Origin of the sequence: Flintibacter porci, assembly GCF_041925195.1 — a bacterium.
GTDB classification, from domain to species: Bacteria; Bacillota; Clostridia; order Oscillospirales; family Oscillospiraceae; genus Lawsonibacter; species Lawsonibacter porci.
Genome location: NZ_JBHEVB010000001.1, coordinates 284,899 through 373,091, shown reverse-complemented (window position 1 = coordinate 373,091; position 88,193 = coordinate 284,899). Strand labels below are relative to the sequence as shown.

Sequence of the window (88,193 nt, the reverse complement as noted above, 5' to 3'; positions counted from 1 at the left end):
TATGTCGTTGATAGGTCGGAGGTGGAAGTGCTGCGAGGCATGTAGCTGACCGATACTAATAAGCCGAGGGCTTGACCTAAAAGGTCAAAGAAGGATGCAGGCGCTTGTAAGCGATGGAAGGTTGTTTCACTGTTCGGTTTTCAGGGTACAGAAAAAAGCGCACCCGAAACTCAAATCAAAGCCCAGCGAAGCGGGTTTGATTTGAAGAGGAGACACAGCGAAATGAGCGAGCTTTCGGCGTAAGACGGAAGCGAGTGATATGGAGCTTGTGTCGACGACATGCGCCTTTAGCTCAGTTGGTAGAGCAACTGACTCTTAATCAGTGGGTCCCCGGTTCGAATCCGTGAAGGCGCACCATCTGGCCCGTTGGTCAAGCGGTTAAGACGGCGGCCTCTCACGCCGCAAACATGGGTTCGATTCCCGTACGGGTCACCACTTACTTTTAAGAGTAAGAAAAAAGGAACTTTGATAAAAAGTTCTTGACAAAGTGAGAAAATCGGATATAATACTTATCGTTGAAAAAGACGGTAAGGAGAGAAAAGCTCTTCGGAAGTTTTCTTTGCTTACTTTCTTTTTCGAAGGAAAGTAGTTGGTGTTGATTAGGGCGAGGGTCCACCCGTTCCCATTCCGAACACGGAAGTTAAGCTCGCTTCTGCCGAAAATACTTGTCTGGAGACGGACCGGGAAGATAGGTAACGCCAACATAAAGGGTCCGGTCCAACCGGACCGGACCCTTATTTGCCTCCTTAGCTCAGTCGGTAGAGCATGCGGCTGTTAACCGCAGGGTCGTTGGTTCGAGTCCAACAGGTGGCGCCAAGTTGCGGCTTGCCGCCAGCCATGACGGCAAGCCGCTCTTTCCGAATATCGTGCGGACGGTCACGGGCCTTTAGCTCAGTTGGTTAGAGCAGCCGGCTCATAACCGGCCGGTCCACGGTTCGAGCCCGTGAAGGCCCACCATATAGGGGTATAGCTCAGCAGGTAGAGCAGCGGTCTCCAAAACCGCGTGCCGAGGGTTCGATTCCTTCTGCCCCTGCCACTGCATAGTACAGAGTAATCTGTTTATGATATTCACTAACAAAAATGGCGCGGTAGTTCAGTTGGTTAGAACGCCGGCCTGTCACGCCGGAGGTCGAGGGTTCAAGTCCCTTCCGCGTCGCCATTTTTAAAGTTCCAGCCAGAGAGCTGTTTGAATAGCCCCCGGAAATATCCGGGACGCCTTGGAAATCCCAGGTTTGGCCTGTTCAAAATAGTTCCCATTTGGGAACAGCCATGCTGCTATAGCTCAGTCGGTAGAGCGCATCCTTGGTAAGGATGAGGTCGGCAGTTCGAATCTGCCTAGCAGCTCCAAGTGAAACCCTAGAGCCACAACGGTTCTAGGGTTTTTCTTTTTGACCTGGTGCTTTACCTGGGCCGTAAAAACCGACACAAAAACCGACACGAGGAAGAAAACTGGCCAGGATTATTAATCCTGGCCGGTTTTTTTCTTAGTAGAAGCAAGCGCCTTTTTTTGTTGTTCACGTTCAATTTGCTTGATGCTCTTTTGAGGAGTTGGGAGATCCTCTGGCATGGTTCCTCCGAGTTCCTTGATCGTCTGCCGAACTTTGCGTCCTACTTCATAGTGGGTTTGGTAGGCTGCGACTTTTCCTTTTATGTTGTCGCGGCGAAGTTTTTCATCTGTCTGCGTTGCGCGGAATAGATTAGCTGCTAATTCTGTGCTTCCCATGTGGTCAAGAATTTTTTGACTTTTCTTGAGGCCTTTGCGTGCATGAATATCTTTCATTCCAAGGCCACCATACAGGCCTTGATAGCCCTTGTTCTGAAAAATTGCGTAGTCTCTAGGATCTGAAATTCCAGCAAGTTGGGCGGCTTCCGCTAATGATTTATTGTGAGCAATCATTTCATTGCGGATAGCGAGACGCTTTTGATCTTCAGAAAGCTCCTCATAATCTTCAATAAGTTCTTGCTGTCTGGTTTTGACTGCAAAATAGGTTTGCCCAAGAGCAACAATTTCTTTATTGGGATCTGCATTTTGAACGATTAAATAGCAGGCATACCGAGATAGCATTATATCGCCAATATCTTTATGTGTTGCGCCGGCCTCCACGATTTTGTTGACGTCAACAAAATCGTCATCTGGAGTTAATCCACTATTTAAGGCAGCAGTTTTTGCTTTATTGACTACGTTAAGAAAATTTCTCCATTCTGCATACTCTAATACATGTTGTAAATCACGAGCATACCAAAATTCTTGCCCATCCTCTGTATATTGTTTGATATTTTCAAAGGTCTGTTCACTATACGCAGCCATTTTCGTGTTTTTAGAATCATCATCAAAGAAAAAGAACATAAGGCACCTCACTTATGAATTGTTTGTTTTATTGCCTCCCGGAATATCTGGGCGGCCCGCTTGCGGCTTTCGGCGTCGGCGTGGGTGTACATTCTCAGTGTGACCGCCTTGTCACTGTGCCCCAGGGCCTCAGACACAGAGGCCACGTCGGCCCCGGCGGTAATTGCCACGCTGGCAAAGGTGTGCCGTAGCTTGTGGGGGTGAAGATCAGGGACACCGCATTTTGCTGACAGCTTTTTGAGGTAGCGGGTGGGACTCTGGGGGTGCATGGGCTCCGCGCTGTTCTCCTGGGTGAAAACATATTCCCCCAGGCTTTGGGCCCTCAGAGCCTCCAGGAGCGCCGCCGTTTCCGGCCCTATGTCTACCTCCCGAGTCCGTCCGTTCTTTGGCGTGTCAGTGTACACGCCCCGGGCTGGGGTGTAGCAGAGATTCCGCCGGATCGTCACCACCTGGGACTCCAGGTCTATATCTTCCCATTTCATGCCGCAGCACTCCCCCCGGCGTACCCCGGTATCAATCAGTAGATGGACCAGGGCCCGCCATTTTAGCGGCTCCGCCTCCAGAGCTGCCAGGACGGCCTGTAATTCCTCCACAGTGAGGGCCTGGGCCCCCGTCTCTCTGATTTCATCTTTGCGGGGGACTGGCCGGGCCACCTTGTCCATGGGATTGCGGGGGATCGTATCGGCCAGATATGCCATTTTGAACATGGTATGCAGGACCGTGTATACCTTCACCGCCGTGGAGTGAGCGCGGCCCTGGGCCTGGATGTCCAGCAGCAGGGCGGACAGATCAGCCGGGGACACGTCCGGCAGCTTCTTGTCTCCGATTGCTGGATAGACCCAAGTATTCAAGGCGCTTTGGAAGCTGGCCCTGGAGTTCTCCGACATGGTGACCGTCTTTGCAGGCATAAAAACCCGCTCCGCGTATTGCTTCACGGTCTGGATCAGCGCGGCGGCGGCTGCCTCTTGGGCGTCCCGCTCCTGGCGTTCCTTGCGGGAGATCACCTCCCCGGCCTTGCACTGGCGCTCAAATTCTGCGGCTACTTTGGTCAACTCCCGGTCTATGGCCCTTTGGCTCCAGCCGTCCGGGGGATACCACCGGGAATATAGGCGCGGCTGAGACCGGCCCCGGCGCACGGTGATTTCATAGTAGTCCCGCCCGGCCTTATTCGTTTTCTTTCGGATCGACGGCACCGGGATCACCTTCTTCCGGCTTGCGCTGGTATTTTGGATTAGCAGCCAATTTATAAAGCAATTTCACGGCCTCTGTTTTTCCGGCGTCATTTAATTCCCCAAACGCGTCCAAAAGAAGGTGGCTAGCTAAACCATCGAAAAGTTCGGCGCGATTATCACTTTTCATTAAAGCTGTTTGCACAGAATTTACCACATCTGTAAAAGTATTTGCATCTTCCTTGCTTTGGAAACCCATGTGCTCCTGAACATCCACAAGATCATCCAGCGAACACCGAAAAATGGTAGCCATCTGCCCAAGGACACGCATAGGCGGGTCGATGTCGCCAAGCTCATACTTTGCCACAGTGGATCGGCTTATTCCAAGCATTTTTGCAAGCTGCTCCTGTGATAAACCGTGTGATTTTCGCATGGCCTTTATTGGTGACTTCCTATCCATTTTTGTTCCTCCTTTGAACACTATTTTATAAAGTTTTCCTCTACGTGTCAATAAGGGAAGCGGAATAACAAAAAAATTAAAAAATGTTATGGACAGGAACAAGACTTTGTGATACACTGTGATTATAAAGAACGATACGGAGGTGGAAGCATGAACATAAGCGCAGACAAAATTGAAATGCTGCTTGCCGAAAACGGGTGGACAAGAAAGGAACTGGCTGAAAAAAGCGGAATTTGCCGCCAAAATATCAGTATTATTGTTCGCCGTGGTACTTGCGCCCCCAAAACGGCGGGCAAGCTGGCGGCAGGCCTTGGCGTTCCCATTGCGGACATTTTGCCGGGGGTGAGCGCATGAAAGAGATCAACCCGCCTTTCCAGAAGATTCCAGAGGCCTGCAAAACCACCGGCCTGAGCCAGTATTTCTTGCGGAATGGTTGCCGGGACGGCTCTGTGCCGCACGTCAAAAGCGGCACCACGTACATGATCAATGTGCCCGCATTGCTGCGGAAACTGGGCGCAGAGTGAGAGGGGGTGAGTGGTTGACAAAGGAAAAGCACCCCAGCTGGTTTAAATTGAAGATCGAGCGCCGCGAATTGATACGGCAGCTTTCGCCAGAAACCGCTGTAAATGTCCTGCTGGCATGTTGGGACTATCTGGAGACGGGAGAGAAGCCGCAAGGCCTTTCACCTATTGAATCGGTGGCGTTTGCCTCATTTATGCCAGATATGGAGGAGGCGTGGCGTTCATACTTGCAGCGCATAACAGCCCGGAAACACGACGTATAATCGAGCGATATCGACCGATATCGAACGATACAGAAGAAGTAGAAGTAGAAGAAGAAGTAGAAGAAGAAAAAGAAAAAGATCCAGAATCTATAAAAGGGCGGCGGGCGCGCGGCCCCGCCGCGCCATTATAATGGACGCTGGGGCGTCGTCGTCGCCGTTTTTTCAGAAAGAAGTGGTTTTTTGTTTGACTTTAGGACCTTTGAAAGGCTGGTTGCTCAGTGTTATGAGCCAGGCCCGTACACGCTGGAAGAGGTGCTTTCTGTATTCAAGTGCTATTTCTCCCTCTATGAGCAAAAGACAGGGCACCCGCACCCCAACATAAAGATGGACCAGATACGGCGGATCATTCAGAAGATGCCGTATCTTACCCAGAAAGAGGAGCGGGAACTAAGAGGCACCGGCTTTTCCGGTGTCTTTCCCGTACAGTACAAGTACATTATCGCCCAGCATTTCCAGACGCCATACCCGGCTTGTGATTTCAACATAAACCACTTTTTTGCTGGGAGGATCAGAGAATTGAGGTATCGAGAGACCGTAAGACCGAACCCGGCTTTGTATGCCGTAACCCAGCCGCAACCCGCTCCCCCAGATTGGAGGTGATACCATCGGAAAATCATCACAGAGCAAAGGCCGGGCCGGTGAGATCGAGCTGGCCCACATCCTCCAGGCCCACGGATACCGTGTGGAGCCTGGACGCTCCCAAAGCTACGGGACAGAGCCGGACCTGTCCGGCCTCCCCGGCGTCCATGTCGAGTGCAAGCGGGTGGAGCGGCTGAACATATCCAAGGCAATGGCCCAGGCCGTCCGGGACGCTGAACGCTTCAAGGACGGAAGCCCGGCGGTGTTTCACCGGCGGAACCGGGAGGGGTGGCTGGTGACCATGCAGCTTTCGGACTGGCTGGAAATATTCAAAAATCAAGGAGTGAAAAAACAGAATGCTTGACCAAACCAAAATGAACAAGTTCAAGGAGTGCGGCGGAGCCGCCGCGCTGGAGCTGCGGGGGGAAATGGTCTCCGCGCTGAAAGACCGGATCAACGAGACGATGAAGGTCGTCAATAGCTACTTTTCCAACAAACAGGAGAAAGCGGCGGCGATTACTAACAGGATCGAGGAATTGAAGGATCAGCAGGAGGACCTGGAGGCAAAGGTGGCAGAATACGGCCCCCGGCTGGCAGAGGCCACGATTTCCGGCAACTCCGCCGCCCTGGGAGTTATCCAGACAGAACTTGCAAACCTGGAGGCGCAAAAGGCAGCAGTTGGAGCCCAGATCGGCCTCCTGTCCGGTGTCACCGTGTCTGGAGATAAAGAGCGGTTCACCGTAGCCGACGAAAAGGCCCGGGCCCTGGATCGGTTCTGGACGGAGACCCAGGCCGACCTCTCCGCCCTTTCTGCCTTTGCCAACAGCCAGATAACACTCTGGTCTCAGGTGGCGAACCTCTCAACACTTGGCGGCGACATCATGCCCAGGCGTAGTGTTTTTAGAGAGGTGGAGGAAATGCGGCGAGATTTCCGGGAGGTGGAATGATGGGCGTTTACGACTTTTCCCGTTTTCAAATCACGGATCATTTGAAAACGCTCAAAACCGCCGGGGGCACCGTTGACGAAATGGCATGGGCCGGGCAGCTCCACGACATTGTGGAGAAAAACCCCGGGGTACACCTTCCCGATGCAGAGGCCCAGGCGTGGGAAAATGTGATTCTGAACAACATGAACGGAGGCAAAATCAATGAGTAAAAGAGTCTGTTTATATGGCGAGTGTATGCCCATTCACCGCGTGGTTGTCCGGGACGAGATTACCAAAGAACCGAAGGAGCGGGACCCCGATGTGGAGAAGAAGCTGGCCCGTGTCATTGCTTTGCTGGAGGAATTGGCAAAGGAAAAGCGCCCGGCGGCTGCGGATGTCATGGCCGCGAAAAAGGCCCAGCGGCGGGAAAACGCCCGACGGCTGCGGGAGCGGGATGCCAAAGCAAAAAAATATGAAACCCCTGAGGATCGGGTGACCGTTCCGGCGAAGTTTTTAGAGGATGCTATCCGGCGGGCCTACCATGAAGCAGCTTGCGAAAATAGCCAGGCGGCCTATGCAGCCCGCAACCCCCACAAGGACCAGCAGGACGCCCCCCAGGACACCAGGGTGCAGTACCCCCACAAGCCCCGGCAGCGGGCCCCCTGGGAGGATCGGCTGGCTACCACGGACAGCGCAAGCCGCTTCCTGATTATCTGCGAACAGTCCCAGGCGGCCTATGCGGCCAGGAACCCGCACAAGAAATAAAAAGACAGCCCCGGGATTGTAACATGTGTTACAGTCTCGGGGCACGCCTGCCGTGGGCACTATCATTTGCATTTTACCACGGAAAGGGGCAGCTTACAATGAACAATGAAGAACTTGCAATGGCAATCAAAACCGGGGAGCGGGATAAGCTGCTTCCCCTCTGGGATCAAGTGCGGCGCTTTGCCTATCAGCAGGCCCGCCGGTGGGCGGCAGCAGGGCGCGGAGGTATCACCGTCGAGGACCTGGAGCAAGAGGCGTTCCTGGCCCTCCTGGATGCCCTGGAGCGCTGGAGGCCGGACGCTGGGCCGTTTCTGCCCATGTACGCCTTGCGGCTCAAGGCGGCGTTTACATTGGCCACCGGGCAGCGAACACAGCGGGACCGCCTGGACCCGCTCCAGGGTTGCATATCTCTTGACGCTCCATTGACGGACGGCGAGGGAGACCTGCTTTACCTGGCCGACGTTCTACCAGATCAGCGGGCAGAGGAAGAACTGGAGAGCGTAGGGGAGCGGGACGCGGCAGCCCTGCGGAATGAGGCGATACGGCAAGCGCTGGAAGCCCTCCCAGCGGACCAGCGCCGGGTGATAGTCCTGAAATACTGGCACTGTCAGCAAGTGGAGAACAAGACCCACCAGGCGGCCCTGCGGGCTCTCAGACGGCCCGCCGTGTCCCGGGGGTTGCGGCAGTACATGACCCCCGTGTAAACCAGCGGAAAACGATAGAAACCACCAGCGGAGGTGATAAAAACGACACCACGAAAAGAACGAGCTTTGCAGGCGCTCCTGGTAAACCGCACCCAGGCAGAGGCAGCAAAGGCCGCCGGGATCAGTGAAACCAGCCTGCGGGAGTACATGAAAGACCCGGAGTTTGTCGAGCGATACCGGCAAGCCTGCGGTGATATGCTGCGGGATGCAGCCCAGCAGGCCCGGCAAGGCATTGCACCGGCCCTGGATGCCCTGCGGGAGATTACAGAGACACCAAAGAACCCACAAGCCCGGATTCTGGCCGCCCGGTCTATTCTGGAATATGCCCTTAAGCTGACGGAGCGGGTGGACATCCTGGAGCGGGTGGAAGCCCTGGAAAAATCGATTAAGGAGGCCGTACAGTGAACCTATTGAAACGACTTTGCCACCTGGAGGCGTTGACAGCACAGGCTCAGGCAGGAAAGACAGTTTTCATCCTGGAGGACGGCTCCCGCTTTCTCACTGATGCCGATCCCCTCACCTACCTGCTCCAGCATGGCCCCCAGAGCCCCCGGGGCCGGATCGTCGGATATGAGCACACGGAGGGGCGGGAGGTGGACCCCATTTCCCGCTCCGTGGGTGAGTGTATCAATGAGCTGTTTTCCTAAACAAAAAACCCCTCACTCTTGCGAGTGAGGGGTTTTTCTGTGCGCCAGAAAGGCAGGACGGGCGCATGAAGAAAGAAACTATCTTATTATACCATACACCAAGATAGAACACAAGTTCGGCGCTGCGGGGAGAACAAAGGCGGAACATTTATGGAACACAAACCGGCGAATTATTCCCCGGCCTTTTTCCCGGTGGCCGGGTTGATGCCCATACGCCAAGACCGTTTGTCCCGCTCCGCTTGATCGACCACCGCCCGCTCCACGAACTTGGAAACGGCCTCCCCGGTGGCCTCTGCGGCCTCCTGGGCAGTTTTCAGCGCTTCCGCGGGTAACTGGAGCCCCCCGGCCTGGGGACGCTCCTGGGCTCTGTCAGGGGCGACACGCCCCATTGCTTCATCTATGGCCCGGTTGATAAAGCCGTTGACGCTTTCGCCCTGGGCTTCTGCATGGGCTTTGATGACTTCCTTTTGACCTTTGGGGACAGTCAAGTTAATGCGGTCGTAGGCTTTCGCCATATACCTATTGATGCTTTCTGGGCTGTTCTTTCCTCCCACGGTATCACCTCCTTTTGGTTCATTATACCATAATATCATATATGCGTATATATGCTAAATTACCAAAAGCATATATACGCATTTGTGCATCATGCCATCTTGCATATATGCGTATATATGCTATAATAAGACCATGCAAGGGGGCAACACCCCGGGCCCGGTCAAGGCTGGAGAACAAATAGGGAGCGCAAGACAAGAGCCGGACAGGATACAAGGGACACAGAGAGGCAAGGAACCCTTAAGAGCCACCGGCCACCGGCCCACCATAAAGGAGGAAAAGAGTATGAGCACCAATGAACTGAACGCCACCGCGAAGGAGCTTCTTTCCGTCCGATCCATGATTGCGGAGCTGGAGGCAGAGGCCGAGGCCCTGACCGACCGCCTCAAGGCGGCGATGGTGGAGCGGGGAGAGGAAACCCTCCAGGGCGACGGCTGGAAAGCCACCTGGAAGAACGTGACCAGCAGCCGGTTCGACTCCAAGAAGTTCAAGGCCGACCATTCCGACCTGTACGCCCAGTACAGCAAAAAGACCACCACCACCCGCTTTTGCGTGGGAGCATGAGAAAAGCCCCTTGTATCAGCACCGACCAAAGCGAGATACAAGAGGCAGCCAATGACCACGGGGGCCTGGTGCATCCAGTGTACCACGGCCCCCTCCAAAAGACAAGGAGGAATTTTCAATGAATAAGACCATCACCATTTCCGCCGACCTGCTGGAGCGGGTCAAGACCATCCCCGGGGCCGCCGGGATGACGGATAGCCAGCTTGTTTCCACCTGCCTGGAGGCCGGGCTGGCCACCGCAGAGAAGGAGGAAACCACCGCCGCCCGCTCCACCCTGGTGAAGATCCTTTCGGCGCTGTCCGATGAAGCACTGGCCTATGTGTGGCGGCCTATCATGTACGCCTACCTCTGGACGGACTGCCACGGCCACGACAAGCTCACAGATGATGATATGCGCCGTATTCACCTTTTTGGGATGCTTGCCAACGGCTCCCCGGTGGCGGTGGAGCGCCTGGACAAGTGGCGTCGTGCCGTGGAGCAGAACATGGGGAAGGAGGCGCTGGCATGACTCTGGAAGAGATCACGGCGGAGATTAACCGCTTGATGGAGCGGCTCAACTACCGGCAGTTAGAACTTGTTCTTGATATAGTAAGACTGATTTTGAAGTGAGGGGGTGATAGCATGACAGAAGCCGATAAAATGCGCCGGTACATCGAGCGCACCGGGGAGAAGTTCCCAAGCGCCTACCACCTGAGCATGGGAGAGCTGGAGGCCCTAAAGGGAATGGGCAGGCTGGAGGCCCTGGCCCTTGCCTTTGAGTATGGCCGGGCAAAGGGTTTTCGGTATTCCAAAAAGGTGGAGGAAGCATAACACGCAAGACCAGAGCGGGGGACCGTAACAGGCCCCCGCTTTTCTTGCCCTCAGAAAAACCGACACCAAAACCGACACCACCACCAAAAAACCGACACCGCAACCATACGACAACACACAACAAGCTACGATAAGCAAAACGGGGAAAACCGTTGCGGCGCAAGAATTTCCAAAGGGTGAATTTGGGCGAATTTGGTATAGTTTGAAAGCGCGTCAATATTTGGTAAGGATGAGGTCGGCAGTTCGAATCTGCCTAGCAGCTCCAAAAATCCTCGAGAACTTTGGTTTTCGAGGATTTTTTGTTTTTAAACCCTGTGGATTATTTTAACTGTTTTAACTGAGAGAAAAAAGCAAAAAGAATGCAAACGTACCAGATAGAAAGCGATTTCTGTCCGGTACGTTTTTTCTTTCTGTCATATTACCAACCACATAAACCTTGTACAATCCTCATTGTTTTGCTATGACGCGTGTACAGGGAGGGATTTTATCAAAATACGAATATTCCAGACAAAGGCGGCGTCTTAATGCCGTCTTAATATATGCCTTCATACGTTAATACCTCCTTTAGACGATGTGTAGATAATAAGAGTATAAAGATGAGATAAAGGTGTATTAAGAGGTGGAGGCTTATGTGGCGGCTTTTACATAAAAACAATAAGTCCCCGTTCCGGATTATTATATTTGGGTTTCTGCTGGTTATTTTCATGGGAAGTTTTCTTCTCATGCTGCCTGTATCAACAAAAACGGGGGAGTGTACCCCCTTTTTGGATGCGCTGTTCACTTCCACGTCTGCTGTTTGTGTTACAGGCTTGGTGATCCATGATACCGCCACCTATTGGTCCAACTTCGGGCAGTCCGTCATTATTCTGCTGATCCAGATTGGCGGCCTGGGCGTGATTACGGTGGCGGGTGCGTTCGCGATTCTCTCGGGCAGAAAGATCGGACTGATGCAGCGCAGCACCATGCAGGAAGCGATTGCGGCGCCAAACGTGGGGGGAATCGTACGGCGGACCGGGTTTATTCTAAAAACGGCCCTGGCGGTGGAGCTGTTCGGCGCGGTGCTGCTCTTTCCGGTGTTTTTTCGTGAGTTTGGACTTTTAAAGGGCGCGTGGTATTCGCTCTTTCATTCCATTTCCGCCTTTTGCAATGCAGGCTTTGATTTAATGGGGGTAAAAGCCCCCTTTTCTTCCCTGACGGATTATGCAGGCAATCCTGTCATCCCCATTGTGATCGCACTGCTCATCGCCATTGGCGGCATTGGCTTTTTGACCTGGGAAGATATCCGGACAAACGGCCTGCATTTTCAAAAGTATCGCATGCAGAGCAAAGTTATTCTTACGGTGACAGGCGCTTTGATTCTGATTCCCACCATCTATTTTTTCCTGTTTGAATTTACTCAGGCGCCAATGGGAGAGCGGGTCCTGTTATCCTTCTTTCAGGCGGTTACACCAAGGACCGCTGGGTTTAATACCGCAGATTTAACAGCCCTGAGCGAGACCGGACAGTTTGTGATCATCATTCTCATGCTGATTGGCGGCTCTCCCGGTTCCACCGCAGGCGGTATGAAAACCACCACCTTCGCGGTCCTGTTGGCCAACACCCTGGCGGTGTTCCGGCGCAGGGAGCATCCAAGCTTTTTTGACCGTCGGTTATCAAACGAAGTGGTATCCCAGGCATCGACCATTTTGATCATGTACTTAGTGCTGTTTTTAACGGCCGGACTGGTCATCAGCCGAGTGGAAAACCTGCCTGTTCTCACCTGTTTGTTTGAGACGGCATCGGCTATTGGCACCGTGGGACTTTCCTTGGGCATCACCCCACAGCTCAGCAGCATTTCCCATTTGCTTTTGATCGCACTCATGTTTTTTGGACGCGTGGGAGGTCTGACCTTGATTTTTGCAGCCCTGTCTCATGTACAAGGCAACAGCGCCAGACTTCCCCAGGAACGAATTACCGTAGGATAACGGTGTAACGGAGGAGTTATGAAAACAATTTTATTGATTGGTTTAGGCCGCTTTGGACGCCATATTGCGATGAAACTGAACGAATTAAATCACCAGGTCATGGTGGTAGATAAGGATGAAGCCAGAGTCGATGCGGTCCTTCCTTTCGTCACCAATGCCCAGATTGGAGACAGCACCAGTGAGGAGTTTCTTACTGCCATAGGCGTCAGAAATTTTGATCTGTGTATTGTGGCGATTGGAGATAACTTTCAAAGTTCCCTGGAAACAGCCTGCCTCTTAAAGGAGTTAGGCGCCAAAAAAGTGATTGCACGGGCAGAGCGGGATGTGCAGGCAAAATTTCTGCTGCGCAATGGTGCCGATGAAGTGGTCTATCCGGAAAAGCAGATGGCCATTTGGACCGCGATTCGTTATAGCTCTGATCATATTTACGATTATATTGCGCTGGGAGATGACCACGCTATCTTTGAAATCGAAGTTCCAAGCAGCTGGGTAGGGAAGACCATTGGACAGCTGGATGTAAGAAGACGATACAATGTGAACATTATGGCGGTAAAGCAGAACGGAAAGTTTGCCATGACGGTGATCAAACCCGATACCTTCTTGCCCGAGCACAGTACCGTTCTGGTTTTGGGAACACAGCGCGATATTCAAAAATGTTTTCACATATAACAGCTGCCCGTATTGGGAGAGGAAGTGGCATCCATGAAAGCATTTGTGGAAGGACTCGTTTTGCTTGGAGGATTTTTGGCAGTTGCGGCATTTTGCTACTACGCGGTTTCCAAGCTGGGAGACTTTCTGGATCAGAACCAGGCAGACGGAGATGCAGCATATGACCAGTGGGAGGAGCAAGGGGACCTGAACATTGCGGCGGCAAACCCCTGGGCGATGCAGGCGGGGTCTCAGGTGCTGAAGGACATGAAGCGGGAACACCCCAATTTGCATTGTACCCTTTCCATGGGGGAGGAGCCGGAACTGCTGCATGCTCTGGGCGCAGGGGATGTAGATATTGTCATCCTGTATTCCAAAGCAGAGCGGAACAAAGCGGTGCGGCAAAGGGAGGTCATGCTTCCGGCTCAGCCGTTTATCAATGAGGACGGCGTGAAAATCACGCCCATTCATCCGGCCATGCAAAGCCAATTTGTTGCCTGGAACAATCAGGACCGCCGGCCCTTTATTCTGGAATTCGTGCAGAAGCTTTGCGGACAGGGAGCGTAGCAGTATGCTATAATAATTCCGCTGGAAGGGGGGACTGCAATGGCTGCCGAGAAGCACATGGGAGATCAGGCAAAAAAACAAGGAAAGCTGACGATTTTTGCAAGCTATTTTTCCGGCGCCGGAAAAAGCTGCGCGATGCTGAAGGCGGCGCAGGAGGCCAAGGCGGCCGGGGTAGATGTGGTGATTGGCCTGAGTCCCTCGGAGCAGTGGCCTGACACCGAAGCATTGGCGGCGCGCTTTGAGCACGTGCCCTGCAGCACGACGCAGCCAAACGGGCAGTCGGACGATGACATGAGCCTGGACGCCTGTCTGGAACGACGGCCGCAGCTCATTTTAATTGATGAGCTCTCCCACAGAAATGCGGACAATTCCCGCCACAGGAAACGCTATCAGGACATCGAGGAGCTGCTGAAAGCGGGCGTAGACGTTTATACCACGCTGGATATTCAGCATATCGAAAGCATTCAGGATTCTGTGTTTTCCATTTTGAAAACCCCCATTTTGGAGCGTATTCCGGATCATGTATTTGACCGGGCGGCCCAGGTAGAGTTTATTGATGTTGAGCCGGAACGGCTGCAGCAGCGGCTGCTGCAGCAAAAGAAGGGAGCATTGCTTTCTAGCTGCTCGTTATCCCAATTAAGCGCCCTTCGGGAAGTGGGGCTGCGCCGCTGCGCGGATCGGGCGGCGTTATACACCCGGGTCAATCACAGCCAAACAGGATACCGCACCCATGAGCATATTCTGGTGTGCCTGTCCTCCGCTCCGTCCAATGAGAAAATTATCCGTACAGCAGCCCGAATGGCGGGAGCTTTTCGATGCGGCTTTACGGCGTTGTTTGTGGAGACAAAAGAGTTTCAGTGGATCACGCAGGCTGATAAAGAGCGGCTCCAGGCCAATATTCATCTGGCCCAGCAGTTGGGAGCATCGGTTGAGACGGTTTATGGAGACGATGTGGCATATCAGATTTCGGAATTTTCCCGTTTGTCCGGAGTCACCAAAATCGTACTGGGCCGCAGCGGAATGCCCCGCCCATGGCTTAGAAAGGCATCCTTAACCGAACGCTTGATTGAGCTTACCCCTGAATTGGATATCCACATCATTCCGGACAACGGATTAAACAAGCATTTTTCGGCCAAGCATTGGGAAATCATGCATATGCCGGCTATATCTATCCTGGATTTGCTGAAAAGTGCTTTGATTCTTGTTTTAGCGACTGTCATAGGATTCCTGTTTTACCATTGGGGCTTGACGGAGGCCAATATCATTACCCTTTATATTTTGGGGGTCATGCTGGTTTCCGTGTCCACCAAAAGTTCGATCTGCAGCTTTATTGCCTCCATCGTCAGTGTGCTGACATTCAATTTCTTTTTCACGGAACCCAGGTTTTCTCTGCATGCCTATGACAGCGGATACCCGGTTACCTTTCTGGTCATGTTCCTTGCCTCGCTGATTACCGGTTCGTTGGCCTCGAAACTGAAGTCCCATGCCAAGCGCTCCGCGCAGGTGGCGTGGCGGACAAAGCTTCTGTTTGAAACCGACCAGAACCTTCAAAAGGCAGGCAATCAGGAGGAAATTATTTCTGTTACGGCAAGGCAGCTGCTGAAAATCTTTCAACGGGACATCGTTGCATACCGCGTCCAGCAAGAAGAACTGATGGGACCGGAAGTCTTCCTGTTGGATCAGACCACGCCTACGGACAGCTACACCACGCAAAAGGAGCAGGAAGTGGCACGGTGGGTCCTTACCAATAACAAACGGGCGGGAGCGGGAACGGAGACCCTTTCCGACGCCTGCTGCACCTATCTGTCGGTCCGCACAGGCAAACAGGTATATGGAGTGGTAGGTATCGCCGCATCGGATAAGCCGCTGGATTCCTTTGAAACCAGTATTCTTTTTTCTGTTTTGGGAGAATGTGCGCTTGCCCTTGAAAATCAGAAAAACCTGGAGGAAAAGGAAGCAGCCGCTGTATTGGCAAAAAATGAACAGCTCCGTGCCAATCTACTGCGTTCCATTTCCCACGATCTGCGTACACCGCTGACTTCCATTTCGGGAAATGCCAACAATCTGCTTTCTAACGGGAACTTGTTTGATACAAAGACCAAGGAACAGATGTATACCGATATTTATGATGATGCCATGTGGCTCATCAACCTGGTGGAGAATCTGTTGTCCGTCAGCCGTTTGGAAGAGGGGCGGATGAACCTGCATGTATCCACAGAGCTGATGGATGAGATCGTTGCGGAAGCCCTTCGGCACATTAACCGCAAGAGCGTAGAATACCACCTGAATGTGCAAAGCAGCGAAGAATATCTCCTGGTGCAGGTGGATGCCAAGCTGATCATTCAGGTGATCATCAATATTGTGGATAATGCCATCAAGTATACGCCGCCAGGGTCTGAAATCGATATTGGGTGGCGGAAACAAGGAAACTTTGTCTATGTTTCCGTGTCCGACAACGGCCCGGGGATTCCGGACCAGGCCAAGCCCCATATTTTTGATATGTTTTACAGTGTGTCCAATCAGATTGCCGACAGCCGCCGCAGTATGGGGCTGGGCTTGGCGCTGTGTAAATCGATTATCAACGCACATGGAGGAGAAATTACCGTCACGGATCAATTGCCCCATGGTTCCATCTTTACATTTTCTGTCCCAGCCGGGGAGGTAGAGCTGCATGAATAAACCCTTGATTTTAGTGGTTGAGGACGATACACCGGTCCGAAACTTAATTACCACCACATTAAAAGCCCATGATTACCGGTTTTTGACCGCGGCAAACGGAGAATCTGCTGTTTTGGAGGCGTCCTCTCATAATCCGGATATTATTTTGCTGGACCTGGGGCTGCCGGATATAGACGGGGTGGAGGTCATCCACAGAGTCCGCTCCTGGTCCAATTTGCCCATCATCGTCATCAGTGCCCGGAGCGAAGACACCGATAAGATCGACGCGTTGGATGCCGGTGCCGATGATTACTTGACAAAGCCCTTTTCTGTGGAAGAATTGCTGGCTCGGCTGCGAGTGACACAGAGACGATTGGCAGCGCTTCAGGTTGGTGCAGCAAATACAGAAGCGGTATTTACAAACGGGAAGCTGAAGGTGGACTATGCAGCTGGATGTGCATTTTTGGATGGGCAGGAGCTCCACTTGACCCCCAGCGAGTATAAGCTGCTGTGCTTGCTGTGCAAAAATGTGGGGAGGGTACTGACCCACACATTCATCACACAACAGATTTGGGGCCGGAGCTGGGAAAATGACGTTGCCTCTCTTCGCGTGTTTATGGCAACGCTGCGTAAGAAGCTGGAAAAAGAACCTGGCTCACCCCAGTATATTCAGACGCACATTGGCGTTGGGTATCGTATGATGAAAGTGGAATAGCCGAATGGCGGCAAAAATGGACTTCGGTTCAAGCGCACCGGATAGGAAGAGGTTCCTGTCCGGTGCGCTTTTTGTTTTCTATTTTCTTTTTTTGAAACGATGGTACACTGAACTACGAATATAAGGATAGATAAAGGGCGGTGAGACAGTGGGAGAGGAACAAAAGTGGATTCGGGACATTCAGCGCCGAGGGTCCCGGCAGGCGGCGGACAAGTTGGTTCGGGCCTACTATGACGAGATATATCGCTTTGCACACCGTCAGCTGGGCCACAAGGAGGATGCCTTGGATTTGACGCAGAACGTTTTTCTGGCGGTTCTCCGGGCACTTCCCACCTTTGACGGCCGGAAAGCGTCCTTTCGTACCTGGCTGTACCGCATCGCCGCCCATAAGGCCATCGACTGCCGCCGGAAGGTCCGTGGTAATGTCATGCCGCTGGAGGAGACAGAGGCGCCCGACCAGACCGACTTTGCAGCCCAGGTCCAGGACCGGGACCTGTTGGACCGCCTGGAAGCCTACGTGGCCCAGCTGGAGCCGGACACCCAGGTGGTGTACCGCCTGCGGATTTACGGAGAGCGCACCTTTCCTGAGATCGCCGCCATTCTGGGCCAGCCGGAGGCGGCGGTAAAAACCCGATACTACCGGCTGATGACCCGGCTGAGAAAGGAGTTTGGATGATATGGAGCGTTGGAATGAACCGATGCTGGAACCGTGGGAGCGGGAGGCCGCCATCTCGGCCATTCTGGACCGTGGATTGGTCCCGAAACCGGGGATTGGACTGCTTCTCCGTACTGCCCTGAATGCCCAGGTGCTCTTTTTTGGAGTAGTAGACTGCATCTTTTTGAGCATCCTGGCGGCAGTGGTGCTGATGATCCCCCTTCTGGCTGCCGTACTCCAACAGGCCTCCCCGGCTCCCATGCTCTTTTTGGCCTCTCCGGCGCTGTATGCCCTGCTGCTGGGGCTGACGGCCTGGAAAGAATCCCAGTCTGGCCTGCTGGAGTGGAAGCAGACCTGCCGCTTGTCCCTCCAGACCGTATCCGCCCTGCGGATGATCGTGTTCGGCGGCGGCTCCGTTCTGGTGTGGGTGCCGGTCAACCTGTGGCTGTGGAGCGCCCTGGGGAGAGCGCTGCCCCTGAGCTGGATGCTGGGGGTGTCCCTGTCCAGTCTGTTTCTCTATGGTCTGCTGTCCCTGGTGTGCCTGGAGAGAATGGGACGGGGGCGTCTGGCAGCTCCTGCTGTTATCTGGGCGGCGCTGGGGGGACTTCTGTTGGCCTGGGACGGGGCGTCGGCCTGGCTGGCCGCCCTGCCTGGAGCAGTATTCCTGGTGCTGGCCGGGGCGGCGCTGGCCCTGTATCTGCTGGAATTAAAACGGTTCTGCCTGGGGCAGAGGAGAGGAGAAGCCTATGCTGTCAGTTGAGCATGTGACCAAGCGTTACGGGAAATTTACCGCTCTGGAGGACGTGAATCTGGCCTTCCAGCCGGGGGTGTATGGGCTGCTGGCGCCCAACGGAGCGGGCAAGACCACCCTTATCAAGCTGCTGGCCACCCTGCTGTTTCCCACGGAGGGGAAGATTTTGTGGGATGGGGAGGACATCCACGCCCTGGGAGCGGAATACCGGGGGCTGCTGGGCTATCTGCCTCAGGACTTTGGATTTTATCCATCCTACACCGCCCGGCAGTTCCTCCGCTACGCCGCTGCCCTCCAGTGCCTGCCCAAACGGGAGGCAGAACAGCGCATCTCAGAGCTGCTGGACCTGGTGGGCCTGGCCGACGCGGCGGACAAGAAGCTGAAAACCTTCTCCGGCGGCATGCGCCAGCGGGTGGGCATTGCCGTTGCCATGCTCACCGACCCCAAGCTGCTGCTGTTGGACGAGCCCACCGCCGGACTGGACCCCCGGGAGCGGGTGCGGTTTCGAAACCTGATCCACGCTCTGGCCGCTGACCGCATCGTGATCTTGTCCACCCACATTGTCTCCGATATTGAGACCATTGCCGGGCAGATCGTCATGTTTAAGGACCATAAGCTCTACTGCTGTGACAGTCCCGCCAAGATCTGTGCCCAGTGGAAGGGAAAGGTGTGGCAGGTGCCGGCGGAGTACCAGCTATCTCCGGAACAGCTTCTTCTCAGTGAGGGGCAGAGTGAGAGCGGTCCGGTGCTGCGGATTCTGTCCGACGCACCTCCGGCAGGGGCCGTCTCCGTGACCCCCAGCCTGGAGGACGCCTTCCTGGCCATCTACCGGGAGGAGGGGCGGGTATGAGGCTGGCGGTGTGGGAGTGGCGGAAGCTGTTCAGCCTGCCCGCCCTGTGGGTGTTTGTGGGGCTGTGCCTGGCGCTCAACGGACTGCTGCTGTCCTCTCCCTCTGCCATGGACCGGGCCTTTTTTAACGATACCTCGGCGGATGCCGCCCGGCTGGGCCAAAGGGTGGACGACGAGTTTCAGACGGGGCTGGCTGCCCTGCCGGACACGGAGAACCGGGAGCTTTTGCGCCAGTCGGTGGTGGGGCTGGAGAACACCTTGGAGGACTACGATACCGGAGAACTGACGAACTTTTACCAGAGCCTGATGGAGGGGGACCGCCTGGCCCAGAGCTGGATGGCCTGGAAGTATGAGCTGCTCCAGGAGCGGGTGGATCACCTGGCCCAGACCGGCGCTGCCCTGGACCTGTATGCGGGTCCTATCACCCATGACAGCCATCAGTACTTCTATAACACCCTGTTTCGGGTGCTGCTTACCGAGAGTGTCCTGTTGGGCCTGCTGTGCGCCCTGTATCTGGTGGGGTATGAGGGTCTGAGCGGCACCCAATCCCTGGCCTGTGTCAGCCGGACCGGGCGGAGGCTGTGGAAACATAAGACACTGGCCGCTTTGGCGGCCGCCCTGGGGCTGTATGCCCTGCTGGCTCTATTTACCCTGGGACCCTACCTGCTGTTGTGGGACTACCGCGGCATCTGGGACAGCAGCGTATCCAGCCAGTTCAACTATTTTGTGGATATGCTCTACTCCCGCCCCTTCCTCACCTGGGCGGACTTCACGGTGGGGAGCTATTTTGCCGCCATGATCGCGGCTGGTGGAGGGCTGGTGGCGGTCTTTACTCTGATCGGGGCTGTGGCGGGCCTGCTCATCCGGCACACCTACGGGGCCGCCATCGCCGCGGCGGCCTTCTGCGCCCTGCTGCTGGGCCTGTCCTCCACACTGGCCAGTCTGGGGCTGTGGAGCGCTTATCTGCTCACAACCTTTTCTCCGGTGTGCCTGTGGCTTGCCATCAACGGCTGGTTTACCGAATTGGGGCAGATGGGGCTGGTTCCCTGGCAGGAGACGGTGGGTCTGGCTCTGAATCTGCTGGTGTGGAGCGGGATTGCTCTGCTGGCGCTGAGACGGTTTGGACGAAAGGATGTGGCGTGAATGGCCCTGCTGAGATGGGAACTGAAAAAGATCTGGCGGCCCGGCCTGCTGCTGGCCATTGCCCTCGTTGGGGCAATATTTTATCAGGTCCGGACCGGCTTTTACCTGGAGTATTTCAATAGCGGCAGCAGCTGGGGAGCGGCACAGGTCCAGTTGGCCTACGGCTGGTTGGAGATCTATGGGAATACCATAGAGCCGGAGGAGCGGCCCGGGCTGGACGAACAGCTGGCGGAGCTGAAGGCGGAGTTTGCTGGGCAGGTGGCACAGATCCCAGGGGCGGCAGAGGCGGGAATTACCGATTATGCGAGCTACGCGGCCTGGGCGGAGACATATAATGCCAGTACTTGGTCTGACGAGGCAAATGCGTTGGACTGGGAGATCTATGAAAACACCAATCGGGTCATGCTGGGCTCGCTGGTGGAGTTCATGGAGGGGTATGACTTTCTAAGCGGCGGGGGGTCTATTCTGGATTGGGGCGGAGATATCAGCGAGGATTCCCCGGCCCATCAGGCCAGTGTGCAGAGAATTGAGCAGGCCGAGGCGCAGGGCGTCTACGGTTTTTGCCCAGCACCGTGGTGGAAAACACGGATGAATTCTTCCACTATTTTGCCATCTGGTGCGCCTTCAGCGGAGTGCTGCTGATTTCGCCCACCTTGGTGCGGGACGGGCTCCACCGTACCCGGGCCATGCAGTGGACTTCACGCCGGGGGCGGCGGGTGCTGAACGTCCAGATGGGAGCGGCCCTGCTGTCCGGGCTGCTGCTTACGCTGCTCAACTGCGCCGTCTACCTGGGGCCATTTCTATCCACCGGAGCGATGAAGTTTTGGAATTGTCCCATGGTCAGCGTGTGGAGGGAGAGCTACCCCTGGTTCGACTGGACCTATGGCCAGTATCTGCTGGCCCTGTTGGGGCTGACGGTTGTGCTCAGTTTGGCGGCCTGTGGGTTTACCGTGGTTCTCTCCCAGTTCAGCGGCAGCTATGTGGCCATGCTTCTCAAGGCGATTCCCCTGATCGTGGTACTATGCTGGGGACTGGTGCCCTGGGTGATGATGGGAGCGGGGCGTTTTTCCAACGATCCGGTCCGGCTTGCCGGCCTACCGGGAGCGGAGTTTGTCTGCGGCGTTCTGGCCGCTTTGGCGGCGCTGGGGCTGTGCGGCTGGACCTGCCTGCGGCAGCGGCGGCAGGAGTTGATGGGGTAAGAGTGCCCCTGTTTTATATTAAAAAAAGACGGATAGCAGCAAAAAGATCAAAGCGGGACAGAAAAATCACACGTTCTGTCGGCTTTGCTCTTTTGTTGATTTAAGTCATGGCTGTTCAGGGCAAACGCTGCATTTCTCTGGCCTGTTTTCGGTTCAGGCAGATATAAAATCCCACATTTAAGAGAATACCCACCGCTGTGGAGGCCGGCGCGGCAAGGCCGATGTTTGTCAAACTGGCGTTGGGCTGAATGCTCATCACGTACGCCAGAGGAAGGCGGACGAGCAGGGTTTGTACCAAACCCTGGACCATGACCCAGACAGTCTTTTGATTGCCGTTAAAATAGCCCACCATGCTGAATAAAACGGCTGTCACAATGGTTTCCGGGGCAAAGCCCTTCAGGTAGTCAAATCCGCATTGAATGACAGCGGCGTCAGTGGAGAAAAAGCCGGCAAGGACATCGCCCTTGAGCATGACCAGGGCAAAGACCACGCAGCCAAATCCAAGCCCTACGCCGATCCCGGTAAACATAGACTGCTTGGCTCGCTTGGGATTGCCCGCCCCAATATTCTGAGAGACAAAGGAGGCCATGGACTGCATCAAGGCACTGGGCACCAGCATGGCAAAGTTGACGATCTTGCTGGCCACACCGTACCCGGAGGAAGCCTCCAGCCCCAGGCGGTTGACAAAGGCGCACAGAGCCAGGAAGGAGAGCTGGGTCAAAAATTCCTGGAGAGCCAGGGGCAGGCCGATGGCAAGAAATTTGCGGCACTGTGGGTTAAAGCGGAAGTCGGAGCGTTTTAGGGAGAAGGGGAGGCCTTTTTTCAGCAGAATTACCACCGCGCATATCACGCTGATGGTCTGGGCAAAAACGGTAGAAAGGGCGGCGCCTGCCGCATCCATATGAAGCCCCGCCACCAGGAAAAGATCGCCGAAGATGTTGACCACACAGGCCACCAAAACGAACAGAAGAGGAGATTTGCTGTCGCCCAGGCCTCGAAAGATAGCGGAGAGGAGGTTATAGGCCACAATAAAGAAAATGCCGCTTCCGCAGATACGAATATAGCTCACGGTGAGATCCAGAGATTCTTTGGGAGCCTGCATCAGGATGGAAATGGGCCGGGCAAAACACACCAGAAGAATGCACAACCCCACAGAGATCAGCGCAAACACCAAGGCGCCGCCCCCCAGAAGAGGAGCGATCTGTTCCGGCCGCTTTTCGCCCAGATACCGTGCGATCAGAACGGTAATGCCCATGGCAAGCTGTGTTACCACAAAAGTGACTAAATTCAGCACCTGGCTTCCGGTAGAGACAGCCGAAAGGCCGGATGTGGAACCAAACCGGCCCACAACCAACAGGTCGACAGCTCCGTAAGCAGCCTGCAAAATGAGTGCGCAAGGATGGGCACCATAAACCAAAACAGCTTTTTTAAAATGCTGCCCTGAGTAAAATCAGCGTTCTGATGATTCAACGGTGATCCCTCCCTTGGACATGACTTCATAAAAGCGCTCAATGGTTTGAATGGTGCAGGCGGCATCCTCCTGGGAAATATCGCTGAGGAGCGGGGCAAGACGGCTAAAATATTGCTCGTTGTACCGTTTGGACAGCTGTTTTCCTGCCTGGGTGACGGAAATGTATGTGATGCGCCCGTCCTCAGGAGAGGTTTGCTTGCAGAGATAGCCCTTGGCCTGCATTTCCTTCACGGTTCGGGTCACGCCCGGGCGGGGCAGATTCAACGCATCGCTGATATCGGACACTTTCACCCGAGTTCCCTGTTGTTCCAGTGATTCAATGGTATCCAGATAGTGAATATAGGACGGAGTGACGCCTTGCGGCAGCGCCGGAAGCAGGTCCCGGATCCGCTTGGCCTGATAGCACGCATCAAGCAGTGCCTTGATTGTCTTGATTTCCATTTATATGCCCTCCATATAGTTACCATTGGTAATTATATGGAGGGCGATTTTGTTTGTCAAGGGTTTAGTTTCGAAGAGAATGGTCCCTGTATTGGAAAAAAGAAGAGGATGCCGTAAGAGCCACAGGCAGAGCAGGCCGCTTTCCCGTTGACAAAACGAGGAAAGATGTGCCTTGAAAATATGAACAGGCCATAGTATAATAGCCGCTGGCGAAAAGCCAAAAAATGCGCTGCATCCTCCGTGGAGAGGAGCGGCAGCAGGAGGAATTGAATATGGGTAAGACAAAGACGAAGCTCACGTATCTCATTGAACTGGCGCTGCTGGTGGGCATCCTGCTGATGATGAACATCACAGGTCTGGCCATGATCCCGCTGCCCGGACAGTATGCGTCCATTATGACGGTGCCGGTGGCCGTGGGAGCCATGATGCTGGGGCCTCTGGCCGGCGGTGTTCTGGGCGGTGTGATGGGCTGTATCAGCTTTTACACGGCCATCAAGACCGGGTTCAGCACCCTGTTTCTGGCGGGCTACACCGGCGGCACGGTGGTACTGCTGAGCTTTGTAAATACGATCATTCCCCGCATCCTGATGGGCATCTGTGTGGGCTGGATTTTCCGGGCCGTGCACAAGATCGACCGGAGCAAGACCATCTCCTACTACATCGGAGGACTGGCTGCGCCGGTGCTGAACACCCTGTTCTACATGACGGTGCTGGTGATTATCTTCCTGAACGCCCCCACGCTCCAGGCCCTCTTGGGGGAGGAGCTGATGGCCAAGTTCCAGGACAACATCCTGTTGTTTGTGGCCGCCTATGTGGGCATCCAGGCCGTGATCGAGGCGGTGCTGGGCTGCGTGATCAGCGGCTCGGTGTGTAAGGCGCTGCGGGTCGTAATGAAGCAATAAGAGACGGAGGAGACCGGCCGGACGGCAGGTCTCCTCCGATTTTTTACAGGGCTTCCTGAAAACAGAAATTTTGTGCAGCGCACAAAGGAGCATTGACAGCGGTCTGTTTTCATGGTATAAAGAAAATAATTTGACTGGAGTTTATCTGGCCAAGCATACTGGGACCACTCCTGCGGGAGTTAAGGCCATACGGACAGCCGGGTCCACTGCCGATTGGCGGGTATACCGCCTTATTGATTGAGTTAAAAGCTCAAATTTTATAAGTTGGTTACTTTATAACCGAAATGCGTATTTGCGCAGACTTGTGAAACGGTCAATAAGAGTAGTAAAAGTATCTTGTTGCTATATAGACTCTCAGTACCAGAATCATATTCCCCAAACCCTTCCGCACCCGAAGTCCCCGTTCCGGCGGGAAAATTGTAAAATCCTGGAGAGGGCAGGGCGGGCATATCTGCTGATTCAAACACAAGCTGTACAAATACAGCTTGTGTTTTTTTGTTTTGGTGAGGTGTTGGCCAATGGAAAAGGAACGTATTCTGGATCAAAACCGGGCCCCCATCTATGAGGCCCTGCAGACTTTTCGGCAGATGCGGGTGGTGCCCTTCGACGTGCCCGGCCACAAGCGGGGCCGGGGCAACCCGGAGCTGACGGAGTTTTTGGGGGAGCAGTGCGTCAGCATTGACGTAAACAGCATGAAGCCCCTGGACAACCTGTGTCACCCCATCTCCGTCATCCGACAGGCGGAGGAGCTGGCCGCCGACGCCTTCGGGGCTGCCCACGCCTTTTTGATGGTGGGCGGCACCACCAGCTCGGTACAGACCATGGTGCTGTCGGTATGCAAGCGGGGGGACAAGATCATCATGCCCCGCAACGTCCACCGCAGCGTTATCAATGCCCTGGTGCTGTGCGGCGCCATTCCCGTGTATGTAAACCCGGAGGTGGACCACCGCCTGGGCATCTCCCTGGGTATGAAGCGGGAGCAGGTGGCCAAGGCCATCCGGGAGAACCCGGACGCAGTGGCGGTGCTGGTGAACAACCCCACCTACTACGGCATCTGTTCCGACCTGCGCTCCATTGTGAAGATGGCCCACGAGGCGGGGATGTACTGCCTGGCCGACGAGGCCCACGGCACCCACTTCTACTTCGGCGAAAATATGCCGGTCTCCGCCATGGATGCCGGAGCTGATATGGCGGCGGTGTCCATGCACAAAAGCGGCGGTAGCCTCACCCAGTCCAGCCTGCTGCTCACCGGTCCGTCCATCCAGGAGGGCCACGTGCGCAAGATCATCAACCTGACCCAGACCACCTCCGGCAGCTATCTGCTCATGTCCAGTCTGGACATCAGCCGCCGGAACCTGGCCCTGCGGGGCAAGCAGGTGTTCCGCCAGGTGGTGGCCATGGCGGAGTATGCCCGGGAGGAAATCAACGCCGTGGGCGGCTACTACGCCTTCGGCCGGGAGCTGGTGAACGGGGACTCCATCTTCGACTTTGACCCCACCAAACTCTCCGTCCACACCCGGGACATCGGCCTGGCGGGCATCGAGGTCTATGACCTCCTGCGGGACGAGTATGACATCCAAATTGAGTTTGGCGACATCGGCAACATCCTGGCCTACCTGTCCATCGGCGACCGGTACCAGGAGCTGGAGCGGCTGGTGAGCGCCCTGGCGGAGATCCGCCGCCGCTACCAGACCGACAGCAGCGGCCTGATGAATCAGGAGTACATCGACCCCGAGGTGGTCACCAGCCCCCAGGAGGCCTTCTACGCCGACAAGGAGAGCGTCCCCCTGGAGGACAGCGTAGGCAAGGTGTGCAGCGAGTTTGTCATGTGCTATCCCCCGGGCATCCCCATCCTGGCTCCCGGCGAGCGTATTACCAAGGAAATTCTGGAGTACATCCAGTACGCCAAGGCCAAGGGCTGTTCCATGACCGGCCCCGAGGACCCGGACATTGAGCACATCAACATTCTGACCCAGGAGGTGGGCTGATGGAACTGTGGTTTAGTGAATTTCATACCCCTGACGTCAAGCACAGCCTGCGGGTCAACCGGCACCTCTACTCCAAGAAGAGCGACTACCAGCAGATCGACATCTACGACACCCCGGAGTTCGGCAAGGTGCTGACCCTGGACGGCAACGTGATGCTTACCGAGCGGGACGAGTTCATCTACGACGAGATGATCACCCACGTGCCCATGGCCGTCCACCCCAATGTCCAGGACGTGCTGGTCATCGGCGCGGGAGACGGCGGCGTGGTGAAGGAGCTGGCCCGGTACGAGTGCATCCAGTCCATCGACCTGGTGGAGATGGACGAGCAGGTGGTCAATGCCTGCCGCCAGTACCTGCCGGAAAACGCCTGCCGTCTGGACGACAAGCGGGTGCACATCTACTTTGACAACGCCCTGCGTTTCATCCGCCGCCGCAAGGCCCAGTACGACCTCATCATCGTGGACTCCACCGACCCCTTCGGCCCGTCCGAGGGCTACTTCACCCGGGAGTTTTACGGCATCTGCTACAACGCCCTGAAGGACGATGGAATTATGGTCAACCAGCAGGGCAGCCCCTTCTACCGCCACGACGCCCAGGCCATGCAGCGCAGCCACAAGCGCATCGTCAACACGTTCCCCATCAGCCGGGTCTACCAGGCCCACATCCCCACCTATGCCGCCGGCTACTGGCTGTTTGGCTTTGCCAGCAAGAAGTACCACCCCATCGATGACTTCGACCGGGAGAAGTGGCTCAAGCTGCATTTGAAAACCAAGTATTATACCGTCCGCCTCCACGCGGGAGCCTTCTTCCTGCCCGCGTTTCTGGAGGAGATGTTGGAGGAAGTAGAGTAATGAACCCGAATATTGAGACCTTTATCGGCTGCGATAGCAGCTTTGAAGAGGCGAACATTGTCCTCTTCGGCGCCCCCTTTGACTCCACCACCAGCTTCCGGCCCGGCGCCCGTTTCGGCTCTTCCGCCATGCGCCACGAGAGCTTCGGCCTGGAGACCTACAGCCCCTACCAGGACAAGGACCTCACCGACTGCCGTATCTTCGACAGCGGCGACCTGGAGCTGTGCTTTGGCAGCGCGGAGCTGGCCCTTCTGGACATTGAGACCCGGGCGGAGGATATCCTGGCCGCGGGCAAGCTGCCCCTGCTGCTGGGCGGCGAGCACCTGGTGACTCTGGGCAGCTTCCGGGCGGTCCAGCGGCGCTACCCCGATGTCCACGTCATCCACTTTGACGCCCACGCCGACCTGCGGGACGACTACCTGGGCGCCAAGCTCAGCCACGCCTGCGTCATCCGCCGCTGCCACGAGCTGGTGGGGGATGAGCGCATCCACCAGTTCTGCATCCGCAGCGGCGACCGGGAGGAGTTCCGCTTTGCCAAGGTCCACACCGACCTGCACCCCTTCGATTTCCAGGGCCTGGAGGAGCTGACCCGGTGGCTGGCTCTCAGCGGCACGCCGGTGTACTTCACCATCGATTTGGACTGCCTGGACCCCTCTGTCTTCCCCGGCACCGGTACCCCCGAGGCGGGGGGCGTCACCTTCCCCCAGCTGCTGGAGGCCATCCAGCTGGTGGCTAAGACCAACGTGGTGGGAGCGGATGTGAACGAACTGGCCCCCATGCTGGACCAGAGCGGCGTGTCCACCGCCACCGCCTGCAAGGTGCTGCGGGAGCTGCTGCTGGCCCTGTCCAAATAACGAAAAGCAAAAGGGGAAAAACCAATTTTTACGATAAAGGAGAATAAACTATGAGCAGAGTATTAGTCATCGGCTGCGGCGGCGTGGCCAACGTAGCCATCCGCAAGTGCTGCCAGGTCAGCGAGGTCTTTACCGAGCTGTGCATCGCCAGCCGCACCAAGTCCAAGTGTGACGCCCTGGCCGCCGAGCTGGCCGGCAAGACCGCCACCAAGATCACCACCGCCCAGGTGGACGCCGACAAGGTGGAGGAAGTGGTTGCCCTCATCAAGAGCTACCAGCCCGACCTGGTGATGAACATCGCCCTGCCCTACCAGGACCTGACCATCATGGACGCCTGCCTGGAGTGCGGCGTCAACTACATGGACACCGCCAACTACGAGCCCGAGGACATTGAGGAGCCCGAGTGGAAGGCAGCCTATGAGAAGCGCTGCAAGGAGAAGGGATTCTCTGCCTACTTCGACTACACCTGGCAGTGGGCCTACCGGGAGAAGTTTGAGAAGGCCGGCCTCACCGCCCTGCTGGGCTGCGGCTTTGACCCGGGCGTGACCCAGGCCTACTGCGCCTACGCCAAGAAGCACGAGTTTGATACCATCGACACCATTGACATTCTGGACTGCAACGGCGGCGACCACGGCTACCCCTTCGCCACCAACTTCAACCCCGAGGTGAACCTGCGGGAGGTGTCTGCCCCCGGTTCCTACTGGGAGGACGGCCACTGGGTGGAGATCCCCCCCATGAGCATCAAGCGGGAGTATGATTTTGACCAGGTGGGCATGAAGGACATGTACCTGCTCCATCACGAGGAGATCGAGTCCCTGGCCGAGAACATCCCCGAAGTGAAGCGCATCCGCTTCTTCATGACCTTCGGCCAGAGCTACCTCACCCACATGAAGTGTCTGGAGAACGTGGGTATGCTGTCCACCACCCCCATCGAGTTTGAGGGCCGGCAGATCGTGCCCATCAAGTTCCTCAAGGCCCTGCTGCCCGACCCCGCCAGCCTGGGTCCCCGCACCCACGGCAAGACCAACATCGGCTGCATTTTCACCGGTAAGAAGGACGGCAAGGACAAGACCTACTACATCTACAACGTGTGCGACCACCAGGAGTGCTACAAGGAGGTGGCCAGCCAGGCCATCAGCTACACCACCGGCGTGCCCGCTATGTGCGGCGCTCTCATGCTGCTCACCGGCAAGTGGACCGAGAAGGGCGTACACACCGTGGAGGAGTTTGATCCCGATCCCTTCCTGGACGCCCTGGACAAGTACGGCCTGCCCCGCAGCGAGAACCACAACCCCGTGCTGGTAGACTGATGGGATATAAGACCTTACAAGATCCCCAGTTTGCGGGCCTTGGAAACTACGCCCCCCAAGCCCTGTTTGCTTCTCTTCCCACCCCTGCCTATGTGATCGACCAGGAGCGGCTGCGGGAAAACGGCCAGGTGCTCGCCGCCCTGGCAGAGCGTACCGGGTGCAAAGTGCTGCTGGCCCAGAAGGCTTTTTCCAACTACGACTTTTATCCCCTCCTGGCCCCCTATCTGGCGGGCACCGAGGCCAGCGGCCTCTATGAGGCCCGGCTGGGCAAGGAGGAGATGCCCCAGGGTGAGGTTCATGTCTTCTGCGGGGCCTACCGCTCCGACGAGTTTGAGGAGCTCTTGCAATACGCAGACCACATTGTCTTCAACTCCATCCATCAGCTGAAAGCCTTCGGCCTCAAGGGAAAGAAGGCGGGCAAGAGCCTGGGGTTGCGCATCAACCCCCAGTGCTCCACCCAGGAGGGCCACGCCATCTATGACCCCTGCGCCCCCGGCAGCCGCATGGGAGTGACCCGGGACGTGTGGGACAAGGAGATGGACGAGGCCACCCTGGAGCTGCTGGACGGCCTTCACTTCCACACCCTGTGCGAGCAGAACTCCGACGATCTGAAAACTACCCTTCATGCAGTCGAGGAGAAGTTTGGGGACATTCTGCCCCAAATGAAATGGCTCAACATGGGGGGCGGGCACCACATCACCCGCCCCGACTATGACCTTGCCACCCTGGAGGATTGCATCCGTCACGCCCAGCAGTCCTGGGGTGTCACCGTCTATTTGGAGCCGGGAGAGGCGGTGGCCCTGAACGCGGGCTATTTTGTCAGCCGGGTGCTGGACATTGTGGAAAACAGCGGCACCCAAATCGCCATTCTGGACGCCAGTGCCGCCTGCCACATGCCCGATGTGCTGGAGATGCCCTACCAGCCTCCCATTCTGGGGGCCGACACCCAGCCGGGGGAGGGGCATCCCTTCCGTCTGGCCGGTCCCACCTGCCTGGCGGGCGACGTGGTGGGGGACTACACCTTTGCGGAAGAACTCAAGGTGGGCGACCTGGTCCTCTTTGGGGACATGGCTATCTACACCACCTGCAAAAACAACACCTTCAACGGCATGCCGCTGCCCGATCTCTGGCGGCTGGACCGGGCGGGAAATCTCACCAGGCTGACCCAATTTGGTTATCAGGACTTTAAAATGCGCCTGGGACGCCCCTGAGCGGCCTGGGAACCCAATCCAAGAAACCGGCGCGCCGGACAGAGAAACATCCTGTCCGGCGCGCCGTCTGCGTATGGGGAGGAGGAACTTCCACTTGACTTCCTTGTAAAAAAGGACACAATTGGAATTAAAATGATTCTAATTAAGGGAACGATACCATGACAAAATACGCAAAAACCATGCTGGAACTGATCGAGACCTCCCGCAGCCACATGACGGCGGAGCAGGTCTTTCACGCCCTGCGGCAGGTCTATCCCAAGGTGGCCCTGGCCACGGTGTACAATAACCTCAACCGCCTGTGGGAGGAGGGACGCATCCGCAAGGTGTCCATCGAGGGGATGCCCGACCGGTATGACCGCATCCAGCGGCATGACCACCTGGTGTGCCAGGGCTGCGGCAAGCTGGTGGATATCGATCTGGGGGATTTGACCCAGCGGTTACAGACCCAGGTGGATGTGCCCATTCTGGCCTACGACCTGAAGCTGATGTATCTGTGCCCCGAGTGCCGCAGCCGCCAGGAGAACGCAACGTAAAAACCGGCATGGGACGGAAAGAATTACTTTCCGTCCCATGCCGGTTTCTTTAAGGTCAGAAAAACGCAGCGCGGCTTTGTGCCTTATCCGGCGGCCAATGTAACCTGTATACTCAGCTGTGTTCCGTCGTGGCTCTCGGCCCGAATTTTGCCCTTGTGGGCCGAGACGATACTCTTTGCAATGGACAGCCCCAGACCGTAGCCGCCGCTTTGACTGTTGCGGGACTGGTCGGTGCGGTAGAAGCGGTCAAACAGATGGGGGAGCTTGTCCTGCTCCATGGGCTGAGCACAGGTGTTGGATACGGTAAGCAGCAGATTGCGCCCCTGCTTTTCCAGGCGCAGCGCCAGCTGTCCGCCGGAAGGAGAATATTTTAGGGCGTTATCCAGCAGAATGGAGACCAGCTGGCGGATTCCCTTTTCATCCCCCTTAAAGGAGAGCATGGGCTGCACCTGTACCTGAAAGTCCTTGTCCTGGCTGCGGGCGGGAGCGGCAAAGGACTGGGCCATCTCCTCCACCACGTCGGAGATGGGAAAGTCGATATACTGCAGTTTGGGCTGCTCCTCCTCCATGCGGGAGAGGTAGATGAGGTCGTTGGTCAAGGCGGTCAGACGCTGGGCCTGGCGGCGGATATCGGTAAGCCACTGGTTTTCTCCGCACTCCATCTCGGCCAGATCGGCGTCTGCGCTGATGATGGTCATGGGAGTTTTCAGCTCGTGGCCTGCGTCGGTAATGAACTGGCGCTGCTTCTCATAGCTCTCTGCCATGGGGCGCACAATACGCCGGGACAGAATCAGCAGCAAGAACAGCACCGCTGCCAGCCCCAGCACAGCCAGAGATACGCTGGCCAGCAGGGTGGTGCGGAAGGAGGAGAGACTGCGGCCGCAGTCCAGAAAAATGACCCGTATGCCTCCGGACTCATTCTGGACCAGAAAGCGGTAGTCATCCAAAAATCCGGAGGTCTTTCCGGACGCGGCTGCTTTTTGGGCGTAGTCGGTGGCTTGCTCTGCGTCCACGGCGGCGATCTGTCCTGTATCCGTCTCTACCGCCTGACCGTCCTCCCCCAGCAAAACGGAGAAGAAACGGGACTCGTAGGGGGTTTCGGGAGACATGATCCGCTGGTTGAACAGATCCCGTTTGTCTCCCGGTGTGCCAAAGGGGGCAAAGTAGCCCTCGTCCTTTTCCTCCTGGGGAGCGCGAAGCTTGGGAAATGCGCCGTCATTGGCCGCCAGCAGAGACAGCACGGTGTCGGCATCGGAGACCACTTTCTGATAGCTCATCAGATTGACGCCGCCCAGAATGACCAGCAGCACCACAGCCAGAGAGAACATACAGGCCAGAATGAGCTTGGCCCGCAGCTTTTTGATCATACCGGTCCCTCCAAAGAATAGCCTGCGTTCCGGGTGACCTTGATCTGGATGTTGGAGCGCAGGGCAGAGAGCTTTTTACGCAGGTAGGAGATGTACACCCACACCACGCTCAGTTCTACCTCACTGTCATAGCCCCAGATCCGCTCCAGAAAGCGCTCGGTGGGGATGATCTGCCTGGGATTGCGCATCAGCATCTCCATCATCTGAAACTCCTTGTTGGCCAGGCGGAAGCTGCCCGCAGGGGAGGAGAGCTCAAAGGTGGCCTGATCCAGGGTGATGTTGCCGAAGGTGAGACGGCTGGTAACCTGTCCTCCGGTCTGGCTGCGGGTCATGGCGCGGCTGCGGGCCATGAGTTCCTGGGTGGAGAAGGGCTTGGTGAGGTAGTCGTTGGCGCCGGTGTCCAGCCCCAGCACCTTGTCGTCCACCTCGGATTTGGCAGTGAGGATCAGCACCGGAATGGGGTTGCCCTGCTCCCGCAGGGTGCGCAGCACCGTCAGTCCATCCATTTTCGGCATCATCAGATCCAGGATGAGGGCGTCGTAGTTTCCCGCCTCCAGGTACTCCAGGGCCTCCTGGCCGTCATAAACCGCATCGGCGGAGTAATTGTTTTTTTCCAGTAGGGCAATGACCGCCCGGGACAGGGAGCGTTCATCCTCAGCAAGCAGAATGCGCATCTTTACGCGCCTCCTTCCAGATGGTAAGAAGTCTATGATGTTCAGCATACCGCAAAAACTTTAAATCTAACTAAAAGAATAGCACATCAGCGGGTATCTGTCAGCACCAGAGAAGACGGCGTTGGGCCTGGTGTCTGCGTCCAAACGGGCGTCCGGCCGGTGGGGAATGGCCGCCTGGTAGTCCTTGCAATCCCAGAAGAGACTCGGTACAATGAAAGCAGATCAAACGCCCGAGGCGGGAAAACCGTCCCGGCCTGTGAATAGAAAAGGAGTTTACCATGGCAGAACAGAGTGCCTTACATATTATCGCCCGCATCCACAGCGACTTTCCCACCAAGTTTGGTATCCCCCGGCAGAGCGGTCTGGTGGAGGAGCTGAAAGCCACCATTGTCTTTGAGCCGGAGTACCGCAATCCCGATGCCCTGCGGGGGCTGGAGGGATTTTCCCACCTGTGGCTTATCTGGCAGTTTTCCCAGGCGGTGCGCAAGGACTGGTCGCCCACGGTGCGCCCGCCTCGTCTGGGGGGCAATACCCGCATGGGGGTCTTTGCCACCCGCTCTCCCTTCCGTCCCAATCCCATCGGGCTGAGCTGCGTGGGGCTGGAAGGGGTGGAGCTGCACACCCCTCAGGGGCCGGTGATCCATGTCACCGGGGCCGATCTGATGGATGGCAGTCCCATCTATGATATCAAGCCCTATATCCCCTACGCCGACTGCCGTCCTCAGGCGGTGGGAGGCTTTGCCAGCGCGCCCAAGGAGGCCACCCTGGAGGTGGATATCCCCCCGGAACTGCTCGCTCAGGTGCCGGAGGAACTGCGGGAGGCGCTGATCGGCGTGCTGGCCCAGGACCCACGCCCCACCTATCAGCACGACCCGGAGCGGGTGTACGGCATGGCCTTCGGAGGGCTGGAGGTACGCTTTACGGTGGAAGAGCCGGTCCTCCATGTGCGGGAGATCACGAAGAGCAAATCAGGAGGCGAGGAGCATGGAGCTCTTTGAGGAACTGGAACAGGAGGGGATAGACCGGGGGCTGCTGGAGGCCATTCGGGCCTTTCGGGCGGAGCACCCGGTGCCCCAGGAGGCACAGGGACGGCTCATCCGGCCCAAGCTGCTGTACTACGGCCGGGAGGTATGGCAGGCCGCGGCCACCGCTCTGCTGTGCGGGGAAAACCTGCTCCTCTCCGGCCCAAAGGCCACGGGAAAAAACGTACTGGCGGAAAATCTGGCCGCCGCCTTTGGGCGTCCCGTGTGGAACATGTCTATGTATGTGAATATCGACGCGGCTTCCCTCATCGGGGCGGACACACTGAAGGAGGGCGAGGTGGTGTTCCGGGAGGGACCGGTGTGCCAGTGTGCCCGCCTGGGGGGCTTTGGCGTACTGGACGAGGTAAATATGGCCAAAAATGAGGCCCTGGCCGTGCTCCACGCCGCCCTGGATTTCCGCCGGGTCCTTGACGTGCCGGGCTACCGCCCTGTCCCTCTGGACGATGCCGCCCGGTTTATCGGCACCATGAACTACGGCTACGCCGGCACCCGGGAGCTCAACGAGGCCCTGGTGTCCCGCTTTGCGGTGGTGGATATGCCGGTGATCGCCCAGGAGGACCTGGAAAAGCTGCTGCGCCGGGCCTTCCCTCACCTAAAAAGCAAGGGGGTGGGGCAGTTTGCCGCCCTGTTCCAGGACCTGCGGGACAAGTGCCAGAGCGGGGAAATCTCCACCCGCACCCTGGATCTGCGTGGACTGCTGGCCGCTCTGCGGCTTATCGAGCATGGCCTCACCGCCGGGCAGGCTCTGGAGCTGGGGCTGGTGAACAAGGCCTTTGACCCCTACGAGCGGCAGCTGGCCGCCGATGTGATCGCCGCCCGTATCCCCCGGGAAGCGGGCCGGGGCCAGCTGATGGAGGACTGAGATGGACCGCCGGGAGATGGAGGCGCGCCGGGCGGACAACCAGGTGTGGAACGGAGCGGGGGAGTACCAACTGCACCCCTGGTACCGGGCCATAGGGCCGGATGGCCGGGCGCCGGTGTACCTGAACACCATTGTGGGCCTGGCCCAGCGGGAGGGGTGGCAGGAGACTCTGGAGCCCCTGCTGCGCTCCTTTGAGGGCAGCGCCCGGGGAGCGCTGTACAGCGACTTGCTGTGGATGGGGCTGGAGCGATGTCTCGCCCTGCGGTGGCAGGAGGCGCGCCCCGCTCTCCAAGCGCTGCGCCGGGACTACGCTGCTCAGGCTTTGGCCCGGCTTCCCGCGCCCCAGGACCGGAATGAGGGGGAGAGCCTGCGGGGGTGCTGGTGGGCACGGGCTTTGGACCAGCCCCACCGGGAGAGCTCCCGGGAGAAGGCTGTGCTGGACCAACTGGAATTTCCTCAAACCTGGAGCGGGGATCAGGTGCGCCAGGGGGTGGAGGACCTGCTGTACCGGTGGTACCGCCGTCCCCGGCGCAGCACGTTGGACCAGCTGGGCAGCAGCCGGGTGGACCGCAGCTTTTTTGCCGCCTGGCAGCCCGGCCGGAATCGGGGAGACGCCCTGCGGCGGCTCAGCGGCCCGGGAGAGAGCAAGGGTCAGGGAGGCGGTCTGCTGGGGAAAAAGCGGCTGAGTCCCTTCTGGCAGACCAAGACCCGGGAGCGGGTGCTTCGGGACTATGTGGAGGGGTGCTTCGGGGCCAGTCTGCTCTCCCCGGGAGAGCTGGCCCAGGCGGAGCAGGAGCTGTGCACCGGAGACCACCGGAACTGCCGCCTTCACTTCACCAAGGGGGAGCCCATCTCTCGCACGGTAAAGGGGGCCTGTGCCCGGGAGCGGGCCCTGTTTGAGCGCCAGCGGCGGAAAAACCGCGCCTATTTTGAAGAACACAAGGGCCAGTACCGCCTGGCTATGGCCAGACTGTCCCAGGCGCTGGAGAATACCCTCCTGCTCCAGCGGGAGGAGGACGACAGCCCCAGCCGGTGGGGCCGCCTTCGGCCTCAGACAGCCTGGCGGGGCGCGGCCCTGGGGGAGGAGCAGATCTTTGCCCGCCGCCAGACCCGGGAGCCGGGGGAACTGTGGGTGGACCTGCTGCTGGACGGCTCGGCCTCCCAGAACGGCCAGCAGGAGAAGCTGGCCGCCCAGGCCTACCTTATCGCAGCCAGCCTGGGCCGATGCCAGATCCCGGTACGGGTGAGCTCCTTTTGCAGCGTCAGCGGCTGCACGGTACTGCGTGTCTATCAGGACTACCAGGATAAGGAAACGGACGAGAAGATCTTTGATTATGCCGCTGCCGGATGGAACCGGGACGGCCTGGCCTTGCGGGCCATGGGCTGGCTGTTGGACCGGAACAAGGAGGAAGGCCGACGGCTGCTCATCGTCCTCTCCGACGCCAGCCCCAATGACGACCAAAAAATCCCCAGCAACAGCCTGCTCCACGGAAACCGGGATTACAGCGGGGTGCTGGGGGTGAAGGATGCCGCCCAGGAGGCGGCGGCTCTGCGGAAGAAGGGGGTGGAGGTGGTGTGCATCTTCACCGGTGGGGAGCGGGAACTGCCCGCCGCCCGGCAGATCTACGGCCGGGAGGTGGTGCGCCTGCCTGGAGTGTCCTTCCTGGCCCAGACGGTCAGCCGCCTCATCCAGGGCCGCCTGACCGCCGGAGACCGCTTATAACGAACAAGGCCGCCCATCTGGGCGGCCTTGTTTTGCATATGACAGGTTAAAAGGTGCCGTGTTCCAGCCAGTTGGCGTACTCTTCGCCGGAGCGCACCCGGCCCACCGCGGACAGGGAGGCCCGGGGGAAGGTGAAGATCTCCTGGCTGAGAGTGCGCAGATCCTCCCGGGTGACCTGGTCGTAGGCCGCCAGCAGCTCCTCAGGCTCCCGCACCCGGCCATAGAGCAGCATGGAACTGCCCAGGTGGCTCATCCGGGCCTGGACCGACTCCAGCCCCATGAGAATGTTGGCCTTGGCCTGCTCCCGGGCGCGGTCCAGCTCCTCCTGGGAGGGACCTTGGTCCGCCAGCTGGGAGACGATGGCGCGCACCGTCTCCAGGGCGGGCTCCTCCTGCTCCCGGCTCAGGCCGGTGTAGATACCCAGAAAGCCGGTGTCGGCGTGGTCGGAGACGTAGGAGTACACGGAGTAGCACAGACCCCGCTGCTCCCGCAGCTGCTGGAACAGCCGGGAGGAGCAGCCGCCGCCCAAAATGGAGTTGAGCAGCAGCAGCTGATAGCGCCGCTCGTCCAGGTAGGACAGGCCGGGGAAGGCCAGAATGAGATGGTTTTGCTCAATGGCCTTTTTCCGCACGGTGACGGCGCTGCGGTAGTAGGCCTGACGGCTGGGGGAAGTGGGGCCTTGGGGCAGGGCGGACAGACGCTCCACAAGGGCGTCCACATGCTGCTGGGTGAAGCTGCCCGCCAGAGAAACCACCATGGCCTGGGGACGGTAGTGCTCCTGCTGCCACTGGCGCAGCCACTCGCCCGTCATCTTCTCCAGGGTGGAAGCCCGGCCCAGAATGGGCCGGCCCAGGGAGTCGCCCTTGTACACCGCCATGGACAGCCGCTCGGCGCACAGGTCCTCGGGGGTGTCCTCATACATGCCGATCTCCTCCAGAATGACGCCCCGCTCCACCTCCACGTCCCGCTGGTCAAAGCGGGAGGCAAAGAGCATGTCGCACAGCAGATCAACCGCCCGGTCCAGGTGGCTGTCCAGACAGCGGGCGTAGTAGCAGGTGTGCTCCTTGGTGGTGTAGGCGTTTACCTGGCCGCCGATGGCGTCCATCTCCCGGGCCAGGTCTCCGGCGGAGCGGGTCGCGGTGCCCTTGAAGGACATATGCTCAATGAAGTGGGCGGCGCCGTTCTCCGAGGCCAGCTCGTGGCGAGAGCCCGCTCCCACAAAAAAGCCCAGGGCGGCGGAGCGCACACCGGGGATGCGCTGGGTGAGAATGCGGGCGCCGTTGGGCAGTGTAATGCTTCGATACATGATAAAACCCTTTCTTCTGTGTTGGGATTCGTTTTGGAAAGTATACCACAGCTTCCGGCACGCCGTCTATGGAAGAAAAAGTTTTGTCCCCCAGGTATATGCTGGCAGAAGTCTGTCCACAATAGGCTTCGGAGGTGGTTTCCTTGAACCAAAATCGATGGAAAAAGCTGGGGGACTTTCTGCTGGGGAAAGGATTTTACATCGTCCTTTTCCTGTGCGTGGCCGCAATGGGAATTTCGGGCTATTATTTGATCCGCTCTGTCAGCGGGAGCGGCGAAATCGACGATCAGGCCGTAACCGGCAACCCCACCGTGGTACTGCCTGACAGCAGCGCCCAGACGCCGCCCAAGGCTCAGACGCCTGAGGAAAAGACTCCGGAAAAGCAGTCCGCCGTCCAGGAGGAGAAGGATGACCCCGAGGCCCTGCCTCAGACCCAGGCCCAGGACCAGACCACCCGGGACGTGGTGTACACCTGGCCGGTGAAGGGGGAACTGCTGCGGGGCTTTGCCGTGGAGACCCTGTCCTATGACCAGACCATGGGAGACTGGCGCACCCACGCGGGGGTAGACATCGCCGCAGAGGTGGGGCGCAAGGTCTGGGCCGCCGGAGAAGGTACGGTGAGCGAGGTGTATGAGGATCCCATGATGGGAGTCACCGTGGTGATCGAGCACCCGGACGGGGTGATCAGCACCTACTCCAACCTGGCCGCCGACCCCCTGGTGGCGGTGGGTGATACGGTGGATACCGGCGCGGAGATCGGCGCGGTGGGCGATACCGCCATTGCCGAGAGCGCCATGGAGCCCCACCTGCACCTGGAGATGACCAAGGAGGGTGCCGCCCTGGACCCGGTCACCCTGCTGCCCGACCAGCTTTGACAAAAGGACCTCTATCCCTGTGGGATAGAGGTCCTTTTGTTGTACTTATTCCTGCACTAAAGCTCGGCGCATAGTTTCTGCAAATTGATCCAGCCGCTGGTCGATATCCGGGGCAGCCATAGCCTCGCCGGGATCGTTGGCAGTGGCCATGAGGGCAAAGCGGGGAGGCAGATAGAAGGATTTGTTCATGTTCATGGCGGAGATGACCTGCCGGGCCACCGTGTCACAGCCTGAGTAGCCCGACACCACCAGGGCAAAGACCGCCTTGTGGTAAAAGCGGGTCTGCCGGAAGAGAGCGGTGAGGCGGTTAATGCAGGCGGTGAGGTTGGCGGAGAGAGCGTCATTATAGTTGGGGCACAGAAGGAGCAGCGCGTCGGCAGAGCGCACGGCGGGGTAGACCTCCTCCTGCATCACGCCGCCATAGAAGCAGCCGCCCCGCTCGCCGAAGTGGAGACACATGGTGTAGGGGCAGCCGGCGCAGTCGGACAGGGTGCCGTTGCGCAGACCGATCTCGGTCACATCCCAGTTCTCTCCCAGGCGCTGGTGCAGGGCGCTCCACAGGGCCATGGTGTTGGAGGTGTGGTGGCTGGAAGCGTGGAGCACCAGCAGCTTGGGCCGAACATGGCGGGCAAAGACCTCGTGCTCCAGCCGCTGGGCAGTGTCCGCTACCGCGGCCTCATAGGCTCCCGCCAGGTCAGTGCCCAGATTTTTGGCCTGGATGCGAAAGTTGGCCAGTGAGCCGGTGGCCTCCACCAGGGGGCGGCCCAGCAGGGCGCACCCGGCACGGTTCATGGCCAGAGCCAGCTCCGCCGCCGTGGACTTGGTGTAGAGTTCTCCGGGGCCGTCTACAACGAGACCGCCGGTGCAGCCCTCAAGCAGCTCCGGCTCCCGGCGCAGCCGGGCGAGCATCCGGTAATACTCAAAATTTTGTCCGGCCTCGTCCAGCGACAGGGCAAACAGGATACGCTCCCCCTGGAGCTGAGAGAGGTCTTCGGCCCGGCGGACGAGCCGGACCTCCCGGCCTGCCAGAGCACGGTCCAGCACCCGGTCCAGCCGGGTCTGGTCCGCCGTGTTGGGGAGGGTGGGATAGAGTACAGTCAGGGACATACACTCACCTTCTGAGAAAAGTAGAATTGCGGGGGAGATTACAGGATGGTCTTCAAATGGTCAGCGGCCTCCTGAATGTGGGCAAACAGGGGATCGGGGATGTGGGGCAGCAGCTCGGTCTCCACGCCGGCGGGGGTGTAGCGGTTCTTGCAGCCCATGAAAATGCCGTCCAGGAAGACGGAGCCGCAGTGCCACTCGCCCCGCAGGGTGAGCAGGATGGACAGGGCGCCGGAGGACAGGGCGGGAGCCACATAGGGCTTAAAGCCGATTTCCCGCATGACCAGGTTGGCGGTGACCGTCTTGTGGGTCAGTTCCTGGGAAATATCCTCGTTGTAGTTCTCGATGGAGTTGGCGATAAACAGGCCGGTGCCGTGGGGGCCGAAGGAGCGGCCCTCGGTGAGGAAGGAGGAGAGCTTCTCGTCCCTCTTGGCAAAGTAGGCCGCCCGGGCGTTCATGACGCCAAGGCCGTAGCCCTGGACCTGCTCAGGCCGCAACCCACGGCCGTCCCAGTTGCCATCCTCGTCCTTGTTGCTCTCCAGATAGGCGGTCTTGGCCAGGGGATCCACCGGGTCGGACACGGCGCACCACAGACCCTGGAAGTTGGCCTTCCGGGCCATGCGGGCGTAGGTCTTGACGATGGCGGCGTTGTTCTCAAACTGGGCCATGCGCACGTCCTTTACCTGAGAGCCTACCGGCGGGATGCCCTTGGAGGCCACAAAGACAAATACGTCGCAGTCAAAGAGGTTTTCGGGCTTCACCACCTCCACATCGGGGAAGGCGTTGTAGTCCCAGGGGAGGTTAATTTGCCCCATCTCAAACTCCCACCGGGCAGTAATCTGGTCGGAGAGGTCGCAGATGCCGATGGTGGAGATTACGTCCCCGCCCAGCAGCTTCAAGCCGGTGAGCAGGGTGGAGCCCACGTCGCCGATGGCCAGGATGTGGACACGCTTTTTGCCCGTGTTGGGAGCGGCGGTGAGGATGGACTCCCAGCCTAAGCGAGCGGTGTTCACGGCGGTGAGCTGTCCCGCATCCAGAGCCGCGGAGAGGGGCGCGTCCAGCTCCAGCTGGGGCAGGCGGCTTGAGTCCAGCACCTCCAGGCTGTGGGGGGCCAGAAGCTGACCGGGAGCGTTCACCTTAAAGGAGCCGCGGCCCAGGATGGGGTCACCCTCCACCAGGTAGTAGATGGGCTCTCCGGCGCGGGGCGTGCCGGGGGTGTAGGGCAGGTCGGAACGGTCGGAGGCCAGGATTTTTCCGTCCTTTTCGTAATAATAAAACATAGTATTACTCCTAGTTGTGAGATTTTGGGGTTCTGCCCTGCGGGCAACGGGGCGATGTGACTTTCTGAGCGATCAGAAAGTCACCAAAGAATCGCTGGGGGACGGCTCCGATGAACACCTCGCCCAAAGCGGGTGTTCATAGTCACCTCTCCCCCAGACCCCCAGTTACGAGGGACGCCCTCCAGTTTTCTTGGCAATTTCGTCCGGCGGGCAAAGACAAGACCGTCTGGTCCTTCTTGCCTCGGGGGCACAGGCCCCTACCGGGTAAAAATTTAAAATATCTGCGCTGTACGGACACCGCCTACTCTGGCAAAGCCGTGGCAGCTGGTCTATCCGACCACCGCCGCACCCAACAGGAATGGATGCACCAGGCGGTGTACGTTAGAAGCCAGATGCTGTCAAATTTTGATGGCAAAAGGCCCCTGTGGGCTGAGTGGAGAAGGGAAACAGATCTTGATTTTGCCCGCCGGAAATTACGAACAAACCAAAGTGGCCCGCCCCCGTAATAGGGGGACCGGGGGAAAGCCGCCTGGGAACACCGCCGTAGGCGAAGTGTTCCCCGAAGGCGTCCCCTGGCGATCTTTGGTTCTTTCCATCGCCGGAAAGAACACGTTTTAATGCGTGCGCAATAGCTGCTCCAAATCGTTCTCCAGATACACCGACGCGGCCAGATTGGGATCATAGTGGAGACAGGTGCCCTTGTCGGGACACAGGGGCAGGATGATAGCCTCGGGCAGGCGGTTCAGAGTCAGGTTGCGCCCATAGAGAATGCGGTATTCCTGTTCCAGGGTGGAAATCACGTCCCGGGCCGACTCCAGACAGCAGCGGGACAGCTCAAACACGGCGTCCTCACTGTACTCGCTGCGGAAGGTGGGGGAGGCGTAGGGCAGGATATGGTTGATGCCGGGGAGCATGCCGGGCACCGGAGAGGTGGGACGGCGCACCGTGTTGCCGCCGATGAAGGGGTACAGGGTGGATTCCACAAACCACTCCCGCAGCCGGGGCAGGTAGTATACGCTGTCTACCGGGCGGCCCTGAGCGTCCATCAAGTCTCGGCCGTGGCCGGAGAGCAGACCTACCAGCACCATGCGGATGTCTACCTCCTCCTTGCGGAGGATGGGGTCCAGCGCCTTGATGCGGAAGCCAGGGTGCATGATATCGTCCACCAGAATGACCGGACGGTTGAAGGACTTGATGGTGCGGATCTGGCAGGGAATGGGGGCGTAGTGGGGGAAGGCCTCCATGGTGCTCTGGCTGAGATCGGGGGTAAATACCTTGTCTGTGTGGATTGTTTTGGTCACGGTATTGGGTACGATCTTGCCGCGGAGCATTTTTCCGTAGGGAACGCACATGTTTTTCCCCAATTTCCGGGGGGTGGTGGGGACGGAGGGTACCTCGTTGTAGGTGGTGATCATCTCCAGCAGCCGCTGGTGGATAATATCCGAGGACAAGGTGAGCACCAGGAACCGGGGGTAGAGCTTGGTCAGGGCCATCTGCAGCCGCCGGTGTCCACGCTGGATGGCGGAGAGCACCTTGGGGTTGCGGTTGAGGGGGTCCTGAATGGTGGTCTCCAGATTCTGGATGAGTACGGTGGGGGCGCTCATGTCCACCTCCCAGATGGGGGTGTCTCCCTCCCGGCGCAGGAAGCCCTGGCGGGCCAGGGTGTCCTCCAGGACCGGGTCAGGCAGAGCGCCGCAGGGGCGATAGACGCCGTAAATGCAGTCGTCGGCCAGCGCCTTGGCCAGCACCTCGGTGAAGAGAAGCTGGAGATAGTCCTTCAGGGGATCGGAGGTGTCGGCCATGGCAGAGGTGATGATCAGCGTGGTGCCCGCCGAGCGCAGGCGGATGCGGTTGGCAAGCTCCGTATCCCGCAGGGCGCCAAAGAGTTGGGAGGCCGACAGGTAGCGGAAGCTGAGGAAGCCCAGCAGCTGGTTCTGGGTGCTGGAGCGCAGCAGAATCAGACGGTCCCGGCCGCGGAGAATTCCCTCCCGCAGGGCGTCCCGGTCGGGCCGGCCGGCGGTGAGCTCCTGGATGAGCAGCTCGTCCGGCTCGTCCACCCACTGGAAGGTCAGGTCGCCGGAACCCAGCACCGGCTTATTTTGGCTGTCCCGGAGGTACAGGCCGTTTTGATAGATAAAGTCCTGGATGACCGGGTCAATGAGGTTGGAGATGTCACGGTTCAGGTCCACATTTTCCCGGATGCGGGTGGAACTGATATCCTCCAGGTGGGGAGGCAGCTGAAGCTGGATGACATCGCCCTTCAAATTCAGCTGCTCGGTGCTGGGCAGGGGGGGCTGGCCAGCCCGGCGGAAGATAATGAGGTTCATGGAGTGGATGGACCAGGGACGGGGGGCGGCCTGGAAACAGGAGGCGTTGCCCACCACGTCGCTGCCTACCACCAGATAGACCTCCTGGTCGGGGAAGAGATTGCGCAGCCGCTTGAGGTCGGCGGGGTTGGCGATGTTCACCGGGATGTCGTCGGGGAAGAGGTGGACGTGGAAGTCCCCTGCCACCGACAGGTTGACGATCTGCCGGCGAATGAGGTGGGGCTGGGCCTTCTTGGACCAGGAGAACTCGTCCACCGCCAGATAGACCTCAAAGCCCAGGTCCCGGATGGCGTGGACAATGCCCTTGTGGGACAGGGTGAAGGGGTCAAAGGTGCCGGGGAAGAAGGCCACTTTCTTCGGCACCGTGAAGGAGAAGGGGCCGTGGTCCAGCCGCCACAGGGCGATGAAGCGGTTGATGTGGGCCAGGGCGGCGGCGCGGTAGAAGAAGGTCATGTCGTCGTCCTGCACCGGAGCCTCCTGGATGAGGAAGAGGAGTTTGCGGTAGCTCAGGGAGAACAGGTGGGCCTTCTCGTCCATGGAGAGGACATTGCTCTCAAACAGCAGCTTGCCGGTGACCAGCAGCGCCTCCTGGCGCACCGGGGGACGGTAGTGGGCCAGTCCCTGGAGCAGGAGACCCAGCAGCTCCTGGCGGCGGGACTCATAGTTCTGAGCGGACTCTACAAAGCGGCCCCGGTAGGCGGGGTAGTGCTGGAGCAGCACTCCGATGGTGTTCAGCGCGCCGGAGACGGCGGAGTCGTTGGGGGAGCCCAGCAGGGTCTTGAGCCACAGCACCTGTTCGTCCAGCTCGCTGGGGTAGAGGTACAGGGCGGCCTGGCCCAGATACTCGGGGATGTACTTGGAAATCTCGTACTGCCCCATCTCCAGGCCCTTGCCCAGCTCCACCACCACCTCGTTGCGCTGGTCCCGGCGGAGCATGGGCAGGATATGCACCAGAGCGTCGCCGGCGTTGCAGCGCACTACCACCCGCTCAGAGACCTTGATGAGGTTGGAGTAGTGGGTGCAGATGTGGAGCATGTGCTCCTGGAGGCCGTGCTCCACCTGGTCCCGCAGCAGCTCCACGCCCACCACCTTGACTACCCAGGGGGTGGCGGTCTTCAGGTTGTCCAAAAAGACCTCGCTGGTGATGTCCTGGTCGTAGAGCGCCCGCTTGTGGGCGGAGGTGTCTTTGCCGGCCCGCTGGAGAATGCGGTACTGCAGGAAGGTGACGGCCAGACTTTTCTGGGTGACCCCGGTGGCGATGGAGACGATCTGCTCCATCTGGGGGTTGCTGCGGGAGAGATTGCGGGCGGCTTCCCGCAGGAACATGAGGGAGGCCACCGTGAGGCGCAGGTCGTTCTGCCCAACCCAGTAGGCCGCAAAGTTGATGAGCAGCTGGCGCACCTCGTCGTTATAGTACTTGGAGGGGAGATACCAGGCTGCGTCCAGCAGGGTGAAGGCGGTGTCGGCGTCCTTCTCCTGGGGGTCGTGGAAGTAGCGCAGGAAGGCGCCCACAAACCGGGGCACGTCCCCGGGACGGGCGTACTTCAGCAGGGACTCCAGCACCAGCTTCAGGGTGTAGCCGATGTGGTGGCGCTGCTGCTGGGTGGTCTTGTGGTCGGGGTAGATGAGCGTGTCCAGGTACTGCTCCCAAAGGGTGAAGGGGACCTCCTCGGCGGGGTCGTTCTCCTCGTCCGCCGGCACCTCCTTGCGGTAGACCAGGTGGAAGCGGGCGATGATCAGACCGATCAGAGAGCCGGCCTGACGGCGGATATCGCCCTCACGGTGAACCAGCAGCTCGTAGAGGAAGGAGAGCGCCTGAGTTTTCTGGCGCACCGACAGGTAGGTGAAGTACTCCTGGAACACGTTGAGGTAGGCCCGCAGCTGCTTCCAGTCCTTGGTGGAGCGGGCGGCCTCGATGATGTTGCCGAACTTGCGCTCGTTGGAGAGCATGTGCATCAGGCGCAGGCTGTGGCCCACCGACAGCAGGGTCAGACCCTCCACCGTCTCTCCCGGTCCCATGAGGGAGGGGTCCTTGTGGGGGCGGGGCTGCTGGGGCTGGCCGGTGAGGTCCACGTCCACGCCCAGGGCGCGCATGTAGTCCTCAAAATCGTGGAGCTTGCCGTAGACGAACTCATACCGCCGCCGCTTGGAGGGGTCCACGTTCTCCAGCTTGGAGAGGATGACCTGGAAGGACTCGTCCAGGGGGTAGAGGACGGTGATCTCGTTGCCGTCGGCATCCCGGCTCTGCTTGGAGCGGAAGTCGGCGTAGATGAGACACAGAGACTCCACCGACAGGGACTCCAGCTCCAGATCCCAGGTGGAGTGGTTGGAGGCGATGTGGCTGATGTTGTCCAGATGGCGCTCCAGCAGCCACTGGTCGGTGTAGTAGTAGTGCAGGTGGGGCACCCGCTCTCCCGGGCGGCAGCCGAACTTGCCGATGTCGTGGGCGGCGGCGGAGCCGGAAATGAGGGCCAGATCGATGTCCACCCCGGCCTGCTTCAATCCCCGGGCCACCGCCATGGCGATGTAGTGGACCCCGGCGATGTGGCCCAGCGTCTTGAAGGGGGTGACCTCCAGACCTAAGCGCATGAGCTCATAGACGTACTCCTTCCGGTAGCACTCCAGGAGCTTGGCATACTCCCGGCCGCAGTCGCAGGGGGTATACTCCTCGGGGGTGAGGAACTGAAAGTCCATGAGGGGGTCAAAGGGGAGCACCTGCCGCTCGTAGTCCAGCAGAACCTGGAGGACAGTCAGATAGAACCGGGCGCCCTCCACATGTTCCTGGGCGTCGGGGGCGAAGTTGCCCTGGGGATACAGACAGGCGCGGATGTACCGGTAGCAGAAGGACAGCCAGCCGTCCTCGGGCACCGGGGAGAGTTTGGCCAGGATGGGGGCGCACACCTGGAGCACCTGATCACACTCCAGGCGGGTGCGGATGGGAAGCAGCTGGTCCAGCTCCTCGGCCCAGCCGGGGGTCTTCAGCAGGGTCAGAGCGGCGCGGCGGTTGGGGGCGCAGGCCAGCTCCTGTTCTGCCAGGGCGTCGGCCACCTGGCTGGAGAGCTGGCGGATCAATTTTTCGTGCATAGACATCCCGCCTTTCTGGGAGTAAAGTGGTAAAGAATTGTTGTTTTTCAGTTTAGCACAAAAACTGGAAGAAGGAAAGAGCAAGCGGCCCGCCAAAAACAACCTTTTGACGAGCCGCAGTATGGTTTGTTATATGGGATCCCCGCGCCAGCGGCCCCGGATCCATACCTGGCCCACCACCGCGCCGATCACCAGGATGTTGCCGCAGAAGTAGAGCCACACCAGCAGGATGATGAGGGAGGCCAAAGAGCCGTACACCAGGGAATAGCGGGAGGACATGTCGATAAACCAGGAGAAGAGCACCGAGCAGGCCACCATGGCCAGGGCGGAGAGCAGGGCGGTGAGGCGGATGGTGCCCTTGACGTGCAGGGCGCGGGGGGTGCCCAGGCGGTACACCGCCAGCACCAGCAGCAGCACAAAGCAAAAGAGCAGCACATAGCGCAGCTGGGTCCAAAAAGAGGCTAGCATGTGCAGCGGGATAAGCTCCAAAATTTTTTGGGGCAGAGTCCGCTCCAGAGCCTGGAAGAACCAGTCGCCGGTAAAGACCACAATAATGGACAGGTACAGGGTCAGCAGGAACAGCAGGGAGAGAACCACGCTGAGGACCAGGCGCTTGACGCTGTTGTCCCGGGGGACCTCGTAGAGCTCGTCCATGGTCTGAAACAGGGTGCGCAGGGCGGCAGAGGCGAAGAGCAGAATGGTAAACAGGCTGGCCAGCAGCAGGGGGGTAGACTGATTTTGAGGAATGGAGGAGACGTAGGTGAGGTAGTCCAGAATGATGTTCAGACTCTCCTGGGGCAACAGGGGCTCCAGGGCAAAAAAGACGTCCTCGGGCTCCAGGGGGAGCAGGCCGATGAAGAAGTTGACGCACATGAGCAGGGGAAACAGGGTCAGGATGAGAAAATAGGACAGGGCTGCCGCCGCCCGGGCCACGCCCACCCGGTCATAGGTTTCTTTTAAGTCCAGGGCAAAGGCCACCGGCTTTTTATCCAGCAGTGCGCGCCACATGGGGTCGGCCTCCTCTCAAATCAATACTCCCAGCATAGCAGAAGGGCGGGATAAAACCAGGGGGAAGGGGTCGAGAAAAACGCAAAAAGCCGCCTGCGATGCAGACGGCTTTCCTCTTGCAGAAAATTAGGCCAGCTTGTTCAGCTTGATGGTCATGCTGCTCTTCTTGTTGGCAGCGTTGTTCTTGTGCAGCAGCCCCTTAGCAGCAGCCTTGTCCACCGCCTTCACAGCCACCTTGTAAGCAACATCGGCCTCGCTGCGGTTGCCTTCCGCCACCGCGGCCTCAAACTTCTTGATGTCGGTCTTCAGCGCGGACTTCGCGGCCTTGTTCTGCATGGCCTTGGTCTGGGAAACCAGCACACGCTTCTTGGCAGACTTGATATTCGGCAAACCAAACACCTCCTCCGATTTTTAATCGTTAAAATTAGCACAATAATCCTGTGCGGATATGTATTGTAGCATATCCCGGCGGAAAATGCAACACTTTTTTTCAAAAAGAATGAGAAAATCGGATAAAATTTCCGCTGCCGCAAATGCTAGCAGAGAAATGTGGCAAGACCACAAGATATGGAAGGAAAAGGAGTGGGAAACATGGAGCAGCGGCGTACCGACCTGGCTCTGGAGGCCCGGGAACTGTGGCAGGAGCGGGCGGGGAAGACCAGCCAGCTGGAGGGCGTACAGGCCCGGACCGGGGAGCGGGAGGGCTTCCTCTCAGAGACCGTGCACATCCTGGATGAGCGGGGGGAGCAGGCGTTGGGCAAACCGGCGGGCACCTATGTGACGCTGACCATGGACAGCCTGCAGCGCCGGGAGGAGGACGCCTTCGGCCGGGGCGCCCGGGCGGTGGCCGGGGTGCTGCGGGAGCTGATGGGACCGGAGGGGGAGAAGGGCGGCGCCCTGGTGGTAGGGCTGGGGAACCGGGCCATCACCCCCGACGCCATCGGCCCCAAGGTCCACGAGTACACCCTGGTCACCCGTCACCTGGTGGAGGGGGTGCCGGAGCACTTTGGCTCGTTTCGGCCTGTGGCCTCCCTGGCCGCCGGGGTGCTGGGCACCACGGGGATGGAGAGCGGGGAGCTGGTGCAGGCGGTGTGCCGCAGTTTGAAACCCGCCTGGGTCATTGCGGTGGACGCCCTGGCCTCCCGGTCCCTGGAGCGGCTGTGCCGCACGGTGCAGATCTCTGACACCGGCATCGTCCCGGGCTCCGGGGTGGGCAACCACCGCTTTGCCCTGGATGAGAAGACCCTGGGGGTGCCGGTGCTGGCGGTGGGGGTGCCCACGGTGGTCTACGGGGCCACTCTGGCCGCCGACCTGCTGGGCCGGGACGACCTGCCCCCCCTGGGCCGGGGGGGCGAGCTGCTGGTCACCCCCAAGGACATCGACAGCCAGGTGGGCGACCTCTCCAAGGTCATCGCCTACGGCATCAACCTGGCCCTCCAGCCCGGTCTGGAGATGAAGAACCTGGATCTGCTGTTAAGCTAGGCCCCGCAGACACTGGCACAGGAGAATCAGGGCCACATTGGTGCAGTACAGGACAAAAAAGTCTCCGGTCAGGCGCAGACGCTGCTGCTGGGTCAAGAAAACTCCCCCTTTCCGGTGTCAGTGTATGCGCCGGGATGGGGGACTCATGCGCGGTGGGGACTGGAATATCCCCCCAGGAAATGGGACACACTAACCGGGAATCAAAGGGGCCGCGCCCCGGGAAAGGATGTGATGGAGATGGTAAAGGGAATCACCCGCCAGGTGATTTTGGTCAAGTCCCCCGACCCCAAGCTCTTTGAGGAGGCAATCTTTATTGTGAAAGAGGAGGCCCTGGCCCGGGAAGGGGTCAGCGCCGACCAGGTGATCCGTCAGGCCCGCCAGGCCGCCGACGGCTATTTGAAAAGCGGACGGGCCTGGAACCGGAAGCTGGAGCGGCTGGACCGGTTCCGGGGCCCCATCTGGGGGGCGGCTGGAGCGGCGGCCGCTTCTGCGGCCTGGTATGCCGCTCTATTCCTGCTATAAAAAATCTTCCAAACTTCTTAAGAGAAACCTAAGAAAACCTTTCAAGGATTTGCACAAACTGTATGTTATCCTCTCATACAGTTCAAGCCGGAACTGTCCGGCCAAAAGGAGAGGATCATCGCATGTCTGATTTGCTGCAAGTGACCGACCTGGTCAAAATTTACGGCCGCCGGGACGCGGCCACCCGCGCCCTGGACGGGGTAAGCCTGTCTCTGGCGGCGGGGGAATATGTGGGTATCATGGGAGCCTCCGGCTCCGGCAAGACCACCCTGCTCAACTGCATTTCCACCATCGACCGACCCACCTCCGGCTCCATCCAGGTGGACGGACAGGAATTGACAAAACTCCGGGGCAAGGAGCTCACCCGTTTCCGCCGGGAGCGGTTGGGGTTTATCTTCCAGGACTGCAACCTGCTGGACACCCTCACCGCCTTTGAAAACATTGCCCTGTCCCTGTCTATCGTAGGTACTCCGGCGGGGGAGATCAAAGGCCGGGTGGAGGAGATGGCCTCTCTGCTGGGCATCTCGGAGTGTTTGCAGAAGTACCCCTACCAGATGTCGGGGGGCCAGCAGCAGCGGTGTGCCGCCGCCCGGGCCATGGTCACCCGCCCTGCCCTGGTGCTGGCCGACGAGCCCACCGGCGCTCTGGACTCCAAGTCCGCCCGGATGCTGCTGGAGCGGCTGGAGGTCCTGAACCGGGAGCGGGGGGCCACCATTCTCATGGTCACCCACGACGCCTTTACCGCCAGCTGCTGCCGCCGGGTGGTTTTCCTGCGGGACGGCCGCATCTTTAAGGAGCTGCGCCGGGGCGAGGGGGAGGACCGCCGTACCTTCTTCCAAACCATTATCCGGGTGGTCACCCAGCTGGGAGGAGAGATGGAAGATGTTCTTTAAGCTGGCTCTTCGCAACGTGCGCCGGTCCTTCCGGGACTACGGGGTGTATCTGCTCACCCTCACCTTCGGCGTGTGTCTCTTCTACACCTTTAACTCCCTGGAGGGCCAGGGCGCTATGGTCTATCTGGCCCAAAACGGCAGCCCCATGGTGGAGGTGATCCAGGCCTGCATCAGCATCTTCTCCGTCTTTGTGGCGGTGGTGCTGGCCTGCCTTATTCTCTACGCCAACCGCTTTTTGCTGCGGCGGCGCAAGCGGGAGCTGGGTACTTACCTCCTGCTAGGTCTTGGCCAGGGGCAGGTGTCCCTGGTGCTGGTGCTGGAGACCGGGCTGGTGGCCCTGGTGTCTCTGGTGCTGGGTCTGGGGCTGGGCGTGCTGGCCTCCCTGGGGCTGTCCCAGCTCACTCTGTCCATGTTCCAGATCTCCATGGACGGCATGTTGGGCCTGCATTTCTCCCCGGCGGCGGCAGGCAAGACCATCTTGTACTTTGGCCTCATTTTCTTGCTGGTGATGCTGCTCAGCGGCGTGCAGGTGTCCCGCTCCAAGCTGCTGGACCTGATGCAGGGGGACCGGCGCAACGAGCCCCTGCGCCAGCGTTCCTTAACGTGGGCGGTGTTCCAGTGTGTGCTGGGGGTAGTGTGCCTGGGGGTGGCCTATGTCATGCTGCTCACCTTCGGCATGATGATTTTGGCCATGCCCATGCTCTGTGTGCCCATGCTGGCCCTGGGTACGGTAGGTACCCTGCTCATTTTCCGGTCTCTGTCCGGCTTTGTGCTGCGGTTGGCCCAGAGCCACCCCGGTTTCTACTATAAAAACCTGAACCTCTTCACCCTGCGGGAGTGGATGAGCAAGGTCCACTCCACCTACCTGGCCCAGACCGTCATCTGCATTCTTCTGCTGCTGGCCATGGGCATCACTGCCAGTTCTATCGGCCTTAACTCCACCCTGGACGCCCTGGCCCAGGATCAGGCTCCCTTTGACATCACCATTCAGAATCAGAACGGGGACGAGCGGCAGGTGGACTTTGACGGGGTCCTAAACGCCGCCGGGTTTGATACGTCGGAAAAGCTGTCCTGGCAGCGGGACTTCCTCATCTACTACGGGGACACCGCCGTCACCGGACTCTACTCCTCCGGCGTCATCAGCCTCACCGACTACAACGCCCTGCGGGAGCGCCAGGGAGAGAGTCCCTACACCGGCACCCTGCCCGCCTCTATCCCCTGGGAGGAGGTATGCCGCCTGGTAAACGGCGGCTTGGGCATGGACATGGTAGTGGTAGATGACACTATGTTGGACCAGTTGGAGGTCCGCCGCCAGTTGTGGGTGGCCGATTACGCCGGGGACGCGGAGGAAACCGAGGCCGATCTGGTCTCCGCTTTGACTGAGCTGCCCCAGACCTGCCTCACCCGCACGGAAAGTCGGATCATGCTCTATCAGGAGCTGGTGGGCAATAAGATCCTGGCCCTGTTTTTGGGACTGTATCTGGGAATCACCTTCCTGCTGGCCGCCGCGGCGGTGCTGGCCTTGCAGCAGCTGAGCCAGGGGGCAGACAACGCCGGGCGCTACGCCATCCTGCGCCGCCTGGGCGCTCAGGAGAGCATGGTGTCCCGCTGCGCCGTGGAGCAGGTGGCTCTCGCCTTCCTGCTGCCGCTGGCCCTGGCCCTCATTCACAGCGTGGTGGGTATGAAGGCGGCCAACGACTTCATTGCCCAGGCGGGCAAGGTGGATGCTCTCCAGAGCACCGCCGTTACCGCCCTCATGCTGCTGGTGGTGTACGGGGGCTACTTCCTGGCCACCGCCCGGGCCTGCCGCCGCCTGGCCCTCCAGGGGAGCGGCGCGCGGCGCTGAATCGATCAAAATTGCCCATTGGCCCCCGGGGCCAATGGGCAAAATTTTAGGAAAAATTTCATCTGTTCAGGCCGGTGGGGAATGGCTATAATAGTCCGGAATCCAAATCCCCCCTGGGGAGATTGTCCAAGGAGAGAACGCGTATGACCAAGGACCTGACCACCGGCAGCCCCATGCGGCTCATTCTGGGCTTTGCGCTGCCCACCCTGCTGGGCATGCTGTTCCAGCAGTTCTATAATATGATGGACACCATGATCGTGGGCAAGCTGCTGGGCGCCACCGCCCTGGCGGCGGTAGGCTCCACCGGCTCCATCAACTTCTTTGTCATCGGCTTTTGCATGGGCGTGTGCAACGGCTTTGCCATCCCGGTGGCCCAGCGTATGGGCGCGGGAGATTACAGCCAGATGCGCCGGTATGTGGCCAATGCCGCCTGGCTGGCCATCGCGTTTGCCGCGGTACTCACCGTGGCCACCGGCCTGCTGTGCGGCACCATTCTCACCGTCATAAATACCCCTTCTGACATCTATGAGGGGGCCTACTGGTACATCTTCATCATCTTCATGGGCATCCCCGCCACCTTCCTTTATAACCTGCTGGCGGCCATCATCCGGTCCCTGGGAGACAGCAAGACGCCCGTCTATTTCCTGGCCATGTCCTCGGTGCTGAACATTGGCCTGGACCTGGCCTTTATCCTGGTGTTCCGGCTGGGGGTGGCGGGAGCCTCTCTGGCCACTGTGCTCTCCCAGGGGGTGTCCGGCCTGGCCTGCCTGGTGTACATGGTGAAAAAGTTCCCCATCCTCCACATGAGCCGGGAGGAGCGGCAGCTGGATATCCGTTCCTGCCGGGCGCTGTGCTTCATGGGGGTACCCATGGGGCTTCAATACTCCATCACCGCCATCGGCTCCATCTTCCTCCAGTCGGCGGTCAACAGCCTGGGCAGCCTCTATGTGGCGGGTGTGGCTGCGGGAAGCAAGCTCTTCCAGCTGCTGGGCTGTCCCTACGACGCCATGGGTGCCACCATGGCCACCTACTGCGGCCAGAATGTGGGCGCGGTCAAGCTGGACCGTCTGGGCAAAGGCGTGCGGGCCTGCTCGCTGCTGGGCCTCATCTATGCGCTGATCGCCTTCGGCGGCATGCTGCTCTTTGCGCCCCAGGGGGCCATGCTCTTCCTGGACCCCACCGAGCCGGAGCTTGCCACCCTGGTTGATCTGACCGCCCAGTACATCCGCACCCTCACCGCCTTTTTCTTCCCGCTGGCTCTGGTGAACATTGTCCGCTTCTCCATCCAGGGTATGGGCTTCAGCGGCCTGGCCATTCTGGCCGGCGTGATGGAGATGATCGCCCGCACGGCGGTGGGCGTCATCTTTGTGCCTATGTTTGGCTATACGGCGGCCTGCTTCGCCTCCCCGGCGGCCTGGGTGTGCGCTGACCTGTTCCTGATCCCTGCCTGCATGGGCAGCATCAAGCGCCTGCGAAAGATTTACGAAAAAGAACCCGAAGCCTGATGGCTTCGGGTTCTTTTTATATCGGCAGTTCCAGAACAAAGGCCACGCCGCCAGGGCGGTTTTCCACCCAACACCGGCCGCCGTGGGCCTCCACGGTCTTCCAAACGATGGCCAATCCCAGGCCGGTGCCGCCGCTGTCCCGGCTGCGGGAGGGATCGGCGCGGTAGAAGGGCTCCCAAAGCCGGGACAGGTCCTCGGACGGGATGTTGGGCCCAGCGTTGTAGACCGTGAGGCGGGCGCGATGGCCCAGCTTTTCCAAAGAGACCTGTACGGTTCCGCCGGAATCGGCATGGCGCAGGGCGTTGGAGGCCAGGTTTTCCACCGCCTCCTCCAGCCGTGCCCGGTCCCCGGAGAGGGATACCTCCTCCAGCTCCAGTTGAAGCTGGAGATGTTTCTGCTCCAGGGGCAGGGCAAGGGGGGCAAACACCTCCCGTACCAGGGCGGCCAGGTCCACCGGTTCCTTTTTCGCTACCCCGTTTGCCTCCGTCCGGGCCAGCTCCAGCAGGCTGCCCACCAGAGCGGACATGCGGTCGCTCTCCGAGAGTACCACGTCCAAGTATTGATCCCGCTTCGCCGGGGCGATGTCCTCCCGCAGGGCCTCGGCGTGGGCACGGAGGACAGCCAGGGGGGTTTTCAGCTCGTGGGCCGCCGCCCGGGCAAAGTCCCGTTCCCGCTGGATAGCCCGGCGCTGGCGGTGGTCGGTAAAGAGAGCCATGGCAATGGCGGCCAGCAGAGTAAACAGGGAGGTGGATTTCAGCTCCTCAATAATTCGATGCGTGGGAATATAGGAGAAGCCATAGCCGAACAGGATGCCGTCGGACAGAGGATAACAGGTGGTGTTGGAGCTGACGGAGGCGGAGGAGAAGTTGTCTGGCAGAGTATCGATCCCAGCAAAGAGAAGATCCACTTGTTTCTCTAATTTCTGCCACTGGTCCAGCATCTCCCGGGGGGAGGCGCTGCGGACCGTCAGGGCGGAAAAAAGATCTACCGCCTCAAACCGCATGGTGGTCAGCTCCTTCCCCTCAAAAAAGGAGCTGTCGGTGTCTACCATGGTGACTTCCTTGCCTCGGTAGACATAGGTGATGGTCTTGGGGTAGACGATCTGCCGCTCCTCATCCACTACGCCCACCACATCACACCAGAGGGCGTCTGTCTCCGACTCCATGTCGGGTTCTCTGGGAAGAGCCTGGAAAATTCTTAGGCTGGGCTCCTCCCGCAGCTTCTGCGCCAGTTCTACCTGCTCCTCCGGGCTGAGCACCGCATCCAGCCAGAGATACCAGTCGAGTGTGGAAGTCCCGGGCAGGGAGGCACGGCTGTTGGTCAGCTGACTGCGGGCCAGCTCTTGGCCATCGGCGGTGTAAAAGCGGAACTGGACGATCCCGTCGTAGTCGTAGAGCTGATTTCCCAGCCAACTGGCGAGAATGGCCGGTTTCCGGGCCTCTGTGGCCTCTCCGGACCACACACTTTGGTAGTAACTCTCGGCGTTTTGACAGGCGGACTGGACGGCAAGCTGGACCTCGCCCTTCAGCTTTTGTCCGCTCAGTCCCCATAAAATCCCCATCATCCCCGCCCACAGCAGCAAAAACAGGGGGAGCGTGCCAGTAAAAATCTGCTTGAGCCGCTTCATGGTCATCCCTCCTCCAATCGGTAGCCCGCCTTGAATACCGTCTTGATCTGTTTGCCTGCCTTACCCAGGGCGGCGCGGAGACTGCGCACCCGTACATCCACCGCCCAGTCGTCCCCCTCAAAGTCCAGCCCCCACACCTTGTCCAGAAGCTGGGCGCGGGAGAGCACCTGCCCCTGATTGCGCAGAAGGCATAGGAGCAGCTCGTACTCTCGGGGGGAGAGCTTGATTTCCTGTCCCGCTGCCGTACACCGGCGGGCGCCGGTGTCAACCTGGATGGCACCGCAGGAGAGGATACCGGCTTTCCGCTCTCCCCGGCTGCGGCGGATGAGAGCCTGGAGCTTGGCCAGCAGCACGGCCAGGGAAAAAGGCTTAGTTACATAGTCATCCGCTCCCAGCGCATAGCCCCGGAGCGTCTCCTCCTCGCCGCCCAGGGCGGTGAGAAACAAAATGGGCACAGAGCTTTGGCGGCGCACTGCCCGGCACACCCCGAAGCCGTCCAGTCTGGGCATGAGGACATCCAGCACCACCGCATCGTAGTCCTGCTCCTCCAGAAGCTCCAGGGCCTCCTGGCCGTCCCGGGCCAGGTCGCACTCCAGACCGTGGGCGGTGAGATAGTCCCGGATGATCTCCCGCATCGCCCGCTCGTCCTCTACCACAAGAATCCGGTCCATCGCCCATCCTCCCTTTCTGTGTTCAGGGTACACCCTGCCTGTGTCCAAGTTATGTCCATTCCATCATACCCCGGAACCTTTTTTCGCGCAACGCAGAAAAAACGCCGCGGAGCATTGCTCCACGGCGCTTTTTTGAAGATTTGCTTAGTTCCAGTAGTCGGTCTTTTCCTTCAGACCGATGCTGGCAGCCTTGAAGACCGGGTTCTTGCCCTGCTTCTTCTGGGTGGTGTAGTCCTTGAGAGCAGCCAGGGCGGGACGGGCCAGGATGACGATGACGGGCAGGTTCAGGATAGCCATAATGCCCATGAGCACGTCGGCCAGGTTCCACACGGTGCTGATCTGCATGCCGGCGCCGATGAAGATGAGGATCATGGCGTCGATGCGGAAGAGGATCATAAACTCCTTGGCGGGGACCTTCTTCACAATGTAGGCCAGGCAGTTATCCACATAGTACAGGTTGCCGATCAGGGTGGTGAAGGCAAAGAGCACCATGGCCACGGTGATGAAGATGGGGCCGATGGGGCCGAAGGTGGCGGACAGGGCAGCCTGAACATAGGGAGCGCCCTCCAGCTCGGCGGTGGGCTCCACGCCGGAGCACAGCAGCATGAAGGCGGTGGCGGAGCAGATGAGCAGGGTGTCGATGAACACGGAGAGCATCTGCACCAGGCCCTGCTTGACGGGGTGGCTGACGTTGGCGGAGGCGGCGGCGTTGGGAGCGGAGCCCACACCGGCCTCGTTGGAGTACAGGCCGCGCTTGATGCCGTACATCATGGCGGAGCCGGCAAAGCCGGAGAAGATGGCCTGGAAGTCAAAGGCCTCGGAGAAGATGCGGCCGAACACATAGGGCAGGTTGCCGATGTTCATCACCAGCACCACCAGGGACACCAGCACGTACAGGCCGCCCATGAAGGGCACCAGGGTGGAGGTGAACTTAATGATGCGCTTGCCGCCGCCCATGACGCAGTAGCCCACCAGGACCGCCAGAATGGCACCGATGATCCAGGGGGTGCTCTCTGCGTTATAGAAGGAGTAGCCGCTGAAGGTGGACTGCAGGTTGTAGGAGGCCAGCATGTTGAAGCCGCCGGCGTAGGTGAGGATCAGGGCCACAGCGAAGATGACGGCCAGGGGGCGGGAGTGGAGGGCAGCCTCGATGTAGTAGGAGGGGCCGCCGTAGCTCTCGCCGGTTTCGGGGTTGCGGCGCTTATAGATCTGAGCCAGTGTGGACTCGATGAAGGCGGAAGCGCCGCCGATGATGGCGATGATCCACATCCAGAACACGGCGCCGAAGCCGCCCAGGCAGATGGCGGTGGAAATGCCGATGATGTTGCCGGTGCCCACGCGGGAGGCGGTGGACACCATCAGAGCCTGGAAGGAGGAGATGGAGCCGGCCTTGTCCGGCTTCTCGCCCACCACGCGGATGGACTCGGCGAACATACGGAACTGGATGAACTTGGTGCGGAAGGTGAAGTACAGGCCTACTGCCAGCAGCAGGATGATCAGCAGGTAGGAGTACATGATGTTGCTGATCTCATTGATGATCATATCAAGCATGACAACACACTCACTTTCTTAAATGGTGAAGTTCTCTCTCCGACAACAGACGCGGTTCAGACCTCCTCTCGGCCCCGGCGTCTCACAGGGCGCAAGGAAGCCCTGCGTGCCGAAGGGGAACGGAACGCGGGGCCTTTATGTGGACTTATTATACAGGAAAAAGTGGATAAAAGCCAGAACAATCTGTGGAAGTTGCTGAACTTTGTGAAAAGTACACAGAAAGTTCACATTTGTGCGTGCGCTTCGGTGGGAATGGCCGGAAACAAAATTCCCCCGCCCGGGCAAAAGGCCCGGGACGGGGGAAATCATCGGGAAATAAACGGATCAGTAGGCCACGCCCCACAGGATCATGTGCTTGGCGCTCTTGCCGCAGCACACGCAGGTATCGGACACCTTCTCCTGCTCCAAAGGCATGCACCGGGAGGTGACGCCGGCCTGCTCCTTCATCTTGAGCTCGCACTCCAGATCGCCGCACCACATGGTCTTAGCAAAGCCGCCCTCGGTCTCCATAAACTCCTTGACCTCGTCCAGAGTCAGGCACACGCGGGTGTGGTCCTCCAGGTTCTTCTTGGCCCGCTCGTAGAGGCCGTTGTGCACCGCGTCCAGCAGCTGGGGCACGGTGGTCTCCAGCTCGGCCAGAGGCACGAAGATCTTCTCGCCGGAGTCACGGCGGCAGATGCAGCACTGGCCCTTCTCCATATCCTTGGGGCCGAGCTCCACGCGCAGGGGCACGCCCTTCATCTCATACTGGGCGGCCTTCCAGCCCATGGACTGGTCGGAGGCGTCCATGCTGGCACGGATGCCGGCGGCCTTCAGACGGTTGAGCAGGTCGGTAGCGGCGTCCAGCACGCCCTCCTTGTGCTGGGCCACGGGGATGACCATGGCCTGGATGGGGGCGATGCGGGGGGGCAGCACCAGGCCGTTGTTGTCGCCGTGGGTCATGATAATGCCGCCGATCATACGGGTGGACACGCCCCAGGAGGTCTGGTGGGGGTAGTGGAGCTGGTTGTCCTTGCCAGTGAAGGTGATATCAAAGGCGCGGGCGAAGCCGTCGCCGAAGTAGTGGCTGGTGCCGGACTGGAGGGCCTTCTTGTCGTGCATCATGCACTCCACGGTGTAGGTCTCCTCAGCGCCGTTGAACTTCTCCTTGTCGGTCTTGCGGCCCTTGACCACGGGCATGGCCAGCACGTTCTCCAGGAAGTCGGCGTAGATGTTGAGCATCTGCTGGGTCTCCTGGCGCGCCTCCTCCTCGGTGGCGTGCATGGTGTGGCCCTCCTGCCACAGGAACTCACGGTGGCGCAGGAAGGGACGGCTGGTCTTCTCCCAGCGCAGCACGCTGCACCACTGGTTGTACAGCTTGGGCAGGTCACGGTGGGAGTGGATGATGCTCTTGTAGTGCTCGCAGAACAGGGTCTCAGAGGTGGGACGGATGCAGTAGCGCTCCTCCAGCTTCTCGCTGCCGCCGTAGGTCACCCAGGCGCACTCGGGGGCAAAGCCCTCCACGTGGTCCTTCTCCTTCTGCAGCAGGCTCTCAGGGATCAGCATGGGCAGGTACACGTTCTCGTGGCCGGTCTCCTTAAACCGCTTGTCCAGCTCCGCCTGGATGTTCTCCCAGATGGCGTAGCCGTAGGGACGGTAGATGAACACGCCCTTGATGGAGGAGTAGTCAATGAGCTCCGCCTTCTTACACACGTCGGTGTACCACTGGGCGAAGTCCACCTCCATATCGGTGATCTGCTCCACTTGCTTCTTGTTATTCTGAGCCATATCAAAATCAGTCCTTTTCTATAAGATCGGGCTTGGAAAACTCGTACCGTTTATTGTATAAATTTCGGCTGGAAAAGTCAAGGCGGAAACCGCAAAAGGGAAGAGCGGGGGCGGTTACATGTAGTCTCCGGTGTAGTCGAGGACCATGTCGTCCAGCGTGGTCCAGCCGCTGGACACCAGGGAGTAGTAGTCCCCGTCCAGCTTCAGCTGGAGCATTACCGACTGGTCCTGGCCGTAGGTGGCCTGGGGCAGGACCTGCTCCACCTTCTCGATCATGCGCAGGGCGTACTCCGCGTCCAGTTTCTGATAGGCCGCCTCGCTCAGGGTGCTGGCCTCGTCGGGGGTGGTGCCGTTGTCCGCGCATACCTGGCTCCAGATCTCGGCGTACGTCTCATCGGGAATCAGATGGAACACCTCGATGGGGGAGAGGATGACCTCCACGGCAAAGTCTCCGCCCTGGAGCTTGTTGCCCTCGCCCACGGAGTACTGGGCCTTGGCATAGATGTCCTTGACCAGCTGGGTGGCCCGCTCATTGACCTCGTCGTTGGGGTAAAAGACCTCCAGATAGTTCAGCAGACGCTGGGCCTCGGCCTGGGCGTTGTCCTCATACTGCTGCTTGGCGTCCTCCTCTGTCATGCCGTCCACCAGGTCCAGATATTCCTGGCTGTACTGGCCTTTGTAGGTGCAGTCCAGTTCCCCCTGAATATAGGTGGTCACGTCCGCTCCGGACAGACCGCAGGCAGCGAGGGTCAGGGTCAGCGCGCAGGCCAGAATTCCGGCAAACAAGTGGCGTTTTTTCATAGACGATCTCCTCTCTTTCCTTGCGCGGGGGTGGCGGCAGGCGGGGAACCGCCCGGTCCGAATTTTAGATACTTTAACTTTAAAGGAAGAAAGCGGGAAAGTCAACCTTGCCCGCGCAGATGGGATGTGGTACACTCCTGTCATGACAACCAAACAGACAGGAGGTGCGGCCATGGACGCTGCACACAGAAGAAAGACGATCACACATATTTTAGAGGAGGCCAAAGCGCCGGTGAGCGCCGCCGCCTTGGCTCGGGAATTTTCTGTCAGCCGTCAGATCATTGTGGGGGACGTGGCCCTGCTGCGGGCGGCAGGACTGGACATCGCCGCTACCCCACGGGGCTACGTGCTGCCCAAGGAGACCACCGGGCTGGTGCGTACCGTGGCCTGTGTCCATCCGGGGGAGGCCATGGCCCGGGAGCTGGAGATCATGGTGGATCAGGGCTGCCAGGTGATGGATGTGGTGGTGGAACACCCGGTGTACGGCCAGCTTACGGGACAGCTGCGTCTGGCTTCCCGGTATGATGTGCAGGAGTTTGTCCGTCTGGTTTCTCAGCGGAAGGCCAAGCCGTTGTCTGATCTTACCGGGGGAGTCCACCTTCACACCCTGCGCTGTCCTGACGAGGACAGCTACCGCCGGGTGCTGGCTGGATTGAAGGCAGAGGGATTTCTCTACCCGGGGGAATAAAGAAATAGGTTGACAAACCGGAAATATCCGGTACAATGTGGTATACACGTGTCTTGACACCTGTATACCACATTTTGTTTGGGAGAGAATTTTATGGGACGCTTACAGGAATTTATGAAGCGGAAAAACATTGTCATCTCCGCCAAGCGCTACGGCATCGACGCTCTGGGTGCTATGGCTCAGGGGCTGTTCTGCTCGCTGCTGATCGGTACCATCCTCAACACCCTGGGGACCCAGTTCGGCATCCCCTTTCTTACCGCCCAGATCATTACCATCAATGACGTGGGCTACACTGTGGGCGGGCTGTGCTCCTTTATGAGCGGCTCGGCCATGGCAGTGGCTATCGGCTATGCCCTCCAGGCGCCGCCCATGGTGCTCTTTTCCCTGGTGACGGTGGGCTACGCCTGCAACGCCCTGGGCGGGGCAGGAGGGCCGCTGGCCGTCCTGTTTGTGGCCGTTATCGCCGCGGAATTTGGCAAGGCAGTGAGTAAGGAGACCAAGATCGACATTCTGGTCACGCCCATCGTTACTATCCTTGTTGGCATCGGAGCGGCCTGGATCATTGCGCCTCCCATTGGCGGGGCGGCCAGTGCCTTTGGGCAGCTCATTATGCAGACCACCAAACTCCAGCCCTTCTGGATGGGGATGCTGGTGTCTGTTCTGGTGGGCATTGCCCTCACTCTGCCCATCTCCTCGGCGGCTATCTGTGCCGCCCTCACCCTCACTGGCCTGGCGGGAGGCGCCGCGGTGGCTGGATGCTGTGCCAACATGGTGGGCTTTGCGGTGCTCTCCTTTAAAGAGAATGGCTGGGGCGGCCTGGTCAGCCAGGGCATCGGCACCTCCATGCTCCAGATGCCCAACATTGTGCGCAATCCGAGAATTTGGCTGCCTGCCATCCTCACCTCCGCGATTACGGGGCCCATTGCCACCTGTCTGTTTAAATTGGAGATGAACGGCGCGCCCATCAACTCGGGTATGGGCACCTGCGGCCTGTGCGGACAGCTGGGCGTCTGGACGGGCTGGGTGGCTCCCAGCGAGCAGGCCCTGGCCAACGGCGCGGTTGCCATTGCGCCCACGGCCTTTGACTGGGCAGGGCTGATTCTTATCTCCTTTATTCTGCCTGCTGTCCTGTGCTGGGCCTTCGGCATCTTCTTCCGCAAGATTGGCTGGATCAAAGAGGGAGATCTTCAACTTTCTTAAAAAAAGTTGACAAAGAATTTTCTGCGAAACTTCGTTTCTCCTCTGCGCCCGCCGCTTTCTTGAAAGAAAGCTTGGCAAAGAACTTTGTGGGAAACTTCGTTTCCCTTCTGCGCCCGTAAGAGAGACTTTCGTGGGAGTGACTGCTTAGGTCGCTCCCACCTTTATTATATATAGATTCCGCCCTGCGGGGCGGGTTCCTTTCTGAGTCACCAGAAAGGAACCAAAGAGTGACTGGGGGCCGCTTCCGGTGAGCACCTTGTCTGCGGCGGCGCTCACAGTCATTGCCCCCAGACCCCCGCTTACGGGAGCGTGTCCCTTTGGTTTTTTGGTTACTTCCGGCGGCCTAAGCTTTGACCCTGCGCCTTACTACACTTGGGCCTTAGGCCCTTTTGCCATCAAAATTTAAAAGCGTTTCCATTCTAACGTACACCGCCTGGTGCGTCCCTACCTGTTTAGTGCGGCAGTCATCGATTGCCCAGCTGCCACGGTTATGCCTGAGTAGGCGGTGTTATTTCAACCCCACATCTTCCAAGACTTTCACCTTGTAGGCCCCAGTGGGCCGAGGCAAGAAGAACCAGCGATCATGTCTTTGCCCGCCGGGAGGGCATGAAGGTTTTTCTGGAGGGTGTCCCCCGTAAACGGGGGTCCGGGGGCGGGATGACTGTGAGCGCCCGCTTCGCGAAGGCGCTCACCGGAAGCCAGCCCCCGGCGATTCTTTCGTGCCTTTCTGATCGCTCAGAAAGGCACATCCCCGCCCCTGTCAAACATCACCAAAGCAAACACAGGAAACTCCGTGAAAACGGGCAAAATTTTTTGAAAAAACACCTTGACACACACGGGGGTGTTGATGTATCATACTGGAGTCCCTGTTAAGGGGGCAACTGCGATGATGTGGGAGATTGCTCAGAAATGAGGTAACTTCCACGGAGTATGTCCGAGCTAGAATCGGGCGGCTGAAGGACCTGGGCACAGCGTATATCGCTGTAGCTGGGTGGAACCGGCCTGCTTGCACGCCGGTTTCTTTCATGCCACGGAGTGATACGCACGAGAACGTGGACAGGAACTTCACCGTACGAAGCGAGGGACAAGGAATTCACTTCGTATGTATTAAGGAGGAAACAACCCATGGCAGCTCAGAAAGAAATGATCCGCATCCGTCTGAAGGCTTACGATCACCAGCTCATCGACCAGAGCGCGGAGAAGATCGTGGAGACCGCCAAGCGCACCGGCGCTACCGTCTCCGGCCCCATCCCCCTGCCCACCAAGAAGGAAGTCGTCACCATCCTGCGCGCCGTCCACAAGTACAAGGACAGCCGCGAGCAGTTTGAGCGCCGCACTCACAAGCGCCTGATCGACGTGGTCAAGCCCTCCCCCAAGACCGTCGAGGCCCTGATGAGCCTGGAGCTTCCCGCTGGTGTGGAGATCGAGATCAAGCTGTAATTTCACAGCCATCTCAAACAACTACCTTGTGTACCCGCTGTCTGCCGCATATTGAGGCGGACGGGTCAAGTTGGCCGAGCAATAGCCAAGCGTTTGAGCCGTCGTGAGCAGCGCAGATGGACCGAAGCGAGGGATACAAACCAAGAAGGGCGAAACGCCCGGATGTTTGTGTCCCGAGCCGGAGGGAAGCCGCGCGTCGCGAACAGGCGAAACGTGATGAAGACTAACTCGCCCAACCAATAACCTATATAGGAGGAAAATCCAACATGGAGAAAGCGATCATCGGCAAAAAGATCGGCATGACCCAGATCTTCGATGAAGCTGGCCACGTGGTCCCTGTGACCGTGATCGAGGCCGGCCCCTGCACCGTGGTGCAGAAGAAGACCGCCGAGAAGGATGGCTATGAGGCCATTCAGCTGGGTTATCAGACCGTTCCCGAGCGCAAGCTGACCAAGCCTGAGGTTGGCCATCAGAAGAAGGCCGGCCTGGAGGAGCTGAAGAAGGTTCTCAAGGAGTTCCGTCTGGACGACTGCTCCAAGTACGAGATCGGCGACGAGCTGAAGGCTGACGTGTTCGCCGCGGGCGACCGCGTGGACGTCACCGGCATCAGCAAGGGCCACGGCTACCAGGGCGTTATCAAGCGTCACGGTGCTTCTCGCCTAAAGGAGACCCACGGTACCGGCCCTGTGCATCGTCACGCCGGCGCCATGGCCGCCAACAGCGATCCTTCCCGTATCTTCAAGGGTAAGATCGGCGCCGGCCAGATGGGCAACGAGCAGGTCACTGTCATGAACCTGGACGTCATCTCTGTGGACGCCGAGCTGGGCATCATCGCGGTTCGCGGCGCCATCCCCGGCCCCAAGGGCGGCGTGGTGTTCCTGCGCAACAGCGTGAAGAAGTACGTCGAGCCCAAGGGTGCTGCCGGCATCAGCAACAACCCGCAGAAGGCTTCCGGCCGCAATCCCCAGAAGGCTTCCGCCCGCAACAAGTAAGGAAAGGAGAGTGTAAATCATGGCAAAAGCGAATGTGTTTAACATGGCCGGCCAGCAGGTCGGCGAGATCGAGCTCTCCGAGGCTGTTTTCGGCATCGAGCCCAACCAGGCTGTTGTCCACGAGGTGGTCAAGAACCACCTGGCCAACTGCCGTCAGGGCACCCAGAGCGCTCTGACCCGCGCCGAGGTTTCCGGCGGCGGCAAGAAGCCCTGGCGCCAGAAGGGCACCGGCCACGCCCGTCAGGGTTCCACCCGGGCTCCCCAGTGGACTCACGGCGGTATCGTGTTTGCTCCCAAGCCCCGCGATTACAGCTACACCCTGAATAAGAAGGTGAAGCGCCTGGCTCTGAAGTCCGCTCTGTCCGCCAAGGCCGCCTCCGGCGACATCCTGGTGGTCGACGAGCTGAAGCTGGACGCCATCAAGACCAAGGACATGCGCAACTTCCTCAACGCGGTTGAGGCCGGCAAGTCCGTGGTCATCACTCCTGAGGTCAACGAGATCGTGGTCAAGTCCGCCCGGAACATCCCCGGCGTGGTGACCACCACCGCTAAGATCCTCAGCGTGTACGACATTGTCAACGCCAAGCGCCTGGTCATCGACAAGGCCGCCCTGGCCATCATCGAGGAGGTGTTCGCGTAATGACCGCTTATGATATCATCAAGCGCCCCATCATCACCGAGCAGTCCATGGCTGATACCGAGATGAAGCGCTACACCTTCGAGGTGGCCAAGAACGCCAACAAGATCGAGATCGCCAAAGCGGTCGAGGAGATCTTCGGCGTGAAGGTTGCCAAGGTCAACACCCTGAACATGCAGGGTAAGGAGAAGCGCATGGGCGCCCGGCCCGCTGGCCGCCGTCCCAGCTGGAAGAAGGCTATGGTCACTCTGACCGCCGATTCCAAGACCATCGAGTTCTTCGAAGGCATGGTGTAAGGAGGAGATTGAACAATGGCTATCAAAACTTTTAAGCCCACAACGCCCTCCCGCCGTCACATGACTGTGTCCGCCTTCGAGGGCATCGACAAGAAGGCTAAGCCCGAGCGCAGCCTGACTGAGAACCTCAAGAAGCACGCTGGCCGCAACAGCTACGGCCGCATCACCGTTCGCCACCGCGGCGGCGGCAACAAGCAGAAGTATCGTGTTATCGACTTCAAGCGCGACAAGGAAGGTAAGGCTACTGTTCTGAACCTGCAGTACGACCCCAACCGTTCCGCCAACATCGCCCTGATCCAGTACGAGGACGGCGAGAAGCGCTATATCCTGGCCCCCAACGGCCTGAAGGCCGGTCACATCATCATGACCGGTGCTGACTCCGACATCCTGCCCGGCAACTGCCTGCCCATCGCCAACATCCCCGTGGGCGAGATGATCCACAACATCGAGCTGTACCCCGGCAAGGGTGCTCAGCTGGTTCGCGCCGCCGGCGTGGCCGCTCAGCTGATGGCTAAGGAGAACGGCATGGCTCAGGTGCGTCTGCCTTCCGGCGAGGTGCGCTATATCCGTGAGAACTGCAAGGCCACCATCGGCCAGGTTGGCAACACCGATCACGCTAACATCCAGATCGGTAAGGCCGGCCGTAAGCGTCACATGGGTTGGCGTCCCACCGTCCGTGGCTCCGTCATGAACCCCAATGACCACCCCCACGGCGGCGGCGAGGGCAAGAGCCCCGTTGGTCGTCCCGGTCCTGTTACCCCCTGGGGCAAGCCCGCTCTGGGTTACAAGACCCGCAAGACCAAGAACCGCACCGATAAGTTCATCGTCAAGCGCCGCAACGACAAGTAAGGAGGGAGTAAAAGATGAGCAGAAGTATCAAGAAAGGCCCCTTTTGCGCCCCCGAGCTGCTGAAGCGGGTCGACGAAATGAATCAGACCGGCGAGAAGAAGGTCCTGAAGACTTGGAGCCGCGCCTCCACCATCTTCCCCTCCTTCGTCGGCCACACCTTCGCGGTCCACGACGGCCGCAAGCACGTGCCCGTCTACGTGACCGAGGATATGGTCGGCCACAAGCTGGGCGAGTTCGTCCCCACCCGCACCTTCAAGGGCCACGCGGGTTCCAAGACCGGTAAGTAAGGAGGAGAGATACCATGGAAGCTGTTGCGAATCTGAAATATCTGCGGATCTCTCCCCGGAAGGTGAAGATCGTTCTGGATCTGATCCGCGGTAAGGATGTGGGCACTGCCGCCGCCATCCTGATGCAGACCCCCAAGTCTGCCTCTGAGCCTGTGCTCAAGCTCCTGAAGAGCGCCGCTGCCAATGCGGAGAACAACCACCAGATGGATCCCGAGAAGCTGTACGTGAGCGCCTGCTACGCCAACCCCGGCCCCATCATTAAGCGCATCCGCCCCCGCGCTCAGGGCCGTGCGTTCCGCATCAACAAGCGCACTTCTCACGTGACCATCGTGGTCAGCGAGCGCTAAGGGAGGAGGAAGAATATGGGACAGAAAGTTAATCCCCACGGCCTGCGCGTGGGTGTCATCAAGGATTGGGACTCCCGCTGGTACGCCAAGAACGAGCTGGTTGGCGACCTGCTGGTTGAGGACAAGAAGATCCGTGACTACCTGAAGAAGACCCTGTACTCCGCCGGCATCCCCAAGATCGAGATCGAGCGGGACAACGCCAAGGTCCGCATCTACCTGCACTGCGCCCGTCCCGGCGTGGTCATCGGTAAGGGCGGCGAGGAGATCAAGAAGATCGAGGCCAAGCTGGTCAAGATGATCGGCAAGCCCGTGGACCTGAAGATCGTGGAAGTGAAGAACGCCGACATGGACGCTCAGCTGGTTGCCGAGAACATCGCTCAGCAGCTGGAGAAGCGTATCGGCTTCCGCCGCGCCATGAAGAACGCCATGGGCCGTGCGATGCGCTCCGGCGCCCGCGGCATCAAGACCTGCTGCTCCGGCCGTCTGGGCGGCGCTGAGATCGCCCGTACCGAGCACTATCACGATGGCACCATCCCCCTGCAGACTCTGCGCGCCGACATCGACTACGGCTTTGCTGAGGCTGCCACCACCTACGGCCGCATCGGCGTGAAGGTGTGGATCTACAAGGGTGAGGTGCTCACCCAGGCCCTGCGGACCACTCCCCGCACCCTGGATACCAGCAAGCCCTATCAGGAGCGCCGTGAGCGTCCCCGCCGCGACCGCCGCGACGGCGACCGCCGTGGTGGCTTCAACCGGGATCGTCGCGAGGGCGGCTTCAACCGCGGTCCTCGTCCCGCCGGCCAGGGCAACTTCAACAACAATCGTGGCCCCCGCCCCGCCGGTCAGGCCAATGCTCCTAAGGAAGGAGGCGCTCAGTAATGCTGCTGCCTAAGCGCGTAAAGTATCGCCGTGTTCACCGCGGCCGCATGAAGGGTAAGGCTACCCGGGGCAACACCGTCAGCTACGGTGAGTTTGGCCTGATGGCCACTGAGCCCAGCTGGATCACCAGCAATCAGATCGAGGCCGCCCGTATCGCCATGACTCGTCACACCAAGCGTGGCGGTAAGGTTTGGATCAAGATCTTCCCCGATAAGCCCGTAACCGAGAAGCCCGCCGAGACCCGCATGGGTTCCGGTAAGGGTTCCCCCGAGTACTGGGTGGCCGTGGTTAAGCCCGGCCGCGTGATGTTCGAGATCGCCGGCGTCTCCGAGGAGGTCGCTCGTGAGGCTCTGCGTCTGGCCAGCCACAAGCTGCCTGTCAAGTGCAAGATCGTGAAGCGTGAAGAGACCGAGAAGGGTGGTGAAGCGTAATGAAGGCCAATGAAATCCGCAAGATGTCCGGCGCCGAGCTGGAGACCAAGCTGATGGACCTGAAGAAGGACCTGTTCAACCTGCGCCTCCAGCACGCCACCAACCAGCTGGATAACCCCGTGCGCATCGCTGAGGTCAAGAAGGATATCGCCCGGGTCAAGACCATCATCCGCGAGCAGCAGCTCGCCGGCCGGTAATAGGAGGAATAGAAGATGGAAAACAGAACTTCTTCCCGTAAGACCAGAGTCGGCCTGGTGGTTTCGGACAAGATGGATAAGACCGTGGTGGTCGCCATCGCCGACCGCGTGGCCCACCCTCTGTACAAGAAGATCGTTAAGAGAACCTATAAGCTGAAGGCTCACGATGAGAACAACCAGTGCGGCATCGGCGACCGTGTCCGTGTCATGGAGACCCGTCCCCTGTCCAAGGACAAGCGCTGGCGCGTGGTTGAGATCATCGAGAAGGCGAAATAAGGAGGTGCCGGCATGATTCAGGAAGAAAGCTATCTGAAAGTCGCCGATAACACCGGCGCCAAGGAGATCAAGACCATCCGCGTGCTGGGCGGTTCCAAGCGCAAGTTCGGCAACATCGGCGATGTGGTCGTGGCTTCCGTGCGGAAGGCTCAGCCCGGCGGTACCGTGAAGAAGGGCGAGGTCGTCAAGGCCGTTATCGTCCGTTCCGCTCGGGGCGTGCGCCGCGCCGACGGCTCCTACGTCCGGTTTGACGACAACGCCGCCGTCCTCATCAAGGAGGACAAGAACCCCCGCGGCACTCGTATCTTTGGCCCAGTGGCCCGCGAGCTGCGCGACAAGGATTATATGAAGATCCTGTCCCTGGCTCCCGAAGTGCTGTAAGGGAGGGTTTTTAGGATGAATAAAATGAGCATTCGCAAGGACGACCTGGTGGTCGTTCTGTCCGGCAAGGACAAGGGCAAGCAGGGCAAGGTCCTGGAAGTTATGCCCAAGAGCGGCAAGGTCGTGGTGGAGAAGGTCAACGTGGTCTCCCGCCACACCAAGCCCCGTAAGCAGGGCGAGCAGGGCGGCATCATCCAGAAGGAGGCCCCCATCTACGCCTGCAAGGTGCAGAAGGTCTGCCCCAAGTGTGGTAAGCCCACCCGCGTCGGCCAAAAGGTCGAGGGTGACAAGAAGGTCCGCATCTGCAAGAAGTGCGGCGCCGAAATCTGAGAGAGGAGGAGTTAACCAATGGCCAATACGCCTAACCTGAAGAAGCTGTATCAGGACGAGGTCGCTCCTGCTCTGATGCAGAAGTTCGGCTACAAGTCCACCATGCAGATCCCCCGTCTGGACAAGATCGTTGTCAACGTGGGCTGCAGCGAGGCCCGCGAGAACGCCAAGGTTCTGGACGCCGTGGTCAGCGACCTGACCGCTATCACCGGCCAGAAGGCTGTGATCACCAAGGCCAAGAAGTCCGTGGCTAACTTTAAGCTCCGTGAGGGCATGCCCATCGGCGCTAAGGTTACCCTGCGCGGCAACAAGATGTGGGAGTTCCTGGACCGCCTGTTCAACGTGGCCCTGCCCCGCGTGCGTGACTTCCGCGGCATTTCCGCCGACTCCTTTGACGGCCGGGGCAACTACGCTCTGGGCATCAAGGAGCAGCTGATCTTCCCCGAGATCGAGTACGACAAGATCGACAAGATCCGCGGTATGGACATCGTGATGTGCACCACCGCTCAGACCGATGAGGAGGCCCGCGAGCTGCTCAAGCTCATCGGCGCTCCCTTCGCCGGCCGCTAAGGAGGAGGAACAACATGGCTAAGAAATCTATGATTCTCAAGCAGCAGCGCGAGCCCAAATTCTCCAGCCGCCGCTACAACCGCTGCAAGATCTGCGGCCGTCCCCACGCCTACCTGCGCGACTACGGCATCTGCCGTATCTGCTTCCGCGAGCTGGCTTATAAGGGCCAGATCCCCGGCGTGAAGAAGGCGTCTTGGTAAGTTAAATGCCCCTGTGCTTCGTGAGGTCCGCTTGCCGTACACAAAGTACGGCGGCGCGGCCCGCACATTGCCCAGGAACATTTTCCTCACCAATCCGCGGTGCAAGATTGGTCAGTGGGCAGTTAGTGGCTTGACGTACACAAAGTACGCCTGCGCCGCTCCGCCTTGTCTGACAAAGCGATCTTCACCAAGACCCTGGCAGGTCCCTAAGAGGCTTGCCCCTGAAATGAGTCGAAAAAGAGACCGGCTGCGGTGCAGCCGGTCTCTTCCAGACAAAAGCTGACCACGCACCCGTGTGTGCGAAGCAAAAAACCCTTGCAATTCCCAGATTTATGGGGTACAATAAAGTGCTTGTGCGCCAGAGGACTTAAAAATGGCACGCCCGACACCGTTGGGCGGTGCAAAAAACCCGTAATCCCCACCGGAAAATCCCGGGGTGTGAGTACGGGGTTTTGGCTTGCAAGGTGACTTTGGTCAAGCCCGCCTCGCGGCGGTTTTGATAGCGCCAAAGGCGCGAAGGCGGTCAACAGGTCGGGGAGCGCCTACCCCCGATACCTTACCGTCTGTACCGGATTTTCCGGTAATCTTATAAGGAGGTATATCTCATGCATATCACGGACCCCATTGCGGATATGCTCACCCGCATCCGCAACGCGAACAACGCCAAGCATGACACCGTGGACGTCCCCGCGTCCAACATGAAGAAGTCCATCGCTCAGATCCTGCTGGATGAAGGCTATATCAAGAACTTCCAGCTCATCGACGACGGCACTCAGGGTGTCATCCGCATCACTCTGAAGTATGGCGCCGGTAAGGAGAAGGTCATCTCCGGTCTGCGCCGCGTGTCCAAGCCCGGCCTGCGGGTGTATGCCGGCGCGGACGAGCTGCCCAAGGTTCTGCGCGGCCTGGGTATCGCCATCGTATCCACTTCCAAGGGCGTCATGACTGACAAAGCGGCCCGCAAGGCCCATGTCGGCGGCGAAGTCCTGGCATTTGTCTGGTAAGGAGGGTTATAGGAATGTCTAGAATTGGTAGAGCTCCTATCGCCATTCCCGCCGGAGTGGAGATTAAGGTAGAGGACAACAACGTTGTCACCGTCAAGGGCCCCAAGGGCACCCTGACCCAGCAGTTCAACCCCAACATGGCCATCGCCATCGAGGAGAACGTGCTGCATGTCACTCGTCCCAACGACGCTAAGGAGAACCGTGCTCTTCACGGCCTGACTCGCACCCTGATCCACAACATGGTGGTGGGCGTGACCGAGGGCTACAAGAAGGAGCTGGACGTCAACGGCGTTGGCTATCGTGTGGCCAAGGAGGGCAACAAGCTGGTGATGAACCTGGGCTTCTCCCATCAGGTCATCATGGAGGAGGTTCCCGGTATCACTATCGAGGTTCCCGGCCCCAACAAGATCATCATCAACGGCTGCGACAAGCAGCAGGTTGGCCAGTTTGCTGCCGAAGTGAGAGAGAAGCGTCCCCCCGAGCCTTATAAGGGCAAGGGCATCAAATACACCGACGAGGTCATCCGCCGCAAGGCTGGTAAGACCGGCGCCAAGAAGTAAGAAGGAGGTGTGCCACTATGATCAACAGACCCGATACTCGTTCCCAGCGGCTTAAGCGCCATAAGCGCGTGCGCGCCAAGATTTCCGGCACGCCCGAGCGTCCCCGCCTGAACGTGTTCCGCAGCGCCACCAACATCTATGCCCAGATCATCGACGATGTGACCGGCAAGACCCTGGTGAGCGCCTCTTCCCTGGAGAAGGATTTCTCCTGTGAGGGCACCAAGTCCGACGCCGCCAAGCAGGTTGGCATCAACGTGGCTGAGCGTGCCAAGGCCAAGGGCATCGACACCGTGGTGTTCGACCGCGGCGGCTATGTCTACCACGGCCGCGTCAAGGCTCTGGCCGAGGGCGCCCGTGAGGGCGGCCTGCAGTTCTAAGGGAGGAGGAAACGACAATGGCTAGATTTGAGAGAGAACCCAGCGAGTTCGTGGAGAAGCTCGTTTCCCTGAACCGCGTATCCAAGACCGTCAAGGGCGGCCGTATCTTCAAGTTCGCCGCTCTGATGGTGGTGGGCGATGAGAAGGGCCGCGTGGGCTTTGGCCTGGGTAAGGCCGCCGAGGTGCCCGAGGCTATCCGCAAGGGCATCGAGGACGCCAAGAAGAACATGATCACTGTGTCCCTGTCCGGCACCACCATCCCCCACGAGGTGATCGGTGAGTTCGGCGCCGGCCGCGTGCTGATGAAGCCCGCCGCCCCCGGTACCGGCGTGATCGCCGGCGGCGCTGTCCGCGCCGTGCTGGAAGCTGTCGGCATCAAGGATATCTACACCAAGTGCCTGCGCTCCAACAATCCGCAGAACGTGGTCTCCGCTGCCTTTGTGGGCCTGAAGTCCCTGCGCAGCCCTGAGGAGGTCGCCCGCATCCGCGGTAAGAGCGTGGACGAGATCCTGGGTTAAGGAGGCGCTGACAATGGCTAATCTGAACATTAAGCTGGTCAAGAGCCTGAACGGCCGCATCGCCAAGCACAAGGCGACTGCCGAGGCTCTGGGCCTGAAGAAGATCGGCGACATTACCGTGCAGCCCGACAACGCTGCCACCCGTGGTAAGATCGCCCACATCGGCTACCTGCTCCAGGTGACCGAGGAAAACTAACGTAGGAGGCGCGAGACAATGAATCTGCATGAACTCTCCCCCGCCGCCGGTTCCACCACTAAGTCCTTCCGCAAGGGCCGCGGTCATGGTTCCGGCAACGGTAAGACTGCCGGCCGTGGTCACAAGGGCCAGTGGGCCCGCTCCGGCGGCGGCGTGCGCGTGGGTTTTGAGGGCGGCCAGATGCCTCTGGCCCGCCGTATCCCCAAGCGCGGCTTCAACAACATCTTCGCTAAGCCCCTGGAGTCCGTGAACGTCTCCGCTCTGGAGAAGTTCGAGGACGGCGCTGTGGTCAACGCTCAGGCTCTGCTGGAGAAGGGCATCCTCTCCAAGTGTGAGTATGGTGTGAAGATCCTGGGCAACGGCACCATCACCAAGAAGCTGACTGTCCAGGCGTCCGCTTTCTCCGCCTCTGCCAAGGAGAAGATCGTGGCGGCCGGCGGAAAGTACGAGGTGATCTAAATGATCAAGACCGTTCGGGACGCCTGGAAGATCCCTGAGCTGCGCAACAAGATCCTCTTTACCATCTTTGCGCTGCTCATCTTCCGTCTGGGCGCCGCCATTCCGGTCCCCTATATCAATGGTGACCAGCTGGAGACCTATCTCACAGCCCAGAGCGGTACCATTCTGGGGCTGATGAATGCCATGAGCGGCTCTGCCTTCTCTATGGCTACCCTGTTCGCCCTGAGCGTGCAGCCCTATATCAACAGCTCCATTATCATCCAGCTGCTTACCGTGGCCATCCCCGCTCTGGAGCGGCTGGCCAAGGAGGGCGGCGAGGAGGGCCGGAAGAAGATCGCCTCCATCACCCGGTACACCACCGTGGCCATCGGCCTGCTGCAGGGTTTTGGTTACTACACCCTGATCAACAGCTACGGTCTGGTGGAGACCGACGGTCTGCCTGCCGTTTGGGTGGGCCTGGTCATCGTGCTGTCCTTCACTGCTGGCTCTGCCTTCCTGATGTGGCTGGGTGAGCAGATCACCGAGTTCGGCATTGGCAACGGCATTTCCATTCTGCTGTTCGCCGGTATCGTTTCCCGCTTCCCCCGTATGGTGGGCGACATCATCACTGGCCTGGGTTACTATAACAACCCCCTCACCGACGAGATGAAGGCCAGCATGAGCGAGACTCAGATCGCCGCCTATGAGAACGCTGCCCTGGCTCCCTGGATGGTCCCCGTGATCATCATCGGTATGCTGGCTCTGGTGGTGTTCATCGTGTTCATCTCCAACGCCGAGCGCCGCCTGCCTGTGCAGTATGCCAAGCGGGTGGTGGGCCGGAAGATGTACGGCGGTCAGTCCACCCACATCCCCATCAAGGTGAACATGAGCGGCGTTATGCCCATCATCTTCGCCCAGTCCATCGCCTCCCTGCCTGCCACCATCGGCGCCTTTGCCGGCTGGACTACCACCAGCGGCGGCTTCGGCGGAGGTCTGATGAACCTGTTTGATACCACGAAGCCCTTCTACAGCATCCTGTATTTCCTGCTGATCGTGGGCTTCAGCTACTTCTACGCCACCATGCAGTTCAACCCCATCGAGGTGGCGAACAACCTGAAGAAGAACGGCGGCTTTATCCCCGGCTTCCGTCCCGGCAAGCCCACCGCCGACTTCATTATGAAGGTGCTCAACAAGATCACCATGTTCGGTGCCCTGTACCTCTCCGTGGTGGCTATCGCCCCCATCATCACCGGCAACCTGGTCAGCTATAATTCTCTGGCCATCGGCGGCACTTCCGTTATCATCGTGGTAGGCGTCGCTCTGGAGACCGTGAAGCAGATGGAGGCTCAGATGCTCATGCGGCACTACAAGGGCTTCCTGGAGTAAGAGGGAGTGTGTGATATGGGAATGAAGCTGATCCTGCTGGGCGCTCCCGGCGCCGGCAAAGGAACCCAGGCTGAGGTACTCAGCGCTAAGCTGAACATCCCCACCATATCCACCGGCAACATCCTCCGCGCCGCGATCAAAGACGGTACCCCCACCGGCCTGAAGGCCAAGTCCTACATGGACAACGGCCAGCTGGTCCCCGATGAGGTGGTCATCGCCATCGTGGCTGAGCGCCTGGCTCAGGAGGACTGTGCCAACGGCTTTATCCTGGACGGGATGCCCCGCACCCTGCCTCAGGCCGAAGCTCTGGACAAGGCCGGCGTGAAGCTGGACCATGTTCTGTCCATCGAGATCTCCGACGAGGAGATCGAGCAGCGTATGTCGGGCCGTCGGGTGTGCGCCCAGTGCGGCGCCTCCTACCACATTGTGGCCCGGCCCACCAAGGTGGAGGGTGTGTGTGATTCCTGCGGCGGCCCCGTGGTCCTGCGGGATGACGACAAGCCCGAGACCGTGCGTCAGCGTCTGGCGGTCTACCATGAGCAGACCGAGCCCCTGAAGGGCTATTACCAGAGCAAGGGCCTGCTGAGCTCGGTGGATAACCAGCCCACCATTGAAGCCACCACCAAGGTGATTCTGGAGGCGCTGGGGCTTTGAGAAGCATCGAAATGATTTCCATGAAATCTCCCCGTGAGATTGAGGCCATGCGCAAGGCCGGGCGGCTCACCGCCCAGGCCCGGGCGCTGGCCGGCTCCATGGTTCGTCCGGGTGTCACCACCCACGAAATCGATACTGCGGTGCGCCGCTTTATCGAGAGCCATGGCGCCAAGCCTTCCTTCCTTGGTTACGGAGGATTTCCCGGTTCCGCCTGCATTTCGGTCAACGATGTAGTGATCCATGGAATTCCCGGCCCCCTGAAGCTGAAGGAGGGCGACATCGTCAGCGTGGACGTGGGAGCCTATGTAGACGGCTTCCACGGAGACTGCGCCGCCACCTACCCCTGTGGGGAGGTGAGCCCCGAGGCTATGAAGCTCATCCAGGTGACTCAGCAGAGTTTCTGGGAGGGCATCAAGATGGCCCGGAAGGGCATGAGAGTTTCCGATATCGGTCATGCGGTTCAGACCTATGTGGAGAGCTTCGGCTTCTCCGTGGTTCGGGACTTTGTGGGCCACGGTGTGGGCGCCAAGCTCCACGAGGCCCCCGAGGTACGTAACTTCGGGCCTGCCGGCCACGGTCCCCGGCTGCTGCCGGGTATGACTCTGGCGGTGGAACCCATGGTCTGTGCTGGGGATTGGCAGGTAAAGGTGCTGGCCGACAAGTGGACCACCGTCACATTGGACGGCTCCCTGGCTGCGCACTATGAAAATACCATCCTCATTACAGATGGAGAGCCGGAGATCCTTACCGTTACGGAAGATGGGGCCTATGTGTAATAGCAGCGGCCAAATCGTCCGGGCGACGGCCGGACGGGACAAGGGCGAGCTGTTCTTTGTCACCGGACAGGAGGGGGAATTTCTCCTGCTGGCCAACGGGAAGGGCCGTACCATGGCCGCTCCCAAACGGAAAAAGCCCCGCCATGTGGCGTGGCTGGACCAGGGGGACTTCCGTCACCCTGCTGTGGAAAAACTGCAACAAGGACAAACGGTATCCGATCGAGAACTGAGAAGGGCGCTGGCCGCCTTCAAGGAGGGAAACACGCTTGGCGAAAGATGATATGATCGAGCTGGAGGGAGTCGTCACCGAATCCCTGCCCAACACCACGTTCCATGTGGACATCGGCAATGGGCACATCATTCTGGCTCATATTTCCGGCAAGCTGCGCATGAACTTCATCCGCATCCTGCCCGGAGATAAGGTGACCGTACAGATGTCACCCTACGACCTCACCCGAGGCCGTATTACCTGGCGTTCTAAGTAACTATTAACGACCGCGCTGTCACAGGCTGGTTCCTCTGGAGCCTTGCCTCCGGGGAATCCGTTCCCTCAGCGGCCGCAGGCCGCCCCAAAGCGAAGCCCAGCGAAGCGGGTTCGCTTTGGAGAGGAGGAGCAGCGAAGCGAACGAACATTCAGCCCTGGCTGGATGTGAGCGATGTGAAGCTTGTGACGACGACGGGGCCATTCAGGCATTCATCAGGAGGTTTTAACAATGAAAGTCAGACCGTCCGTGAAGCCCATGTGCGAGAAGTGCAAAGTCATTAAGCGCAAGGGCAAAGTCATGGTTATTTGCGAAAACCCCAAGCATAAGCAGAGACAAGGTTAATTGGAGGTGCTGTAATAAATGGCTCGTATTGCCGGCATTGATCTGCCCAGAGAGAAGAGAGTCGAGATCGGCCTCACTTATATCTACGGCATTGGGCGCACCAGCGCCAACAAGATCCTGGCCAAGGCCGGGATTAACCCCGACACCCGCGTGAAGGACCTCACCGAGGACGATGAGGCCAAGCTGCGTGAGATCATCAGCCACGAGTACACCGTGGAGGGTGACCTGCGCCGCAACGTGGCTATGGACATCAAGCGGCTGACCGAGATCGGCTGCTACCGCGGTATCCGTCACCGCAAGGGCCTGCCTGTGCGCGGCCAGCGGTCCAAGACCAACGCCCGTACCCGCAAGGGTCCCAAGCGTACCGTGGCCAACAAGAAGAAGTAAGGAGGGATAACACATGGCTGCAAATACCAAGGGTAAGAAAGTGGTGCGTAAGCGCCGCGAGCGTAAGAACGTGGAGAAGGGCCAGGTGCATATCCGTTCCTCCTTCAACAACACCATGGTGACTGTCACCGACATGCAGGGCAACGCCCTGTCCTGGGCCTCCTCCGGCGGCCTGGGCTTCCGTGGTTCCCGTAAGTCCACCCCCTTTGCCGCTCAGACCGCCGCCGAGACTGCCGCTAAGGCTGCTATGGAGGGCTATGGCCTGAAGATCGTTGAGGTCTACGTAAAGGGTCCCGGCGCCGGCCGTGAGGCCGCCATTCGTGCGCTGCAGGCCGTGGGCCTGGAGGTCACCCTGATCAAGGACGTGACCCCCGTTCCCCACAACGGCTGCCGGCCCCCGAAGCGCCGCCGTGTCTGATCTGGAATAAAGGAGGTTTTTGACAGATGGCTAGAAATATGCAGCCCATCGCCAAGCGGTGCAAGGCTCTGAACCTGTCTCCCGCCGCCATGGGCTATGCCAAGAAGACGACCAACCGTAACCCCAAGGGTCAGATGCGCAGAAAGCAGTCTGAGTACGCCATGCAGCTGACCGAGAAGCAGAAGGTCAAGTTCGTGTACGGCATCATGGAGAAGCAGTTCCACATGTACTACGAGAAGGCCACCCGTATGCCCGGCAAGACCGGTGAGAATCTGCTGACTCTCATCGAGCGCCGCCTGGACAACGTGGTGTACCGCCTGGGCTTCGCCATGACCCGCCGTGAGGCTCGTCAGCTGGTGACCCACGGTCACTTCACCGTCAACGGCCAGCGCGTTGACATCCCCTCCTTCCTGGTGAAGGTGGGCGACGTCATCGAGGTGCGTGAGAAGAGCCGTTCTTCCGTGAAGTTTAAGCGCCTGCTGGGCGAGGACGCCCCCGTGGTGAACGTGCCCAAGTGGCTGGACCACGCCAAGAACACCCTCCAGGGTAAGGTCGTTGCTCTGCCCGTTCGGGACGACATCGACTTCCCCGTGGAAGAGCACCTCATCGTCGAGCTGTACTCTAAGTAATTATATTGTTCCGTGGGCCTTCGGCTTGGCCGGAGGCCCTACGGAGTTAGACTTAGACAACCCTCAGATATTGGTGAGCTGAATCAGGCGGCGTGAAAGCCGCCCAGAAAAGGAGGGTATCATAGCATATGGTAGAAATCGAGAAGCCCCGCATTGATTGTGTGGAAAATCCCGGTGACGCTTCCTACGGCAAGTATGTGGCGGAGCCCCTGGAGCGCGGTTACGGCACCACCCTGGGCAACTCCCTGCGCCGGATCCTGCTGTCCTCTCTGCCTGGCACCGCGGTGACCTCCATCAAGATCGCCGGCGTCCAGCATGAGTTTTCCACCATCCCCGGCATCAAAGAGGACGTGACCGAGATCGTCCTGAACATCAAGAGCATTATCGCCAAGCTCCACTGCGAGGAGAACAAGACGGTTCACATTGAGGCCAGCGGCGAGTGCGAGGTCACTGCCGGCGACATCAAGTGTGACGCCGATGTGGAGATCCTCAACCCCGAGCTGCACATTGCCACTCTGGGTCCCGACGCCACCCTGAGCATGGAGCTGACTTTGTCCCACGGCCGCGGCTATGTCCCTGCCGACCGGAACAAGCCCGCCCAGACCATCATCGGCCTGATCCCTGTGGACTCCATCTACACCCCGGTGCGCAAGGTGAATTACACCGTTGAGAACACCCGTGTAGGCGATGCCACCGACTACGACAAGCTGACTCTGGAGGTCTGGACCGACGGCACCATCGACGCCCGTGACGCGGTGTCCCTGGGCGCCCGGATCCTGTGCGATCACTTTGCTCTGTTCACCGACCTGTCCGAGACCATGGGCAGCCGTTCCACCGTGGTGGAGAAGGCCGAGACCCAGCGGGACAAGGTGATGGAGATGACCATCGACGACATGGACCTGTCCGTGCGTTCCTATAACTGCCTCAAGCGCGCTAACATCAACACGGTGGAGGATCTGATCTCCAAGACCGAGGAAGAGATGATGAAGGTGCGTAACCTGGGCCGCAAGAGCCTGGAAGAGGTCATCAACAAGCTAGCTATGATGGGTCTGTCCCTGGCCAGCGATGATAACCAGTAAGAAGCGCGAAGGATAGGCGCGCCCTGTCTGCAGCGTGATCAAAAGAAGCGCGAAGGATTTTTCCTCACGCTTCCCGGGGCCGCCAGGAAGGTATGTAACGTTCCTCTTCCTGCACGCGTTGCGTCCCGCTTTTGCAGGGGCTCCCGATCCCATTTGGGGTCTAATGAACGAATTTTAGATGGATCTCGCCACGCGAGGTCGAAGGAGAGTTTCTTATGTCTCAGAAGAACCGTAAGCTGGGCCGCACCAGCGATCAGCGTAAGGCTATGCTCCGTGCCATGGTGACCTACCTGCTGGAGAACGGCCAGATCAAGACCACCGTCACCCGCGCCAAGGAAGTGGCTCCCGTGGCCGAGAAGATGATCACCCTGGCTAAGAAGAACGACCTGGCTGCTTATCGTCAGGCTCTGGGCTTCATCACCAAGGAGGATGTGGCCAAGAAGCTGTTCCAGGAGCTGGGCCCCAAGTATGCCGAGCGTAACGGCGGTTACACCCGCATTGTCCGCATCGGCGCCCGCCGCGGCGACGCCGCTGAGATGGCTATCATCCAGCTGGTGTAATGTCGGAGATCGTGTGATCATCCCACCTGTTACAGGATAAAAAATCCCGCCCTTTCGGGCGGGATTTTTTAATGGCCGAAAAGTCGTATATACAAATAAAAAACTCCCGGTGTGCTGTCACACCGGGAGTTTGGTTTATTTCTCAGATCAGAGACAGGGCCAGGGTGAGAATCACGAAGACGATAGCCACCCACTTGGTCATCTTGGCCAGCTTGGAGTCCCAGGTCTTGGCCTTGTTCTTAGACAGGAAGGTATCCACGCCGCCGGCGATGGCACCAGACAGACCAGCGCTCTTGCCGGACTGAAGCATAACCACCGCAATAAGAACCAGCGCGCACAGCACCTGAATTACAGTAAGAGCGAGCTTCAAAGTCATAGTAATCGTTCCTTTCAAGCCCCGGGGGGCGAAAAATCAAACTTGCGGCGGCCGCTGCCGGACGCAGAGTTTATAATAGCACATTGTGGGAGAAATTGCAAGCGTTTTATCGAAAATCCTTCGGATTTCTCCCATTTCCCGGGAAACACAGCCCCTCGGGAAGGAACAAAACAAGAAGCACAAGATAGACGAAATAAATTACAGCTGGGCGATGGCCTCGATCTCCACCAGGGCGTCCTTGGGCAGGCGGCCCACCTGGACGGCAGAACGGGCGGGGTAGGGCTCCTGGAAGAACTGAGCATAGACCTCGTTCATGGCGGCGAAGTCATTCATATCCTGAAGGAACACGGTGGTCTTGACCACAGCGCCCATGTTGGTGCCGGCAGCGTTAAGGATGGCCTTGATGTTGTTCAGAGACTGGCGGGCCTGCTCCTGGATACCGCCCTCCACAATCGCGCCGGTCTCGGGATCAATGGGGACCTGGCCGGAGGTAAACAGCAGCTGGCCGATTTGGATGGCCTGGGAGTAGGGGCCGATGGCGGCGGGGGCCTTATCAGTATGAATGACCTGCTTCATAGCGGAAAACTCCTTTTCTCACATAAAATAGTGGGCTCAATGGCCTAGAGAAATTGTATCACGGAGGCGTGTCCGCCGTCAACGCGGAAAAAAGGCTGCCCTGACGGGCAGCCTGATGGGTCAAAGCGGACCAAATTTGGAGAAGGGGAAGATGGAGAAAACAGCCTTACCCAGGACATAATCCTCATCAATGGTACCGATGAGATTGTCCCGGCTGTCGTCGGAGTCGTTGCGGTTGTCGCCCATCACAAAGATAGAACCCTCAGGCACTTCGATGTGGGTGCTGCCACGGTCGCCGTAGATATCCACCATGGGCTCCCAGATATAAGGTTCGTCCAAAGGCTCTCCGTCCACATAGACGGTGCTGGTGGCGTAATCAATGTCCACAGTCTGACCGCCCACGGCAATGACACGCTTGACGATGGCCACGCCATCCAGGTGGGTGGCAGTGGTTTTGTTGAGGACCACGATATCGCCCTGCTGGGGAGTGTAGCCCAGAGACCAGACCAGAAGAAGTTCGTTGTTCTGCAAAGTATAGTCCATGGAATTTCCGTCTACCCGAGTGAGGCGGCCGAAGAAGGTAAAGACAAGCACCAGGACCACCAGGGCGGTGGTCAGCGCGTTGAGCCAATAAAACAGGTCGTCGGAGGATTTTTCAACGGTTTTTTCCTCCTGAGGCTCCTGCTGGGAGTCCAGGGGCTGCTGATCGTATTTTGAATCCATAGGGGATGCCTCCTTGTGTTGCAGTGGTAGATCGTTACATTATACCCGGTTTGCAGGAAAAATTCAACCGGGGGTATTATTTTTGCGCAGAGGGAACGTTACTTTCTGCTCGCACAGAAAGTAACCAAAGATGCGCCAAGGGGTATGGCTCCGACGAACACCTCGCCGCAGGCGAGTGTTCATAGTCACCACACCCCCTGGACCCCCTTTACGTGGGACGCCTTCCTGTGAACTTGGAAGAAGACTCCCGGCGGAATTAAAACAAGTTCGATGGTACCACTTGCCTCGGCCCACTGGGGCCTACACGTTAAAAATTTAGAAGATATCCAGTTGAAATGACACCGCCTACTCTGGTATAACCGTGGCAGCTGGGCAATCAATGATTGCCACACTCAACAGGTTGGCAGGCACCAGGCGGTGTACGTTAGAAGAGAAATAATTAAATTTTGATGGAAGTAGGCCCCAGTGGGCCGGGAATAGAAGGGAAACAGATCTTGATTTTGCCCGCCGGAAAACACTTAAAATCCAAAGGGACCTGTTCCCGTCACCGGGGGTCTGGGGGGATGACGACTGTGAACGCCCGCCTTTGGCGAGGCGTTCGCCGGAGGCATTCCCCCAGTCACTCTCAAGGTGAATTGCCCCAAAGGGGCAAGAGAGGGTGGCCTGGGCCATTGGTTCCTTTTTGGGCAAGCAAAAAGGAACTCGCCCCGCAGGGCGGAATCCAATAAAAAGTAGGAGCAACAAGAAATGTCACTCCTACAAAGATCACATTATGAAAGATTTTTCTCTCGAGTGTGACAGGAGAAAAGCAAAATCTGCCGCTGCTCGGACAATTCCTGAAGAAGCTCCAGAGCCCGCTTGGCCCGCACGTCGTCAAAGGCAGCCAGGGCCTCGTCCAGCACCAACGGTGCATCCGGCAAACACAGGTCACACACCGCCAGGCGTACCGCCAGATAGATCTGGTCTACCGTTCCCTTGGACAGGTACAGCGCGCTGTGAGGCAGCACGTCCCGTTCTCCAGAGGCGCTGGCTTCCAGCTCCTTGTCCAGGGACAGGGCATGATATTTGCCCCCGGTGAGTCGACTGAGGAGGGCACCCGCCGCGCGGTTGAGCTGGGGCGAGAACCGCTGCTGAAGCTGGGCGTTGGCCTGCTGGAGGGTCTCCATGGCGATGGAGATGGCCTGGTATTCCCGGCGACGGCGCTCCAGCTCCTCCTCCACCTGCTCCAGCCGGGCAGAGAGAATGGCTGGGTCACCCAGGGCCTGCTGCTTGCCCCGGGCCTGGTTGAGTGCCCGGTCCAGCCGCTCCAGCTCCACCTGGAGCCGCCCCGTCTCCTGAGCGGCCTGTTCCAGGGAGAGGGTGGGCTGGGACAGCGGGGTCTCTTCCGACAGCTCTCTGCCGCCCTGGGCCTGGAGAGCCTGGGTAAGGCGCTGGGCGCCCTCCAGCTTGGAACGGGCCAGGGTCTCCCGCTCGCCCAGGTTCAGCGCCCGGGAGAGGGCGGCAGAGACGCCAAAGAGCTCCTTTACCTCGGGGGCAAAGGTGTGGACAAACCGGAACAGCTCCTGACGGCTATTTTCCAGCCGGGCCTGGCGGTCCTTCAGACCGCCCTGGATCATCCGCACCTGCTGGGCAGCTTGGCCGGCGGCGGCCATCCGCTGCTGATAGTTTCCTGCCAGGGCGGCGATCTCCTCCACATCATCCACCCCGTAGCGCTCCAAAATCTTGGCTGCCTGCCGGGCAGATTTCGTTCCGTTTGCGAAAACCAGGGCAGAGGCAGCGGCGCACAGCACATAGGCGATGGGCCCCAGCCACCAGAAGGGGCCGAAGATAGTCAGTGCCGCGCCGGCCACTACGCCTACAATTTGGAGCAGGGCAAAATTTCGGCGGCTAGCAGCCTTCCTGGCCATGCCGGAGCGGTGGCTCTCGCTGTCCCGCTCCCCTTTGCGCACCGCTTCTTCTCCGGTCATGCCCGGGAAGTGGTCGTCCTGGGCTGCCTGGCGGGCGCGCTCCAGGGCCTGCTGGGCCAGGGCCAGTTCCTCCTGGCCTTGCCGGATCTCCGGCTCCAGAGCCTTGAGAAAGGCCAGCTCCCCCTGTGCCCGCTTCAGGGCATCCCGGGAGGGGATGGGACCAAACCGGGCCTGCTCGGAGAGCAGCGCGTTCAGCTGTGCCTGTGCCTGAGCCTCGTCGGTGCGGGCCTTGGTATACTGGAGATCCAGTTTCCGTTGGGCAATGGCCTTATGAAGGGCCAGCTGCCGGGTGCAGAAGGCATGCTTTCGGGCGGCCTGGGCCCGCTCTCCCTCCAGCTGGTTGAGCTGGTCGTTGAGCTGGGAGAGCTCGCCTGCACTGCGGGCCAGTTCCGCCTGCTCCTCCTCCAGCTGAGGGATGCGGCCCACGCTCTTGTTGACCTTGCGGCGGTTGAGCCACTCCTTGAGCTGTCGCTCCACCTGGGAGTAGGATACATCCTCCTCCCCGGAGGAAACCAGGGCGGCGATGCGGGCCTCCAGCTCCGGGGCGGAGCGGATGGCCAGGGTGCCGCTTTGTCCGATGAAGGCGGAGCGCTCATAGACCTCCCGGCCTACGCCCAGCAGCATCTGACCGCAGGTGTCGGCGGTCAGGCCGGGGACGGGCTCCTCGGTGCCGGTATACACGGCGGAGAAGCTGCCAAAGGGCACGTTGCCCCGAGGTCCCCTCCGAATGGTAATGTCCTGGCCCTGCCACTCCAGGGTGATCTCCCCCTCCATGGGGGCGCCGGACCAGGGCTGGTAGCGGTTCTTGTCGGCCAGGTGGCCCTTTCGGTCCCGGTCCCGGGTGTCGATGCCGTAGAACATAGCTTTTAAAAAGGCGCACCAGGTGGACTTGCCCCCTTCGTTGGGGGCAGTGATGACGTTAAGCCCCGGCTCCAGAGCGAGGTGCTCCCCCTGGAGCTTGCCGAAGGTGGCGGTCATGGTTTTGATTTTCATGGAGCCACATCCTCCCCTCGTTCCAGGGCGGCCAGGCCAAAGCGCACCGCCAGCTGTAAGGTCTCATCCTCCGGGTCCGCCTGACAGCGGGCGGCCATGGAGCGGAGAAACAGTCCGGTAAGGGAGTCCTCCTCCCGCCGCGCCCACACCTCCCGGCGCACCCGGGTGCGGTCCCGGAGGGTCAGACCATAAAACCGGGGAGCCAGAACCGTTTCCAGGGCGGTAAGGTCTAGGGGGGATTCCCCGCGCTCTCCGGTAAAGGTGATGCGGTAGACGTCATTGTCTGTGTCTGGAGGCAGAACGGCCCGTACCGCCTCCAGAGGGCTCTCCCAGTCGGTGAGATCCACAGTCAGCTCTTCATACCGCCGCCGCCTCAGGGGCACCAGCTCCCCCTGGCAGCCCCTCTCGTCCAGGGTGAGGCAGAGCACGCCTTTCTCTCCCGTCTCGTCAAAGCCGCGGCCCTCGGGGCAGCCGGGATAGGCCCAGAAGGTAGTTTCCTCTCTCTGCACGCCGCTGCACTGGTGAACGTGGCCCAGAGCCAGATAATGAAGGCCGCTGGCGGCGATGTCCTCCCGGGAAATGGGGGCGTAGTCTCCCATGCCCTCTACCTGGCCGTGGAGCACCATCAGATGAACCTTTCCGTCCTGAGGGGCGGTAAAGCCCGACAGGGGGGAGGTGTCCTCCCGGGAAGCCAGAAAGGCCCGGCCATGGACCACGCAGCCCAGCTGGGGGAGCTCCACCGCCTCCAGGTCACCGGAGGTGAAAATATGTACATTCTCCGGCCACTCCAGGGCGGCGTAGAGGGAGTTTATATGGTAGTAGTCGTGGTTGCCCGGGGACAGAAACACCGGGCAGGGGATCTGTCCCAGGGCCTGAGAGAGGGCCTGGGCGGTCTCCCGGTAGGTCTGGTGGCTGTCCAGCAGGTCGCCGGAGAGGAGCACCAGGTCGGCCTGCCGCTGCCGGGAGAGCTCGGCCAGGGCAGAGAGCAGCTCCCGCTGCTCGCCCCGGCGCTGGGCAGCGCGCTGGGGGGTGAGGCCGGCAAAGGGGCTGTCCAGGTGGAAGTCAGCCCCGTGGATGATGGTCAGCAAGGTTTGTTCCAGTCCTTTCTATGGATAAGGGGGGAGGACGCACGCAGTGCGTCCGGGAAAATACGGGCGTTCTTTCCAGCGATGGAAAGAACCAAAGATCGCCGGGGGACGGCTCCGATGAGCGCCTACGCGGAGCGGGCGCTCATAGTCCCCTTTCCCCCGGTCCCCCTTTACGGGGGACGCCCTCCTGCGTTCTTGGGCAATTTTAGCCGGCGGGCAAAACCAAGTCGGACTTTCCTTCTTGCCCCGGGGGCACAGGCCCCTGCAACGTGAAAATTTGGAAGCATTTGCGTTGTACGAATACCGCCTGGCCTGGCATAACCGTGGCAGGGGGCGATTCCATTCAGAAGGGAAACGAAGTTTCCCACAAAGCTTTTTTGCCTACTTTTTTCTCGAAAAAAGTAGGTTACTCCAGGAGGTCTACACGCTGGACCTGGACACAGCGGTTCTTGTCCGTGTCGATGGTGAAGCGGCAAGCATTGATCTTGCAAGGACCCTCCGACTCCTCATAGCGCCGGGGCAGACCGCCCAAAAACAGGTTGATGGAGTGCTCGGGGCGGATGCCCAGCACGGAATGTCTCGGTCCCGTCATCCCCAAGTCGGTGACAAAGCCGGTGCCTTTGGGCAAAATCTGGGTGTCGGCGGTGGGTACGTGGGTGTGGGTGCCCCACAGGGCGTGGATGCGTCCGTCCAGATACCAGGCCATGGCGCCCTTCTCGCTGGTGGCCTCGGCGTGGAAGTCCAGCAGCAGCACCTGGCACTGCTGGGCCTCATGGGAGCGCAGAATCTGATTGGCTGCCTTGAAGGGGCTGTCCAGATTGGAGTTGAGCTCCAGACGGCCCATCAGGTTCATGACGCCGATTTTCAGCCCCTTGGGTCCGTCGTACACCCCAAAGCCACGGCCGGGTACCCGGCCGGCGTAGTTGGCCGGGCGGAGAATATAGGGGTCCTTGTCCAGAAAATCCGCAATCTGGATGCGGTTCCAGGTATGGTTGCCCAGGGTGATCACATCGGCCCCGGCGTCGTACAGACCACGGGCCTGCCGGGGGGTGAGCCCCACGCCGGAGGCGTTCTCTCCGTTGACCACGGTGAAGTGGATGTCATGCTCCCGCTGGAGCTCCCGCAGGCGGCGGGCCAGGATATCCTGACCGCCCTCGCCTACAATATCGCCAACCGCCAAAATGTTCAGCAGCATTGTGTCTCCTCCTTGGATGGAAAAAAGTGTCCTGCTCCATATTATAGTAGATGGAGCGGGAAAGGGCAAAGCCTTTTTCCACGAAGAAGGGCGGACATATTTTTGCCCTGCCGGACATAGGCTGTTTTACACGCAACAGTGAGGAGGGGATGGAATGGACTACCGGCAGCGGCGGGAGACAGGGACAGGCTGGAACGCCCGGCGGACCGCGGGGCTGGGCCTCATTTTGGCAGTGGTGGTGTTTTTTCTTCCTCTGCTCACGGTAGGGGGCGAGCCGGTGCTGGGACTGGCTCAGCAGGGGGAGGGCGGCGGCGCAGCCCAGGGGGAGAGCGTTCAGACCCAGGCGGCCAAGGACCGGGGAAAGGTGGTAAAGCTCCTCCAGGAGGACGGGACGGTGACCGAGCTGACCATGGAGGACTACCTGTTTGGGGTGGTGGCGGCGGAGATGCCCGCCTCCTTCGAGCTGGAGGCTCTAAAGGCGCAGACCTGTGCCGCCCGGACCTACACCGTGCGCAAGCAGAACAATCCCACCCAGGCCCATCCGGATGCCGACGTATGCACGGACACAGGCTGCTGTCAGGCCTATGTCACCCGGGAGGCGGCCGAGACCCGGTGGGGATTGAGCGCCGGGGAGTATAGCCAAAAGATCGCCCAGGCCATTGCGGAGACCGACGGCATGGGGATTCTCTACCAGGGTCAGCCCATCCAGGCGGTGTTCTTCTCCTCTGCGCCGGGGTATACGGTGGACGCGGTGGAGGTCTGGGGCAACAGTGTGGATTACTTAAAGAGCGTGGAGAGCCCGGAGGGGGAGGAAGTGCCCAATTACCACAGCCAGGTGGTGAAACGTGGAGAGGAAGTAAAAAACGCGGTGCTCTCCGCCTATCCCGGCGCCGACCTGTCCGGCGATCCGTCGGGCTGGTTTGGGACTCCGGCAGTTAATGAGGGAGGCACCGTGTCCAGTATCCTGGTGGGCGGCGTCACCCTGACGGGAGGGCAGGTGCGCACCCTGTTTGACCTGCGCTCGGCCTGCTTTACCGTGGCCTGGGATGGGACCAACTTTACCTTTTCCGTCACCGGTTACGGCCACGGGGTGGGTATGAGCCAGTACGGGGCCAACGCCATGGCCAAGGC

General features: G+C 59.4%; 101 protein-coding genes, 7 tRNA genes and 1 rRNA gene (1 of these 109 running past the window's edge). 83 read left to right on the top strand and 26 right to left on the bottom strand.

What is annotated here, in order from left to right:
* The first annotated feature begins 281 nt into the window (after window positions 1-281).
* The 8 genes from ACEVJL_RS01880 to ACEVJL_RS01845 all read left to right on the top strand — a co-directional run bounded on the left by ACEVJL_RS01880 (window position 282) and on the right by ACEVJL_RS01845 (window position 1,347).
* Window positions 282-357, top strand: a tRNA-Lys gene (locus tag ACEVJL_RS01880).
* Between the two features lie 3 nt (window positions 358-360).
* Window positions 361-435: transfer RNA gene (locus ACEVJL_RS01875), tRNA-Glu, on the top strand.
* A 153-nt stretch (window positions 436-588) separates the two neighbouring features.
* Window positions 589-704 (top strand): 5S ribosomal RNA (rrf, locus tag ACEVJL_RS01870).
* 36 nt (window positions 705-740) lie between these two features.
* Window positions 741-816: transfer RNA gene (locus tag ACEVJL_RS01865), tRNA-Asn, on the top strand.
* Between the two features lie 64 nt (window positions 817-880).
* Window positions 881-957: transfer RNA gene (locus ACEVJL_RS01860), tRNA-Ile, on the top strand.
* A gap of 3 nt (window positions 958-960) precedes the next feature.
* Window positions 961-1,036, top strand: a tRNA-Trp gene (locus ACEVJL_RS01855).
* A gap of 46 nt (window positions 1,037-1,082) precedes the next feature.
* Window positions 1,083-1,159 (top strand) — tRNA-Asp (locus ACEVJL_RS01850).
* A 112-nt stretch (window positions 1,160-1,271) separates the two neighbouring features.
* A tRNA-Thr gene (locus ACEVJL_RS01845) sits at window positions 1,272-1,347 on the top strand.
* Window positions 1,348-1,462: 115 nt separating this feature from the next.
* Here the strand turns inward: ACEVJL_RS01845 and dinD are convergent.
* The 3 genes from dinD to ACEVJL_RS01830 are packed head-to-tail and all read right to left on the bottom strand — an operon-like array spanning window position 1,463 to window position 3,976.
* Complete coding sequence (dinD, locus tag ACEVJL_RS01840; RefSeq protein ID WP_374736703.1) at window positions 1,463-2,347, bottom strand: DNA damage-inducible protein D; 885 nt, start codon at window positions 2,345-2,347, stop codon at window positions 1,463-1,465.
* 8 nt (window positions 2,348-2,355) lie between these two features.
* Window positions 2,356-3,540 carry a tyrosine-type recombinase/integrase gene (locus ACEVJL_RS01835; RefSeq protein WP_374736702.1) on the bottom strand — a complete coding sequence of 395 codons (1,185 nt, stop codon included), beginning with the start codon at window positions 3,538-3,540 and terminating at the stop codon, window positions 2,356-2,358.
* The gene (locus ACEVJL_RS01830; protein ID WP_374736701.1) at window positions 3,512-3,976 is read right to left on the bottom strand and encodes a helix-turn-helix transcriptional regulator; all 465 of its coding nucleotides are present in this window, start codon (window positions 3,974-3,976) and stop codon (window positions 3,512-3,514) included. The genes ACEVJL_RS01835 and ACEVJL_RS01830 overlap by 29 nt, the downstream gene beginning before the upstream one ends.
* A gap of 150 nt (window positions 3,977-4,126) precedes the next feature.
* Between ACEVJL_RS01830 and ACEVJL_RS01825 the strand changes: the two genes are divergently transcribed.
* The 10 genes from ACEVJL_RS01825 (at window position 4,127) to ACEVJL_RS01780 (ending at window position 8,381) form a co-directional block, all read left to right on the top strand.
* Window positions 4,127-4,330 (top strand): helix-turn-helix transcriptional regulator, encoded by a 204-nt coding sequence (locus ACEVJL_RS01825; protein WP_374736700.1) that lies wholly within the window; start codon window positions 4,127-4,129, stop codon window positions 4,328-4,330.
* On the top strand, window positions 4,327-4,500 hold the full coding sequence (locus ACEVJL_RS01820; protein ID WP_374736699.1) for a hypothetical protein: 174 nt from the start codon (window positions 4,327-4,329) through the stop codon (window positions 4,498-4,500). The genes ACEVJL_RS01825 and ACEVJL_RS01820 overlap by 4 nt, the downstream gene beginning before the upstream one ends.
* 14 nt (window positions 4,501-4,514) lie before the next feature.
* On the top strand, window positions 4,515-4,760 hold the full coding sequence (locus ACEVJL_RS01815; protein ID WP_374736698.1) for a DUF6291 domain-containing protein: 246 nt from the start codon (window positions 4,515-4,517) through the stop codon (window positions 4,758-4,760).
* A gap of 682 nt (window positions 4,761-5,442) precedes the next feature.
* On the top strand, window positions 5,443-5,703 hold the full coding sequence (locus tag ACEVJL_RS01810; protein WP_374736697.1) for a hypothetical protein: 261 nt from the start codon (window positions 5,443-5,445) through the stop codon (window positions 5,701-5,703).
* Entirely contained in the window at window positions 5,696-6,286 is a 591-nt protein-coding gene (locus ACEVJL_RS01805) for a hypothetical protein (RefSeq protein WP_374736696.1), read from the top strand. Before ACEVJL_RS01810 ends, ACEVJL_RS01805 begins: the two co-directional genes overlap by 8 nt.
* Window positions 6,283-6,495, top strand: coding sequence for a hypothetical protein (locus ACEVJL_RS01800; protein WP_374736695.1), 213 nt, complete (start codon window positions 6,283-6,285; stop codon window positions 6,493-6,495). Before ACEVJL_RS01805 ends, ACEVJL_RS01800 begins: the two co-directional genes overlap by 4 nt.
* Window positions 6,488-7,030 (top strand): hypothetical protein, encoded by a 543-nt coding sequence (locus ACEVJL_RS01795; protein ID WP_374736694.1) that lies wholly within the window; start codon window positions 6,488-6,490, stop codon window positions 7,028-7,030. Before ACEVJL_RS01800 ends, ACEVJL_RS01795 begins: the two co-directional genes overlap by 8 nt.
* A 119-nt stretch (window positions 7,031-7,149) precedes the next feature.
* The gene (locus ACEVJL_RS01790) at window positions 7,150-7,734 is read left to right on the top strand and encodes an RNA polymerase sigma factor (RefSeq protein WP_374736693.1); all 585 of its coding nucleotides are present in this window, start codon (window positions 7,150-7,152) and stop codon (window positions 7,732-7,734) included.
* A 66-nt stretch (window positions 7,735-7,800) separates the two neighbouring features.
* A complete protein-coding gene (locus ACEVJL_RS01785) occupies window positions 7,801-8,139 on the top strand; it encodes a hypothetical protein (protein WP_374736692.1) in 339 nt (112 codons plus the stop codon).
* Window positions 8,136-8,381: a hypothetical protein gene (locus tag ACEVJL_RS01780; RefSeq protein ID WP_374736691.1), complete on the top strand. Its 246-nt coding sequence runs from the start codon at window positions 8,136-8,138 to the stop codon at window positions 8,379-8,381. The genes ACEVJL_RS01785 and ACEVJL_RS01780 overlap by 4 nt, the downstream gene beginning before the upstream one ends.
* Window positions 8,382-8,551: 170 nt before the next feature.
* Here the strand turns inward: ACEVJL_RS01780 and ACEVJL_RS01775 are convergent, their stop codons facing one another.
* Entirely contained in the window at window positions 8,552-8,935 is a 384-nt protein-coding gene (locus ACEVJL_RS01775) for a hypothetical protein (RefSeq protein ID WP_374736690.1), read from the bottom strand.
* Window positions 8,936-9,218: 283 nt separating this feature from the next.
* On the opposite strand from ACEVJL_RS01775, the gene ACEVJL_RS01770 reads away from it, so the two are divergent.
* The 14 genes from ACEVJL_RS01770 (at window position 9,219) to ACEVJL_RS01705 (ending at window position 21,456) form a co-directional block, all read left to right on the top strand.
* On the top strand, window positions 9,219-9,497 hold the full coding sequence (locus ACEVJL_RS01770; protein WP_374736689.1) for a hypothetical protein: 279 nt from the start codon (window positions 9,219-9,221) through the stop codon (window positions 9,495-9,497).
* Between the two features lie 118 nt (window positions 9,498-9,615).
* Complete coding sequence (locus ACEVJL_RS01765; protein WP_374736688.1) at window positions 9,616-10,005, top strand: hypothetical protein; 390 nt, start codon at window positions 9,616-9,618, stop codon at window positions 10,003-10,005.
* A 113-nt stretch (window positions 10,006-10,118) separates the two neighbouring features.
* Window positions 10,119-10,307: a hypothetical protein gene (locus tag ACEVJL_RS01760; protein ID WP_374736687.1), complete on the top strand. Its 189-nt coding sequence runs from the start codon at window positions 10,119-10,121 to the stop codon at window positions 10,305-10,307.
* A gap of 629 nt (window positions 10,308-10,936) precedes the next feature.
* Window positions 10,937-12,271 carry a TrkH family potassium uptake protein gene (locus ACEVJL_RS01755; RefSeq protein WP_374736686.1) on the top strand — a complete coding sequence of 445 codons (1,335 nt, stop codon included), beginning with the start codon at window positions 10,937-10,939 and terminating at the stop codon, window positions 12,269-12,271.
* A gap of 18 nt (window positions 12,272-12,289) precedes the next feature.
* Entirely contained in the window at window positions 12,290-12,940 is a 651-nt protein-coding gene (locus tag ACEVJL_RS01750; RefSeq protein WP_008982683.1) for a potassium channel family protein, read from the top strand.
* A gap of 33 nt (window positions 12,941-12,973) precedes the next feature.
* Window positions 12,974-13,486: a LysR substrate-binding domain-containing protein gene (locus ACEVJL_RS01745; RefSeq protein WP_235398569.1), complete on the top strand. Its 513-nt coding sequence runs from the start codon at window positions 12,974-12,976 to the stop codon at window positions 13,484-13,486.
* 39 nt (window positions 13,487-13,525) lie between these two features.
* Complete coding sequence (locus ACEVJL_RS01740) at window positions 13,526-16,165, top strand: ATP-binding protein (protein WP_374736685.1); 2,640 nt, start codon at window positions 13,526-13,528, stop codon at window positions 16,163-16,165.
* Window positions 16,158-16,859: a response regulator gene (locus tag ACEVJL_RS01735; RefSeq protein WP_374736684.1), complete on the top strand. Its 702-nt coding sequence runs from the start codon at window positions 16,158-16,160 to the stop codon at window positions 16,857-16,859. Before ACEVJL_RS01740 ends, ACEVJL_RS01735 begins: the two co-directional genes overlap by 8 nt.
* A 148-nt stretch (window positions 16,860-17,007) precedes the next feature.
* Window positions 17,008-17,535 (top strand): RNA polymerase sigma factor, encoded by a 528-nt coding sequence (locus ACEVJL_RS01730; RefSeq protein WP_374736683.1) that lies wholly within the window; start codon window positions 17,008-17,010, stop codon window positions 17,533-17,535.
* A 1-nt stretch (window position 17,536) separates the two neighbouring features.
* The gene (locus ACEVJL_RS01725) at window positions 17,537-18,274 is read left to right on the top strand and encodes a hypothetical protein (RefSeq protein WP_374736682.1); all 738 of its coding nucleotides are present in this window, start codon (window positions 17,537-17,539) and stop codon (window positions 18,272-18,274) included.
* Window positions 18,261-19,115, top strand: a complete 855-nt coding sequence (locus ACEVJL_RS01720; RefSeq protein WP_374736681.1) for an ABC transporter ATP-binding protein — start codon at window positions 18,261-18,263, stop codon at window positions 19,113-19,115. The genes ACEVJL_RS01725 and ACEVJL_RS01720 overlap by 14 nt, the downstream gene beginning before the upstream one ends.
* Window positions 19,112-20,257: a hypothetical protein gene (locus ACEVJL_RS01715; protein WP_374736680.1), complete on the top strand. Its 1,146-nt coding sequence runs from the start codon at window positions 19,112-19,114 to the stop codon at window positions 20,255-20,257. Before ACEVJL_RS01720 ends, ACEVJL_RS01715 begins: the two co-directional genes overlap by 4 nt.
* Complete coding sequence (locus ACEVJL_RS01710; protein WP_374736679.1) at window positions 20,258-20,899, top strand: hypothetical protein; 642 nt, start codon at window positions 20,258-20,260, stop codon at window positions 20,897-20,899. It begins immediately after the preceding gene.
* Window positions 20,818-21,456, top strand: coding sequence for a hypothetical protein (locus ACEVJL_RS01705; protein ID WP_374736678.1), 639 nt, complete (start codon window positions 20,818-20,820; stop codon window positions 21,454-21,456). Before ACEVJL_RS01710 ends, ACEVJL_RS01705 begins: the two co-directional genes overlap by 82 nt.
* Before the next feature lie 115 nt (window positions 21,457-21,571).
* Here the strand turns inward: ACEVJL_RS01705 and ACEVJL_RS01700 are convergent, their stop codons facing one another.
* Together ACEVJL_RS01700 and ACEVJL_RS01695 are read right to left on the bottom strand one after the other, a co-directional pair.
* Complete coding sequence (locus tag ACEVJL_RS01700) at window positions 21,572-22,804, bottom strand: MATE family efflux transporter (RefSeq protein ID WP_374736704.1); 1,233 nt, start codon at window positions 22,802-22,804, stop codon at window positions 21,572-21,574.
* Window positions 22,805-22,906: 102 nt separating this feature from the next.
* Window positions 22,907-23,368 (bottom strand): MarR family winged helix-turn-helix transcriptional regulator, encoded by a 462-nt coding sequence (locus ACEVJL_RS01695; protein ID WP_374736677.1) that lies wholly within the window; start codon window positions 23,366-23,368, stop codon window positions 22,907-22,909.
* Window positions 23,369-23,640: 272 nt separating this feature from the next.
* Here ACEVJL_RS01695 and ACEVJL_RS01690 point away from each other — a divergent pair, with 272 nt between their 5' ends.
* Complete coding sequence (locus ACEVJL_RS01690; RefSeq protein ID WP_020989762.1) at window positions 23,641-24,270, top strand: ECF transporter S component; 630 nt, start codon at window positions 23,641-23,643, stop codon at window positions 24,268-24,270.
* A 257-nt stretch (window positions 24,271-24,527) separates the two neighbouring features.
* Here ACEVJL_RS01690 and ACEVJL_RS01685 read toward each other — a convergent pair whose 3' ends face one another.
* Window positions 24,528-24,815 carry a hypothetical protein gene (locus ACEVJL_RS01685; protein WP_374736676.1) on the bottom strand — a complete coding sequence of 96 codons (288 nt, stop codon included), beginning with the start codon at window positions 24,813-24,815 and terminating at the stop codon, window positions 24,528-24,530.
* On the opposite strand from ACEVJL_RS01685, the gene ACEVJL_RS01680 reads away from it, so the two are divergent.
* The 6 genes from ACEVJL_RS01680 to ACEVJL_RS01655 all read left to right on the top strand — a co-directional run bounded on the left by ACEVJL_RS01680 (window position 24,789) and on the right by ACEVJL_RS01655 (window position 31,017).
* The gene (locus ACEVJL_RS01680; protein ID WP_020989763.1) at window positions 24,789-26,258 is read left to right on the top strand and encodes an aminotransferase class I/II-fold pyridoxal phosphate-dependent enzyme; all 1,470 of its coding nucleotides are present in this window, start codon (window positions 24,789-24,791) and stop codon (window positions 26,256-26,258) included. The genes ACEVJL_RS01685 and ACEVJL_RS01680 overlap by 27 nt on opposite strands.
* Window positions 26,258-27,109, top strand: a complete 852-nt coding sequence (gene speE, locus ACEVJL_RS01675; protein WP_008982669.1) for a polyamine aminopropyltransferase — start codon at window positions 26,258-26,260, stop codon at window positions 27,107-27,109. The genes ACEVJL_RS01680 and speE overlap by 1 nt, the downstream gene beginning before the upstream one ends.
* Entirely contained in the window at window positions 27,109-27,963 is an 855-nt protein-coding gene (speB, locus tag ACEVJL_RS01670; protein ID WP_374736675.1) for an agmatinase, read from the top strand. Before speE ends, speB begins: the two co-directional genes overlap by 1 nt.
* Window positions 27,964-28,013: 50 nt before the next feature.
* The gene (locus tag ACEVJL_RS01665) at window positions 28,014-29,273 is read left to right on the top strand and encodes a saccharopine dehydrogenase family protein (RefSeq protein ID WP_374736674.1); all 1,260 of its coding nucleotides are present in this window, start codon (window positions 28,014-28,016) and stop codon (window positions 29,271-29,273) included.
* Window positions 29,273-30,484, top strand: coding sequence for a carboxynorspermidine decarboxylase (gene nspC, locus ACEVJL_RS01660; protein ID WP_374736673.1), 1,212 nt, complete (start codon window positions 29,273-29,275; stop codon window positions 30,482-30,484). The genes ACEVJL_RS01665 and nspC overlap by 1 nt, the downstream gene beginning before the upstream one ends.
* Before the next feature lie 158 nt (window positions 30,485-30,642).
* Complete coding sequence (locus ACEVJL_RS01655; protein WP_374736672.1) at window positions 30,643-31,017, top strand: Fur family transcriptional regulator; 375 nt, start codon at window positions 30,643-30,645, stop codon at window positions 31,015-31,017.
* An 83-nt stretch (window positions 31,018-31,100) separates the two neighbouring features.
* On the opposite strand, the gene ACEVJL_RS01650 is transcribed toward ACEVJL_RS01655, so the two are convergent.
* Window positions 31,101-32,384 (bottom strand): sensor histidine kinase, encoded by a 1,284-nt coding sequence (locus tag ACEVJL_RS01650; RefSeq protein WP_374736671.1) that lies wholly within the window; start codon window positions 32,382-32,384, stop codon window positions 31,101-31,103.
* On the bottom strand, window positions 32,381-33,058 hold the full coding sequence (locus ACEVJL_RS01645; RefSeq protein WP_374736670.1) for a response regulator transcription factor: 678 nt from the start codon (window positions 33,056-33,058) through the stop codon (window positions 32,381-32,383). The genes ACEVJL_RS01650 and ACEVJL_RS01645 overlap by 4 nt, the downstream gene beginning before the upstream one ends.
* A gap of 278 nt (window positions 33,059-33,336) precedes the next feature.
* Between ACEVJL_RS01645 and tsaA the strand changes: the two genes are divergently transcribed.
* Genes tsaA through ACEVJL_RS01630 form a run of 3 tightly spaced genes read left to right on the top strand, consistent with a single transcriptional unit; the run spans window position 33,337 to window position 36,686 of the window.
* Window positions 33,337-34,056 (top strand): tRNA (N6-threonylcarbamoyladenosine(37)-N6)-methyltransferase TrmO, encoded by a 720-nt coding sequence (gene tsaA / locus ACEVJL_RS01640; RefSeq protein WP_008982660.1) that lies wholly within the window; start codon window positions 33,337-33,339, stop codon window positions 34,054-34,056.
* Window positions 34,043-34,963, top strand: a complete 921-nt coding sequence (locus ACEVJL_RS01635; protein WP_374736669.1) for an AAA family ATPase — start codon at window positions 34,043-34,045, stop codon at window positions 34,961-34,963. The genes tsaA and ACEVJL_RS01635 overlap by 14 nt, the downstream gene beginning before the upstream one ends.
* Before the next feature lies 1 nt (window position 34,964).
* Window positions 34,965-36,686 (top strand): vWA domain-containing protein, encoded by a 1,722-nt coding sequence (locus ACEVJL_RS01630; protein ID WP_374736668.1) that lies wholly within the window; start codon window positions 34,965-34,967, stop codon window positions 36,684-36,686.
* A 46-nt stretch (window positions 36,687-36,732) separates the two neighbouring features.
* Here the strand turns inward: ACEVJL_RS01630 and ACEVJL_RS01625 are convergent, their stop codons facing one another.
* The gene (locus ACEVJL_RS01625; protein ID WP_374736667.1) at window positions 36,733-37,992 is read right to left on the bottom strand and encodes a M16 family metallopeptidase; all 1,260 of its coding nucleotides are present in this window, start codon (window positions 37,990-37,992) and stop codon (window positions 36,733-36,735) included.
* Between the two features lie 143 nt (window positions 37,993-38,135).
* On the opposite strand from ACEVJL_RS01625, the gene ACEVJL_RS01620 reads away from it, so the two are divergent.
* Window positions 38,136-38,867: a peptidoglycan DD-metalloendopeptidase family protein gene (locus tag ACEVJL_RS01620; protein WP_374736666.1), complete on the top strand. Its 732-nt coding sequence runs from the start codon at window positions 38,136-38,138 to the stop codon at window positions 38,865-38,867.
* 45 nt (window positions 38,868-38,912) lie between these two features.
* Here the strand turns inward: ACEVJL_RS01620 and ACEVJL_RS01615 are convergent, their stop codons facing one another.
* From ACEVJL_RS01615 to rpsT, 5 genes are all read right to left on the bottom strand, one after another.
* Window positions 38,913-39,974 carry a flavodoxin family protein gene (locus ACEVJL_RS01615; RefSeq protein WP_374736665.1) on the bottom strand — a complete coding sequence of 354 codons (1,062 nt, stop codon included), beginning with the start codon at window positions 39,972-39,974 and terminating at the stop codon, window positions 38,913-38,915.
* Between the two features lie 38 nt (window positions 39,975-40,012).
* Complete coding sequence (locus ACEVJL_RS01610; RefSeq protein ID WP_374736664.1) at window positions 40,013-41,251, bottom strand: lactate dehydrogenase; 1,239 nt, start codon at window positions 41,249-41,251, stop codon at window positions 40,013-40,015.
* A 614-nt stretch (window positions 41,252-41,865) separates the two neighbouring features.
* Window positions 41,866-46,662, bottom strand: coding sequence for a cytidyltransferase-related domain protein (locus ACEVJL_RS01605; protein ID WP_374736663.1), 4,797 nt, complete (start codon window positions 46,660-46,662; stop codon window positions 41,866-41,868).
* A gap of 129 nt (window positions 46,663-46,791) precedes the next feature.
* Window positions 46,792-47,670: a YihY/virulence factor BrkB family protein gene (locus ACEVJL_RS01600; protein ID WP_235398765.1), complete on the bottom strand. Its 879-nt coding sequence runs from the start codon at window positions 47,668-47,670 to the stop codon at window positions 46,792-46,794.
* 126 nt (window positions 47,671-47,796) lie between these two features.
* Window positions 47,797-48,060: a 30S ribosomal protein S20 gene (gene rpsT / locus ACEVJL_RS01595; RefSeq protein ID WP_020989770.1), complete on the bottom strand. Its 264-nt coding sequence runs from the start codon at window positions 48,058-48,060 to the stop codon at window positions 47,797-47,799.
* Between the two features lie 201 nt (window positions 48,061-48,261).
* On the opposite strand from rpsT, the gene gpr reads away from it, so the two are divergent.
* From gpr to ACEVJL_RS01570, 5 genes are all read left to right on the top strand, one after another.
* Window positions 48,262-49,152 carry a GPR endopeptidase gene (gpr, locus tag ACEVJL_RS01590; protein WP_374736662.1) on the top strand — a complete coding sequence of 297 codons (891 nt, stop codon included), beginning with the start codon at window positions 48,262-48,264 and terminating at the stop codon, window positions 49,150-49,152.
* Between the two features lie 237 nt (window positions 49,153-49,389).
* On the top strand, window positions 49,390-49,674 hold the full coding sequence (locus ACEVJL_RS01585; protein ID WP_008982647.1) for a hypothetical protein: 285 nt from the start codon (window positions 49,390-49,392) through the stop codon (window positions 49,672-49,674).
* A 122-nt stretch (window positions 49,675-49,796) separates the two neighbouring features.
* The gene (locus tag ACEVJL_RS01580) at window positions 49,797-50,567 is read left to right on the top strand and encodes an ABC transporter ATP-binding protein (RefSeq protein WP_008982646.1); all 771 of its coding nucleotides are present in this window, start codon (window positions 49,797-49,799) and stop codon (window positions 50,565-50,567) included.
* The gene (locus ACEVJL_RS01575) at window positions 50,557-52,413 is read left to right on the top strand and encodes an FtsX-like permease family protein (protein WP_374736661.1); all 1,857 of its coding nucleotides are present in this window, start codon (window positions 50,557-50,559) and stop codon (window positions 52,411-52,413) included. The genes ACEVJL_RS01580 and ACEVJL_RS01575 overlap by 11 nt, the downstream gene beginning before the upstream one ends.
* 143 nt (window positions 52,414-52,556) lie before the next feature.
* A complete protein-coding gene (locus tag ACEVJL_RS01570) occupies window positions 52,557-53,918 on the top strand; it encodes an MATE family efflux transporter (RefSeq protein ID WP_374736660.1) in 1,362 nt (453 codons plus the stop codon).
* Window positions 53,919-53,934: 16 nt separating this feature from the next.
* Here ACEVJL_RS01570 and ACEVJL_RS01565 read toward each other — a convergent pair whose 3' ends face one another.
* The 5 genes from ACEVJL_RS01565 to ACEVJL_RS01545 all read right to left on the bottom strand — a co-directional run bounded on the left by ACEVJL_RS01565 (window position 53,935) and on the right by ACEVJL_RS01545 (window position 60,335).
* On the bottom strand, window positions 53,935-55,545 hold the full coding sequence (locus tag ACEVJL_RS01565) for a sensor histidine kinase (RefSeq protein ID WP_374736659.1): 1,611 nt from the start codon (window positions 55,543-55,545) through the stop codon (window positions 53,935-53,937).
* Between the two features lie 2 nt (window positions 55,546-55,547).
* Window positions 55,548-56,216, bottom strand: a complete 669-nt coding sequence (locus ACEVJL_RS01560) for a response regulator transcription factor (protein WP_374736658.1) — start codon at window positions 56,214-56,216, stop codon at window positions 55,548-55,550.
* 144 nt (window positions 56,217-56,360) lie between these two features.
* Complete coding sequence (locus tag ACEVJL_RS01555; protein WP_008982641.1) at window positions 56,361-57,767, bottom strand: alanine/glycine:cation symporter family protein; 1,407 nt, start codon at window positions 57,765-57,767, stop codon at window positions 56,361-56,363.
* 324 nt (window positions 57,768-58,091) lie between these two features.
* Window positions 58,092-59,534 (bottom strand): proline--tRNA ligase, encoded by a 1,443-nt coding sequence (proS, locus tag ACEVJL_RS01550; protein ID WP_374736657.1) that lies wholly within the window; start codon window positions 59,532-59,534, stop codon window positions 58,092-58,094.
* Window positions 59,535-59,648: 114 nt separating this feature from the next.
* Window positions 59,649-60,335 carry a peptidylprolyl isomerase PrsA family protein gene (locus ACEVJL_RS01545; RefSeq protein WP_302668125.1) on the bottom strand — a complete coding sequence of 229 codons (687 nt, stop codon included), beginning with the start codon at window positions 60,333-60,335 and terminating at the stop codon, window positions 59,649-59,651.
* 172 nt (window positions 60,336-60,507) lie between these two features.
* On the opposite strand from ACEVJL_RS01545, the gene ACEVJL_RS01540 reads away from it, so the two are divergent.
* The 34 genes from ACEVJL_RS01540 (at window position 60,508) to rplQ (ending at window position 80,144) form a co-directional block, all read left to right on the top strand.
* Complete coding sequence (locus tag ACEVJL_RS01540) at window positions 60,508-61,023, top strand: transcription repressor NadR (RefSeq protein WP_008982638.1); 516 nt, start codon at window positions 60,508-60,510, stop codon at window positions 61,021-61,023.
* Between the two features lie 93 nt (window positions 61,024-61,116).
* Window positions 61,117-62,223 (top strand): PTS sugar transporter subunit IIC, encoded by a 1,107-nt coding sequence (locus ACEVJL_RS01535; protein WP_302668127.1) that lies wholly within the window; start codon window positions 61,117-61,119, stop codon window positions 62,221-62,223.
* 1,125 nt (window positions 62,224-63,348) lie between these two features.
* Window positions 63,349-63,663, top strand: coding sequence for a 30S ribosomal protein S10 (rpsJ, locus tag ACEVJL_RS01530; RefSeq protein WP_008982635.1), 315 nt, complete (start codon window positions 63,349-63,351; stop codon window positions 63,661-63,663).
* A gap of 266 nt (window positions 63,664-63,929) precedes the next feature.
* Window positions 63,930-64,655: a 50S ribosomal protein L3 gene (rplC, locus tag ACEVJL_RS01525; protein WP_235398236.1), complete on the top strand. Its 726-nt coding sequence runs from the start codon at window positions 63,930-63,932 to the stop codon at window positions 64,653-64,655.
* 19 nt (window positions 64,656-64,674) lie between these two features.
* Window positions 64,675-65,295 carry a 50S ribosomal protein L4 gene (gene rplD / locus ACEVJL_RS01520; protein ID WP_008982633.1) on the top strand — a complete coding sequence of 207 codons (621 nt, stop codon included), beginning with the start codon at window positions 64,675-64,677 and terminating at the stop codon, window positions 65,293-65,295.
* Window positions 65,295-65,588, top strand: a complete 294-nt coding sequence (rplW, locus tag ACEVJL_RS01515; RefSeq protein ID WP_008982632.1) for a 50S ribosomal protein L23 — start codon at window positions 65,295-65,297, stop codon at window positions 65,586-65,588. Before rplD ends, rplW begins: the two co-directional genes overlap by 1 nt.
* A gap of 15 nt (window positions 65,589-65,603) precedes the next feature.
* Window positions 65,604-66,437: a 50S ribosomal protein L2 gene (rplB, locus tag ACEVJL_RS01510; protein ID WP_020989773.1), complete on the top strand. Its 834-nt coding sequence runs from the start codon at window positions 65,604-65,606 to the stop codon at window positions 66,435-66,437.
* Window positions 66,438-66,451: 14 nt separating this feature from the next.
* Window positions 66,452-66,724, top strand: a complete 273-nt coding sequence (gene rpsS / locus ACEVJL_RS01505) for a 30S ribosomal protein S19 (RefSeq protein WP_008982630.1) — start codon at window positions 66,452-66,454, stop codon at window positions 66,722-66,724.
* Between the two features lie 14 nt (window positions 66,725-66,738).
* A complete protein-coding gene (gene rplV / locus ACEVJL_RS01500; protein ID WP_008982629.1) occupies window positions 66,739-67,071 on the top strand; it encodes a 50S ribosomal protein L22 in 333 nt (110 codons plus the stop codon).
* A gap of 15 nt (window positions 67,072-67,086) precedes the next feature.
* The gene (gene rpsC, locus ACEVJL_RS01495) at window positions 67,087-67,950 is read left to right on the top strand and encodes a 30S ribosomal protein S3 (protein ID WP_008982628.1); all 864 of its coding nucleotides are present in this window, start codon (window positions 67,087-67,089) and stop codon (window positions 67,948-67,950) included.
* Entirely contained in the window at window positions 67,950-68,381 is a 432-nt protein-coding gene (gene rplP / locus ACEVJL_RS01490) for a 50S ribosomal protein L16 (RefSeq protein ID WP_008982627.1), read from the top strand. Before rpsC ends, rplP begins: the two co-directional genes overlap by 1 nt.
* On the top strand, window positions 68,381-68,578 hold the full coding sequence (rpmC, locus tag ACEVJL_RS01485; RefSeq protein WP_008982626.1) for a 50S ribosomal protein L29: 198 nt from the start codon (window positions 68,381-68,383) through the stop codon (window positions 68,576-68,578). The genes rplP and rpmC overlap by 1 nt, the downstream gene beginning before the upstream one ends.
* 15 nt (window positions 68,579-68,593) lie before the next feature.
* Window positions 68,594-68,854 (top strand): 30S ribosomal protein S17, encoded by a 261-nt coding sequence (gene rpsQ, locus ACEVJL_RS01480; protein ID WP_008982625.1) that lies wholly within the window; start codon window positions 68,594-68,596, stop codon window positions 68,852-68,854.
* A gap of 12 nt (window positions 68,855-68,866) precedes the next feature.
* On the top strand, window positions 68,867-69,235 hold the full coding sequence (gene rplN / locus ACEVJL_RS01475) for a 50S ribosomal protein L14 (protein ID WP_008982624.1): 369 nt from the start codon (window positions 68,867-68,869) through the stop codon (window positions 69,233-69,235).
* Between the two features lie 15 nt (window positions 69,236-69,250).
* Window positions 69,251-69,565, top strand: coding sequence for a 50S ribosomal protein L24 (rplX, locus tag ACEVJL_RS01470; protein WP_235398232.1), 315 nt, complete (start codon window positions 69,251-69,253; stop codon window positions 69,563-69,565).
* 18 nt (window positions 69,566-69,583) lie between these two features.
* Window positions 69,584-70,135: a 50S ribosomal protein L5 gene (gene rplE / locus ACEVJL_RS01465; RefSeq protein WP_008982622.1), complete on the top strand. Its 552-nt coding sequence runs from the start codon at window positions 69,584-69,586 to the stop codon at window positions 70,133-70,135.
* A gap of 14 nt (window positions 70,136-70,149) precedes the next feature.
* Window positions 70,150-70,335 (top strand): type Z 30S ribosomal protein S14, encoded by a 186-nt coding sequence (locus tag ACEVJL_RS01460; protein ID WP_160663218.1) that lies wholly within the window; start codon window positions 70,150-70,152, stop codon window positions 70,333-70,335.
* 605 nt (window positions 70,336-70,940) lie between these two features.
* The gene (rpsH, locus tag ACEVJL_RS01455; RefSeq protein ID WP_110441718.1) at window positions 70,941-71,339 is read left to right on the top strand and encodes a 30S ribosomal protein S8; all 399 of its coding nucleotides are present in this window, start codon (window positions 70,941-70,943) and stop codon (window positions 71,337-71,339) included.
* 14 nt (window positions 71,340-71,353) lie between these two features.
* Window positions 71,354-71,899, top strand: coding sequence for a 50S ribosomal protein L6 (gene rplF, locus ACEVJL_RS01450; RefSeq protein WP_008982619.1), 546 nt, complete (start codon window positions 71,354-71,356; stop codon window positions 71,897-71,899).
* A gap of 17 nt (window positions 71,900-71,916) precedes the next feature.
* Window positions 71,917-72,276 (top strand): 50S ribosomal protein L18, encoded by a 360-nt coding sequence (gene rplR / locus ACEVJL_RS01445; protein ID WP_008982618.1) that lies wholly within the window; start codon window positions 71,917-71,919, stop codon window positions 72,274-72,276.
* Window positions 72,277-72,293: 17 nt separating this feature from the next.
* A complete protein-coding gene (gene rpsE / locus ACEVJL_RS01440; RefSeq protein ID WP_008982617.1) occupies window positions 72,294-72,794 on the top strand; it encodes a 30S ribosomal protein S5 in 501 nt (166 codons plus the stop codon).
* Between the two features lie 13 nt (window positions 72,795-72,807).
* Window positions 72,808-72,990: a 50S ribosomal protein L30 gene (gene rpmD, locus ACEVJL_RS01435; RefSeq protein ID WP_008982616.1), complete on the top strand. Its 183-nt coding sequence runs from the start codon at window positions 72,808-72,810 to the stop codon at window positions 72,988-72,990.
* An 18-nt stretch (window positions 72,991-73,008) separates the two neighbouring features.
* The gene (rplO, locus tag ACEVJL_RS01430; protein ID WP_008982615.1) at window positions 73,009-73,449 is read left to right on the top strand and encodes a 50S ribosomal protein L15; all 441 of its coding nucleotides are present in this window, start codon (window positions 73,009-73,011) and stop codon (window positions 73,447-73,449) included.
* The gene (gene secY / locus ACEVJL_RS01425) at window positions 73,450-74,814 is read left to right on the top strand and encodes a preprotein translocase subunit SecY (protein ID WP_008982614.1); all 1,365 of its coding nucleotides are present in this window, start codon (window positions 73,450-73,452) and stop codon (window positions 74,812-74,814) included.
* A 21-nt stretch (window positions 74,815-74,835) separates the two neighbouring features.
* Window positions 74,836-75,468, top strand: coding sequence for an adenylate kinase (locus ACEVJL_RS01420; RefSeq protein WP_040649803.1), 633 nt, complete (start codon window positions 74,836-74,838; stop codon window positions 75,466-75,468).
* Window positions 75,469-75,479: 11 nt separating this feature from the next.
* The gene (gene map / locus ACEVJL_RS01415; protein ID WP_008982612.1) at window positions 75,480-76,244 is read left to right on the top strand and encodes a type I methionyl aminopeptidase; all 765 of its coding nucleotides are present in this window, start codon (window positions 75,480-75,482) and stop codon (window positions 76,242-76,244) included.
* Window positions 76,237-76,524 (top strand): KOW domain-containing RNA-binding protein, encoded by a 288-nt coding sequence (locus tag ACEVJL_RS01410; RefSeq protein WP_008982611.1) that lies wholly within the window; start codon window positions 76,237-76,239, stop codon window positions 76,522-76,524. Before map ends, ACEVJL_RS01410 begins: the two co-directional genes overlap by 8 nt.
* The gene (infA, locus tag ACEVJL_RS01405) at window positions 76,511-76,729 is read left to right on the top strand and encodes a translation initiation factor IF-1 (RefSeq protein ID WP_020989775.1); all 219 of its coding nucleotides are present in this window, start codon (window positions 76,511-76,513) and stop codon (window positions 76,727-76,729) included. The genes ACEVJL_RS01410 and infA overlap by 14 nt, the downstream gene beginning before the upstream one ends.
* 228 nt (window positions 76,730-76,957) lie before the next feature.
* Window positions 76,958-77,071 carry a 50S ribosomal protein L36 gene (gene rpmJ / locus ACEVJL_RS01400; RefSeq protein WP_008982609.1) on the top strand — a complete coding sequence of 38 codons (114 nt, stop codon included), beginning with the start codon at window positions 76,958-76,960 and terminating at the stop codon, window positions 77,069-77,071.
* An 18-nt stretch (window positions 77,072-77,089) separates the two neighbouring features.
* Window positions 77,090-77,458: a 30S ribosomal protein S13 gene (gene rpsM / locus ACEVJL_RS01395; protein ID WP_008982608.1), complete on the top strand. Its 369-nt coding sequence runs from the start codon at window positions 77,090-77,092 to the stop codon at window positions 77,456-77,458.
* A gap of 13 nt (window positions 77,459-77,471) precedes the next feature.
* Window positions 77,472-77,876: a 30S ribosomal protein S11 gene (rpsK, locus tag ACEVJL_RS01390; protein ID WP_008982607.1), complete on the top strand. Its 405-nt coding sequence runs from the start codon at window positions 77,472-77,474 to the stop codon at window positions 77,874-77,876.
* 26 nt (window positions 77,877-77,902) lie between these two features.
* Complete coding sequence (gene rpsD / locus ACEVJL_RS01385; protein WP_008982606.1) at window positions 77,903-78,505, top strand: 30S ribosomal protein S4; 603 nt, start codon at window positions 77,903-77,905, stop codon at window positions 78,503-78,505.
* A gap of 128 nt (window positions 78,506-78,633) precedes the next feature.
* Window positions 78,634-79,584 (top strand): DNA-directed RNA polymerase subunit alpha, encoded by a 951-nt coding sequence (locus tag ACEVJL_RS01380; RefSeq protein WP_235398225.1) that lies wholly within the window; start codon window positions 78,634-78,636, stop codon window positions 79,582-79,584.
* A gap of 215 nt (window positions 79,585-79,799) precedes the next feature.
* Window positions 79,800-80,144, top strand: a complete 345-nt coding sequence (gene rplQ, locus ACEVJL_RS01375; protein ID WP_008982604.1) for a 50S ribosomal protein L17 — start codon at window positions 79,800-79,802, stop codon at window positions 80,142-80,144.
* Between the two features lie 142 nt (window positions 80,145-80,286).
* On the opposite strand, the gene secG is transcribed toward rplQ, so the two are convergent.
* From secG to ACEVJL_RS01345, 6 genes are all read right to left on the bottom strand, one after another.
* Window positions 80,287-80,520 carry a preprotein translocase subunit SecG gene (gene secG / locus ACEVJL_RS01370; protein WP_020989776.1) on the bottom strand — a complete coding sequence of 78 codons (234 nt, stop codon included), beginning with the start codon at window positions 80,518-80,520 and terminating at the stop codon, window positions 80,287-80,289.
* Window positions 80,521-80,718: 198 nt separating this feature from the next.
* Window positions 80,719-81,096 (bottom strand): RidA family protein, encoded by a 378-nt coding sequence (locus ACEVJL_RS01365; protein ID WP_008982602.1) that lies wholly within the window; start codon window positions 81,094-81,096, stop codon window positions 80,719-80,721.
* A gap of 120 nt (window positions 81,097-81,216) precedes the next feature.
* On the bottom strand, window positions 81,217-81,819 hold the full coding sequence (gene lepB, locus ACEVJL_RS01360; RefSeq protein WP_374736656.1) for a signal peptidase I: 603 nt from the start codon (window positions 81,817-81,819) through the stop codon (window positions 81,217-81,219).
* 770 nt (window positions 81,820-82,589) lie between these two features.
* Window positions 82,590-84,779 carry an AAA family ATPase gene (locus ACEVJL_RS01355; protein WP_374736655.1) on the bottom strand — a complete coding sequence of 730 codons (2,190 nt, stop codon included), beginning with the start codon at window positions 84,777-84,779 and terminating at the stop codon, window positions 82,590-82,592.
* Window positions 84,776-85,867: a metallophosphoesterase family protein gene (locus ACEVJL_RS01350; protein WP_374736654.1), complete on the bottom strand. Its 1,092-nt coding sequence runs from the start codon at window positions 85,865-85,867 to the stop codon at window positions 84,776-84,778. Before ACEVJL_RS01350 ends, ACEVJL_RS01355 begins: the two co-directional genes overlap by 4 nt.
* A 406-nt stretch (window positions 85,868-86,273) precedes the next feature.
* Window positions 86,274-87,062: a TIGR00282 family metallophosphoesterase gene (locus tag ACEVJL_RS01345; RefSeq protein ID WP_374736653.1), complete on the bottom strand. Its 789-nt coding sequence runs from the start codon at window positions 87,060-87,062 to the stop codon at window positions 86,274-86,276.
* 154 nt (window positions 87,063-87,216) lie between these two features.
* Here ACEVJL_RS01345 and spoIID point away from each other — a divergent pair, with 154 nt between their 5' ends.
* A protein-coding gene (spoIID, locus tag ACEVJL_RS01340; RefSeq protein ID WP_374736652.1) for a stage II sporulation protein D crosses the window boundary here: on the top strand, window positions 87,217-88,193 show its 5' portion. Its footprint extends 67 nt past the window's final position; the window shows 977 of its 1,044 coding nt (coding positions 1-977); the start codon lies at window positions 87,217-87,219; the stop codon falls past the right edge of the window.

Excerpts from the sequence above, each read along its gene's own strand:
- dinD (WP_374736703.1), bottom strand. The coding sequence starts at position 2,347 with ATGTTCTTTTTCTTTGATGATGATTCTAAAAACACGAAAATGGCTGCG.
- ACEVJL_RS01830 (WP_374736701.1), bottom strand. The coding sequence starts at position 3,976 with ATGGATAGGAAGTCACCAATAAAGGCCATGCGAAAATCACACGGTTTA.
- ACEVJL_RS01825 (WP_374736700.1), top strand. The coding sequence starts at position 4,127 with ATGAACATAAGCGCAGACAAAATTGAAATGCTGCTTGCCGAAAACGGG.
- ACEVJL_RS01820 (WP_374736699.1), top strand. The coding sequence starts at position 4,327 with ATGAAAGAGATCAACCCGCCTTTCCAGAAGATTCCAGAGGCCTGCAAA.
- ACEVJL_RS01805 (WP_374736696.1), top strand. The coding sequence starts at position 5,696 with ATGCTTGACCAAACCAAAATGAACAAGTTCAAGGAGTGCGGCGGAGCC.
- ACEVJL_RS01800 (WP_374736695.1), top strand. The coding sequence starts at position 6,283 with ATGATGGGCGTTTACGACTTTTCCCGTTTTCAAATCACGGATCATTTG.
- ACEVJL_RS01795 (WP_374736694.1), top strand. The coding sequence starts at position 6,488 with ATGAGTAAAAGAGTCTGTTTATATGGCGAGTGTATGCCCATTCACCGC.
- ACEVJL_RS01790 (WP_374736693.1), top strand. The coding sequence starts at position 7,150 with ATGGCAATCAAAACCGGGGAGCGGGATAAGCTGCTTCCCCTCTGGGAT.
- ACEVJL_RS01770 (WP_374736689.1), top strand. The coding sequence starts at position 9,219 with ATGAGCACCAATGAACTGAACGCCACCGCGAAGGAGCTTCTTTCCGTC.
- ACEVJL_RS01765 (WP_374736688.1), top strand. The coding sequence starts at position 9,616 with ATGAATAAGACCATCACCATTTCCGCCGACCTGCTGGAGCGGGTCAAG.
- ACEVJL_RS01760 (WP_374736687.1), top strand. The coding sequence starts at position 10,119 with ATGACAGAAGCCGATAAAATGCGCCGGTACATCGAGCGCACCGGGGAG.
- ACEVJL_RS01755 (WP_374736686.1), top strand. The coding sequence starts at position 10,937 with ATGTGGCGGCTTTTACATAAAAACAATAAGTCCCCGTTCCGGATTATT.
- ACEVJL_RS01750 (WP_008982683.1), top strand. The coding sequence starts at position 12,290 with ATGAAAACAATTTTATTGATTGGTTTAGGCCGCTTTGGACGCCATATT.
- ACEVJL_RS01745 (WP_235398569.1), top strand. The coding sequence starts at position 12,974 with ATGAAAGCATTTGTGGAAGGACTCGTTTTGCTTGGAGGATTTTTGGCA.
- ACEVJL_RS01740 (WP_374736685.1), top strand. The coding sequence starts at position 13,526 with ATGGCTGCCGAGAAGCACATGGGAGATCAGGCAAAAAAACAAGGAAAG.
- ACEVJL_RS01735 (WP_374736684.1), top strand. The coding sequence starts at position 16,158 with ATGAATAAACCCTTGATTTTAGTGGTTGAGGACGATACACCGGTCCGA.
- ACEVJL_RS01725 (WP_374736682.1), top strand. The coding sequence starts at position 17,537 with ATGGAGCGTTGGAATGAACCGATGCTGGAACCGTGGGAGCGGGAGGCC.
- ACEVJL_RS01720 (WP_374736681.1), top strand. The coding sequence starts at position 18,261 with ATGCTGTCAGTTGAGCATGTGACCAAGCGTTACGGGAAATTTACCGCT.
- ACEVJL_RS01715 (WP_374736680.1), top strand. The coding sequence starts at position 19,112 with ATGAGGCTGGCGGTGTGGGAGTGGCGGAAGCTGTTCAGCCTGCCCGCC.
- ACEVJL_RS01710 (WP_374736679.1), top strand. The coding sequence starts at position 20,258 with ATGGCCCTGCTGAGATGGGAACTGAAAAAGATCTGGCGGCCCGGCCTG.
- ACEVJL_RS01695 (WP_374736677.1), bottom strand. The coding sequence starts at position 23,368 with ATGGAAATCAAGACAATCAAGGCACTGCTTGATGCGTGCTATCAGGCC.
- ACEVJL_RS01690 (WP_020989762.1), top strand. The coding sequence starts at position 23,641 with ATGGGTAAGACAAAGACGAAGCTCACGTATCTCATTGAACTGGCGCTG.
- ACEVJL_RS01680 (WP_020989763.1), top strand. The coding sequence starts at position 24,789 with ATGGAAAAGGAACGTATTCTGGATCAAAACCGGGCCCCCATCTATGAG.
- speE (WP_008982669.1), top strand. The coding sequence starts at position 26,258 with ATGGAACTGTGGTTTAGTGAATTTCATACCCCTGACGTCAAGCACAGC.
- speB (WP_374736675.1), top strand. The coding sequence starts at position 27,109 with ATGAACCCGAATATTGAGACCTTTATCGGCTGCGATAGCAGCTTTGAA.
- ACEVJL_RS01665 (WP_374736674.1), top strand. The coding sequence starts at position 28,014 with ATGAGCAGAGTATTAGTCATCGGCTGCGGCGGCGTGGCCAACGTAGCC.
- nspC (WP_374736673.1), top strand. The coding sequence starts at position 29,273 with ATGGGATATAAGACCTTACAAGATCCCCAGTTTGCGGGCCTTGGAAAC.
- ACEVJL_RS01655 (WP_374736672.1), top strand. The coding sequence starts at position 30,643 with ATGACAAAATACGCAAAAACCATGCTGGAACTGATCGAGACCTCCCGC.
- ACEVJL_RS01650 (WP_374736671.1), bottom strand. The coding sequence starts at position 32,384 with ATGATCAAAAAGCTGCGGGCCAAGCTCATTCTGGCCTGTATGTTCTCT.
- ACEVJL_RS01645 (WP_374736670.1), bottom strand. The coding sequence starts at position 33,058 with ATGCGCATTCTGCTTGCTGAGGATGAACGCTCCCTGTCCCGGGCGGTC.
- tsaA (WP_008982660.1), top strand. The coding sequence starts at position 33,337 with ATGGCAGAACAGAGTGCCTTACATATTATCGCCCGCATCCACAGCGAC.
- ACEVJL_RS01635 (WP_374736669.1), top strand. The coding sequence starts at position 34,043 with ATGGAGCTCTTTGAGGAACTGGAACAGGAGGGGATAGACCGGGGGCTG.
- ACEVJL_RS01630 (WP_374736668.1), top strand. The coding sequence starts at position 34,965 with ATGGACCGCCGGGAGATGGAGGCGCGCCGGGCGGACAACCAGGTGTGG.
- ACEVJL_RS01625 (WP_374736667.1), bottom strand. The coding sequence starts at position 37,992 with ATGTATCGAAGCATTACACTGCCCAACGGCGCCCGCATTCTCACCCAG.
- ACEVJL_RS01615 (WP_374736665.1), bottom strand. The coding sequence starts at position 39,974 with ATGTCCCTGACTGTACTCTATCCCACCCTCCCCAACACGGCGGACCAG.
- ACEVJL_RS01610 (WP_374736664.1), bottom strand. The coding sequence starts at position 41,251 with ATGTTTTATTATTACGAAAAGGACGGAAAAATCCTGGCCTCCGACCGT.
- ACEVJL_RS01605 (WP_374736663.1), bottom strand. The coding sequence starts at position 46,662 with ATGCACGAAAAATTGATCCGCCAGCTCTCCAGCCAGGTGGCCGACGCC.
- ACEVJL_RS01600 (WP_235398765.1), bottom strand. The coding sequence starts at position 47,670 with ATGTGGCGCGCACTGCTGGATAAAAAGCCGGTGGCCTTTGCCCTGGAC.
- gpr (WP_374736662.1), top strand. The coding sequence starts at position 48,262 with ATGGAGCAGCGGCGTACCGACCTGGCTCTGGAGGCCCGGGAACTGTGG.
- ACEVJL_RS01585 (WP_008982647.1), top strand. The coding sequence starts at position 49,390 with ATGGTAAAGGGAATCACCCGCCAGGTGATTTTGGTCAAGTCCCCCGAC.
- ACEVJL_RS01580 (WP_008982646.1), top strand. The coding sequence starts at position 49,797 with ATGTCTGATTTGCTGCAAGTGACCGACCTGGTCAAAATTTACGGCCGC.
- ACEVJL_RS01575 (WP_374736661.1), top strand. The coding sequence starts at position 50,557 with ATGTTCTTTAAGCTGGCTCTTCGCAACGTGCGCCGGTCCTTCCGGGAC.
- ACEVJL_RS01570 (WP_374736660.1), top strand. The coding sequence starts at position 52,557 with ATGACCAAGGACCTGACCACCGGCAGCCCCATGCGGCTCATTCTGGGC.
- ACEVJL_RS01565 (WP_374736659.1), bottom strand. The coding sequence starts at position 55,545 with ATGAAGCGGCTCAAGCAGATTTTTACTGGCACGCTCCCCCTGTTTTTG.
- ACEVJL_RS01560 (WP_374736658.1), bottom strand. The coding sequence starts at position 56,216 with ATGGACCGGATTCTTGTGGTAGAGGACGAGCGGGCGATGCGGGAGATC.
- ACEVJL_RS01555 (WP_008982641.1), bottom strand. The coding sequence starts at position 57,767 with ATGCTTGATATGATCATCAATGAGATCAGCAACATCATGTACTCCTAC.
- proS (WP_374736657.1), bottom strand. The coding sequence starts at position 59,534 with ATGGCTCAGAATAACAAGAAGCAAGTGGAGCAGATCACCGATATGGAG.
- ACEVJL_RS01545 (WP_302668125.1), bottom strand. The coding sequence starts at position 60,335 with ATGAAAAAACGCCACTTGTTTGCCGGAATTCTGGCCTGCGCGCTGACC.
- ACEVJL_RS01540 (WP_008982638.1), top strand. The coding sequence starts at position 60,508 with ATGGACGCTGCACACAGAAGAAAGACGATCACACATATTTTAGAGGAG.
- ACEVJL_RS01535 (WP_302668127.1), top strand. The coding sequence starts at position 61,117 with ATGGGACGCTTACAGGAATTTATGAAGCGGAAAAACATTGTCATCTCC.
- rpsJ (WP_008982635.1), top strand. The coding sequence starts at position 63,349 with ATGGCAGCTCAGAAAGAAATGATCCGCATCCGTCTGAAGGCTTACGAT.
- rplC (WP_235398236.1), top strand. The coding sequence starts at position 63,930 with ATGGAGAAAGCGATCATCGGCAAAAAGATCGGCATGACCCAGATCTTC.
- rplD (WP_008982633.1), top strand. The coding sequence starts at position 64,675 with ATGGCAAAAGCGAATGTGTTTAACATGGCCGGCCAGCAGGTCGGCGAG.
- rplW (WP_008982632.1), top strand. The coding sequence starts at position 65,295 with ATGACCGCTTATGATATCATCAAGCGCCCCATCATCACCGAGCAGTCC.
- rplB (WP_020989773.1), top strand. The coding sequence starts at position 65,604 with ATGGCTATCAAAACTTTTAAGCCCACAACGCCCTCCCGCCGTCACATG.
- rpsS (WP_008982630.1), top strand. The coding sequence starts at position 66,452 with ATGAGCAGAAGTATCAAGAAAGGCCCCTTTTGCGCCCCCGAGCTGCTG.
- rplV (WP_008982629.1), top strand. The coding sequence starts at position 66,739 with ATGGAAGCTGTTGCGAATCTGAAATATCTGCGGATCTCTCCCCGGAAG.
- rpsC (WP_008982628.1), top strand. The coding sequence starts at position 67,087 with ATGGGACAGAAAGTTAATCCCCACGGCCTGCGCGTGGGTGTCATCAAG.
- rplP (WP_008982627.1), top strand. The coding sequence starts at position 67,950 with ATGCTGCTGCCTAAGCGCGTAAAGTATCGCCGTGTTCACCGCGGCCGC.
- rpmC (WP_008982626.1), top strand. The coding sequence starts at position 68,381 with ATGAAGGCCAATGAAATCCGCAAGATGTCCGGCGCCGAGCTGGAGACC.
- rpsQ (WP_008982625.1), top strand. The coding sequence starts at position 68,594 with ATGGAAAACAGAACTTCTTCCCGTAAGACCAGAGTCGGCCTGGTGGTT.
- rplN (WP_008982624.1), top strand. The coding sequence starts at position 68,867 with ATGATTCAGGAAGAAAGCTATCTGAAAGTCGCCGATAACACCGGCGCC.
- rplX (WP_235398232.1), top strand. The coding sequence starts at position 69,251 with ATGAATAAAATGAGCATTCGCAAGGACGACCTGGTGGTCGTTCTGTCC.
- rplE (WP_008982622.1), top strand. The coding sequence starts at position 69,584 with ATGGCCAATACGCCTAACCTGAAGAAGCTGTATCAGGACGAGGTCGCT.
- ACEVJL_RS01460 (WP_160663218.1), top strand. The coding sequence starts at position 70,150 with ATGGCTAAGAAATCTATGATTCTCAAGCAGCAGCGCGAGCCCAAATTC.
- rpsH (WP_110441718.1), top strand. The coding sequence starts at position 70,941 with ATGCATATCACGGACCCCATTGCGGATATGCTCACCCGCATCCGCAAC.
- rplF (WP_008982619.1), top strand. The coding sequence starts at position 71,354 with ATGTCTAGAATTGGTAGAGCTCCTATCGCCATTCCCGCCGGAGTGGAG.
- rplR (WP_008982618.1), top strand. The coding sequence starts at position 71,917 with ATGATCAACAGACCCGATACTCGTTCCCAGCGGCTTAAGCGCCATAAG.
- rpsE (WP_008982617.1), top strand. The coding sequence starts at position 72,294 with ATGGCTAGATTTGAGAGAGAACCCAGCGAGTTCGTGGAGAAGCTCGTT.
- rpmD (WP_008982616.1), top strand. The coding sequence starts at position 72,808 with ATGGCTAATCTGAACATTAAGCTGGTCAAGAGCCTGAACGGCCGCATC.
- rplO (WP_008982615.1), top strand. The coding sequence starts at position 73,009 with ATGAATCTGCATGAACTCTCCCCCGCCGCCGGTTCCACCACTAAGTCC.
- secY (WP_008982614.1), top strand. The coding sequence starts at position 73,450 with ATGATCAAGACCGTTCGGGACGCCTGGAAGATCCCTGAGCTGCGCAAC.
- ACEVJL_RS01420 (WP_040649803.1), top strand. The coding sequence starts at position 74,836 with ATGAAGCTGATCCTGCTGGGCGCTCCCGGCGCCGGCAAAGGAACCCAG.
- map (WP_008982612.1), top strand. The coding sequence starts at position 75,480 with ATGATTTCCATGAAATCTCCCCGTGAGATTGAGGCCATGCGCAAGGCC.
- ACEVJL_RS01410 (WP_008982611.1), top strand. The coding sequence starts at position 76,237 with ATGTGTAATAGCAGCGGCCAAATCGTCCGGGCGACGGCCGGACGGGAC.
- rpmJ (WP_008982609.1), top strand. The coding sequence starts at position 76,958 with ATGAAAGTCAGACCGTCCGTGAAGCCCATGTGCGAGAAGTGCAAAGTC.
- rpsM (WP_008982608.1), top strand. The coding sequence starts at position 77,090 with ATGGCTCGTATTGCCGGCATTGATCTGCCCAGAGAGAAGAGAGTCGAG.
- rpsK (WP_008982607.1), top strand. The coding sequence starts at position 77,472 with ATGGCTGCAAATACCAAGGGTAAGAAAGTGGTGCGTAAGCGCCGCGAG.
- rpsD (WP_008982606.1), top strand. The coding sequence starts at position 77,903 with ATGGCTAGAAATATGCAGCCCATCGCCAAGCGGTGCAAGGCTCTGAAC.
- ACEVJL_RS01380 (WP_235398225.1), top strand. The coding sequence starts at position 78,634 with ATGGTAGAAATCGAGAAGCCCCGCATTGATTGTGTGGAAAATCCCGGT.
- rplQ (WP_008982604.1), top strand. The coding sequence starts at position 79,800 with ATGTCTCAGAAGAACCGTAAGCTGGGCCGCACCAGCGATCAGCGTAAG.
- secG (WP_020989776.1), bottom strand. The coding sequence starts at position 80,520 with ATGACTTTGAAGCTCGCTCTTACTGTAATTCAGGTGCTGTGCGCGCTG.
- ACEVJL_RS01365 (WP_008982602.1), bottom strand. The coding sequence starts at position 81,096 with ATGAAGCAGGTCATTCATACTGATAAGGCCCCCGCCGCCATCGGCCCC.
- lepB (WP_374736656.1), bottom strand. The coding sequence starts at position 81,819 with ATGGATTCAAAATACGATCAGCAGCCCCTGGACTCCCAGCAGGAGCCT.
- ACEVJL_RS01355 (WP_374736655.1), bottom strand. The coding sequence starts at position 84,779 with ATGAAAATCAAAACCATGACCGCCACCTTCGGCAAGCTCCAGGGGGAG.
- ACEVJL_RS01345 (WP_374736653.1), bottom strand. The coding sequence starts at position 87,062 with ATGCTGCTGAACATTTTGGCGGTTGGCGATATTGTAGGCGAGGGCGGT.